This is a genomic window from Ferruginibacter yonginensis (assembly GCF_042651465.1).
Lineage (GTDB): Bacteria > Bacteroidota > Bacteroidia > Chitinophagales > Chitinophagaceae > Ferruginibacter > Ferruginibacter yonginensis.
The window spans coordinates 461,374-576,716 of sequence record NZ_JBHSCZ010000002.1 but is presented as its reverse complement, the minus strand read 5'-3'; the positions used below and the strand labels follow the sequence as shown (position 1 = coordinate 576,716).

General features: G+C 36.0%; 108 protein-coding genes and 1 tRNA gene (1 of these 109 running past the window's edge). 44 read left to right on the top strand and 65 right to left on the bottom strand.

Annotated features, from left to right (window positions below):
* Together polA and ACFOWM_RS09695 are read right to left on the bottom strand one after the other, a co-directional pair.
* Positions 1-1,131, bottom strand: partial view of a DNA polymerase I gene (gene polA / locus ACFOWM_RS09700; RefSeq protein WP_379709320.1) — the beginning only. The gene continues 1,689 nt to the left of window position 1, outside the view; 1,131 of the gene's 2,820 nt are visible here — the first part of the coding sequence; the start codon lies at positions 1,129-1,131; the stop codon falls past the left edge of the window.
* A gap of 108 nt (positions 1,132-1,239) precedes the next feature.
* Positions 1,240-1,971 (bottom strand): esterase family protein, encoded by a 732-nt coding sequence (locus ACFOWM_RS09695; protein ID WP_379709318.1) that lies wholly within the window; start codon positions 1,969-1,971, stop codon positions 1,240-1,242.
* Positions 1,972-2,150: 179 nt separating this feature from the next.
* Here ACFOWM_RS09695 and ACFOWM_RS09690 point away from each other — a divergent pair, with 179 nt between their 5' ends.
* Complete coding sequence (locus tag ACFOWM_RS09690) at positions 2,151-2,891, top strand: hypothetical protein (protein ID WP_379709316.1); 741 nt, start codon at positions 2,151-2,153, stop codon at positions 2,889-2,891.
* 3 nt (positions 2,892-2,894) lie between these two features.
* Here the strand turns inward: ACFOWM_RS09690 and ACFOWM_RS09685 are convergent, their stop codons facing one another.
* Entirely contained in the window at positions 2,895-3,638 is a 744-nt protein-coding gene (locus tag ACFOWM_RS09685; protein WP_379709314.1) for a ParA family protein, read from the bottom strand.
* A gap of 186 nt (positions 3,639-3,824) precedes the next feature.
* On the opposite strand from ACFOWM_RS09685, the gene ACFOWM_RS09680 reads away from it, so the two are divergent.
* The gene (locus ACFOWM_RS09680) at positions 3,825-5,975 is read left to right on the top strand and encodes a S9 family peptidase (protein WP_379709311.1); all 2,151 of its coding nucleotides are present in this window, start codon (positions 3,825-3,827) and stop codon (positions 5,973-5,975) included.
* A 125-nt stretch (positions 5,976-6,100) separates the two neighbouring features.
* Positions 6,101-8,143: an excinuclease ABC subunit UvrB gene (uvrB, locus tag ACFOWM_RS09675; RefSeq protein ID WP_379709309.1), complete on the top strand. Its 2,043-nt coding sequence runs from the start codon at positions 6,101-6,103 to the stop codon at positions 8,141-8,143.
* Between the two features lie 94 nt (positions 8,144-8,237).
* On the opposite strand, the gene ACFOWM_RS09670 is transcribed toward uvrB, so the two are convergent.
* Positions 8,238-12,098, bottom strand: coding sequence for a S8 family serine peptidase (locus ACFOWM_RS09670; protein ID WP_379709306.1), 3,861 nt, complete (start codon positions 12,096-12,098; stop codon positions 8,238-8,240).
* A gap of 150 nt (positions 12,099-12,248) precedes the next feature.
* Here ACFOWM_RS09670 and ACFOWM_RS09665 point away from each other — a divergent pair, with 150 nt between their 5' ends.
* The gene (locus ACFOWM_RS09665) at positions 12,249-13,415 is read left to right on the top strand and encodes a carboxypeptidase-like regulatory domain-containing protein (RefSeq protein ID WP_379709304.1); all 1,167 of its coding nucleotides are present in this window, start codon (positions 12,249-12,251) and stop codon (positions 13,413-13,415) included.
* Positions 13,416-13,452: 37 nt separating this feature from the next.
* On the opposite strand, the gene lysS is transcribed toward ACFOWM_RS09665, so the two are convergent.
* On the bottom strand, positions 13,453-14,976 hold the full coding sequence (gene lysS, locus ACFOWM_RS09660) for a lysine--tRNA ligase (protein WP_379709301.1): 1,524 nt from the start codon (positions 14,974-14,976) through the stop codon (positions 13,453-13,455).
* A 141-nt stretch (positions 14,977-15,117) separates the two neighbouring features.
* Between lysS and ACFOWM_RS09655 the strand changes: the two genes are divergently transcribed.
* Positions 15,118-16,020 carry a DMT family transporter gene (locus ACFOWM_RS09655; protein WP_379709299.1) on the top strand — a complete coding sequence of 301 codons (903 nt, stop codon included), beginning with the start codon at positions 15,118-15,120 and terminating at the stop codon, positions 16,018-16,020.
* Positions 16,004-16,468, top strand: a complete 465-nt coding sequence (locus ACFOWM_RS09650) for a GNAT family N-acetyltransferase (protein WP_379709296.1) — start codon at positions 16,004-16,006, stop codon at positions 16,466-16,468. Before ACFOWM_RS09655 ends, ACFOWM_RS09650 begins: the two co-directional genes overlap by 17 nt.
* Positions 16,469-16,908: 440 nt before the next feature.
* Here ACFOWM_RS09650 and ACFOWM_RS09645 read toward each other — a convergent pair whose 3' ends face one another.
* Positions 16,909-17,595, bottom strand: a complete 687-nt coding sequence (locus tag ACFOWM_RS09645; protein ID WP_379709294.1) for a type 1 glutamine amidotransferase domain-containing protein — start codon at positions 17,593-17,595, stop codon at positions 16,909-16,911.
* A gap of 395 nt (positions 17,596-17,990) precedes the next feature.
* Between ACFOWM_RS09645 and ACFOWM_RS09640 the strand changes: the two genes are divergently transcribed.
* Positions 17,991-18,428 carry a hypothetical protein gene (locus ACFOWM_RS09640; RefSeq protein WP_379709292.1) on the top strand — a complete coding sequence of 146 codons (438 nt, stop codon included), beginning with the start codon at positions 17,991-17,993 and terminating at the stop codon, positions 18,426-18,428.
* A gap of 323 nt (positions 18,429-18,751) precedes the next feature.
* Here ACFOWM_RS09640 and typA read toward each other — a convergent pair whose 3' ends face one another.
* The 3 genes from typA to recQ all read right to left on the bottom strand — a co-directional run bounded on the left by typA (position 18,752) and on the right by recQ (position 23,374).
* A complete protein-coding gene (gene typA, locus ACFOWM_RS09635) occupies positions 18,752-20,563 on the bottom strand; it encodes a translational GTPase TypA (protein ID WP_379709290.1) in 1,812 nt (603 codons plus the stop codon).
* A 355-nt stretch (positions 20,564-20,918) separates the two neighbouring features.
* A tRNA-Phe gene (locus ACFOWM_RS09630) sits at positions 20,919-20,994 on the bottom strand.
* Positions 20,995-21,100: 106 nt separating this feature from the next.
* Positions 21,101-23,374, bottom strand: a complete 2,274-nt coding sequence (recQ, locus tag ACFOWM_RS09625) for a DNA helicase RecQ (protein ID WP_379709288.1) — start codon at positions 23,372-23,374, stop codon at positions 21,101-21,103.
* Positions 23,375-23,616: 242 nt separating this feature from the next.
* Here recQ and ACFOWM_RS09620 point away from each other — a divergent pair, with 242 nt between their 5' ends.
* The 3 genes from ACFOWM_RS09620 (at position 23,617) to ACFOWM_RS09610 (ending at position 28,715) form a co-directional block, all read left to right on the top strand.
* Positions 23,617-24,588 (top strand): KpsF/GutQ family sugar-phosphate isomerase, encoded by a 972-nt coding sequence (locus ACFOWM_RS09620; RefSeq protein ID WP_379709286.1) that lies wholly within the window; start codon positions 23,617-23,619, stop codon positions 24,586-24,588.
* Between the two features lie 17 nt (positions 24,589-24,605).
* Positions 24,606-25,691: a mannose-1-phosphate guanylyltransferase gene (locus tag ACFOWM_RS09615; protein ID WP_379709284.1), complete on the top strand. Its 1,086-nt coding sequence runs from the start codon at positions 24,606-24,608 to the stop codon at positions 25,689-25,691.
* Between the two features lie 69 nt (positions 25,692-25,760).
* The gene (locus ACFOWM_RS09610; protein WP_379709282.1) at positions 25,761-28,715 is read left to right on the top strand and encodes a T9SS type A sorting domain-containing protein; all 2,955 of its coding nucleotides are present in this window, start codon (positions 25,761-25,763) and stop codon (positions 28,713-28,715) included.
* A 79-nt stretch (positions 28,716-28,794) separates the two neighbouring features.
* Here ACFOWM_RS09610 and ACFOWM_RS09605 read toward each other — a convergent pair whose 3' ends face one another.
* Positions 28,795-29,280 carry a hypothetical protein gene (locus ACFOWM_RS09605; RefSeq protein ID WP_379709280.1) on the bottom strand — a complete coding sequence of 162 codons (486 nt, stop codon included), beginning with the start codon at positions 29,278-29,280 and terminating at the stop codon, positions 28,795-28,797.
* Positions 29,281-29,341: 61 nt separating this feature from the next.
* On the opposite strand from ACFOWM_RS09605, the gene ACFOWM_RS09600 reads away from it, so the two are divergent.
* Positions 29,342-30,490 (top strand): methionine aminotransferase, encoded by a 1,149-nt coding sequence (locus ACFOWM_RS09600; RefSeq protein WP_379709278.1) that lies wholly within the window; start codon positions 29,342-29,344, stop codon positions 30,488-30,490.
* 30 nt (positions 30,491-30,520) lie between these two features.
* Here ACFOWM_RS09600 and kdsB read toward each other — a convergent pair whose 3' ends face one another.
* The 3 genes from kdsB to dnaN form a co-directional block, all read right to left on the bottom strand.
* Entirely contained in the window at positions 30,521-31,258 is a 738-nt protein-coding gene (kdsB, locus tag ACFOWM_RS09595; protein WP_379709276.1) for a 3-deoxy-manno-octulosonate cytidylyltransferase, read from the bottom strand.
* Positions 31,259-31,294: 36 nt separating this feature from the next.
* The gene (locus ACFOWM_RS09590; RefSeq protein ID WP_379709274.1) at positions 31,295-31,726 is read right to left on the bottom strand and encodes a hypothetical protein; all 432 of its coding nucleotides are present in this window, start codon (positions 31,724-31,726) and stop codon (positions 31,295-31,297) included.
* Between the two features lie 134 nt (positions 31,727-31,860).
* Entirely contained in the window at positions 31,861-32,976 is a 1,116-nt protein-coding gene (gene dnaN / locus ACFOWM_RS09585; protein WP_379709272.1) for a DNA polymerase III subunit beta, read from the bottom strand.
* Between the two features lie 88 nt (positions 32,977-33,064).
* Here dnaN and ACFOWM_RS09580 point away from each other — a divergent pair, with 88 nt between their 5' ends.
* Complete coding sequence (locus tag ACFOWM_RS09580; RefSeq protein ID WP_379709270.1) at positions 33,065-33,544, top strand: regulatory protein RecX; 480 nt, start codon at positions 33,065-33,067, stop codon at positions 33,542-33,544.
* Here ACFOWM_RS09580 and ACFOWM_RS09575 read toward each other — a convergent pair.
* Positions 33,541-33,867, bottom strand: coding sequence for a four-helix bundle copper-binding protein (locus ACFOWM_RS09575; protein ID WP_379709268.1), 327 nt, complete (start codon positions 33,865-33,867; stop codon positions 33,541-33,543). The genes ACFOWM_RS09580 and ACFOWM_RS09575 overlap by 4 nt on opposite strands.
* A 99-nt stretch (positions 33,868-33,966) precedes the next feature.
* Here ACFOWM_RS09575 and ACFOWM_RS09570 point away from each other — a divergent pair, with 99 nt between their 5' ends.
* Complete coding sequence (locus ACFOWM_RS09570; protein WP_379709266.1) at positions 33,967-34,440, top strand: GAF domain-containing protein; 474 nt, start codon at positions 33,967-33,969, stop codon at positions 34,438-34,440.
* A gap of 72 nt (positions 34,441-34,512) precedes the next feature.
* Here the strand turns inward: ACFOWM_RS09570 and cysS are convergent, their stop codons facing one another.
* Positions 34,513-35,997, bottom strand: coding sequence for a cysteine--tRNA ligase (cysS, locus tag ACFOWM_RS09565; RefSeq protein ID WP_379709264.1), 1,485 nt, complete (start codon positions 35,995-35,997; stop codon positions 34,513-34,515).
* Positions 35,998-36,214: 217 nt separating this feature from the next.
* Entirely contained in the window at positions 36,215-37,144 is a 930-nt protein-coding gene (locus ACFOWM_RS09560) for an endonuclease/exonuclease/phosphatase family protein (RefSeq protein WP_379709262.1), read from the bottom strand.
* Positions 37,145-37,478: 334 nt separating this feature from the next.
* On the opposite strand from ACFOWM_RS09560, the gene ACFOWM_RS09555 reads away from it, so the two are divergent.
* Positions 37,479-38,075 carry a YMGG-like glycine zipper-containing protein gene (locus ACFOWM_RS09555; RefSeq protein ID WP_379709259.1) on the top strand — a complete coding sequence of 199 codons (597 nt, stop codon included), beginning with the start codon at positions 37,479-37,481 and terminating at the stop codon, positions 38,073-38,075.
* 75 nt (positions 38,076-38,150) lie between these two features.
* Here ACFOWM_RS09555 and ACFOWM_RS09550 read toward each other — a convergent pair whose 3' ends face one another.
* The 4 genes from ACFOWM_RS09550 to ACFOWM_RS09535 form a co-directional block, all read right to left on the bottom strand.
* Positions 38,151-39,104, bottom strand: a complete 954-nt coding sequence (locus ACFOWM_RS09550) for a rhomboid family intramembrane serine protease (protein WP_379709257.1) — start codon at positions 39,102-39,104, stop codon at positions 38,151-38,153.
* Between the two features lie 72 nt (positions 39,105-39,176).
* Positions 39,177-39,875 carry a rhomboid family intramembrane serine protease gene (locus ACFOWM_RS09545; RefSeq protein ID WP_379709255.1) on the bottom strand — a complete coding sequence of 233 codons (699 nt, stop codon included), beginning with the start codon at positions 39,873-39,875 and terminating at the stop codon, positions 39,177-39,179.
* A gap of 58 nt (positions 39,876-39,933) precedes the next feature.
* Positions 39,934-41,358, bottom strand: a complete 1,425-nt coding sequence (rlmD, locus tag ACFOWM_RS09540; RefSeq protein WP_379709253.1) for a 23S rRNA (uracil(1939)-C(5))-methyltransferase RlmD — start codon at positions 41,356-41,358, stop codon at positions 39,934-39,936.
* A 233-nt stretch (positions 41,359-41,591) separates the two neighbouring features.
* Positions 41,592-41,723, bottom strand: a complete 132-nt coding sequence (locus ACFOWM_RS09535) for a hypothetical protein (RefSeq protein ID WP_379709251.1) — start codon at positions 41,721-41,723, stop codon at positions 41,592-41,594.
* A gap of 402 nt (positions 41,724-42,125) precedes the next feature.
* Between ACFOWM_RS09535 and ACFOWM_RS09530 the strand changes: the two genes are divergently transcribed.
* From ACFOWM_RS09530 to ACFOWM_RS09520, 3 genes are all read left to right on the top strand, one after another.
* The gene (locus ACFOWM_RS09530) at positions 42,126-43,550 is read left to right on the top strand and encodes a DUF4369 domain-containing protein (RefSeq protein ID WP_379709249.1); all 1,425 of its coding nucleotides are present in this window, start codon (positions 42,126-42,128) and stop codon (positions 43,548-43,550) included.
* A gap of 20 nt (positions 43,551-43,570) precedes the next feature.
* Positions 43,571-45,511: a peptidylprolyl isomerase gene (locus ACFOWM_RS09525; RefSeq protein ID WP_379709247.1), complete on the top strand. Its 1,941-nt coding sequence runs from the start codon at positions 43,571-43,573 to the stop codon at positions 45,509-45,511.
* 114 nt (positions 45,512-45,625) lie between these two features.
* Entirely contained in the window at positions 45,626-46,315 is a 690-nt protein-coding gene (locus ACFOWM_RS09520) for a porin family protein (RefSeq protein ID WP_379709245.1), read from the top strand.
* 54 nt (positions 46,316-46,369) lie between these two features.
* Here ACFOWM_RS09520 and metF read toward each other — a convergent pair whose 3' ends face one another.
* A complete protein-coding gene (gene metF, locus ACFOWM_RS09515; RefSeq protein WP_379709243.1) occupies positions 46,370-47,323 on the bottom strand; it encodes a methylenetetrahydrofolate reductase [NAD(P)H] in 954 nt (317 codons plus the stop codon).
* A gap of 153 nt (positions 47,324-47,476) precedes the next feature.
* On the opposite strand from metF, the gene lptB reads away from it, so the two are divergent.
* Positions 47,477-48,238 carry an LPS export ABC transporter ATP-binding protein gene (gene lptB / locus ACFOWM_RS09510; RefSeq protein ID WP_379709241.1) on the top strand — a complete coding sequence of 254 codons (762 nt, stop codon included), beginning with the start codon at positions 47,477-47,479 and terminating at the stop codon, positions 48,236-48,238.
* Between the two features lie 135 nt (positions 48,239-48,373).
* Positions 48,374-50,869 (top strand): DUF5916 domain-containing protein, encoded by a 2,496-nt coding sequence (locus ACFOWM_RS09505; RefSeq protein WP_379709239.1) that lies wholly within the window; start codon positions 48,374-48,376, stop codon positions 50,867-50,869.
* A 22-nt stretch (positions 50,870-50,891) separates the two neighbouring features.
* Here ACFOWM_RS09505 and ACFOWM_RS09500 read toward each other — a convergent pair whose 3' ends face one another.
* Both ACFOWM_RS09500 and ACFOWM_RS09495 read right to left on the bottom strand, forming a co-directional pair.
* Entirely contained in the window at positions 50,892-51,869 is a 978-nt protein-coding gene (locus tag ACFOWM_RS09500) for a YpdA family putative bacillithiol disulfide reductase (RefSeq protein ID WP_379709237.1), read from the bottom strand.
* Positions 51,870-51,949: 80 nt separating this feature from the next.
* Complete coding sequence (locus ACFOWM_RS09495; protein WP_379709235.1) at positions 51,950-53,011, bottom strand: WD40/YVTN/BNR-like repeat-containing protein; 1,062 nt, start codon at positions 53,009-53,011, stop codon at positions 51,950-51,952.
* 134 nt (positions 53,012-53,145) lie between these two features.
* On the opposite strand from ACFOWM_RS09495, the gene ACFOWM_RS09490 reads away from it, so the two are divergent.
* Both ACFOWM_RS09490 and ACFOWM_RS09485 read left to right on the top strand, forming a co-directional pair.
* Positions 53,146-54,198: a nucleoid-associated protein gene (locus ACFOWM_RS09490; RefSeq protein ID WP_379709233.1), complete on the top strand. Its 1,053-nt coding sequence runs from the start codon at positions 53,146-53,148 to the stop codon at positions 54,196-54,198.
* Positions 54,199-54,273: 75 nt separating this feature from the next.
* Positions 54,274-55,995, top strand: a complete 1,722-nt coding sequence (locus ACFOWM_RS09485; protein WP_379709231.1) for a M3 family oligoendopeptidase — start codon at positions 54,274-54,276, stop codon at positions 55,993-55,995.
* Here the strand turns inward: ACFOWM_RS09485 and ACFOWM_RS09480 are convergent.
* Positions 55,987-56,859, bottom strand: a complete 873-nt coding sequence (locus tag ACFOWM_RS09480) for a L,D-transpeptidase (protein WP_379709229.1) — start codon at positions 56,857-56,859, stop codon at positions 55,987-55,989. The two genes, ACFOWM_RS09485 and ACFOWM_RS09480, sit on opposite strands and share 9 nt — an antisense overlap.
* A gap of 100 nt (positions 56,860-56,959) precedes the next feature.
* Here ACFOWM_RS09480 and ACFOWM_RS09475 point away from each other — a divergent pair, with 100 nt between their 5' ends.
* The gene (locus ACFOWM_RS09475) at positions 56,960-57,559 is read left to right on the top strand and encodes an LURP-one-related/scramblase family protein (RefSeq protein WP_379709227.1); all 600 of its coding nucleotides are present in this window, start codon (positions 56,960-56,962) and stop codon (positions 57,557-57,559) included.
* Between the two features lie 239 nt (positions 57,560-57,798).
* Entirely contained in the window at positions 57,799-58,815 is a 1,017-nt protein-coding gene (recA, locus tag ACFOWM_RS09470; RefSeq protein ID WP_379709225.1) for a recombinase RecA, read from the top strand.
* Positions 58,816-58,901: 86 nt separating this feature from the next.
* Here recA and ACFOWM_RS09465 read toward each other — a convergent pair whose 3' ends face one another.
* The gene (locus tag ACFOWM_RS09465) at positions 58,902-60,101 is read right to left on the bottom strand and encodes a DNA/RNA non-specific endonuclease (RefSeq protein ID WP_379709223.1); all 1,200 of its coding nucleotides are present in this window, start codon (positions 60,099-60,101) and stop codon (positions 58,902-58,904) included.
* A 284-nt stretch (positions 60,102-60,385) separates the two neighbouring features.
* Here ACFOWM_RS09465 and ACFOWM_RS09460 point away from each other — a divergent pair, with 284 nt between their 5' ends.
* The 4 genes from ACFOWM_RS09460 to ACFOWM_RS09445 all read left to right on the top strand — a co-directional run bounded on the left by ACFOWM_RS09460 (position 60,386) and on the right by ACFOWM_RS09445 (position 64,593).
* Positions 60,386-60,739, top strand: coding sequence for a hypothetical protein (locus ACFOWM_RS09460; RefSeq protein ID WP_379709221.1), 354 nt, complete (start codon positions 60,386-60,388; stop codon positions 60,737-60,739).
* A gap of 58 nt (positions 60,740-60,797) precedes the next feature.
* Positions 60,798-61,418: a YgjV family protein gene (locus ACFOWM_RS09455; RefSeq protein ID WP_379709219.1), complete on the top strand. Its 621-nt coding sequence runs from the start codon at positions 60,798-60,800 to the stop codon at positions 61,416-61,418.
* A 61-nt stretch (positions 61,419-61,479) separates the two neighbouring features.
* Entirely contained in the window at positions 61,480-63,831 is a 2,352-nt protein-coding gene (locus ACFOWM_RS09450) for an ATP-dependent helicase (RefSeq protein WP_379709217.1), read from the top strand.
* 162 nt (positions 63,832-63,993) lie between these two features.
* Positions 63,994-64,593: a NifU family protein gene (locus ACFOWM_RS09445; RefSeq protein WP_379709215.1), complete on the top strand. Its 600-nt coding sequence runs from the start codon at positions 63,994-63,996 to the stop codon at positions 64,591-64,593.
* A 55-nt stretch (positions 64,594-64,648) separates the two neighbouring features.
* Here the strand turns inward: ACFOWM_RS09445 and ACFOWM_RS09440 are convergent, their stop codons facing one another.
* Together ACFOWM_RS09440 and ACFOWM_RS09435 are read right to left on the bottom strand one after the other, a co-directional pair.
* On the bottom strand, positions 64,649-67,792 hold the full coding sequence (locus ACFOWM_RS09440) for a DUF3427 domain-containing protein (RefSeq protein WP_379709213.1): 3,144 nt from the start codon (positions 67,790-67,792) through the stop codon (positions 64,649-64,651).
* Positions 67,789-68,175 carry a (deoxy)nucleoside triphosphate pyrophosphohydrolase gene (locus ACFOWM_RS09435; RefSeq protein ID WP_379709211.1) on the bottom strand — a complete coding sequence of 129 codons (387 nt, stop codon included), beginning with the start codon at positions 68,173-68,175 and terminating at the stop codon, positions 67,789-67,791. The genes ACFOWM_RS09440 and ACFOWM_RS09435 overlap by 4 nt, the downstream gene beginning before the upstream one ends.
* A gap of 66 nt (positions 68,176-68,241) precedes the next feature.
* Here ACFOWM_RS09435 and ACFOWM_RS09430 point away from each other — a divergent pair, with 66 nt between their 5' ends.
* Positions 68,242-68,868 carry a DUF2306 domain-containing protein gene (locus ACFOWM_RS09430; RefSeq protein ID WP_379709209.1) on the top strand — a complete coding sequence of 209 codons (627 nt, stop codon included), beginning with the start codon at positions 68,242-68,244 and terminating at the stop codon, positions 68,866-68,868.
* Here the strand turns inward: ACFOWM_RS09430 and ACFOWM_RS09425 are convergent.
* Positions 68,865-69,077 (bottom strand): hypothetical protein, encoded by a 213-nt coding sequence (locus ACFOWM_RS09425; RefSeq protein WP_379709207.1) that lies wholly within the window; start codon positions 69,075-69,077, stop codon positions 68,865-68,867. The two genes, ACFOWM_RS09430 and ACFOWM_RS09425, sit on opposite strands and share 4 nt — an antisense overlap.
* A 56-nt stretch (positions 69,078-69,133) precedes the next feature.
* Positions 69,134-69,502 carry a DoxX family protein gene (locus ACFOWM_RS09420; protein ID WP_379709205.1) on the bottom strand — a complete coding sequence of 123 codons (369 nt, stop codon included), beginning with the start codon at positions 69,500-69,502 and terminating at the stop codon, positions 69,134-69,136.
* A gap of 78 nt (positions 69,503-69,580) precedes the next feature.
* Between ACFOWM_RS09420 and pnuC the strand changes: the two genes are divergently transcribed.
* Positions 69,581-70,231: a nicotinamide riboside transporter PnuC gene (pnuC, locus tag ACFOWM_RS09415; RefSeq protein ID WP_379709203.1), complete on the top strand. Its 651-nt coding sequence runs from the start codon at positions 69,581-69,583 to the stop codon at positions 70,229-70,231.
* Positions 70,232-70,359: 128 nt separating this feature from the next.
* Here the strand turns inward: pnuC and ACFOWM_RS09410 are convergent, their stop codons facing one another.
* The 4 genes from ACFOWM_RS09410 to ACFOWM_RS09395 all read right to left on the bottom strand — a co-directional run bounded on the left by ACFOWM_RS09410 (position 70,360) and on the right by ACFOWM_RS09395 (position 74,177).
* Positions 70,360-71,529, bottom strand: coding sequence for a glycoside hydrolase family 10 protein (locus ACFOWM_RS09410; protein WP_379709201.1), 1,170 nt, complete (start codon positions 71,527-71,529; stop codon positions 70,360-70,362).
* A gap of 13 nt (positions 71,530-71,542) precedes the next feature.
* Positions 71,543-71,989 carry a MarR family winged helix-turn-helix transcriptional regulator gene (locus tag ACFOWM_RS09405; protein ID WP_379709199.1) on the bottom strand — a complete coding sequence of 149 codons (447 nt, stop codon included), beginning with the start codon at positions 71,987-71,989 and terminating at the stop codon, positions 71,543-71,545.
* Positions 71,990-72,086: 97 nt separating this feature from the next.
* Positions 72,087-73,112: an AI-2E family transporter gene (locus ACFOWM_RS09400; protein ID WP_379709197.1), complete on the bottom strand. Its 1,026-nt coding sequence runs from the start codon at positions 73,110-73,112 to the stop codon at positions 72,087-72,089.
* A gap of 36 nt (positions 73,113-73,148) precedes the next feature.
* Positions 73,149-74,177: a radical SAM/SPASM domain-containing protein gene (locus ACFOWM_RS09395; protein ID WP_379709195.1), complete on the bottom strand. Its 1,029-nt coding sequence runs from the start codon at positions 74,175-74,177 to the stop codon at positions 73,149-73,151.
* 109 nt (positions 74,178-74,286) lie between these two features.
* On the opposite strand from ACFOWM_RS09395, the gene ACFOWM_RS09390 reads away from it, so the two are divergent.
* Positions 74,287-74,850 (top strand): DNA-3-methyladenine glycosylase I, encoded by a 564-nt coding sequence (locus ACFOWM_RS09390; protein ID WP_379709193.1) that lies wholly within the window; start codon positions 74,287-74,289, stop codon positions 74,848-74,850.
* On the top strand, positions 74,835-75,383 hold the full coding sequence (locus ACFOWM_RS09385) for an AAA family ATPase (RefSeq protein ID WP_379709191.1): 549 nt from the start codon (positions 74,835-74,837) through the stop codon (positions 75,381-75,383). Before ACFOWM_RS09390 ends, ACFOWM_RS09385 begins: the two co-directional genes overlap by 16 nt.
* Here ACFOWM_RS09385 and ACFOWM_RS09380 read toward each other — a convergent pair.
* The 18 genes from ACFOWM_RS09380 to ACFOWM_RS09295 form a co-directional block, all read right to left on the bottom strand.
* Entirely contained in the window at positions 75,373-75,594 is a 222-nt protein-coding gene (locus ACFOWM_RS09380) for a hypothetical protein (RefSeq protein ID WP_379709189.1), read from the bottom strand. The genes ACFOWM_RS09385 and ACFOWM_RS09380 overlap by 11 nt on opposite strands.
* Positions 75,595-75,718: 124 nt before the next feature.
* Positions 75,719-76,351: a carbonate dehydratase gene (can, locus tag ACFOWM_RS09375; protein WP_379709187.1), complete on the bottom strand. Its 633-nt coding sequence runs from the start codon at positions 76,349-76,351 to the stop codon at positions 75,719-75,721.
* Positions 76,352-76,383: 32 nt separating this feature from the next.
* Positions 76,384-77,961 (bottom strand): SulP family inorganic anion transporter, encoded by a 1,578-nt coding sequence (locus tag ACFOWM_RS09370; RefSeq protein ID WP_379709185.1) that lies wholly within the window; start codon positions 77,959-77,961, stop codon positions 76,384-76,386.
* A gap of 71 nt (positions 77,962-78,032) precedes the next feature.
* Positions 78,033-78,317, bottom strand: a complete 285-nt coding sequence (locus ACFOWM_RS09365; protein WP_379709183.1) for a hypothetical protein — start codon at positions 78,315-78,317, stop codon at positions 78,033-78,035.
* A gap of 114 nt (positions 78,318-78,431) precedes the next feature.
* Positions 78,432-79,187 carry a 3-oxoacyl-[acyl-carrier-protein] reductase gene (gene fabG / locus ACFOWM_RS09360; RefSeq protein WP_379709181.1) on the bottom strand — a complete coding sequence of 252 codons (756 nt, stop codon included), beginning with the start codon at positions 79,185-79,187 and terminating at the stop codon, positions 78,432-78,434.
* A gap of 59 nt (positions 79,188-79,246) precedes the next feature.
* A complete protein-coding gene (locus tag ACFOWM_RS09355; RefSeq protein WP_379709179.1) occupies positions 79,247-80,023 on the bottom strand; it encodes a DUF2490 domain-containing protein in 777 nt (258 codons plus the stop codon).
* Positions 80,024-80,066: 43 nt separating this feature from the next.
* Complete coding sequence (locus tag ACFOWM_RS09350) at positions 80,067-81,581, bottom strand: GH3 auxin-responsive promoter family protein (RefSeq protein WP_379709177.1); 1,515 nt, start codon at positions 81,579-81,581, stop codon at positions 80,067-80,069.
* 100 nt (positions 81,582-81,681) lie between these two features.
* Complete coding sequence (locus ACFOWM_RS09345; protein ID WP_379709175.1) at positions 81,682-82,110, bottom strand: arsenate reductase ArsC; 429 nt, start codon at positions 82,108-82,110, stop codon at positions 81,682-81,684.
* Between the two features lie 38 nt (positions 82,111-82,148).
* Complete coding sequence (locus tag ACFOWM_RS09340; protein ID WP_379709173.1) at positions 82,149-82,607, bottom strand: DUF6428 family protein; 459 nt, start codon at positions 82,605-82,607, stop codon at positions 82,149-82,151.
* A 10-nt stretch (positions 82,608-82,617) separates the two neighbouring features.
* Positions 82,618-82,950 carry an ArsR/SmtB family transcription factor gene (locus tag ACFOWM_RS09335; RefSeq protein ID WP_379709171.1) on the bottom strand — a complete coding sequence of 111 codons (333 nt, stop codon included), beginning with the start codon at positions 82,948-82,950 and terminating at the stop codon, positions 82,618-82,620.
* 77 nt (positions 82,951-83,027) lie between these two features.
* A complete protein-coding gene (locus ACFOWM_RS09330; RefSeq protein ID WP_379709169.1) occupies positions 83,028-83,846 on the bottom strand; it encodes an SDR family oxidoreductase in 819 nt (272 codons plus the stop codon).
* A 108-nt stretch (positions 83,847-83,954) separates the two neighbouring features.
* Entirely contained in the window at positions 83,955-84,365 is a 411-nt protein-coding gene (locus ACFOWM_RS09325; protein ID WP_379709167.1) for an OsmC family protein, read from the bottom strand.
* A gap of 12 nt (positions 84,366-84,377) precedes the next feature.
* Positions 84,378-84,734 carry an arsenate reductase family protein gene (locus ACFOWM_RS09320; protein ID WP_379709165.1) on the bottom strand — a complete coding sequence of 119 codons (357 nt, stop codon included), beginning with the start codon at positions 84,732-84,734 and terminating at the stop codon, positions 84,378-84,380.
* A 1-nt stretch (position 84,735) separates the two neighbouring features.
* On the bottom strand, positions 84,736-85,719 hold the full coding sequence (locus ACFOWM_RS09315) for a potassium channel beta subunit family protein (protein WP_379709163.1): 984 nt from the start codon (positions 85,717-85,719) through the stop codon (positions 84,736-84,738).
* Positions 85,720-85,754: 35 nt separating this feature from the next.
* The gene (gene lptC / locus ACFOWM_RS09310) at positions 85,755-86,336 is read right to left on the bottom strand and encodes an LPS export ABC transporter periplasmic protein LptC (protein ID WP_379709161.1); all 582 of its coding nucleotides are present in this window, start codon (positions 86,334-86,336) and stop codon (positions 85,755-85,757) included.
* A gap of 14 nt (positions 86,337-86,350) precedes the next feature.
* Positions 86,351-87,709: a hypothetical protein gene (locus ACFOWM_RS09305; protein ID WP_379709159.1), complete on the bottom strand. Its 1,359-nt coding sequence runs from the start codon at positions 87,707-87,709 to the stop codon at positions 86,351-86,353.
* A complete protein-coding gene (locus ACFOWM_RS09300; protein WP_379709157.1) occupies positions 87,675-88,406 on the bottom strand; it encodes a type III pantothenate kinase in 732 nt (243 codons plus the stop codon). Before ACFOWM_RS09300 ends, ACFOWM_RS09305 begins: the two co-directional genes overlap by 35 nt.
* A 74-nt stretch (positions 88,407-88,480) precedes the next feature.
* On the bottom strand, positions 88,481-89,116 hold the full coding sequence (locus ACFOWM_RS09295) for an LON peptidase substrate-binding domain-containing protein (RefSeq protein WP_379709155.1): 636 nt from the start codon (positions 89,114-89,116) through the stop codon (positions 88,481-88,483).
* 119 nt (positions 89,117-89,235) lie between these two features.
* On the opposite strand from ACFOWM_RS09295, the gene ACFOWM_RS09290 reads away from it, so the two are divergent.
* The 6 genes from ACFOWM_RS09290 to ACFOWM_RS09265 are packed head-to-tail and all read left to right on the top strand — an operon-like array spanning position 89,236 to position 95,269.
* Positions 89,236-90,255, top strand: coding sequence for a glycosyltransferase family 9 protein (locus ACFOWM_RS09290; RefSeq protein WP_379709153.1), 1,020 nt, complete (start codon positions 89,236-89,238; stop codon positions 90,253-90,255).
* Positions 90,256-90,271: 16 nt separating this feature from the next.
* A complete protein-coding gene (locus ACFOWM_RS09285) occupies positions 90,272-91,333 on the top strand; it encodes a glycosyltransferase family 4 protein (RefSeq protein WP_379709151.1) in 1,062 nt (353 codons plus the stop codon).
* A gap of 43 nt (positions 91,334-91,376) precedes the next feature.
* The gene (meaB, locus tag ACFOWM_RS09280; protein WP_379709149.1) at positions 91,377-92,279 is read left to right on the top strand and encodes a methylmalonyl Co-A mutase-associated GTPase MeaB; all 903 of its coding nucleotides are present in this window, start codon (positions 91,377-91,379) and stop codon (positions 92,277-92,279) included.
* A gap of 20 nt (positions 92,280-92,299) precedes the next feature.
* Positions 92,300-93,571, top strand: a complete 1,272-nt coding sequence (locus ACFOWM_RS09275) for a glycosyltransferase family 4 protein (RefSeq protein ID WP_379709147.1) — start codon at positions 92,300-92,302, stop codon at positions 93,569-93,571.
* Entirely contained in the window at positions 93,564-94,289 is a 726-nt protein-coding gene (locus ACFOWM_RS09270; RefSeq protein ID WP_379709145.1) for a class I SAM-dependent methyltransferase, read from the top strand. The genes ACFOWM_RS09275 and ACFOWM_RS09270 overlap by 8 nt, the downstream gene beginning before the upstream one ends.
* 11 nt (positions 94,290-94,300) lie before the next feature.
* Positions 94,301-95,269: a hypothetical protein gene (locus ACFOWM_RS09265; protein WP_379709143.1), complete on the top strand. Its 969-nt coding sequence runs from the start codon at positions 94,301-94,303 to the stop codon at positions 95,267-95,269.
* On the opposite strand, the gene ACFOWM_RS09260 is transcribed toward ACFOWM_RS09265, so the two are convergent.
* The 3 genes from ACFOWM_RS09260 to ACFOWM_RS09250 form a co-directional block, all read right to left on the bottom strand.
* Positions 95,266-95,499 (bottom strand): hypothetical protein, encoded by a 234-nt coding sequence (locus tag ACFOWM_RS09260; RefSeq protein WP_379709141.1) that lies wholly within the window; start codon positions 95,497-95,499, stop codon positions 95,266-95,268. The two genes, ACFOWM_RS09265 and ACFOWM_RS09260, sit on opposite strands and share 4 nt — an antisense overlap.
* Before the next feature lie 97 nt (positions 95,500-95,596).
* Positions 95,597-96,091, bottom strand: coding sequence for a SixA phosphatase family protein (locus ACFOWM_RS09255; protein WP_379709139.1), 495 nt, complete (start codon positions 96,089-96,091; stop codon positions 95,597-95,599).
* Between the two features lie 113 nt (positions 96,092-96,204).
* Complete coding sequence (locus tag ACFOWM_RS09250; protein WP_379709137.1) at positions 96,205-96,705, bottom strand: hypothetical protein; 501 nt, start codon at positions 96,703-96,705, stop codon at positions 96,205-96,207.
* Between the two features lie 101 nt (positions 96,706-96,806).
* Between ACFOWM_RS09250 and ACFOWM_RS09245 the strand changes: the two genes are divergently transcribed.
* Complete coding sequence (locus ACFOWM_RS09245; protein WP_379709135.1) at positions 96,807-99,023, top strand: B12-binding domain-containing radical SAM protein; 2,217 nt, start codon at positions 96,807-96,809, stop codon at positions 99,021-99,023.
* Here the strand turns inward: ACFOWM_RS09245 and ACFOWM_RS09240 are convergent, their stop codons facing one another.
* Positions 99,024-99,437 carry a hypothetical protein gene (locus tag ACFOWM_RS09240; protein ID WP_379709133.1) on the bottom strand — a complete coding sequence of 138 codons (414 nt, stop codon included), beginning with the start codon at positions 99,435-99,437 and terminating at the stop codon, positions 99,024-99,026. It abuts the gene before it with no gap.
* A gap of 66 nt (positions 99,438-99,503) precedes the next feature.
* Between ACFOWM_RS09240 and ACFOWM_RS09235 the strand changes: the two genes are divergently transcribed.
* A complete protein-coding gene (locus ACFOWM_RS09235) occupies positions 99,504-100,352 on the top strand; it encodes an alpha/beta hydrolase (RefSeq protein WP_379709131.1) in 849 nt (282 codons plus the stop codon).
* Between the two features lie 5 nt (positions 100,353-100,357).
* Here the strand turns inward: ACFOWM_RS09235 and ACFOWM_RS09230 are convergent, their stop codons facing one another.
* The 3 genes from ACFOWM_RS09230 to ACFOWM_RS09220 all read right to left on the bottom strand — a co-directional run bounded on the left by ACFOWM_RS09230 (position 100,358) and on the right by ACFOWM_RS09220 (position 107,419).
* Positions 100,358-100,816 (bottom strand): VOC family protein, encoded by a 459-nt coding sequence (locus ACFOWM_RS09230; RefSeq protein WP_379709129.1) that lies wholly within the window; start codon positions 100,814-100,816, stop codon positions 100,358-100,360.
* A gap of 21 nt (positions 100,817-100,837) precedes the next feature.
* Entirely contained in the window at positions 100,838-102,961 is a 2,124-nt protein-coding gene (locus ACFOWM_RS09225; protein WP_379709127.1) for a prolyl oligopeptidase family serine peptidase, read from the bottom strand.
* Between the two features lie 171 nt (positions 102,962-103,132).
* Positions 103,133-107,419, bottom strand: a complete 4,287-nt coding sequence (locus ACFOWM_RS09220; protein ID WP_379709125.1) for a choice-of-anchor I family protein — start codon at positions 107,417-107,419, stop codon at positions 103,133-103,135.
* 259 nt (positions 107,420-107,678) lie between these two features.
* Here ACFOWM_RS09220 and ACFOWM_RS09215 point away from each other — a divergent pair, with 259 nt between their 5' ends.
* A complete protein-coding gene (locus tag ACFOWM_RS09215) occupies positions 107,679-107,939 on the top strand; it encodes a hypothetical protein (RefSeq protein WP_379709123.1) in 261 nt (86 codons plus the stop codon).
* A gap of 3 nt (positions 107,940-107,942) precedes the next feature.
* Here the strand turns inward: ACFOWM_RS09215 and ACFOWM_RS09210 are convergent, their stop codons facing one another.
* The gene (locus ACFOWM_RS09210; RefSeq protein ID WP_379709121.1) at positions 107,943-108,416 is read right to left on the bottom strand and encodes an Lrp/AsnC ligand binding domain-containing protein; all 474 of its coding nucleotides are present in this window, start codon (positions 108,414-108,416) and stop codon (positions 107,943-107,945) included.
* Between the two features lie 388 nt (positions 108,417-108,804).
* Here ACFOWM_RS09210 and trmB point away from each other — a divergent pair, with 388 nt between their 5' ends.
* Genes trmB through ACFOWM_RS09190 form a run of 4 tightly spaced genes read left to right on the top strand, consistent with a single transcriptional unit; the run spans position 108,805 to position 110,870 of the window.
* Positions 108,805-109,524: a tRNA (guanosine(46)-N7)-methyltransferase TrmB gene (gene trmB / locus ACFOWM_RS09205; protein WP_379709119.1), complete on the top strand. Its 720-nt coding sequence runs from the start codon at positions 108,805-108,807 to the stop codon at positions 109,522-109,524.
* Positions 109,508-109,723, top strand: coding sequence for a DUF5522 domain-containing protein (locus tag ACFOWM_RS09200; protein ID WP_379709117.1), 216 nt, complete (start codon positions 109,508-109,510; stop codon positions 109,721-109,723). The genes trmB and ACFOWM_RS09200 overlap by 17 nt, the downstream gene beginning before the upstream one ends.
* A gap of 9 nt (positions 109,724-109,732) precedes the next feature.
* Positions 109,733-110,116, top strand: a complete 384-nt coding sequence (locus ACFOWM_RS09195; RefSeq protein ID WP_379709115.1) for an MGMT family protein — start codon at positions 109,733-109,735, stop codon at positions 110,114-110,116.
* 31 nt (positions 110,117-110,147) lie between these two features.
* Positions 110,148-110,870, top strand: a complete 723-nt coding sequence (locus tag ACFOWM_RS09190) for a hypothetical protein (RefSeq protein WP_379709113.1) — start codon at positions 110,148-110,150, stop codon at positions 110,868-110,870.
* Between the two features lie 2 nt (positions 110,871-110,872).
* Here ACFOWM_RS09190 and ACFOWM_RS09185 read toward each other — a convergent pair whose 3' ends face one another.
* The 6 genes from ACFOWM_RS09185 to cyoE form a co-directional block, all read right to left on the bottom strand.
* Complete coding sequence (locus tag ACFOWM_RS09185; RefSeq protein WP_379709111.1) at positions 110,873-111,457, bottom strand: DUF420 domain-containing protein; 585 nt, start codon at positions 111,455-111,457, stop codon at positions 110,873-110,875.
* Positions 111,457-112,245, bottom strand: coding sequence for an SCO family protein (locus tag ACFOWM_RS09180; RefSeq protein ID WP_379709109.1), 789 nt, complete (start codon positions 112,243-112,245; stop codon positions 111,457-111,459). The genes ACFOWM_RS09185 and ACFOWM_RS09180 overlap by 1 nt, the downstream gene beginning before the upstream one ends.
* 134 nt (positions 112,246-112,379) lie before the next feature.
* The gene (locus tag ACFOWM_RS09175) at positions 112,380-112,802 is read right to left on the bottom strand and encodes a cytochrome C oxidase subunit IV family protein (RefSeq protein WP_379709107.1); all 423 of its coding nucleotides are present in this window, start codon (positions 112,800-112,802) and stop codon (positions 112,380-112,382) included.
* Between the two features lie 52 nt (positions 112,803-112,854).
* Positions 112,855-113,742: a cytochrome c oxidase subunit 3 gene (locus ACFOWM_RS09170; RefSeq protein WP_379709105.1), complete on the bottom strand. Its 888-nt coding sequence runs from the start codon at positions 113,740-113,742 to the stop codon at positions 112,855-112,857.
* A gap of 56 nt (positions 113,743-113,798) precedes the next feature.
* Entirely contained in the window at positions 113,799-114,353 is a 555-nt protein-coding gene (locus tag ACFOWM_RS09165) for a cytochrome c oxidase subunit 3 (protein WP_379709103.1), read from the bottom strand.
* 49 nt (positions 114,354-114,402) lie between these two features.
* Positions 114,403-115,323 (bottom strand): heme o synthase, encoded by a 921-nt coding sequence (gene cyoE / locus ACFOWM_RS09160; protein WP_379709101.1) that lies wholly within the window; start codon positions 115,321-115,323, stop codon positions 114,403-114,405.
* Positions 115,324-115,343: the final 20 nt, after the last annotated feature.

Below are 115,343 nucleotides of genomic sequence, written 5' to 3'. Positions count from 1 at the left end.
AGCATCTATGTTGGTCGTTTCAGTATCAAAGCAAATTTCTTGCGCCGCCATTAAGGTTGTTACGAGTGCTGTAATACCCTCAGTTGTATCCACTAAATGGTATTGATGAGGTGTGTTTTCAATATTTTTATCAGCAATAATAGGTGCAGCTGTCGTTTCAGTTATACTATTTTCATTTGGCAACGTTGCTGCATTGCCGAATAAATCCATTTGGCCATTTTTACTAGCCGTTGGTTCGTTGGTTATTGATTGAATTTTAGTGCCTAAAATTCTTTCTCCCATTGTTTTAAACTCAAGCTCTGTAAATATGTCGAGCAACGCCTCTTTATTCATAGGCGTAAGAGTAAAATCTTCTTCATGAAAAGTAACGGGCACATCTAAAATAATGGTGGCTAATTTTTTACTCATAATAGCCGCTTCTTTACCATTACGTACTTTTTCGCCTAAGGCTCCTTTAATATTATCAGCATTTGCAATAATGTTTTCAACGCTACCATATTCTTTGATCAACTTAGCAGCTGTTTTTTCACCTACACCTGCAATACCGGGTATATTATCAACTGCATCGCCCATTAAACCTAAAATATCAATTACTTGATCAACCCTTTCAATACCCCATTTTTCACATACTTCTTTCGGACCTAAAATTTCTACACTGCCGCCTTGTCTGCCTGGTTTGTATATTTTTATTTTATCTGATACGAGTTGGCCATAATCTTTATCTGGCGTAACCATGTACACTTCGTAGCCAACTTTTTCAGCTTGTTTTGCCAAAGCGCCAATAATATCATCTGCCTCGTAACCATCTAACTCCACAACAGGTATATTAAAGCCTTCAATAATTTTTTTAATATCGGGTATAGAGGCGCTGATATCTTCAGGTGTTTCTTGTCTGTTTGCTTTATAATCAGCAAAATCAGTATGCCTTTCTGTTGGTGCATGCGTATCAAAACACACCGCAATATGGGTAGGTTTTTGATTGTTAATAAGCTCTACTAAAGTATTGGTAAAGCCAAATTGAGCATTGGTATTACGGCCTTTACTCGTAATACGGGGGCTACTTACCAAACTATAATAAGCCCTAAAAATGAGGGCATACGCATCTAACAAAAACAGTTTTTTTTCTTCCATTTGGTAAAGATAAATATTTACAGATGTTACTTTATAGCCACCTTAAAATTAATACATATAAAAAAGCGCAACCATTGAACTGTTGCGCTTTTAAGCATATTTTTGTTATTAAAACTTCGTTTCTAAATACAGCGGTAGCATGGCCCTCCATGTAGGCCAATCATGTTTCCACTCTTTACCCCAAATAGATGCATCATGAGCTATACCTTTTGCATGTAATATTTCAGAGAATTTTGCTGTAGCAGATGGGTCTTCATAATCGCCACAACCTGTTAAAATATGGATATGATGACTTTTGCGAATATTGCTTAAATACCAATCATCAGTAAGGTTAGGAATATAATGAGCTGGTGAGTTAAAATAAACTTGTTCATCCCAATAACCATCGGTGTACTCTGTTAAATCATACACCCCACTCATGGCAATAACGCCGTTGATTAAATCAGGGCGCTTTAAAAACAAGTTCATGCTATGCAATGCCCCAAATGAAGCACCGCATAAAATGATAGGTGTTTCGTTAGACGTGTTGGTTTTAATAAATGGTATTACCTCGTTATAAATGTAGTTATTGAATTGGTTTTGACGAATAGCTTTGTGAGCACCTTCCATTTCTTTATTCAACCAACTTTCGTTATTGATACTGTTTACTGAAAAAACCCTCACTTTGCCACCATTTATGTAGGGAGCTAACGTATCCATTAATTGAAAACGTTCGTATTCTAAATAATCGGCTGCGGCTGTTGGCACAAGTAATAATGCAAAACCATAATCGCCATAGGCTACTATGGGCATATCTTTCTGTAATGCCGGGCTAAACCAGCTTGTTGTTGCTTTTTTCATATTTACAAAAGTTGGGGTTTGTTGTACAAATACGTTGTTGCGTATTATTTTTTATCAAATTAAAACTAAATCATTTAAAATTTAAATAAATCAACAATATTTTACCTATAATTGAGTTATATAGCATTACAACTATTATTTCTATTTAAAGCTGTGCAGTAAAACAGCATTCAAATTTTATGAAATTAAAATTATTAAGTTTATTAGCAGCAACTGCCTTACTATTAAGTGCTTGTGAAAAAGATTTTAGTGAGGAAAACGGTGACCTACCTATATCAAATAACGGAAGCGGCAGTGGAGGAAGCGGCGGCGGCACCGGCGGTAGTGGAAGTATTGCTGGTTGTAAAGATTGTATTTATGTACCCCGTTGCGATGGCTCCGTTTACAAATACATTGATACAACTGCAGGGTCAGTAACACAAAGAAACTATACTTTACAATTTGTTAAGGATACTACTATTGACAGCCAAGTATATCAAAAATTTTTAGGTGAAGGTGGTAATACGCCTACTTATTATAACTGTACCTCTGGTGTTTCTACATCTATCATTTACAATGGTGCAAGCCAAGGTGGTACTGTTTTACCATATGTAAAATTAACCCTCTTAAAAGCCAATGAGCCAGTAGGTGCTACATGGACGAGCAATTTTACTGATCCAACATCAGGCTTAGTGATCATTAACACCTTTAATATTGTTGCTAAAGATATTACCCGTACCGTAAACGGTGTAAACTATAACAATGTTATTCATTTACACATGGTACAATCAGCAGTAGTACCCGGTTTAGGTAACCAAATACTTACACAAAACGATTATTACATTGCTAAAGGCATTGGCAATATTGAAAGCATTAGTTTTGAATCGTTTGGTGGCACCCAAATTTTACACAGTATTTTGGTAAGCGCTGTTATCCCTTAATAATTATTCTAATACCCCTTCTGTTATTTCCGTCCACAAGGCAGCATAACATTGGGCAGCATAACTACTTTTTGCAAAAGCTTCAATGGGCATTTTATGGATGCCCATTTTTTCTACGTCAGACAAATAGGGAATATAGTTTCCAAAAAAACGTTTGTCTTTAAACAATTGGGTCATTATTTCGTGGTGCATGTTTTTACGTAAGTCTGTCATGGTAAAAAAGCACATCAATTTTGCTACATCAAGTGACTTTTCTTTAAAATAATCTTTCACCATATTATAGGTACGTACTGATAAAGTTGTAGGAATAACGGGCATCAACACAATATCAGCTGCATTAAAAATATTTTCGCTTAACGCAGAAAAGCCTGGTGGGCAATCAATAAATACAAAATCGTACTCTCCTTCAAACTGCTTTAAAATATTTTTGAGTCTATTTTTATTGCCTTGCATTTCGTTCACCATAATGTCGAAACTTTTGGCACTATTATCAGCTGGTATTAAATCTAAATGTTCGTAATCAGTTGCCAACACAGCAGCTTCTAAATCAGCATCTTTACTAATTAATTTTTTTATACTTGGGTGTGTTTTGGGTTTGGCCTTAAAGTAAAACGAGGTAGCACCCTGTGGGTCAATATCCCACAACAAGGTTTTATACCCGTCTTTCGCTGCTAAGTATGATAAATTAACACAGCTAGCCGTTTTGCCTACGCCGCCTTTTAAATTATACAATGCAATTACTATCATATAAATATTATTTAAAGAACCATTGGTAGTAGGTTATAAAGTTAAATGATTCTTTTTTAAAATACCATCAAAGTACTTTGTTTTACTACCATCACTGTTTTTATTCACCCGTTCATCAAACCCATTTTTGCTATACCCACAAAAGCACTATATTGTAACCTGTAATTGATAACCAAAAAATACAACATGTTTTCATTTAAGCAAACTTTGGTGGTTGCAACAGCCATCGTTATGAGTGCGCCTGCTATGGCACAACAAAAACAACTGACGGATGATCAGTTTTTTAAAAATAACTTTAAAGGCATTGTTCAGCCTATGCCTGTGGTTACACGTTGGGTTGATAATACTCATTTTTTATTGGTAAAAGATGGTAAAACCTATGTAGTAGATGCCAAAACAGGTGTTGAAAGAGAAGCTAATGATGATGATAAAAAACAGCAAAAAATAGAAGTAGCACCATCAGCTTACAGCAAAAACAATGATTTGTATGTAAAGCTTAATAATGTTGAAACAAGGTTAACCAACGATACGTTACCTGAGATAAACGCAACAATTAGCCCCGATAATAAATTTTTTGCGTACACTAAAAAGAACGATTTATATACTGTTGAAATAGCCACACAAAAAGAAACCCGTTTAACAACCGATGGTAGTGATGTAATTATGAATGGGTATGCCAGTTGGGTATATACTGAAGAAATATTAGGAAGGGCCTCTCGTTACCGTTCATTTTGGTGGAGCCCCGATAGTAAGCATATTGCATTTTTTAGAACAGATGATAGCCCTGTACCTGTATTTACCATTACAGATGCCCCCGGTCAACATGGTTATTTAGAAACTGTACGTTACCCTAAAGTTGGCGATAAAAACCCTGAAGTAAAAGTAGGTATGGTAGCGCCCACCGGCGGTGCAGTGGTATTTGCAGATTTTAATGCAAAAGATGACCAATATTTTGGTGCACCTATTTGGACCAACGATGGTTCATCGCTTTGGGTACAATGGATGAACCGTAAGCAAAACAATTTAAAAATATATGCAGTAAACCCTGCAACAGGCGCCAAAGCTGAGTTGTACGATGAAACTCAAAAAACTTGGATTCAATTAGAAGATGGTTTTGAGCGCATGCATATGCTTAAAAACAACAAAAACTTTATTTTAGAAAGCGATAAAACTGGTTGGAATAATTTGTATTTATACGAAATGTCGGGCAAATTAATTAACCCTATTGCACCAGGTAATTACACAGTTGTTGAAGTAAATTATATTGATGAAGCTAAAAAAGTAGTATACTTTACTGCACGTAGTAGAGAGAATACGGCCAGAAGAGATTTTTACAAAGTAAACTTTAATGGTAAAAATTTACAGCGTTTAACATTTGGTGATTACAACCACATGAGCATTAATTTATCGCCTGATGCTAGTTATTTTGTTACCACTTACAACAATGTAAGTACGCCTACAAGAAGTACCTTGGTTAATAATGCCGGAAAAATCATCAAAGAAATTGGTGATAGCAAAGGCCCTGAGTTAAACGATTATAACTTAGCAAAAACGGAATTGATTAGGGTTAAAAGTGATGATGGTTTATATGATTTACCAATGAGGGTTACTTGGCCCATCAACTACGATAAAAATAAAAAATACCCTGTACTCATTTCTATTTATGGTGGCCCAAATGCAGGCACTGTTATGGATAGCTGGTCACTTAATGGTACGCAACAGTTTTATGCAAAAGAAGGGTTGATACAAGTAGCCATGGACCATAGGGCTAGCGGCCACTTTGGTAAAGAGGGTGTAAACTACATGTACCACAATTTAGGCTATTGGGAAATGAAAGACTATGCTGCTATGGCCAAATGGTTAATCGCTAATGGCGGTGCTGACCCTAAAAAAATATGCATTACTGGTTTTAGTTATGGTGGTTACATGAGTTGTTATGCACTTACTTATGGTGCTGATGTATTTACACATGGTATGGCTGGCGGTAGCGTAACCGATTGGACGTTGTATGACACACACTATACCGAACGCTACATGGGTACACCAGCTGATAACCCTGAAGGATATAAAACCAGCTCAGTATTAAACTATGTTGACAAATACAAAGGCATGTTACAAATTGTACATGGCAATATTGATGATAATGTGCATTTACAAAACAGCATACAATTAATAAGCAAATTACAAGATCTTAAAAAAGATTTTGAAATGATGTTTTACAGTGGTGGCCGCCACGGTTGGGGTGGTAACAAAGGGGTGCATTTCAATAACTTAAAAACACAATTTATTTACAAGTACTTGCTTGAAAAGCCGGTACCAAAAGCCATGTTGAAATAATAATAAAATAGTATAAAAAATTAAAAGCTGCCACTTAATACGTGGCAGCTTTTTTATTACGCTTTTAGCAAAACCCTTCGTTCGTGCACTTCAAAATAGTTTTAAATTTGTAAAAATCACTCACATTGTCAACATTCAAATTACAATCATCCTATACACCAGCAGGCGATCAACCGTTGGCTATTGCTCAACTAACGGAGGGCATTAATAACGGCGAAAAGCACCAAGTATTATTGGGTGTTACCGGTAGCGGTAAAACGTTTACCATGGCTAATGTAATTCAAAATGTACAAAAGCCTACATTGGTTATTACCCATAATAAAACCTTGGTAGCACAATTGTATGGTGAGTTTAAACAGTTTTTTCCTGATAATGCGGTGGGGTATTTTGTATCGTACTACGATTATTACCAACCCGAAGCATACATGCCAAGCAGCAATACTTATATTGAAAAAGATTTGAGTATTAATGAAGAGCTTGATAAATTGAGGTTACAAGCTACCGCCCAACTTTTAAGTGGCCGTAGAGATATTATTGTGGTTGCAAGTGTAAGTTGCATTTATGGTATGGGTAACCCCAGTGAATATGAAAATGGTATTATCCGCATTCAACAAAACCAAGTAATTAGCCGTCAGGGTTTTTTACACAGTTTGGTAAATAGTTTGTACAACCGTAGTCAGGTTGAATTTAGTAGAGGCACTTTTAGGGTTAAAGGTGATACGGTTGATATTAATTTACCGTATGTTGATCATGGCCTTCGGGTAAGTTTTTTTGGAGATGAAATTGAAAGCATTGAAACGCTGGAACTCAGTACAGGCAAGCGCATTAGCAGTGTGAAAGATGCGGCTATTTTTCCGGCCTCCCTGTATTTAGCACCTAAAGAATTGCAAGCAAAGGTTATTAGTGAAATACAAGATGAGTGTTATGCCCAAGCTGAGTACTTTAAACAATCAGGTAAATTTATTGAAGCCCAACGTATTACCGAAAGGGTGAATTATGATATTGAAATGATCAAGGAGTTGGGTTACTGTAACGGCATTGAAAACTACTCTCGTTTTTTTGATAGGCGTCAACCTGGCGATAGGCCTTTCTGTTTGATTGATTATTTCTCTAAAGATTTTTTGTGCATTATAGATGAAAGTCACCAAACCGTACCACAAATAAGTGGTATGTACGGCGGTGATAGAAGCAGAAAACTAACATTAGTAGAGTATGGTTTTAGGCTACCTTCAGCAATGGATAACCGTCCACAAAACTTTCATGAGTTTGAAAATTTAGTGAACCAAACCGTATACGTTTCTGCCACACCCGGTGAATACGAATTAGAAAAAAGTGGTGGTGTAGTAGTAGAGCAAGTGGTAAGACCAACGGGATTATTAGACCCTCCAATTGAAGTTCGCCCTTCCATTAATCAAATTGATGATTTGTTAGATGAAATTGACAAACGTATTCAGCAAGGCGATAGGGTTTTGGTTACCACCCTTACCAAACGTATGGCTGAAGAGATGGATAAATATTTACACCGCATCAACATCAAATCAAAATATATACACAGTAATGTACATACCCTTGACAGGATTGAAATTTTGAGGGAATTACGTTTGGGTATTATTGATGTTTTAGTAGGTGTAAACTTGTTAAGAGAAGGTTTAGATTTACCTGAAGTATCACTCGTGGCTATTTTAGATGCAGATAAAGAAGGCTTTTTAAGAAACGAACGCAGTTTAACACAAACAGCAGGTAGGGCTGCAAGAAACTCCAAAGGCTTGGTAATTTTTTATGCAGATAAAATTACAGAGAGCATGCAAAAAACAATTGATGAAACCAATAGGCGTCGTGAAAAACAAATAGCCCATAACACCCAATTTGGCATAACACCTACTACCATCTCAAAAACTAAAGAGCAAGTATTTGCACAAGGCAGTGTGTTAGATATTAAAGGGTACGATGCTACTAAAGAAACGGCAGTTGGAGCCGATGAAAGTGTAATAAATATTGCCGCTGAAGATGAAACAATTTATAAAACCATTCCACAACTTGAAAAAGGCATCAATAAAGTAAAGAAAGAAATGGAACGAGCTGCAAAAGATATGGACTTTATGGAAGCCGCTCGTTTAAGGGATGTGATGTTTGGGATGCAAAAAGAACTAGAAGCGATGAAGCAGTAGCTCTTTTATGAATGTAAGTTTAAAATAAATATTGTACGTAAACTAAATATAAAAGCGCCACATCAATAATGCGGCGCTTTTTTTGAACGTGCTATTACAATTTATTTATCTTAATATTTTCACCATTGGCTAGTTTTAAAATATACATGCCTGTACTGTAGTTTGTTAAGCTGATGTAAACCGTATTAAAATAAATAGGTACTGTTTGTATTAATTTACCTGTTGCATCAAATAATTGTATGTTGGTGCCCAACAAGCCTTGATCGCCAATACTTACCGTTAGTTTTTCTTTTACAGGGTTTGGATATACCACTGTTGGTATTGTATTTACTTTATTATTTCTGATTGTAATGATATTTGAATAAGTGAAGCGACCATCATTATCAATCATTTTGAGCCTATAATACATTAAGCCTGTTTTTATCCATACGCCATTGTCTCTTTGTTGGTAGTTATGTGCACCTGAACCATTGGCAGCTATGGTATATGCTTTCTGAAAAAATACAGCATCATAACTATATTGTAATTCAAAACTATGGGTATTAATTTCGTTAGATGTGTTCCATTGTAGCAAATTAAATCCATCTTTTGCAACACCTGTAAATGATAGTAAATTTAAAGGCAATGTAAAACATGCATTGCATGCAATTCCTCCAGTAAGTACCACATCATCTAACCTAAAGCCTACACTACCCGTAGAATTATCGCTGCCCATAATCCATCTAAATTGTACAGTTTGACCAATAGTACTTGCTGGCAGGGTTACTTGGGTTGGGGTAAATGTTGTTGAGGCGCCCGTCCATGCTTGCCTACCACCAATAGGGTTCCCAAACGTGTTATTGAGCGTAGCAATATATCCTCCTGTAATAAAAACGCCTCCTGCGGTTACAATATCAGTAAATGCACCTGCACCTATTTTCATTTCGAGTACTACACCATCATAAGTACTCTCTAAAGTATATGCTTTATTAAAACTTAATACCGCTCCACTGCCGGTGATATTAAATACAGGGCTAATCAGTGCTGTACTATTTACCGTTGTAGGGTCATTTACAAAAGCAGTATTGGGTGCTGAGTTGGGGGTGGTAGTACTTGTAACCCAATTAATGGCTGTACCTGATAATTGCGATTGTACCCAACCTGCTGGTAAAGCCGGTGCAGTAACAGCATCAAAATTTTGTGAACCCACTATTACAGGAGCGCCAACGTTATATGTTTTTGTAATAGTGCCCATATTAGTAGCCCCATCTGTTAATTGCCATGTAACAGATACCACATTACCACAAGCAACTGTATTGTTTATGTAAAATGAAAAGTTTTTGGTATCAGATGCGTTAGGGGCCAATGCACCATAAGATTGTGGTGCACTTGGAAAAACAATATCTGCAGATGATTGTAACGTTGCCACTAAATTACTGGTTGATAATGTACCTACATTCGTAATAGGTAGGGATACGGTTATCAACTCTTGAGGATCAGGTATAAAACCTGTACCACATGATTCGGCTGTTATGGTAGGACCTGCAGACTGTGCAGCAGCTACCGCTTGGGTGTTGGTGTTGCTTACAACTAAGCTAAAATCTTGATCGAGTGCAGTACCAAAATTGGGTATACCATCACCTGCAATATTGGTAGCTTTTACCCTTACAACAACGGTGCCGCTGGTACCAGCAGGCAAAAACACACTCTCTACATTATTGCGAACATCAGCAATGCCTCCGGGTGTTGAATTAGCGCCTGTAAAAACATTCCCTAAATAGGTTTGTCCGTTTACAATCACTTCTACATCAAGGTTATTAACGTAACTATTACCGGCGGTAGAGCCAGGCGCATCGGTATAAGCCATGGTAATTCTTAACGGTAAACCTGTATTAGCAATTACCCCTGTAAAAGTACGAACCTGACCACTTGCAGTAAATACATCGGCCGCCAATTGATCTCTAATAATCAAAGGATTATTTACAATGTTGAAATAATTATTCATGTTCACCAAACCCATACCTTGGTTATTTGAAAACAAATTATCATTTGCACCAGTACCGTTCATATATCCAGCACTGGCTAAAATCATGGCTTTTGTCATTGCCGGACTAGGTGGTGTATATGCATTATTAATAAAATCTTGACGAATTAATGCTGCAAACCCAGCCACTGCAGGGGTTGAATGGCTTGTACCGGATGAGGCTGTGTACCAACGCTGCGTTCCACCAGGGAAAAAATTACTACCTACACCACCGCATACACCGCTACCATTAAAGCATGCAGCAGCGGAGCCGTTACCTGTAGTGACTGTAGCCACATTACTTTGGTAAACACCACCCGTAATATGTGTGCCTGGGGCTACTATATCGGGCTTTTTACGACCATCAGTACAAGGACCTCTACTTGAAAATGAAATGATATCAAAAGCATTATTAGCACCAACATCGGCAATAGCACAACCATCAGCACCACCAAAAGCCCTTACCCCTTCGCTAGCGCCTACTGTAATTACATTTTTACCTGTACCGGGTGAGCCAATAGTTCCAACGCCACTACCAGCATTACCGGCACTAAATAATATTACCATTTCTTGGTTACCAGCAGCAGCCACTGCTGCACCAGTTGGTTGAGCATCTCTCACTAAAAAATCATATGCTTGCGCATCTGTAGTATAGGCACCTGCAACATTTGCGCCCCAACTATTGCTACTAATACGACCAGCATCTCTGTAAGATTCAGATTCAATTTTTGAAAAAACAGGGTTATTGTAAGTTCCCCCAACATTAAAAATGGTGCTATTGCCCACTTTAACAAAGGGAGCAATACCTAATCCATATCGAAACCCATTTACATCAGCATGGTTGGCATTTCCAATCAATGCGTTGGGAATGTACCCACCAATTATATGAGCATTAAGGTTACCATGTCCATCGCAACCACGGGTATCAGCATCAGTAGCCGTACCTTGTTTATGTACAAAAGCCACCCTTGTTGTTTGTGCTTTATCGCCATTTTTATACAAACCAAAGTGCGATGTTACACCAGGTACGTTAGCTACACTTCCACTATCTAAACCATCATCTGTTACATTAACTACAAAACCTGACGCATCAAATTGGGCTTGTGAAAATCCTTTTCCTACTAAATAATCTAAGTAGTTAGAAGGGGATGGTGCCACTCCGGTAATTTGTCCGGTCATGATTACAGCCTGACTTTCATCTTGCTTTTTGGGTACTAAGTAAGGATGTATTGAAATTACATCGGGCCTGTTTGCAATGGCTTCAACAAATGCAGCATCAAGTTTAACATCAATATTTACATAATGGTGCACCCGTTGTACATTTATAATTTGTCCGTTACTTAACTTTTTAAGTACCTCAACGGTTTCGTAGTTTGTAGCATCATCTGCATACAATTGTATTTGAAACGCATTGTGTACAATATGGCTATAATCTACAGCACCTTTAGCATCTTTACCAAATACATCGGGAGCAATTTTATAAGCTGGTAAATAGGCACCCTCCCAATCAATGGCATTTGCTTTATTTTTTGCCGCTTGTTGAATTTGTTGAATACTGGCACTGTTTGCATATATGAGGTAAGTATAGTTTGGTATATAATCAATCACATCAGCATCGGCATCTTTTAAAAGCTGAAGGTATGCTGGTTGTATAACTGTTGCAAACTTTACCAAATGCATTCTTTTACCTACAAATGAAGTTATTGGGCTACGTAGCGTTTGTACAGATGGTAAGGCAGTATTCAGTTGTATAGCATTTAAATAAATAACTTTATCATCGTCATTGCTTGTAAAATTATCTTTCAATAAGGGTGAACCTGAACCTCCTAACTTAAACTTTTTGCCAATAGGCTGAGGTACACCAAAAATAGAAATAGCTGCTACTAAAACTGTAACCAATAGAATGGTTGCATGCAATAAAATTTTATTGCTATTTGCATAAAGTTGTTTCATCTTTTATAAATTGAAGTATTAAAAAGACGGTATTGACAGGAAGATGGAAGTTTGGTAAATCTAAATTAGTGAAGGTTCGTTATGTACGACTCACTCATATGAGGGATATTGCAAACTGAATTTACTATAAAAATAGAATAATTATTTAACATGAATAAGAATATTCAATTGATCATATTACTACTTCTATTAGGGATGCAAGCAACAGCGCAACTTAATATTAATGGTAAAATTAAAAATAATGCTAACGAGCCCATTGTTGGCGCATCAGTTTTTATTAGCAATACTTCATTTACAACGGTTACAAATGTGAATGGACAATTCACATTATCCAACATTCCCATTCAAAAAGGCGAATTAATTATTAATGCGCTGGGCTATAAAACTTTTGTAGTGGCTGTAAATAGCAGCGCTACTGTATTTGATATTGTACTTGAGCAACAGCCAAAAGAGTTAGACCCCGTAATAGTACAATCGCTTGAAAAAAATGGCTATCAAAAATGGGGTAAGTTATTTTTTGATTTATTTGTGGGCACTACTCCAGAAGCAGCAAATTGTAGTATTCGTAATACCAAAGTGTTGCGATTTTATTACGATAAAAAAAATGGGATTTTAAGAACAGTAGCCTATGAACCGATCATTATTGAAAACCGTTCATTGGGTTATGAAATAAATTATAGCCTAGAAGACTTTACTTACAATGCTAAAGAAAAAACGATTTTCTTTTCGGGTTACCCAGTGTTTAAAAATTTAAAAGGCGGTAAAAGGAAACAACAACAGTGGATAGAAAATAGGAGCGATTGTTATAATGGCAGTGTAATGCATTTTATGCGTAGCATATATACCAACCAATTAACGCAGCATAATTTTAGTGTGCAGGCGGCTAAAAAGGTAAAAAATGAAGAGAAACAAAGGGTGAAAAAAATTGTTAGACAAAGTATTAATTTAGGTAACAACGATTTTAATTTTAATAAAAACGACTCTTCAACATATTATAATGATGTACTCAAGCAAAGCGATGAATTTTTTATAAGCAACGGTAAACCTTTACCAACTGATAGTTTTGCTTATGCTATTGATAGTACTATTGCTGCCATTTATTTTGATCATTATTTATGTGTGCAATACAGCCCAACTAATGCTCCTAAAAAAATAAGTTACTGCACTTTACTCACGCCTGAAATTATTGAGATATACCAAAACGGTGCTTTTTACAATGCAACCAACTTTTTTACAGAAGGGTATTGGTCAACCACCGAAAAAATTAGTAGACTACTCCCTTTAGATTATCAACCACCCAATAATTTCAACAAATAAAAAAGCGTTACTGAGTGTAACGCTTTTAGTATTTTCATTAATCTATTTTTTCTGGTCGCATCATCGGGAAAAACAACACATCTTGTATAGATACTTGTCCGGTTAGCAACATACACAAACGATCAATACCGAAACCAATACCACTGGTTGGTGGCATACCATATTCCAACGCTCTTAAAAAATCGTGGTCAATAAACATGGCTTCATCATCGCCACGTTCCATTAAACGTACTTGTTCTTCAAAGCGTTCTCTTTGCTCAATAGGGTCGTTTAACTCACTGTAAGCATTGGCAACTTCTTTACCGTTAATCATCAATTCAAAACGCTCTACTAAGCCTGGTTTGCTGCGGTGCTTTTTTGTAAGCGGACTCATTTCAACAGGGTAATCAGTAATGAACGTTGGTTGAATGTAATGGTGCTCACACTTAGTACCGAAAATTTCATCAATCAATTTTCCTTTACCCCATTTAGCATCTGCATGTATATTGAGTTGTTTACAAACATCTCTAATACCTGCTTCATCCATTGTGCTAATATCAAAACCAGTATGTTCCTTAATAGCATCGTACATGGTAATACGTTTGTAAGGCGCTTTAAAACTAATTTCTTTATCGCCAATGGTTACAGTAGCAACGCCGTTGGTAGCAATGGCGGTGGTTTCTAATAATTGCTCCGTAGTATCCATCATCCACTCATAATCTTTATAAGCGGTGTAAAATTCAAGTACCGTAAACTCTGGGTTATGGGTACGGTCCATCCCCTCGTTTCTAAAATTGCGGCTAAACTCATATACCCATTCAAACCCACCCACAATCAATCTTTTTAAATACAATTCGTTTGCAATACGCATGTACATAGGCACATCAAGTGCATTGTGGTGTGTAGTAAACGGACGAGCCGCAGCACCACCCGGTATACTTTGTAACACCGGTGTATCAACTTCTAATGCACCTCTTTCATTTAAGAAATTTCTGATAGCATTTACCATTTTAGTACGCTTGGTAAACACTTCTTTAACGCCGGGGTTCACAATTAAATCAGCATAGCGTTGGCGGTAACGAAACTCAGGGTCGGTTACTTCATCATATGTTTCACCATCTTTTTCTTTTACGATTGGTAAAGGACGTAATGCCTTACTCAACAACGTAAACTCCGTAATATGGATAGATGTTTCGCCAGTTTTAGTTGTAAACACAAAACCTTTAACGCCTACAAAATCGCCGATATCAATCAACTTTTTCCATACTTGTTGGTACAGGGTTTTATCGTCTGTTGTACAAATATCATCTTGCCTAATATAAAATTGTATTTTACCTGTAGCATCTTGCAATACGGCAAAATTGGCTTTACCCATATCTCTCACACTCATAATTCGGCCAGCAACGCATACATTGGCAAAATCATCTTTATTTTCTTCACCTTTATAATGTTCTTTAATATAGGCCGCTGTGGTATTAACAGGGTATAATGCCGCTGGGTACGCATCAATACCTAGTTTGTTTAACTCTGCTAGTTTCTCTCTACGAATAACTTCTTGCTCTGATAAATGTTGTACGCTCATAACTAATTTTATTGCGGTGCAAAGGTAATTGCAAAATGCATCAATAACTAACGGTATGGGCTAAGATTTACGTTTTTAGGTAACCTATGCATCATATATCTGCTATTGATTGTATAATTTTGCTGCCTAAAACATGCACATTTGAAACCTGCTGTAAAAGCACATATTGCCTTATTTGCCACCAATTTATTTTTCGCCATCAATTTTACTACTGTAAAATATTTAATTAATGGCGGTTATTTAAAAGCATTTGGGTTGAATTTAATTAGGGTAGGTGTAACAGGTATTTTATTGTGGGGGCTTTATTTTTTCAATAAAAATAAAAAACGAATTGCTGCAAAAGATTGGAAACAATTTTTATTTTGTGCCATTACAGGCGTAGCCATTAACCAACTGTTTTTTATTAAAGGATTATCACTTACCTACTCCATACATGCCTCCTTATTATTATTAATTACACCTATTTTAATAACGTTTATTGCTGCATGGTTATTAAGAGAAAGACTTTCTAATAATAAAATAATCGGGTTAGCACTGGGTATTGGAGGTTCGTTGATATTGGTATTAGCAAAAGAAAAATCTGGCAACGGTAGTGATGTTTTGTTGGGCGATATTTTTGTAATACTCAATGCAATATCATACACATTTTACTTTGTGTTGGTAAAGCCATTAATGCAAATTTATAACCCCGTAGCTGTGTTACGCAATGTATTTACCATTGGCTTTTTTTTAATACTCCCTTTTTGTTTTACTGAGTTTAACCAAATACAATGGCACACTTACGGCATTAAAGAGTGGAGTGCTTTGGGTATGATCACCATTACAGGTACTTTTTGTGCATACCTATTTAATATTTACGGCATTAAAACATTGGGGGCATCAGTAGCAGGCACCTATATTTACTCACAACCTGTATTTGCAGCTGCAATAGCCATCACCTTTTTAGGTGAAACATTATCTGCCTATAAATTATTAGCTGGCGCTTTTATTTTTGCAGGAGTGTATTTAGCCAATAAAACCACCAAACATGCCACAAATAATTAAGTCGTTAACCGCAGCGCATTACACAGCTGCAGGAGCTTTGTTTAAAGAGTATGCACAATGGTTGGGTATTGATTTATGTTTTCAGCAATTTGATGATGAGCTTGCCCAATTACCCATTATGTACGGCGAACCCAATGGAGGTATTTTTTTATTGAAAGATGATATACAGTACATTGGTTGTGTTGGCGTACGTACCAAAGAGCCGGGCATTGCTGAACTAAAACGTATGTATATTCAACCTGCCTACCACGGCAAGGGTTTAGGGCAGTTATTGTTACAAGAAGCGATCGCCTTAGCTACAACTATAGGTTTCACCAAAATAAGATTAGATACTTTGGCCACCATGACGCCTGCTATAGGATTGTACAAAAAAAATGGCTTTTACGAAATACCACCCTACTATTTTAACCCAGAAGCCAATGCGGTATTTTTTGAGAAGTTGTTGTAAGGGATAATGTGTAGTTATACTTACCCCATATAATTTATACTATTGCTTTCAAGCTATTCACTAACTGTTATATAGCTGTACCATAACTGTTGTAAAGCTGTTGGTACGGAGTAAGTGAACTTTTGGATAGCTTTAATAGCTAAGTTGGATAGCTATTGGTAATCTAATAAACAGTGTAAAATGCTATAATAATATGTACTTGTGATGGTTAATTTTTATGGTGTATAGCTATTTCTAATGATTTTAAATTTACTTTTCAAACAGATTAATATCTACGGAGTGATACATAGCGTTCTGCTAAACTAACTACTCCATCAATAACTAACATTTATAACAATTTTACCCAAGTGTATTTAATAAAAAACTACAACCTTTATTAAAAGTTGTAGCCCCTTTATAAAATTCTAATATGAAAGCATTGTTGTTTATAACAACCACTTTTATTTTTTACCTTCTAATACTTTTAATAGTAAAGTAGCAACGGCTTCAGATGATGCTGGGTTTTGGCCCGTTATCAACAAACCATCTTGTTGGGTATAACTTCCCCAATTTGCCCCTTTACTGTAATGCCCACCTAACTTAACAAATTCATCTTCCAACAAAAATGGTACAATTTCAGTTAAGCCAACAGCAGCTTCTTCGGTATTTGAAAAACCTGTAACTTTTTTACCTTTTACCAATGGTTGTCCGTTTTCAGCCTTTACATTTACGAGTGCTGCTGGGGCATGGCATACAAATGCAATTGGCTTTTGGGTGTTGTAAAAAGTCTCTATTAGTTTGATGGATGTTTTGTCGGTTGCTAAATCCCACAACGGACCATGACCACCTGGGTAAAAAACTGCATCATAATCATCCACCTTTACATCACTAAGTTTAATGGTATTTGCTACCGCATTCATCGCTTTATGATCAGCATAAAAGCGTTTGGTTGCCGTAGTTTGGGCATCTTCAGCTTCACTTTTAGGGTCAATTGGCGCCTGCCCACCAGCTGGCGAAGCTATGCTGATGTTAACACCGGCATCAACCATTGTATAATAGGGCGCTGCAAATTCTTCCACCCAAAAGCCTGTTTTATTACCCGTGTTGCCTAGCTCACTATGTGAGGTTAATACAAATAAAATGTTCATTTTTATATTTTAATTTTTTATTTATTGATAGTATTGCTGCGTATTGTACTCAATTTAGTTGTTGGTAAAACAAGTTTGATACTTCATTATAACCGGACAACTTTAATGCCAAACAACCTAGTAACTACAAAGCGTTTTTAATTACAATAATGTTACAACATTAATATAGGTAGGCTGTAAAGTATGTTAGTATTTAATAAACTTTTATAACAATACCTACCAACTACCTTGGCTGTATTTTACTATTTCTATTGATGGAACTGTGTATCCGTAAAAATATTTATTGAAATATAACAATGTGAATGTTTTGCCAAAAGATAAAATGACTTTTAACCTTTGTTTGTTTTTGTATTCTATTGTATGAAAATATTTATCAACAAAACCCAATAAATGCCATGAAAAAAATTTACACAATCATTATGATGTTATCAATTGGTAGTATAACATTTTTAAGCTGCAGCAGTACTAAAAATACCAATAAAGATGTTACAGGTATTGGTGGCACAGTTATTAAAACCGTAGGCACTATTGTTGGAGCAATTGTGCTTTCAAAAATTATTAATTCCGTTTTAAAAACGGTTACTGGCAGCACTGCATTTAGTGGTGTTACGCAGAACAATAATTTTTTATCGAACTTTAATGAAAACACGAAGCTTAGTAGTTTTGCACAAAGTCCACTTTTAAAATCTGCATTACAAGTGCTAGTAGCAGAGCGTTACCAAATACCATTAACAACAGTTGCCAATAATTACAACAACCTCATAACTGTAGGTGACCTTGCTACTTTTATTGGTAAAAATGGTAGTGCTAAAGCATTGCAACCGTTGAAATAGCATTTGTAAGCCCATGAAAATTTTCGCCTTGGTTTGAGGTGATTGACATTTCGTTAATATTAAGAAAGCGTTGGGGGTAAAAAACACCAACATTCATAAGTTGTTGCCGTAATGTTTCGGTAGGTGTGTACAACAACCGATAAAAAATGTTTTTTAGTGCCTTTATACAATCTGCACATTTTGGTGCAATTTGTTGGGTATAATAAATGCAACAGTTATGTTTTACTTACTTTTCTTTTTTAGTTATCGTTTATGACATAAAAAAGTCCCAGTAGCGCTTATACCACCGGGACTTTTTTATTGTATTATTTTCTTAAAAAAAATTATGCCATTTCAGAAGCCATCGCTTTGCTTACACGTTTGCGATCTTCTTCATTTAAAATGGTTTTACGCAAACGAACATTTTTAGGTGTTACTTCAATACATTCATCAGCTTGTATGTATTCCATACACTCTTCTAAAGTCATTAAAATTTTTGGTGCAGCTTTGCTAGCATCATCACTACCGCTTGCACGGTGGTTGGTTAATTTTTTTGCTTCAGTTGCATTTACTACTAAATCGCCTGGCTTAATATGCTCAGCAATAATTTGACCTGCATATACATCTTCACCTGGGTCAACAAAAAAGCGACCACGATCTTGTAATTTATCAATTGAATAACCTGTTGTTCTTTCTGTTGTTTTGCTTAACAATACACCATTGTTACGACCTGGAATAGGACCTTTCCAAGGTTTGTATTCGCTGAAACGATGTGCCATTACAGCTTCACCTGCAGTACCTGTTAACATGGTGCTACGTAAACCAATTAATCCACGTGAAGGTATTTCAAATTCTAAATGTTGCATTTCACCTTTGGTTTCCATAATCAACATTTCGCCTTTGCGTTGTGTAACCAAATCAATTACTTTACCGCTGTATTCTGAAGGTACATCTACCACCAAAATTTCATACGGCTCATGCTTAGCACCATTAATTTGTTTTACCAATACTTGCGGCTGACCAACGGTTAATTCAAAACCTTCTCTACGCATGGTTTCTATTAATACACCTAAGTGCAAAATACCTCTACCAAATACTAAGAAGCTATCTGCACTATCAGTATCTTCAACACGTAACGCTAAGTTTTTTTCGGTTTCTTTCATTAAACGATCTCTCAAATGGCGGCTCGTTACAAACTTACCTTCTTTACCAAAAAATGGAGAGTTGTTAATACCGAATAACATACTCATGGTAGGTTCATCAACACTAATTACAGGTAATGCTTCTGGGTTTTCAACATCAGCAATGGTGTCACCAATATTAAATTCTTCTAAACCCACAACGGCACAAATATCACCAGCAATAACTTGCGATACTTTCTTTTTACCCATGCCTTCAAAAACATACAATTCTTTGATCTTCATTTTTTTGATGGCACCATCGGCTTGCATTAAAGCAATTTGTTGGTTTTCTTTAATAACGCCACGTGCTACTTTACCTACGGCAATACGGCCAAGGAACGAAGAGTAATCTAATGAAGTAATTTGCATTTGCAAAGCACCTTCGTTTACTTTTGGCTCTGGTACAAATTTTACAATACCATCTAACAATGGGTTGATGTTATCAATTTGTGTTAATGAATCGTTGAACCAACCGTTTTTACCTGAGCCATAAAAAGTTGGGAAATCTAATTGCTCTTCAGTAGCATCTAAATTGAAAAACAATTCAAATACTGCATCGTGTACCTCATCTGGCCTACAGTTAGGCTTATCTACTTTATTTATTACAACAATTGGCTTTAAACCTAATGCTAATGCTTTTTGTAATACGAAACGGGTTTGTGGCATCGGACCTTCAAAAGCATCTACCAACAATACAACCCCATCGGCCATTTTCAATACACGTTCTACCTCACCGCCAAAGTCACTATGCCCTGGTGTATCAATTACATTGATTTTAATATCTTTATAAACTACTGCAGCGTTTTTACTAAAAATGGTAATACCACGTTCTCTTTCAAGATCGTTGCTATCCATAATTAACTCACCAGTATCTTGATTGTCTCTAAATACTTTGGTAGCATGTAAAATTTTATCTACCAATGTTGTTTTTCCGTGATCTACGTGTGCAATAATTGCAATGTTGCGAATGTTCATTTAAATGATTTATTGTGCTTCAAAAAACTGAAGCGTTGTTTTGAGGGCGCAAAGGTACGTTATTTTAGCCGGATGGCAAGTGAATGGGGCGGATTGTAAAAGGTATTTGTGTTAAATATTATATGCTAACGGCGTATACTACTACTCACCATCAATCACTTAGGTGTGAATATGGTTATTGGCTGGTAATGTAATCATCACCCAAAAGTATTGTATTGTAAGATGTTGATGGTGCTAATTACTAATTATTGGGCATGTTGAGTGTAACATAACCTATATATATAGTTTTGGTATGGGGGCATGTGCAAAAAGTAATAGGCATAAAAAAAGCCTGCAATTATGCAAGCTTTTGTAGTGGTGGTGTGGGCCGGGATTGAACCGGCGACACATGGATTTTCAGTCCATTGCTCTACCAACTGAGCTACCGCACCTTATTTCTGAAAAAGAATTTAAAGAAATATTATCCCCGTAGGGGTTGCAAAAATAAGGAGTTATTATTAAATGAGCAACATAAATGAGCATTTATTTTAAATTTCATTAATTGCCGTACTCACTTAAAAATTTTATACGCATGAGTTTTAGTTGTTCCCAATTAAAATCACCATCGGCTAACTCTTGCTGCGCCACTTTAAGGTCTGATGTTTGGCAGCCTTTAAAGTACTCCATAATTTCTTCTTGCTCGTATTCATCAACCATTTCATCAATGGCGTAGCCTAAATTTAATTTGGTACCGCTGGCTACAATGGTTTCCATTTCTTCTAACAACTCTTCTAACTTGAGCTCTTTTGTTTTGGCGATGGTTTCTAAAGCTATTTTTTTATCAACGTTTTGTATGATGAAGATTTTGTTGCTGTTTTTGTTGGCAACACTTTTCATTACAAAATCATCGGGCCTAATGATATCATTTTCTTCCACATACTGGTTAATAACATCTAAAAATGGTTTACCATAACGCAACGATTTGCCTTTGCTTACGCCACTAATTTTTTCAAGTTCCTCCATTGTAGTAGGAAACATGGTAGCCATATCTTGCAATGAGCTTTCTAAAAATATTACAAAGGGTGGTAAGTTTTTTTCTTTAGCTACTTTTTTACGTAGCTCTTTTAGTTGCTCAAATAGTTTTTGATCAGTAACACCTGTTGGTTCGCCTGCTGGTGCCGTTGCTTCATCATCGGCATTAGCATCTTCAAACAAATTGTTTAATACAATTTTAAAGCTGGTTGGTTTCTTTAAAAATGCTTTACCTGCTTTGGTTATTTTTAATACGCCGTATTCAACAATATCTTTATCGAGTAAGCCTTCTAAGAGCATTTGCCTAATTAAACTGCTCCAAAAATGGGGTTCTTTATCATTACCACATGCAAACACATCTAACTCATCGTGCCTGTACATTTTAACCGCAGGGGTTGCTTTACCGGTGAGTATGAGTAAAACATATTCAATGGCAAATTGTTCTCCTAAGGCGTTAATGGTTTTTAATACATCAACAGTCGCTTCTTTGGCTTCTACTTTTTCTTTAGGGTGTAGGCAGTTATCGCAATGGCCGCAACTGTCTTTATCATCGTACTGTTCACCAAAATAATAAAGTAAGGTTTTTCTACGACAAACACTGCTTTCAGCGTATGATACGGTTTCATTTATAAGCTGAGCCCCTACTTCTCTTTCACTCAAACTTTTATCTCTCATTAAATGCTCGAGCTTGCTTACATCTTTATGTGAATAGTATAAAATACATTTACCTTCCATACCATCTCTACCGGCCCTTCCTGTTTCTTGGTAATAGTTTTCTATTGATTTGGGGATGTTGTAATGTATTACAAAACGTACATCGGGTTTATCAATCCCCATACCGAAGGCAATGGTTGCTACAATAACATGAACTTCTTCATTCAAAAATTGATCTTGCCTTTGCGCCCTCAATTTAGCATCTAACCCTGCATGGTACGCCACTGCTGTAATACCATTGGCATTGAGCATAGCTGCTAACTCTTCCGTAGTTTTTCTGTTGAGGGTATAAACAATACCGCTTTTGTTTTTGTGCTGTTGTATAAAACGTACAATACTTTTATTGGTTTGGTCAACATTAATTTTGGGCTGTATTTCGTAATATAGGTTAGCCCTGTTAAATGATGATACAAATATGTTAGGGTTGCGTAAACCGAGGTTTTTTACTATATCGCTTTGCACTTTAGGGGTTGCTGTAGCAGTTAATGCTATAATAGGGATGGTAGGGCTAATGAGTTCCGTCATTTCTTTTAAACGGCGGTATTCGGGTCTAAAATCATGCCCCCATTCTGAAATACAATGGGCTTCATCAACCGCAAAAAATGAAATGTTCAGGGTTTTAAAAAATTCGATGTTGTCTTCTTTTGTCATGGTTTCAGGCGCCACGTACAACATTTTTGTTTTACCAGTGGTAAGGTCATCTTTAACCTGTTTTATTTGCCCTTTATTTAACGTGCTGTTTAAAAAATGGGCTACATGGTCTTTACTACTATAGCTTCGCATTAAATCTACCTGATTTTTCATAAGGGCTATTAAAGGCGAAACGATGATGGCCACACCATCTAAAATCATTGCAGGTAATTGGTAACATAAACTTTTACCGCCACCTGTTGGCATAATAACAAAAGTATCGTTACCTGCTAAAAGGCTATTGATAATATTCTCTTGCTGACCTTTAAAAGTGTCGAAGCCGAAGTTATTGAGGAGGTGTTGTTTTAAATTTGGATAAGCTACCAAAGCATTATGGGCCGTTTCGGCCATTGTGCTCTTTTTTTTGGGGGTAGTCTTGGTTTTTACTGTAGCCATATTAAATTCTGTATTCTATATAATTATTGCAACCATGCAATTAGGTTTTTTGTAAGAGGGCTGCAAAGTTACTTAAACCTACTTAGGTATAAAAGTAAATAAAGGGTTAAAATATGCACCCCCGTTTACATAATTAAGTTACTACTTTATTATTAAACTATTGTTTAATGCATAATAATTATTTATTGTTACAGTTAATATCATTGCACTATGACCTATTTAAAATAAATTTGCCGACTGAAATGACAACAACGCAACAAATAATTATAGGTAGTGCCCAACGCACTATTGAATTGCAAGCAGCATCTATCGCCTTACAATTACAATATATAAATGAAAATATTATAAAAGCGGTTGAAACCATCGCTACTTGCAAAGGAAGGGTTGTTATTAGCGGCATTGGTAAAAGTGCCATTATTGCTCAAAAAATTGTAGCTACCATGAATAGTACAGGTACGCCTGCTTTATTTATGCATGCTGCTGATGCTATACATGGCGATTTGGGTATGGTGCAACAAGATGATGTGGTAGTGGTAATTAGTAAAAGTGGCGATAGCCCCGAAATAAAAGTATTGGTGCCACTTGTAAAAAACTTTGGTAATACATTAATAGGTATGGTTGGCAATATGCAATCGTACTTAGCTGCCCAAAGTGATATTGTGTTAAACACTACGGTAACGCAAGAGGCTTGTCCTAATAACTTAGCCCCTACCACAAGCACTACTGCTCAAATGGTAATGGGCGATGTAATTGCCATTTGTTTAATGGAGTTGAAGGAATTTAAAACGGCTGATTTTGCTAAATACCACCCTGGAGGTGCTTTAGGTAAAAAAATGTATTTAAGAGCTGGCGATTTAATAAAACAACACGAAAAACCAGTTATTAAAGCGGAGGATGATATTAAAAAAACGATTTTAGAAATTACTAAAAAAAGACTTGGGGCAGTAGTTGTTTTAAACGAAAAAGATGAAGTTATTGGTATAGTAACCGATGGTGATGTGCGTAGGATGTTTGAAAAGTATGACAGATTTGACGGTTTATTTGCGAAAGATATTATGAGTAGCCAACCAAAATCAATTACAACAGACACATTGGCTATACATGCATTGGAATTAATGAAACAAAACAATATCAGCCAATTAATTATCACTAGTAATGGGCAATATGAAGGCGTATTGCATTTGCATGATTTAGTAAAAGAAGGGATTATTTAAAAGAAAGAGACGTATTTATGATGAATAAAAATAATTATGTAGCCATTATGGCTGGAGGAATAGGGAGTAGGTTTTGGCCGATGAGTCGTACTGATATGCCTAAACAGTTTTTAGATATTTTAAACTTGGGCAGAACATTAATACAGGCAACCTATGATCGTTTTGCTCAATTTATTCCGGCAGAAAATATTTACATCGTAACGGCGCAGCAATACAAGCAGATTGTAATGGATCAATTACCTGAATTGCCTTTACAAAATATTTTGTGTGAACCATCACGTAAAAATACCGCACCTTGTATTGCATATATTTCATACAAACTCAATCAACTTGACCCAAATGCCAATTTGATTTGTGCTCCAGCTGATCATTTAATTACAGAGCCTGCTGCATTTGTTGACATTTGTTTAAAAGCATTACACTTTACATCGCACATAAAGGCATTGGTAACATTGGGCATTAAACCAACTAATCCAAATACGGGCTATGGTTATATTCAATACGAATCATTGGCAGCAGGTGAAAACATTTATAAAGTAAAATTATTTACTGAGAAGCCTGATAAAGAATTGGCACAAACTTTTTTAGCTAGTGGCGATTTTTTATGGAACGCTGGTATTTTTGTTTGGCAGGTTAAAAACATCGTTAAAGCTTTTGAACATAATACGCCAGAATTACATGAAGTGTTTGATGCAGAAAAAGCACACTTCAATACACCTAACGAAAACGAAGCAATTGAACGCATTTATCCGCAATGCACCAACATTTCTATTGATTATGCCGTAATGGAAAAAGCAGATAATGTTTATGTAATACCATCATCATTTGGGTGGAGCGATTTAGGAACCTGGACGAGCGCCTACGAAACTTTCGAAAAAGATTATCTTGACAATGCCGTAGGTGGTAATGAAGTCATGATTTTTGATGCTACCAGAAATATGGTGCAAGTACCTCAACACAAATTGGTGGTTTTACAAGGGCTTGATGATTTTATAGTGGTAGATACTGCTGACGCCTTACTTATTTGCAAAAAAGATAAAGAACAAGAAATTAAAGATTACGTTGCCGAGGTAAAACGCAATAAAGGTGATCGCTTCATATAATTTTAACAAACCTTCATTAATTGTTAAATAGATTTTGGTATTTTTATAATACTAAAAACTAACTTGTCAATGAAGCGTATTGAAACTATCAACCTAAAAAAACTCTGCTGTTTTTTATTACTATTACAATTTATTGTTGGGTGTAACCAAAACAACCCATCAAATTCTAGTAACAAATCCTTAGCGGAATTAGTTGAAAAGGAAGGTGAAGAAGGCGAAGAAGATGAAAAAGATGGGTATGATGGCCCTGCAATGGCCATGCAATTTGAATTTGAACGTACTAAAGATCCCTCTTTAGGCTTTGTACCCACCCAACGTTTGGTAGAAGCAATGGCTACCACTATGGAATCCAAAGCAAATTTCAGCAATTTTGTATCTGCATACGGTGTGTGGGATGAGAGAGGCCCAACAGCTGATGTGGTGGGCTCTTCAAACGGAAATACCCGTGCCAATAGTGGTGTTGCCGCTGGCAGGGTAAGGGCTGTATGGGTAGATAGAAGTGATGCTACTGGAAGAACTGTTTGGGTAGGTGGTGTTGCTGGTGGTTTATGGAAAACTACTGATATTACTGCCACACCTGCTACATGGACATTGGTTGCTGATAATTTAAGTAACATGGCCATTAGCTATATTACACAAGACCCTACCAACAACAACATCATGTACTTTTGTACAGGTGAAGCATTTTTTAATTTAGATGCAGTACAAGGGGCCGGTATTTTTAAAAGTACTGATAATGGTGCAACGTGGACGCAATTAAGTTCAACCACCGGTACCAATTTCGCTTTTTGCACTAAAATTTTATGCGATTATTTAGGTAATATTTATGTTTCAACCCGTACCGGTTTGTATAGATCAAATAATGGAGGTACTTCATGGACCACTATTACACCAACAGGGCTTTCAACGGCTCGTATTAGCGATATTGAAATTAGTTCAACCACCGCTTCTGGCAGGTTGCATGTATCTGCTGGTATTTTTAGTACACAAGCCTATCGCTACACAGATAACCCTGCAACCGCAACCAGCGCTAGCTTTGTTGCGCCTGTAACTGCTTACCCATCATTTTCAAATAGGGCCGAAATTGCAGTAAGTGGTAATACGTTGTATGCTTGTCCTGCCGATGCTACTGACCAAGTTCCCACTATATATAAATCAACAGATGGTGGTGCCAATTGGGCTGCAACTACCGGGCAACCCACAGCAGGTTGGGCTAGTGGGCAAGGTTGGTATGCCCTATCTGTACGTATTAACCCAGCTGATGCCAATCAAGTAATTGTAGGAGGATTAGATACTTATAAAACAACAGATGGTGGTGCAACGTGGACAAAAATTTCAGCATGGGTAGGTACTGCAGGCCAATATGTACATGCAGATGTGCATGATATTATTTGGTATGATAACGGCAACAAATTATTATTTGCATGCGATGGTGGTATACATTACTCGGCTGATGGTGGCACAACTATTAGAGATAAAAATACTGGTTTACGCATCAAGCAATTTTATTCTTGTGCTATACACCCATCTTCCACCAATTATTTTTTAGCAGGGGCACAAGATAATGGTACTCACCAGCTGAGTAATGCAGGCCTTAGTACTTCTGTTGAAGTAACAGGTGGCGATGGCGCTTACACTGCTATTGACCAAGCTACCCCTAGCTTTCAAATGGGTGCCTACGTTTACAATCGTTACAGGCGCTCCACCACTAGTGGCGCAAGCTGGGGTTCTGTAAATTTTTATAAAGGCACATCATCTGCAAGTTTTAGTGATTTTGGTAGTTTTATTAACCCTTTTGTGTTAGATAATTCAACAAAAATTTTATATGCCACTGGTGCAGCTGGCACATTTTTTAGGTGGACCAATCCTCAAACACAAACCGGCGGTAGTTATTATCAAAGTGGTGCAGGTTGGCCAGCAACAGCATCTGAAGTTAATATAACTGCACTAAATAGCAGCACTGTTACTGCACTGCACGTTTCACCGTATACTGCTGATAGATTATACTTGACCACTGCTGCTGGTAGGGTGGTACGAGTTGATGGTGCTAGTACCATAGCCAGTGGCTCAGCAGGTACTAATTTAAGCACAGGTTTACCTGCTGCCAATGCCGCTTGTATTGCAACGGGTACAGATGATAATAACTTAATGGTATGTTATACCAACTATGGTATAAATAGCATTTGGGTAAGTAACAATGGTGGTACGTCATGGACCAGTATTGAAGGTAATTTACCCGATATGCCTGTTCGCTGGTGTATGTTTGGCCCCGGTGATAATACCAAAGCCATTATTGCTACCGAAACCGGCGTTTGGATTACACAAGCTATTAATGGCGCTAGCACTGTTTGGTTAGCAAGCCCTTCGTTCCCTACGGTACGTACAGATATGTTGCAATACAGACCATCAGATAAAACAGTACTTGCAGCAACCCACGGACGTGGTTTATGGACGCAATCTGCCGTTACTATTTTACCATTAAATAATTTTAATTTAAAAGGAAAATGGACCAGTGGCCTTACCGATTTAAATTGGAATTATGAAAATTTACCAGTAGGTGCTAGCTTTCAAGTAGAGCAATCTACAGATGGCGTAACATTTAATAAAATTGCTGTAGTACAACGTAGTACTGCCAGTAACTACCAATACAAGTTTTCGCCAGATAATGCTATTAATTATTTTTATAGAATAAAAGCTATAGAAAGTAACGGAAACAGCAAATACTCTAACGTAGTTAGGTTGTTTAAAAATGGGGCTACTACAAATGGTATTAGCATCAACAGGGTATACCCTAACCCAGCACAAAGTGTAGTTACGTTTAATTACAGCACCAACGAAAAAGGCATTGCTACTTATACCATCGCCGCATCAAATGGTGCAACGGCTATAAAAAAACAAGAAGTAGTTACGGCACCGGGTACGTATAGTTATACAGAAACTATTGCTTCATTACGACCAGGCGTATATATCTTAACCATCAACATTAATGGTAAAATAGCCACTAGTAAAATAGTAAAACAATAAATTCTTTTCTTTCAATAAAAAAGGAGTGTACTAAACTGTACACTCCTTTTTTATTTAGCTTAATAGTTATTTTGAATACCTAATAAGCTGCAGGCGATGCTATTATTTTCCAATTTTTTGACACCCTCGTAAATAACTTATTGTGCTGTTGTAATAACAAGTGTAGTGAAGGTATTTTATATTTTTTATACAGGGTTTCATCTAACAAAAGCGTTATTTTAAAATAATAACGACCTTCTTTTTTTTGTAACCATATAGATGTACCGTCATCATTTACACCAATGGGTTGTGTTACGTCATTTACTTCAACCGTAGCAGCTATTATTTTATTATTAATGCGTAGTTTTTTTATAACGGGTAAGCTATTGCAAGTACTATTAAAAAATAATTGCATAACATAGGTAGCTACTGGTTTTTGTACGACTACTTGTTCAATAACAGGTATATTCCCTGGTGTTTGTTTATGAATCAAAACAAATGGCTGTGAAACATTACATTTTACTTGGGCTTGCAATGAACCTCCAAAAAATAATGCGGTTAGTATAAAAAGTGTACGATTCATCATGTAATTTACAGTATCGTTTATTACAAAAATTGTTAACAATCTTTCACTTCATTTTCATTGCATGATACCTACCATCCAAAGTAAATTACCACAAGCTGGCACCACCATATTTACCATTATGAGTACGTTGGCTGCTGAACACAATGCCATTAATTTAGGACAAGGGTTTCCTGATTTTGCTATGAATGCGGCGTTATCCGAATTGGTATCAAAAGCAATGGCCGATGGGCATAATCAATATGTACATATGAATGGCTTGCCAGTATTAAGAGAAGCCATTGCACAAAAAATTAAACAACTATATGGTAACCCCGTAAGTGCCAATGATGAAATTACCATAACACCAGGTGCTACGTATGCTTTGTACACTGCTTTTACGGCTATGTTACAACCTGGTGATGAAGTAATTGTTTTTGAACCTGCCTACGATTGCTACATACCTGCTATAGAATTAAATGGTGCCAAAGCCGTTACCATTCCACTTACACCGGGTACTTATAAAATTGACCAAGCCCTAACAAGGGCTGCCATTACCCCAAAAACAAAAGCCATTTTAATTAATTCGCCACACAACCCAAGTGGTGCTGTGTTAGAGGAAGATGATATTGCTTTTTTAACTGACATTACCAGCAATACCAACTTATTTATTATTAGCGATGAAGTGTATGAACACCTTATTTTTGATGGTAAAAAACACTTATCAATTTTACAATACCCTCATTTGTACGAACGCAGTTTTGTTACGTTTTCGTTTGGCAAAGTGTACAATTGCACCGGCTGGAAAACGGGTTATTGTGTAGCCCCACCAGCATTAATGAAGGAGTTTAGAAAAATTCATCAGTTCAATGCCTTTACCGTATTTGGCCCGGTACAATATGCATTGGCTGCTTTTTTAAAAGATGAGGCGGAGTATTTAGAACTTGGCAGTAGGTTACAACAAAAAAGAGATTATTTTAAAAATTTAATGGCACAAACCAAGTTTGAACCCTTGCCTAGCTATGGTAGCTATTTTCAAATTTATAGCTACGCAAATATCAGCGATGAGAAAGAATATGACATGGCTGTAAGGCTCACCAAAAATTATGGTGTAACGACCATACCCGTAAGTGCTTTTTACAAAAACCCTGTTGAAAATAAGGTATTGCGTTTTTGCTTTTCTAAAAAAGAAAGTACGTTAGAGGCAGCCGTTGAGCGTTTGTTAAAATTATAATAACAGCATTGCCTAAATATTATGCCATACTTATTTCATTTGATTGAGGTAGGCTTCGGCAATGGGTAAATCTTCTGGCACATCTATTTTTACACCAGCATCGTTGGTAGCAATCATTTTAATGGGCACACCATTTTCGAGGTAGCGTAATTGCTCTAACTTTTCAATACTTTCTAATATGCCCATAGGCCATTGAGTAAATTGTAACAATACCTCTTTCCTAAAACCATATACGCCAATATGCTCTTTATAAGTAACTGCAATGGTTTGGTCACGGTGAAAAGGTATGGCTGCTCTGCTAAACATCAATGCATTTTCATGATGATCTACCACTACTTTTACAATATTGGGGTTGTGCACTTGTGCAGCATCTGTTATGGGTTTGTAAGGTGTAGCTACTTTTATAGCCATGGCAACATCTTCTTTAAAAAGTTGCACCATGGTTTGTAATAATTGTTTATTTACAAAAGGTTCATCACCTTGAACGTTAATAACAACATCAATAGCTAAATCTGTAATAGCTTCGGCAATACGATCACTACCACTTTCGTGGGTACGCTGGCTCATAATGGCTTTACCACCGTGTGATTGTATTTCGTTAAAAATTATATCATGGTCGGTCACCACATACACTTCATCAAACAGTTGTGTTGCCACTGTATTATCATACGTATGGCGAATTACTGTTTTATTACCTAAGGGCTGCATTAGCTTAAAAGGAAACCTTGTAGCAGCATACCTTGCCGGTATCATCGCAATTATTTTCATACTTTGAATTTGAGTAAAAGTAAGCTGAAATATTTTTTACTGCGTAGCATCATCTTCATTAAAATGAACTGGCACTGGTTTTATATCGCTTGAAAAACCACAACCTTCACATTTGTAAATAGTAGCGGTTTGAATGGTTTTTGTTGAAAATAATTTTGATAAAATATTGATCAACCAATTGTTGGTTACAATGGTTTCAAACGACATTAATTTTTTTTGACTACATTCAGGACAAGGTATGGTTTGTAAATATTCATCATCATACCGCTGTAATAAATGAACTGCTTTTTCAGCATCGTACAATGGCACTACTAATTTGATACCACCAATAGCATTTGAAATTAATGGGTCAATCGTTACTGTAAATTCATCTTTTAAAAATGCATCAATACCATCTTCCCTCAACCTCGATACTATGATATTGGCAGAAAAATAATTGTCAAAACTCCGGAGTATCGTTGTTTCCATAATTTCATTTTAATGCAACAGTTGCTTTTAAAGCTTTTTAAAATTAAATAAAATGTTGCTGCTTTATCAACATCCTATTCAAAAAAAATCCGCAACAAGTTGAGTTGCGGATGTATTTAAAGTTCAGGTTATACTTAGTTGTTGAGCATTAATGGCATTACCAACATGAGCAACGCTTCGTTAGGCTCTTGTTCACTTGGCTTAATAATACCTGCTTTGGTGGGTGTGCTTAACTCCATGTTTACATCAGTAGTATCAGCCCCGTTCAACATTTCTATTAAGAACTTTGCGTTGAAGGCAATTTGTAAATCTTCACCATCATAATTACAAGCCATGCGTTCGTTACCTTCAAAACTAAAATCAACATCTTGACTAGCCAATTGCAATTCGTTACCGCTAATGGTTAATGCAACTTGGTTGGTACTTTTGTTACTAAATACGCTTACCCTACGCAATGCATTTTGAAAATCGCTGCGGCTAATATTCATTTTGTAAGGATTATCAACTGGTATCACCACTTTATAATCAGGGAAACGAGCATCAATTAGCCTACACACCAACTCCGTACCGCCATGCTTTACAAAAAGGTGGTTGCTATTGTATGAAATGGTTAATTCATCTTCATTATCGGGCAGGGCACTTTTTAATAAATTCAATGGCTTTTTAGGTACAATGAAGGCGTCTTTTTGAGGGCACTTTACATCAGTACGTTCGTATTTAACCAAACGGTGTGCATCGGTAGCAACAAAGCTAATACCTGCTTTATCTAACTCAAAATAAACTCCCGTCATAGCCGGACGTAAATCATCGTTACTTACTGCAAAAATTGTTTTGTTGATAGCGGTTACCAAGCCTGTTGAGGTCATGGTAAAACTATTGGCATCATCAGCAGCAGGCTCTTTAGGAAAGTTATCAGGGTTTTCGCCCATTACTTTATACTTACCATTATCGCTGGTTAACTCTACCGCATAATTTTTATCGATATTAAAAGTTAAAGGTTGCTCTGCAATATTTTTGAGTGAATCCATCAAAATTTTTGCAGGAATACACACTTTACCACTTTCTTTAGCTTCAATATCTAAATGCACTTTCATCACCGTTTCTAAATCGGTTGCTGTAATGGTAAGTTTGTTGGTTTCAATTTCAAAAAGAAAATCTTCTAAAATAGGCAAAACCGTATTTGCATTAATTACGCCACTAATTTGTTGCAATTGTTTCAGCAAGGCTGAAGAAGAAACGATAAACTTCATATTACATTTTTAAGATTGCCAAAGATAAAAGATTGAAAGCATAAAAAATTTATGATTGTACCATTAAAATGCACATTTTTGCCACCAAATGGCTTTTGAACAAAAAAATATAGGGATAGATAAGGCTTGGCAAAAAATTAAACACTATTGTGCTTACCAAGAGCGTAACCATACCGAAGTAAAGCAGAAGCTATATGGCTATGGCCTGTACAAACAAGAAGTGGAGCAATTGCTAAGCCAGCTTATTAACGAAAATTATTTAAACGAAGAACGATTTGCCATTGCCTTTGCAGGTGGCCGATTTAGGATGAAACAATGGGGCAAAACCAAAATAACCTTTGAGCTCAAGCAAAAAAAAATTAGTGATTATTGTATAAAAAAAGCCCTTGCCCAAATAGATGCAACAGACTACGCTGCTACCTTACAAAAGTTAGCCACCGAAAAATGGGAACAATTAAAAGGCGAAGGCAATATTTTTACCAAGCGTAGTAAGCTGCAAAACTATTTAATGAGCAAGGGGTATGAGTATCATTTAATTGCTGAAATGGTGCAACGATTGAGTAATTAAACAATTTCACACTCATCAGCACACTTAGCACACACTTCAGCTGTTTCTCTACAATGTTCATCATCATGATGCCTGCATTCATCTGCACAAGCATCGCACATGGTGGCACACAATTTTGCTAATTCTTTTACATGCGTACTTCCCAAACTCATGAGTTCAGCTGTAGCATAACAAATAGCTGCACACTCCATATTCAATTGAATACATTTGGCTTTATCAGTGGCATTATCACTTTGGGCACAACTTGCGGCACAGTGGTTACAAATAGCTGCACAACGTAGGCAGGCTTCTATACAAATTTGGTATTGATGATAAGCGGTCATATGAAAAGGTTTTGTGAAACTGTTTCAAAATTCAAGCCACTATAAATGGTGCTGTGTATCTTTGCAACCTATTTACGCACATTTATTAACAGCATCAATATGGCAGAAGATTTACAAGTAATAACTGGTACAAAGCAAGAACAATATGAAACATTGCTACCGCAAATAGTAGCATTGATGGATGGTGAGCCTGATTTAATTGCTAATTTAGCCAATGTTGCTGCTGCATTAGCCACCCAATTTCAATGGTTGTGGACGGGTTTTTATTTAGTTAAAAACGATGTATTGGTGCTAGGCCCCTTTCAAGGACCAATTGCTTGTACCCGTATAAAAAAAGGTAGCGGCGTTTGTGGCACAGCTTGGGAAAAAGCAGCTACATTAATTGTACCCAACGTAGAGGAATTTCCGGGTCATATTGCATGCAGCAGCTTATCAAAGTCAGAAATTGTGGTGCCTATAATTGTAAACAATGAAGTGGTGGGTGTGTTAGATGTTGATAGTACTGATTTAAATAGTTTTGACACAACAGACCAATTGTATTTAGAAAAAATTGTAGCGGCTATACCGATGTAATTTGCTGATATTATAATCATAAAAAATGCTACCTATTGGGTAGCATTTTTTAATTATGCATATTTATACTTGTTACGCAACACTCCAACTCATTTCACCGTTTTTTTCATCTTTTAAAATGATGCCCATTTCGGTTAGCTGGTTTCTTATTTTATCTGAGGTAGCAAAATCTTTTTTAGCTTTTGCCTCTTTACGAATATCTATTAACAACTGCATTACTGCCGATAATTTTCCAGAACCCTCACTATTAGCCGCTTGTAAGCCAAATACGTCTTCTAAATAGGCTTTCATTTTTTGCTGTAACAATGCAAAAGTAGCTTCGCTAATGGCGCCTATTTGTAATAACCCATCTTTAAACGAATTAATGGTAGGCACTAATTCAAACATGTTCGCCAATACCCTAGCGGTATTAAAATCATCGTTCATGGCATCATCAAACCCGGCTATTAATTGTTGTACTTTGGTATCTAATTCATTGTCAATTACCGCAGCTTGGTACGCCATTTTCTGTAATAGTTCATAGGCTTCCCAAAGGCGTTTCAATCCTTTTTCTGATGCTTGTAATGCCTCGTTACTAAAATCTAACGTACTTCTATATTGGGTTTGCAACATAAAAAAGCGAACCGTCATAGGGCTGTACGCCTTATCTAACAACGGGTGTGCTCCTGTAAATAATTCGTGGGGCAAAAAGCCATTGCCTAATGATTTGCTCATACGAGTACCATTTACGGTAAGCATATTGGTGTGCATCCAAATTTGAGCCGGACTTTCCCTAAAGCAAGCTTCATTTTGTGCAATTTCATTGGTATGGTGGGTAGCGGCAAGGTCCATACCACCACCATGCAAATCAAAACGTTTACCCAAGTATTTATTGCTCATTGCAGAACATTCAATATGCCAACCGGGGAAACCCATACCCCAAGGGCTGGGCCATTGCATTAAGTGTTCAGGCTTGGCTTTTATCCAAAGTGCAAAATCGAGGCGACCCCGTTTTTCATCTTGTCCGCCCAATTCACGAGTGCCTTCTAATAAATCTTCAAGCTTGCGGTTGGTTAAAATACCGTACGGTTTTTCTTTATTGTATTTTTCAACATCAAAATAAATAGTACCATCAACTTCATAAGCATAACCATTGGCTAAAATATCTTGCGTCATTTTAATTTGCTCACTAATATGCCCCGTTGCAGTAGGTTCTATAGTTGGTGGCAACGTATTAAAAAGTTGCATTACTTCATGAAAACCCAGCGTATAACGTTGCACAATTTCCATTGGCTCTACTTGCTCTAATCTTGCTTTTTTGCTGAACTTATCATCGCCTTCATCTCTATCGCCTTCAAGGTGACCAGCATCGGTAATATTACGAACGTAACGTACTTTGTAACCGAGGTATTTAAGGTAGCGGTAAATAATATCAAACGAAATAAAAGTACGGCAGTTGCCTAAATGCACATCGCTGTAAACAGTAGGGCCGCACACATACATACCCACATAGCCAGGCACTAATGGTGTAAATAATTCTTTTTTTCGTGTGAGTGTATTGTAAATTTCTAAAGCCATATCTTATGCCTCTTTTAAGGTGAGGCTACCTCATTTATTAAAGTAAGTTGGTGTTTAAAATGCAAAGGTATTTATTGAAAAGATATGCTCACCTATTTCAATTATTAATAGGCAGCCCTAAGGCAGCAACAGCAGCAATTATGTGTTTTTTTTTGTAGCATTTGTTCAAAAATACAAAAAGTTGGTTTGAGATGTTTACAATTTTTAATTGGCTGGTTTAAAAACCTTTGTTTCGTTCAATTTTAATATCTGTAATTATAGGATAATGATCACTCATTATTTTTGGAATACGAATGTATTGTTGCACTTGAAAAGTGGGTGAAACAAAAATATTATCAATACGTAATGTGGGTGAAATAGCAGAAAAGGTTCGGCCAATGCCGCTGCCTTTTTCAACAAAGGCATTCAACATATTTTTACCAATGGTGTTATAAGCATAGCTATTAGGCACATCGTTAAAATCGCCACAAACAATTAATGGGTAAGGACTTTTATCCATGGCTGCCCTTATGTAATCGCTTTGGCGTTTTCTTTTTAAAAAGCCGGTTTTTAATTTAGAAATGATGTTTTTAGATTTTTCTATATCGTTCTCACTTTGTAAGGTAGGGTTTTCAATATACTGCTTATTGGTATTGCTAAATTTAAGTGATTGTAAGTGCACATTGAGCACCCTAATGGTATCGGTATTTTTTACGATGTCTATTTGTTGAAAAGTAGTGTTATAGTCAAAAGGGTCGTTTTCAATAGTAGCTGTTTTAATAATAGGGTACCTACTAAAAATGATGATGCCAAAATGGTGTTTGTTATCAAAATCATCTTTTTTATTGTAACTATAAAAATATTGAGAAAAGCCAAGTTTTGCCGCTATAGTAGGTACATAATTAATGGCAGATGGGTCTTCATCGCCTCCCACCATTTCTTGAAAACAAGCTACATCTGGCATATACTTGTTAATGAGGTCGAGCATTTTTACTTTTACTTCAGGGTGCGTTTTGTGTTCTAAAATATCAAAATGCTCCACATTCCAACTCATTACACGAATGTTGTTTGCTGGCTTTTTTACTTCAAAATCATCAGCCATGTTCAACTTAATAAGTTGATGTATGGGTTTATAACAAATGGCCATACTCACTACACCAATAAGCATGTATTTTTTATTGGCAAATAACCAAAAAATGATAAACACTAAGAGGACAAGTAATAGATACAGTGCTCCTAAATTTAAAAGCCCCACCCACCAAAACGTAGTGCTATTAAGGTGTGTACCATAGCAACTTAATATAAAAAGCAATGCTACAACAACATTTGTTGTTATAAAAATACGCTTTGTAAATCGTCGAAAAAAACCAGTTGCCATAGTTTAAAGATACAGATAGTTAAAAGCAATTAACATAAATTTTTCTTAATAGATGTTGGGCAGAATGGGTTGGCATTATTTTGCCTTTATAGGTAGTAATTGTATCACTTTAAAATGAAAAAAGATGAAAAGAATACTACTTATGAGTACAATAGCTGCAACAATATTGGCAGCATGTAACAGCAAAAAAGAACCATCGTTAGAGGTGAATAAAAATATAGTGTTTACTGATACAGCTGCATTGCGTTTAGCCAATGGCTCAACAGATGTTGCACAACCTACCACAGCAGTAGCAACTACTCAGCCTTCGGCAAAGCCTCAGGTACAAACAATAACAAAAATTGTTAGAGTGATTGAGAAGCAGCCTGCGCCTGCACCTGTGGTGGTGAATACGCCTGCGCCTCCAGTGGAAACACCTAAAGCGGCTGAACCTACCACTACTGCACCTGCTAATACAGGTGAAGGAACAACCGCAAGCACCGGAAATACAACGGCAACAACACCCGTTGAAGCCCCTAAAAAACCCACAGGTTGGAGTGAAGCAGCTAAAGGTGCTACGATAGGTGGCGTTGGTGGTGCCGTTGCAGGTGCCGTAATAGGCAAAGGTGGTAAAGGCGCTATTATTGGCGGCGTAATTGGTGCAGCAGGTGGTTATATTTTAGGTAGAAAAGCAGATAAAAAATCGGGTAGGGCTAATGTTACAACCAATACTACTCCATAACTAATTTTTTGGCATGAGGGGATGCACACAAAACAACAACGGCACTCATTGGAGTGCCGTTTGTTGTACTATTATTTAAAGCGCTTCATCGTCAGCTGCTTTCTTTAAAAAAGCTTTTTCTTCATCTGTTAAAAAATGATAGCCTTTTTGGTTGATTTTATCTAAAATTTCATCTACCCTTTGTTGAGTTACAGAGGTGGTTTTTGTAAATGGTTTTCTATCACCGGTTTTATAAAAAAATGCATCTTTAGGGTTAGTGTTGCTACCTGGCTTCGGTTCAAATAAGGTAATAAATTTAAAATAGGCTTTATTCATCCACACACTACCATCTTTACCCCTGCGCAAAAACACTACAAATAAAAAGCCTGCTAATGCTCCACCTAAATGAGCCAAACTGTACGCTGCACTGGTACTGGCTACGCCTGCAAAATCAATTAAAATATAGGCCGTCATTAATACCCAAATTGGTATACCATTGCGTATTTGCGTAAAAAACCGAAAGTTGGGATCAATGGCTGTTGTAGCCATAGCAACAGCCATTACACCGGCATTGGCACCCATTATACCATTAACCCCTTTGTACATAGCGATTGGAGGTATAAAATAATGTGCTGCAATAAAAAATATAGCGCCTGTAAAACCACCATAAATGTATACGGGTATAATTTTATCGTTACCGGCCATTTGTTGCAAAATGTAACCAAAGCCCCATAGCCAAATCATATTGGTAATGCCTCTTATAATACCTGCACCCGACTCGGTAAATACATAGGTGAACAACGTCCATGGCCTTTCAGATAATTTGGTTAAACTGCTCGGCAATTCAAACCATTGAACCACTGTTGTATAAAAAAAATCAGGTGTTTTTTCGCCAACATAAAACCCTACTTGCAACACCATTAAAATTAAAAAGAACACTACATTAAGGGCAAATAAAGCAGTTAATGCATTGCCATCGGCACCTAAGGTAAACCTACTTTTTCGCCTTTGCTTAAACTCATTTCTATGAAAACGATCCGATTCTCCCATGGCTATTTTTTTACAAAATTACAAAGTAAATACCAGTGAAACTTTAGTAGTGTTGTGTACAGCTGAACATCTTTAATAAAAAGTTCGTCTGTTGGTTTTGTTTTGAATATATACAATTAAAAAACCGGTGAGTGCGCCACCAACGTGGGCAAAGTGGGCTACATTATCACCTACTTTAGGTGCAATACCACTAAACACATCAATAGCAATAATACCTAAAATAGCCCATTTGGCCTTTATAGGAAAAGGGAAGGGTATAATCATCATTTCAGTATTGGCAAACAAGTAACCAAAAGCTGCCAATACACCCATAATAGCACCAGATGCACCCACCGTAACACTATTATGTAATAAGGTTTGGTATTGTATTAGTTCATCGTATGAAAGTGGCATAGCATCTATATGCCTAAATGTATATGCATAAGAAGCCAATTGCACCACGGCAGCACCTATGCCACAAGCCATGTAAAAAACTAAAAATCGTTTTGGACCAAAAACCCTTTCAATATTTGCCCCAAACATATACAAGCCAAACATGTTGAACAAAATATGCATAAAACTACCATGCATAAACATATGGGTAATTACTTGGTACAGCCTAAAATCATCTGACTTATAATGGTGTAACGCAAACAAATTATTGAAAGTACTTTCATTATTAAGTCCACCAAACATTATTTGAGCTAAAAAAACCACCACATTGGCAATAATTAAATTGGTAACAGCTGGCGTTGATTTTTGAAACCTATTTCCGTATTGATTGTATGACATACTCTTGTATTAAACGACTGCAAAATTACCTTTAAGGCTTTATAAATAATTCACAAACTTACTCAGCTGTTGGCGTTGCTTTTAACACCAACCTAGCTACACATTCTATATGGTGTGTATGCGGAAACATATCAACCGCTTGCACTTTTTCAACTGCATATTTTTCGCTGAGTAACAATATATCACGAGCCATGGTAGCGGTATTGCAACTCACATATACGATTACTGGTGCCGCAATTTCTAATAGTTTATTTACCAATTTTTCGTGCATACCAGCCCTTGGTGGGTCGGTAATAACAACATCTGGCCTGCCATGCGTTTCAAAAAAGGCATCGTCGCAAATTTTGATAACATCACCTGCAAAAAAATGAGCATGGGTAATATTGTTAAGGGCAGCATTTTTCTTAGCATCTTCAATGGCATCTTCAATAAGCTCCACCCCTACAATTTTTTTAGCACCGGGGCTCACATAAATACCTATACTACCTGTACCACAGTATAAATCGTACACTACTTCGTTACCCGTAAGTTGTGCAAATGCTTGGGTGATGCTGTATAAGGTATTGGCCTGCGCTGTGTTGGTTTGAAAAAATGATTTAGGACTGATGATGAACTCAAAATTGCCCAGCTTTTCAATGGCATATCCTTTACCAAAATAAGTTATGGGCGTAAGGTCGTAAATACTATCGTTCCATTTAGGGTTGATGGTGTATAGCAATGTTGTAATTTCTGGAACAGCTGCTAACAGCGCATCTAACACCATTTTGGTATTCGCCTCATCTTCATAATTAATACAAAGATTTACCATTAATTCACCCGTGGTACATTTTCTGATGATGAGGTTACGCAACCAACCCGTATGTTCTTTAATATCATAAAAAGGCAGTTCGTGTTGCAATGCAATCTGTCGCATAGTATTGCGAATACGATTGTTCACATCATCCATTAAAAAACACTCAAAAATATTGATGGTTTTATCGAAAATACGTGGCACATGAAAGCCCAATGAATTTTGAAGTGGTTGTACGCCCTCATCATTTATTTCATCGGCCGTTAGGTACCTTTTGTTGCTGAAGGTAAACTCCAACTTGTTGCGATAATGCTCGGTATCGGTTGCGCCAGCAATCGGCAATATGGTAGCATCGGTTACTTTACCAATACGTAGTAAATTTTGGGTGGCTTCTTGTTGTTTGAAGGCCAGTTGTTTTTCGTAGGGCAACATTTGCCATTTACAGCCGCCGCATACACCAAAGTGTTGGCAAAAAGGCGTTACCCTATCAGGTGAAGGTTGTATAATTTGGGTGATTCTTGCTTCTGCAAAATCTTTTTTGTTTTTGGTAAGCACCAAATCAACCACATCGCCAGGTACGGCACCTTCGGTAAAAATTACTTTACCTTCATAACGGGCCAATGCTTTGCCTTGTGCTGCATAATCTGTAATGGTGATGTTGTGGAGTGTAACTCTAGGTTTTTTTCTTTTCACCGTGCAAAAATAGGGCTTAAATAAACGAATTGTTGATACGAGTGTAAATGATGTTACTGATTAATGAGATAATATCAATGATGTATAAATTTAGGTAATCGATTAAGCAATAATATGTTTAAAAACTAAATACAATATATTTACAAAAGGTATTTCAAACCACTTATTATAAAATTTAACCTTATGAAAAAAACAATCCTACCATTCTTAACAATACTCCTATTGTGCAGCGTTCAATCTTTTGCACAAACCAATGTACTTTCACCAAAAGAAGCAGCCTTTTGCTTTACATGAAAAGCTGATAGCATAGCCATTGATGGGGTAAAAAGTATACCTCCAAACGGACAAGCAGATAATACCATCACTTTTAAAAATGACTATACCCTCATTTCGGTAACCGAAGGAGTTGAAGAAGAACCTGCAACTTGGCGCTATGATGAACAAAAAAACGAAATTATTGTTGGTAACGCTGAATTGGGAGAGTTGTTTAGATTAGCCATTATTGAAATAAGTGACAATAAAATGGTGATTCAATTAAAATCTGCACAAATGCAAGGTAAAACCGTGGTGTACACTTCAAAAGTCACCACAAAATAAGTTTGTTAAAAAAATCCTTTTGTAAACTCGGTTGTTATTTCAAACGCCTTTGAATAGCTATTTTAAATACTTTTGTTATAGATGTTGTAGCGTGCTATTATAAATAAGCATAACCTAATTTTTGATCTTATTTAAATTGCATGGCTTAATTTAAACACCTTTTTAGATACATGAGAAAAGTATTTTACATTTTTTTATTGCTTTTTATCAGCAATGCTATTGCAGCGCAGGGTTATAAAATAACAGTTACCAGTCAACACAAATCGGGTATTGCTTATTTGGTGTATTACATGGGCAGCAAGCTCAACATACAAGATTCTGTAGCCGTACCCAATTCAGGTACATTTGTATTTAAAGGTGCTACAAAAGTACAGCCCGGTATTTATGCTGTGGTGTTTCCGGGTAAGCGCATGCAAACCGATTTTTTGATTGACAATGCTCAGCTTATTACAATTAAAGTTGATACAGCCAATTTTGAAAAAACACAAATTACAGGTTCGCCAGCCAATGTTTTATTTCAGCAATACCAAAACTTTGTAGCACAAAAGGGCAAACTGTTACAAGCAGAAAGAAATGCTTACAACCAAGCAACTACCAAGGCAGACTCTACCTTACATGAAAAAAAATATGCTCAGTACAACAATGAGCTGAATGATTATAGAGAAAATATCATCAAAACAAAACCAAAAGAAATGCTTTCGGTATTATTGTCTGCCTTAAAAGCATCGCCTCAGCTAGACAAAATACCTGTTACCAAGCAAGATTCTATCGATAACTATTATTACTACAAATCTCACTATTGGGATGGTATCAGTTTTACTGATGACCGTATTATTAGAACACCCTTCTTTTTACCAAAGTTAGAAAGCTATTACAGAGAAGTAATGCCGCAACAAAACGACAGTATTATAAAAGATATTGATTACAAATTATTGTTAGCCCGTACTAACAAAGAAATGTATAAGTTTTTACTCAATTGGTTTACAGATGAGTACATTAACCCCAAATACATGGGGCAAGATGCTATTTTTGTACACTTGTTTGATAAATACCACAGTAAGGGCATTAGCAATTGGCTCAACGAAAAGCAGCAAGAAACTATTACAAGAAGGGCGTTTATGTTAATGTCTAACCTAGTGGGTGAAAAAGCAGCCAACCTCGATTTTGTTGATACGGCCGGTAAACCTACACCTTTATACGGAATAGATGCACCATATACTTTACTCGTTTTTTGGGATCCAACTTGTGGGCATTGCAAAGAAGAAATTCCAAAAATTGATTCGTTTTACAGGGCCAATTGGCAAAAAAAAGGGTTGAAAATTTATGCCGTTTTAAGTGAAACAGATAATTTAAAAACCACTTGGGTTAATTACATTAACGAACACCGCATTGGTGATTGGATCAACGTCTACCAAACCAAAGCCGCTAAAGAGTTAGATGAAAAAGAGCAAAGAGCTACTTACAAACAATTGTATGATGTAATTGTAACACCTACTTATTATTTACTTGATAAAGACAAGCGAATTATAGCTAAAAAATTAAGTAGGGAGCAAATCAACGATTTTTTAGAATTTAAAACAAACCAAAAGCCATAAAGCACCTCTTACGTTTTACAATGAAAAAAATTACGCTTATTGTAGCACTTTTTTGCAGCTATTGCTACCATGCCACTGCTCAAGTTTTATTTAGTTTCGGTAAAAACCAAATTACTAAAGATGAATTTTTAAGGGCCTATAACAAAAACAAACCAAGCACTACTGATAAAGCCGCTTCAATAAAAGAATACCTTACGCTTTTTACCAACTTTAAATTAAAAGTAAACGAAGCAGCTGCATTACGTTTAGATACGTTGCCGCAAATACAATACGATTTACAAAATTTTAAAGAACAAATTTTACCTAATTATTTAAATGATGAAAAGGGACTTCAGCAAGTGGTAACCGAAGCAGCCACCCGAAGTTTAACAGATGTACATATAATTTATTTTTCTATCTCCTTCACAAAAGATAATATTACTGATACCGTAAAGGCGTTTAATGCCGCCAAAGAAATTTATACTGCTTTAAAAAATGGCGATAAAAATTACGAAGCTCTTGCCAATAATATTTCAGCAAAATATACAACAACTTCTTTTGTAGATGCTGGCTTTGTTACAGCCTTTACTTTACCCTACGCTATAGAAAATATTGTTTATAACACACCCGTTGGTGGCACTGCGGCACCATACAACAATAAGAAGGGGTTACTTGTATTGAAAGTAATTGATCAGCGCCAAAACGTTGGCAAATGGCGAACTGCTCAAATTTTATTCGCTTTCCCCCCAAATGCCACTACCGAAATAAAAGCTGCCATTCACCAAAAAGCTGATAGTATATATGCACTTATAAAAAAGGGATTATCGTTTGATGAAGCAGCTAAAAATTTCAGTGACGATCGCATTACTTATTTAACAGGCGGCGAAATGCAAGAATTTTCAACAGGTAGGTATAACCCTGTTTTTGAGAAAAATGTATTTGCCTTACAAAACAATAATGATATTACACAACCTTTTGAAACCATTTATGGCTACCACATAGTAAAACGCTTGAGCAAAAAAGATAACCCCAGCAACCCAAATGATGTTGCTTACCAATTTGAAATTAAACAACAGGTTTTACAAGATGAACGGGTAACAGCAGCAAAAAATATTTTCAATAAAACAATTACTACACTTACTGGTTTTAAAAAATTAAATGTGGTGAGTGATGTTGATTTGTATAGGTATGCCGATACATTAATGACCAACCCGAGTTTTGAAAACACCAATGCGTTGCCAATTAGCAAAAAAAATATCATCAGTTTTAAAGATGGTACTCAAATAAAAGGCGCCGCTTGGTTACAATTTGTAAGAGATTATAAATCAAATGCTGAAAAAATCAATGACCCTATCAAAAATATTTGGGACAATTTTGCCACTCAAACGGTTGTAAATTATTATCAAAATAATTTAGAAAAATACAACGCTGATTATAAATACCAATTGCAAGAGTTTAAAGAAGGCAATATGCTTTTTGAGGTAATGGAGCGTAATGTTTGGTCAAAAGCAGGTAGCGATAGTATTAAACTGCAGCAATACTATAACGAACACAAAACTGCTTATGTATGGCAGCCAAGTGCTGATATCATTATATTTAATTGTGCTAATGAACAAAAAGCTACTGAAGCATTACAAGCTTTAAAAAATGGCAAAAGTTGGCTCACTATTACAGCTGAAAGCAACAACCAAATACAGGCAGATAGTGGCCGCTATGAATTAGCACAAATACCAGGTATTGAAAACATGGGTAACCCCACAACTAATGCATTTTCAAATATTGTTAAAAATGCGGATGGCACTTATGTGTTTGCACATTTTATTCGTTTATACGAAGGTAATCAACCACGAAGCTTTAGTGAAGCTAGGGGTTTAGTTATAAACGATTATCAAACTGTGCTTGAAACAGAATGGGTAAACACATTGCGAAAAAAATACCCCGTAACTATTAACCAACAGGTATTAAATTCCATACTACAATAGTATTTACGCATTTATTTATACAAGCCTGCCTTATTTTGGCAGGCTTTTTGAATTTTAGGCTAGCACAAGATTAAAGTGCAAAGAAGCACATTCCTAAAAATCAAAAAAAATAGTATGAAAAAAATTGCAATCGGTTTAGTAGTATTAACAGCAATGGTAACAAAAGCAAACGCTCAAAAAATATATGCATTAGGCGGTGCAAACTTTGCAAATATTACTACTAGTAACAGCGGACAAACAGAAGACAATAACACCTTAGTAACTTTTAACGCAGGTTTGTTAGGTACATTCGGTATTTCAAAAGTAGTTGACCTTGAAACTGGTTTGTTACTAACTGGTAGAGGTGCAAAAGCTGAAACCTACTATAATAATGGTAATGATTATGTAAAAGCAAAATTTAACCCATTATATGTTGAATTACCAGTAAACTTAGTGGTAAAGTTTCCTATCGATAAAGATAACAACATCTTCGTAAATGCTGGTCCTTACGTAGCTGTAGGTGTAGGTGGTAAATCTAAATTAGACACTAAGTTTGGTCCGTTAACTAGTTCATCATCTGAAAACATTAAATTCAGCAACGATGATCCATTTACTTCACAACAAGAAGATGCCGCTTACAACAAATTAAAAAGATTTGATTACGGTATTAACTTAGGTGGTGGTATCGCTTTAAAAGGTTTTACTATTAGAGCAAATTACGGCCTTGGTTTAGCAAAAATTAATTCAACAGCAGGCAACAATAATGCTGATGAAAAAAACAAATACCGTACAGCATCTATTTCTGTAGGTATTCCTTTAAACTAATTTCATTTGGTAAACAACAAAAAAAGGGCATCAAATTGATGCCCTTTTTTTACTTTATAATAATTGCTTCACTACATTAGCAATTAAATTTGGTTTGCCTAAAGTATAATAATGCAAGGCTTCTACACCAGCATTTTTTAAATCTCTCGATTGGTGTAATAACCACTCTGCACCTACTTTTTCAACATCTTCATCATTTTTACATTTAATAATTTCTGATGATAAATCTGTAGGTAAATCAATATGAAATACTTTTGGTAAAATGGTTAATTGCTTTTTATTGTATACTGGCTTTAAGCCAGGTATAATAGGCACATTAATACCGATAGCCCTACAAGCATCCACAAAAGCAAAGAACTTGGCATTATCAAAAAACATTTGCGTTACAATATAATCAGCACCTGCATCAACTTTTTGTTTTAAAAATTGCAAATCGGTGTCCATATTAGGGGCTTCAAAATGCTTTTCAGGATAACCTGCCACACCAATGCAAAACTTAGTGCTGGTGGTGTTTTTTAAATCTTCTTCTAAGTAAAGCCCTGAGTTGAGGTTTTGCACCTGCTTTAATAAGTCAATGGCGTATTGATGACCACCTGGTTCTGGCTCAAAGTTGGTTTCGTTTTTAGCGGCATCACCACGTAACACTAACACATTATCAATACCTAAGTAATGTAAATTAATTAACGCATCTTCCGTTTCATTCACATCAAAACCGCCACAAATTAAGTGTGGTACAGTATCTACATTGTATTTGTTCATAATGGCTGCACAAATTGACTCTGTGCCTGGGCGTTTACGAACCACTACTTTTTTGAAATTACCATCACCCATTTTTTTAAAAACATGCTCACTACGGTGGTAGGTAACATTTATAAATGATGGTTTATACTCCATTAAGGGATCTAAATGGTTGTATAACGACTGTATACCTTTACCTTTTAATGGCGGTAAAATTTCGAAAGAAATTACAGTGTTTTGGGCGTTTTTTAAATGTTCAGTTACTTTCATATCGCTCTTTCTATTGCATTAATTTAAAATGCGCCCTACAAATTTACAGAAGCACCGCTACAATAGCAAAACAAAGCCAATTGTTAATTAAAAACTGCTGTATTGCTGAGCAATTCAATTAACTTATTTTTGCCTAAAAATAATAGATAACCTTTGAGCTTAATTATTCAAACAAAAAACTTGGTAAAAATTTATGGCAGCAGAACTGTCGTAAACGATGTTTCATTTAATGTAAAACAAGGAGAAATTGTAGGGTTATTAGGTCCAAATGGTGCAGGTAAAACCACTTCGTTTTACCAAGTAGTAGGGTTGGTAAAGCCAGATAAAGGAGCTGTTTTTTTAAACGATATTGATATTACAAGTTTACCCATGTACAAGCGTGCCCAAATGGGTATTGGTTACCTGCCACAAGAGGCCAGTGTTTTTAGAAAATTAACGGTAGAGGAAAATATTATAGCGGTATTGGAAATGACCAAGCTCGACAAAGCTGCTCAAAAAGCTAAGTTAGAAAGTTTGCTAGATGAGTTTCGTTTGCAACACGTACGCAAAAATAATGGTGATACATTGAGTGGTGGCGAACGCCGACGTACCGAAATTGCACGTGCCCTTGCCGTTGACCCCAAGTTTATTTTGTTAGATGAACCTTTTGCTGGTGTTGACCCCATTGCGGTGGAAGATATTCAAGAAATTATTGCCAAACTCAAATATAAAAACATAGGCATACTCATTACCGATCATAATGTAAACGAAACCCTTTCCATTTGCGATAGGGCTTACTTATTAATTGATGGTAAAATATTTAAACACGGCACTGCTGAAGAATTGGCTAGCGATGAGCAAGTAAGGCGTTTGTACCTCGGCCGCAATTTCGAATTAAAGCGTAAAGATTATCTCCACGAAAACGCAAGGAGCTAGCACAACCAACCTTTCTTCAACCGTTAAAAAAATCTTAATTAAAATTTATTTTTGATAAACGGTAACAAATACAACAACATGTACGTATAGTTTCGTGTACGGTTCACAAAATGAACACCCCTTAACAACTGTTGTATGAAATTTTTTATTTGCTTCGCCATTTTTTGCACTTTTTGTATTGCTCAAACCAGCAATGCACAATCAATTACGAAAAAAAATATAACTGTTGTAAAAACAAATAGCGTTATTAAATTAAATGGGGAGCTTGATGACGCTGCATGGAAAACAGCTGCTACTGCAAACAATTTTACCATATTTGAACCCAACCCTTTTACACCCGAAGCCGCAGGCAACGAAACAGAAGTATACTTTTTATACAGTAATGATGGTATTTACATTGGTGGTTATTTACACGAAAAATCAAAAGATAGTATTGCGGCCGAACTAACCGGTAGAGATGGTTTTGGTAACAACGATTTTATAGGCATTGTGCTAGATACGTATAAAGATAAACTCAATGGATTTGAGTATTTTTTAACGCCACTTAATGAGCAATGGGATGCAAAAGTATCGCCCAACACCAATGGCAATAGTGAAGATTTTGCTTGGAATGCCATTTGGCAAAGTGCTACAAAAATACACAGCGATGGCTGGAGCTTTGAAATGTTTATACCTTATTCAGCTATTCGTTTTGGTAAAAAAACGGTGCAAGATTGGGGTTTAAATATTGTACGCCAACGCAAACGATTTGGACAAAAATCAACCTGGCAAGCCATTGACCCAAATGTAAATGGGTTTTTAACGCAAGAGGGTTTTATTAATGGTTTCGAAAATATTAAACCGCCACTACGTTTACAATTATCGCCCTATTTTTCAACATACTACAATCATGATGGCACTGCCGAAGTCGGCACAAAAAAATCAACCACCACTTTAAATGGCGGTATGGATGTGAAGTATGGTATTAACCAAGCATTTACATTAGATGTTACATTGATTCCTGATTTTGGCCAAGTACAAACTGATAACCGTACACTCAACCTTACTCCTTTTGAACAACGTTTTGCTGAAAACAGGGCATTTTTTACAGAAGGTACAGAACTGTTTAGCAAGGGTAATTTATTTTACAGTAGGCGTATTGGTGGGCAGCCATTGCATTATAACGATGCATACAACCAAACCACTGGTGCCGAAACTGTTGTTGAAAACCCTACGCAAAGCAAACTTATTAACGCCACTAAAATTAGTGGCCGTACCCAAAAAGGTTTAGGCGTAGCCATGCTCAATGCCATAACCAAACCACAATATGCCACTATTCAAGAGAGCGGAAAAGAAAGTAGAACATTTCAAACCAACCCACTTACCAATTATAATGTATTTGTGTTAGACCAAACCCTTAAACACAACAGCAGCGTATCATTCGTTAATACCAACGTTTTTCGTAGTGGTAGCGATTATGATGCGAATGTGAGTGCAGCATTATTTGATTTTAATGATAAAACCAATACGTGGAATGTAGGCGGACAAGTAAGCATCAGCAACACTACTACAAAAGCTAAACCCGTAACAGGTTATGCTCATTTATTGTACTTTGGTAAAACCAGCGGTCGTTTTAATTTCAACTTTTTTCAAGAGCTCACCAATGGTAAATACGATAAAAGCGACTTGGGTTACTTAACCAATAATAACAATATTGAAAATGGCTTTAACGCTAGTTATAATTGGAACAAAGCCAAAAACTGGTACAACAATATTCGTATAGGTATTAACGGTAGTGTTAGCACATTGGTAACACCTATTGATATTTATAAACGAAAAGAATACATGTACCAAGGTGCTTACCTTAACCTCAATGTAAATGTGCGTACAAAAAAACTTCGTTTCTTTTACTTAAATGTAAACAATGGCTTTAAAGGCAACGATTTTTATGAACCACGTAGTTTTGGTAGGGTATTTAAAAATGGCAATAGGTTAAGCTTTTACAGCTATTACGAAAGTAACGATGCTAAAAAGTTTTCGTGGAGCGCCAACCTAGGCTCAAGGTTTTTGGGTTTATTTAATAGAAAAACCATTGGCTATGGTATTGGCGGTAAAATTAGGTTTAGTAATAAGTTTTCTATTCAGCAATACGTAGAAGTTGAAAATATTAAAAATGATGCTGGTTGGGCCAATACCACTTATACCAACAACCCTGCAACAGATGTTGTAATTTTTGCAAGACGAAGCCTTAACACCGTTGAAAATACATTGGATGCAAAATATAATTTCAACAACAAAATGGGTATTACGTTAAGGGCTCGTCATTCATTTTCAAAAGTAGCACCACAACAGTTTTATGAGTTAGATTTAGATGGTAATTTAAAAACACCTACCACTCCTTTTACTAAAAACGTAAATCAGAATTATAATTTTTTAAGTGTTGATATGATTTACAATTGGCAGTTTACCCAAGGTAGCTTTATTACAATTGGCTGGAAAAATATTGGCCAAAGCTTTAGCAGAAGTTTTGAAAAATCATATCTTAAAAACTTGGGCAATATTGTATCTGGCGAACAATTTACTGGCCTTTCATTACGCTTTATTTACTTTTTAGATTATGCCACGTTGCGTTCAAAAATGAAGCATAGCTAAAAAAGTTACCTAATGGTTGCAGTTAATGAGCAAGTGTAAGCCTGCCCACAATTGTTTCAATAATTGCAGTTGCATGCACTCGTGAGTTTTCAATAAACAAACTATGCGTATCCATACCGCCACAAATAACACCTGCTAAAAACAAATTAGGTACATTGGTTTCATGGGTGTTTTCATTGTAAGTAGGTTTTTTAATAGCATCATTAGAGAGGGTTACACCTGCATCTTCTAAAAATTGTAAGTTAGGCTGGTAGCCTGTTAGCGCCAAAACAAAATCATTGGGTATGGTTTCAATACCATCAGGCGTTTGTAATATAACCTCAGTTGGTAAAATTTCTTTTACAGTGGTATTATAATAAACCTTTATAGCACCTTCTGCAATTCGGTTCATAACATCAGGGCGTACCCAATATTTCACTCTTTCGCCTACTTCGCTACCTCTTATAACCAAGGTTACTTTTGCTCCTTTACGGTAGGTTTCCAAAGCTGCATCAATAGCAGAGTTTTGAGCGCCTACTACCAACACCTGCTGCATAGCATAAAAATGAGGATCTTTATAATAATGCACCACTTTTGGTAACGCTTCACCCGGCACATTTAATAAAAAAGGAAGGTCGTAAAAGCCTGTAGCAATAATTACAAATTGGGCATTGTATTGTTGCTTGGTTGTAGTGATTTCAAAAACATGTTGCTTGTTTTCAATTTTTGTAACAGGCTCAAATAGTTGAATATTGAGCTGGTGAGCTATAGCGGTTCTTCTGTAATACTCTAATGCTTCTGCTCTGGTGGGTTTGTTATTATTACTTACAAAAGGGATGTTGCCAATTTCTAATTTTTCTGAGGTTGAAAAAAACGTCATATTGGTTGGGTAACCATAAATTGAATTTACCAAGCAACCTTTTTCTACAACCACATATTTTAAGCCTTTTTGCTGTGCTGCAATGGCACAAGCCAACCCAATAGGGCCACCACCTACTATTACTACATCGTACTGTAACATGTTGTACATATTTACAACAAAGGTACTATTTGCAAACAGGCATTTGTGTTAACGATTTACTTTTCTATAAAATTAATAGACTATAATTTAAATACATTTACACCAATGGCATAGCCATACAATTTGCCAGCTGCGTTTCTATAAATTCTTATTTTATTACAAGCCCTGCCAAGGTTTGTTTTTTGCCAAGTAATACCACCATCCAATGTTTCAAAACCACTCACAATGGTACCTACATACCCATGTTGCTCATCTATAAAACCAATACCAAACTCACGGGCCTTTGCATCATTTACCAAATTCATTTCTTGCCAAGTATTACCACCATCGGTTGTTTTTACAATACGTTGTTGCGATATAGTAGTATCAGGGTTGTATGATTGTATGGTAGCATACCCCACTTTAGCTGATGGAAAATGTACTTTCCAAGTGGTTTCATATGGCCTTGTTGATTGGTATACTTTTTTCCAAGTTGCGCCACCATCTGTTGTTTTTAGTAGCAAAGCGTTGCTTTTGGTAATATCTTCATCTGTAGCGGCGCAAGCTATCCCTTCATTTTTATTGAACATTTTTATATCGAACAACATTTTACAATCGTTGTTCATGCTTTTGGTGGTCCATGTTTTACCTGCATCATGCGACACCATCATATTTGCAGGACTACCCACCCTGCCTACACCATAAATGTGTATTTTATAATCGAGTACACCGTGGTTAATGTAGCTTTCCTTCACAACATCTAAGGCACACAACCCTTTTACGTACGGACCATTATATGCAACGGGTTGCCATGTTTTACCGCCATCGGTAGTGCCGTACAACGGTATCGTATCCATTACATTCGGAAAATAATCAGTACCCACCGTACCTGCAAAACCAATGTTTTTATCAATAAAAGCAATACACCTAAAAAAGGTCGCTTTCATTTCCAACTGCTTGTTCCATGTAGTACCACCGTCGGTTGTATTAAAAATTCTACCATAGCCATTTACGTACCAGCCGGTATTTTCATCAACAAAACAAATATCATCTTGCTTACCTTGATAAGCCACTGTATTTAATTGTTGCCATACCATTGATTGCGCTTTTAAACAAAATGAAGCAACTAAAAAACAACTGAGCATTAAACAATACTTTACCATAATACGATGATTATTTTATTGCCGTAAAGATATTATGGGTATTAGGTTAAAATGTACCGTTCATATAAATTAATATGTTTATATACTGCAAACAATGCTTTGCCTGCATACATTGAAAGCGTTAATTTCGCCGAATGAGCTCAAATTTTGAAACAAATATTGCACAACTTTCAATACACAAAGTAGGTAACCAGGCACTTGATGAAGCCCTTATTTTATCGCAAAACCCCACACCTATTATTGATGATACGTTGGCAACTTTATTACGCCAATATTTTTTAGGGCCGTTTGAAAAAAGCAACGAAGTGTATCGCTTAAGTCATACTACAGGTAATTTACAATTAAACGAAGTATATCATTTTGCGGAGCAAATTTTTGCTGATGCTACACAGTTTCATACCCATAGCATGCAACTTGCAAAGTTGTTGTACAAAGTAGGGAGCCACCCAAAAATTAAAAGTGGCGAAATGTATTGTTGTTATTTTGATGCCCTACCCATTGAGGGTGAAATGGTGGCTGCTATTGGTATTTTTAAATCAGAAAGTAAAGAGCCTTACCTCACTATACACCATAACGATACGGCATACCAAATGGCTTACGAAGAACAGGCCATCAATATAAAAAAATTAGATAAGGGCTGTATCATTTTTAATACAGAGGCTGAAGAAGGTTATAAAGTAACGGTTATTGACCAAACCAACCAAACAGAAGCATCGTATTGGATTGACGCTTTTTTACAACTCCGTATTAGAAACGATGCTTATAATCAAACCAATACCGTACTTTCTATTTATAAAGATTTTGTAAAGAATGAAATGGATCAATTGTTTGATATGAGCAAAACAGATAAAATTGATTTACTCAATCGCTCCATCAAATACTTTAAAGAAAACGATGATTTTAATATAGATACTTTTAGTCACGAAGTAATTAATAACGAAGCCGGCATTGCATCTTTTAAAAATTACAAAAGCAATTACGAACAAACAATGGAGTCGCCTATACCGGATAGTTTTGCCATACATATTGCTGCTGTAAAAAAACAAGCAAGGGTGTATAAAAGTGTATTGAAGTTGGATAAAAATTTTCATATATACATACACGGCAACAACGATTTAATTGAAAAGGGGTACGATGAAGCCCTGCAAATGAACTATTACAAAGTATATTTTAGAGAAGAAGTATAATGGCATGTTAACATGCTTTTATTACTTACACACAACCCAACTTATTCATAATTTTGTGCCTTATAATTATTTAGTATGTACACAGCAGCGATAGAAAAATTACCCCGTCATTATTTACCAATTGATTTTACAGTAACCGATTGGGCCAGTTTAGAACCATTTTTTATTGAATTAAAAGATAGGGTTATTGAAAACAAAGCAGCCCTCGAAAAGTGGCTGCTTGATATGAGTGAGTTAGAAGCCGCTGTAAATGAAGATGCATGTTGGCGACAAATAAAAATGACCTGCGACAACGAAAATAAAGCACTAGAAAATGCTTTTAACTTCTTTTGCATGGAAATACAGCCACAAATTCAACCCTACAGCGATGCCCTCAATAAAAAATTATTAGCCTCTCCTTTTGTGAATGAATTAGATGCTGCTACCTACCATACTTATTTACGCAGCACCCAAAAAAGTATTGATTTATTTAGAGAAGAAAATATACCGCTGCAAGCAGAAGTTGCCGTATTACAACAACAGTATGGACAAATTGCCGGAGCCATGCTCATAACGGTAAACGGGCAAGAGTACACCCTACAACAAGCTGGTAAATTTTTAGAAAGTACCGACCGTACTTTAAGAGAAGAAGTGTATAAAAAAATTCAAGAACGCCGCTTACAAGATAAAGAAGCCCTTAATAATTTATACGACACCTTAATAAGCCTTCGCCACAAAGAAGCTACCAATGCAGGTTTTGAAAATTATAGGGATTATCGTTTTAAAGAATTGGGTCGTTTTGATTATGATAAAAATGATTGTTACCAATTTCATACGGCTGTAAAACAATATGTATTACCGTTGGTGAATAACATTTACCAAGCTAAAAAAGAACAATTAGGGGTTGATGTGTTACGCCCTTGGGATTTAGATGCTGAACCTGCCGGAGTACAACCATTGCGACCATTTACCACCGGCGACGAATTGCTGAACAAAAGCATTGATTGCTTTACCAAACTACGGCCGTTTTTTGGAGAGTGCTTACAGCGTATGAAGCAAATGAATCATTTAGATTTAGAGAGTAGAAAAGGTAAATCACCAGGTGGTTATAATTGTCCGTTAGCAGAAAGTGGTGCTCCGTTTATATTTATGAATGCTGCTGGCCAAATGCATGATGTTACTACTATGGTACACGAAGGTGGCCATGCTATTCATTCTTTTTTAGCACACCCATTGCCACTCACTGGCTTTAAAGAATACCCTATGGAAATTGCTGAAGTAGCTAGCATGGCTATGGAGTTATTTAGTATGGACCACTGGGATAGTTTTTTTGATAACCCCAACGATTTAGCAAGGGCAAAAGCACATCAATTAGAAAGGGTAATTACCATCTTCCCTTGGATCGCTATTATTGATAAATTTCAACATTGGGTATATGAAAACCCAACCCATACTGCAAATGAGCGTACAGCTATTTGGGTAAGCATTATTAACGAGTTTAAAGATGATGTAATTGATTACAGTGGCTTAGAAAACTACCGTAGCAATGCATGGCAACGCCAATTACATTTGTACGAAGTACCATTTTATTATATTGAATATGGTATTGCACAATTAGGTGCAATTGGTATGTGGATGCAATATAAAAACAACCCTGAGCAAGCGTTGGATAATTACTGCAAAGCCCTAAGTTTAGGTGGTACCAAAACCTTGCCTGAGCTGTATAAAGCCGCAGGTTTGGAGTTTGATTTTAGTCCGGCTAAAATAAAAGTGTTGATGGATTTTGTGCAACAACAAATGCAAGTATTATCACTGTAAAGTATCTCTTGCTTGTTGCTTTTGTAAAATTTCATTTAAGTACGGCGCTGTTATTTTTTCAATAGCAGCGTCGTCTATTTTTAAGGCATCGCTATTTTGTACCAACGCTAACCAAGGCCTAGCTTGGCCAAACGGGTATTCACCAAAAACAATTACTGGTGTACCATATGCTACAATAGCATTATCAACTACCTTCCATTGATCAGCCCAATAATAAAAATATTGTGCATCGGCAGCTTTCAAACGCATACAACTATGTGAGGCAGGGTAACCAGGTAACGCATATTCATGAAAACCTACGCCTAATTTATTGGCGATATTAAAATTCCATTTAAGTTCCCACTCATCGTTTACCGTACTAATGGTTTTTTTTGCTTTCCAATTGGTAAAAAATAAACCCGTAGGTGTTTTGCTACTTTTTTTACCCATATTGGTTGGTCCTGTTAAAACCAACTTTCCGTTTTCATAAGCTGCAAAAGCTTGTGCCGGGTACGAAAAATAGATGATCTTTTTTACATCGGCCAAAGTAGCTACTGTTGTAGGGAAAGGAAAATAAGCCGTTCGAGGTTGTGTTAAATCGGTAGGCATAATTAACGTATCGTAATTGCGTAGGCTACGTACATCCATACGGTTTACCAATGCTAGCATAGCAATGCTGCTGGTATCTAACTTTTTTAAAGTAGCCTTAATACTATCTTTATTTGTAAGCAGTGTATAAGTTATGCTTACAGGTTTTGCAATTGCACTATCGTTTGGCTTAATTGCTGGTGCAGTTGGTTGCGTTGGTTGTGGCTGAGTGGTAGGTTGTTTACAGGCAACAAGGCTTATAATTCCTACAAAAAATACCGTTCTTAAAAAATACATGTGATTAGTAATGTAAATAGTATGCCAATTTGCAATAATTATTTGATTTGATTAATAAAATTAATTTGTTTTATATTTGATTACCATAAACACTGCAAGGATGTCAATGATTTTCCCCGATTTTTTTGAAACGAATCAATTTTTTATTGATGAAAAAGTTGGCTTCTTCAAATTTACCAATGCCTACAAAGTGTACGATGAAACTGGCGGCGAAATTGGTTTAATTCAACAACGATTATCTGCTGGTCAAAAAGCACTACGCCTACTTTTAAATAAGAAATTATTACCCTTTCATTTAGAAATTACTGATTTAAGTGGCGATGTGTTGGTAACTATTAAAAGAGGGTGGACGTTTTGGATGTCGAAAATTAGCCTTTTTGATGGACAAGATCAACCACTGGGCTACATCAAACAAAAATTTAAGTTTTTAAAACCCTCTTTCACAATTAGCAATGCCAACAATGAAGTAATTGCAACGATTGCAGGCGATTGGAAGGGGTGGAATTTTTCAATAAATGATAACAGTAATAACGAAATAGGTACCATCAATAAAAAATGGAATGGTATTTTAAAAGAGGCATTTACAACGGCTGATAAATATGTGGTATCAATAGTACCGCAATATGCAGAAGATAGTAATAAAATGGCCATAGTAGCTGCCGCTGTTACAATTGATATGGTTTTAAAAGAAAGTCAATAATAAACGCACTATAAACTCTGGAGTTAAAGTTAAATCACTCGATTTAATGATTTTCTCATGCTTGAACAATGTCCCGTCCTGATTCTTCAGGAGGGGATTTTTTTTATGCACACCAATAAAACTAAAAATATTATCATTTATTTACTAAATTAATTAGTTTAAATAAAATTTATTTTATAGTTTTGTTTTACAATATATTTATACGCAAAACAAGATACATCACTTAAAAAAACAAGAAAATGAGCGCTACAGAAAAATCAGAAAAGTTTAAAGCCTTAAAACTGACCATGGATAAAATCGATAAAGATTTTGGAAAGGGGTCGGTAATGATGATGAACGAAAAGGGGGTAACAGAACAAGAGGTTATTTCAACAGGATCTATTGGTCTTGATGTGGCTTTAGGCATTGGCGGTTTACCAAAAGGTAGGGTAGTTGAAATTTACGGTCCTGAATCATCAGGTAAAACAACCTTAGCCATACATGTAATTGCTGAAGCGCAAAAAAAGGGTGGCATGTGTGCATTTATTGATGCTGAGCATGCTTTTGACAGTAATTATGCACAAAAATTAGGGGTTGATATTGATAATTTGTTGATTTCGCAACCTGATTATGGTGAGCAAGCTTTAGAAATTGCCGATCGTTTAATATTATCAGGTGCATTAGATGTAGTGGTAATTGACTCGGTTGCCGCATTGGTACCTAAAGGCGAATTAGAAGGCGAAATGGGCGATAGTAAAATGGGTTTACAAGCTCGTTTAATGAGCCAAGCTTTGCGTAAACTAACAGCTACCATTAATAAAACCAATACGGTTTGTATTTTCATTAACCAATTGAGAGAAAAAATTGGCGTAATGTTCGGCAACCCCGAAACTACAACGGGTGGTAATGCATTAAAATTTTATGCATCGGTACGTTTAGATATTCGCAGAACTGCCCAAATAAAAGATGGTGATGAAATTACAGGTAACCATGTAAAAGTAAAAGTGGTGAAAAATAAAGTAGCACCACCTTTCCGCCTTGCTGAATTTGATATTGTTTACGGAGAAGGTATTTCAAAATCAGGTGAAATTATAGATATGGGTGTGGAATTAGGTATTATTCAAAAAAGTGGAAGTTGGTTTAGTTACAATGGCGATAAATTAGGCCAAGGTAGAGAATCAGTAAAACAATTAATGATTGATAACCCTGCTATGGCAGATGAAATTGAAGGTAAAATAAGAGAAAAAATTAAAGAAGGTAAAACTGCTGCTGAATAAGCGCCTACCAAAAAAATACGGTTAGTAAGTATAAAAGCCGCCTTTGTTGAAGGGCGGCTTTGTTTATGTAGATGGGTAGTATGCAATTACTGCACACTCAATGCTCGTTCACTATCAATATACATGGTGGCTGTACCACCTAAGTCAATCACTTTACCTTTAGCACAAATAATTTTACCTTTTAACACATCGGTTGGGTTATAACTAAAATTGGGGATGTTATCTTTTTTAATAAAAATGGTAAATACTTGGTTCGGAAACTGCTTATCTAAATTAATTAAAATATTACCTGCCTTACTCAACCGAGCACCTACCACAGTTCCACACACATAAATTTCATTATTAGATTTTGTATACTGTTGCGCTACAGTGGTATTAAAATGATTTTTAGCCATTTGCTCTTGTGGCAAAGGTGCAACATCGGCACTATTACTGGTAGGCAACCAATCAGTTGCATTGCTGTTCGCCTCAAATATAGCTTGTTGTGCTAAGGGTAGTTTATTAAAAAAATCGAGGCCCGTTAATGCTTCTACACTATCAATACTAACGGCATAATATTGAAGGGGTTGGGTAATAGTAGCGTTGGGCATTACAAAACCTATGGCTTTTTGCTGCCCAGCATCTAACACCACTTTAAAATACAACTGCGGTATAGCTACCTTGTTTTTACTTTTTGTGATGACAGGTAAGCCCTCTTTTAAAACCGGCCCAGTAACTACGTACAATTGTGTGGTAGCATTTTTATACAAATAACCTCTAATAGCATCTTCTAAATCGCCCCAACCACCACGGTTAAAATCAGGCAATTGTGGACTCATATTGCTGTAATAGTATGACTCAGACAATGCTTTTTGCGACCACCTAAAATCAGCCGAAGGTGCCAAGTGGCCTCTATCGTAGCCATAACCATCATACAAAAAACTACCATCAGGCTTGAGGGTTTTGGTAAAATAATCTGCCTCTTCAGCACTACCGCCTTTCACCAAACTATCTACCCTAAAATCATTGGTTCTAAATACCACACCGTTAATAACATCTGGCGTAATAATATGTGCCACCCAACGAGCTTGTTTAAATGTGGGGGCATAATCTAAATAATAAGCACTGTGTTTAACCAATTGTTCGTTGGGAGCAACTGCCGGTAAACCAATGGCTACTAAATCATTGCAAATTTTTTCGAGCTTTAAATTTTCGAGTTGTGTGTTGGCTTTTTTACGCTCTTGCTCAATTTTATTGAGTTGTTCAACTGCTTCTTTTATTTTTATTTCAATAGGTTGCGCTTGCATGTTTTGCAAACAACACAATAATAAAAAACAAATAATTGACACTCTCATAAATAATTATTTTATGACGAGTAGGGATATAAAAAATACGTTTTATTAAAGACGGTTTATAAAAGTTATAGCAATATACAGCATCAATGTTACAAACATGTTACGCCTGTGTAAAACATTTGTAGCGTTGAAAGTGCCAAAATTTTTATGTGAACATATTTTTTTATAAATTGAGGTACATTTAGCTGTTGCGGTACAGTAGGCATCAGTATTTTAATGGTTTAAATAAACAATGAATGAAATATGTATTTTTAATAGCAACCGTAGGTATTACGTTTTTACTGGCGGCTTGTAAAAAAGATAGTGGTCTTTCGCCGGCCGTTGGTGGCGATTTGCCCACTAATTATATAATTGTGAGTCCTGCTGGTTTTGACCCTATTAACATCGCTGCTGTAAGGGGTTCAACATTTACATTTGTGAACAGAACAGGCAACACCATTGGTATTTACTCATTAGATAGTTTGGCCATAAATAAACAAGGTATTGCCAACAATACATCATATATCTACAAAAAAGATACCTTGGGAACCATTATTTACCGCATGGCTGGTTTTCCATCTATCACAGGTTCTATTACCATAACACCCTAATTTTTAAATTCATTTATACATAGGGCAATGCCAGCGCATTGCCCATTTTTATTACATTATGCTGCAACAAATTGCTCCTTATTTTGGGTACTTAGCTTCTTTATTTTTAATTATAGCGCTGTTGGTTAAAACAGATGTACAGTTTAGGGTATACAATATTTTAGGAACCATTGCCTTTATTACTTACGGGATTATTTTCAGTGCATGGCCTGTGTTACTCACCAATGGTATTTTGTTCTTCATCAACTTATATTATCTTATTAAGCTATACCAACATCGTGAAAACTTTGATTTAATACCTTTTGAAAGCAACGATTTATTAACACAAAAATTTATTGCTTTTTATAAAGATGATATTGCTACTTACTTTCCTGAATTTACCGAACAGCAGCTACAGGGTAATATAAATTTAGTAGTATTAAGAGATTTGGTAGTGGCCAATATTTTCAGTGCCCAATTGCATGAAAATGGCGATGCCACTGTTGTATTAAATTATACCATTAAAAAATACCGTGATTTTAAAGTAGGCAAATTTATTTTTGAAAAACGCAAGCAATTGCTGTTACAACAAGGTGTTAAACGAGTTGTATACCACCAAGTGCATAACAAAAGCCACGAAACTTTCTTAAAAGTTACCGGCTTTACCCAACAAGGTAATGGTTATGTAAAAGTGCTATAAATTTCATGTTGAAATTGGTACAAAAAGCCGTTTACAAAATTGCAATAATTACCTTTGTTGCATGGCTACATATTTAGATGGTTTAAACGAACGACAAAGAGAAGCGGTGCTCCATAAAGATGGTCCGCTTATGATTATTGCAGGCGCTGGTAGTGGTAAAACAAAGGTACTCACCACTCGTATTACCCATTTAATGGCCCACCACCATATTGATGCATTCAATATTTTAGCCCTCACATTTACCAACAAGGCTGCTGCCGAAATGAAGGAAAGGGTTGAAAAAATATTAGGCAACTCCGAAGCCCGTAATTTATACATAGGTACATTTCACAGTGTGTTTGCTAGAATTTTACGCAGCGAAGCACCCAAATTAGGCTTCCCTAGCAACTTCACCATTTACGATACAGACGATGCAAAAAGTGTAGTAAAAACGGTAATTAATGAATTACATTTAGATGACAAGCATTACAAACCCAACCAAGTATACAACCGCATATCATCCGCCAAAAATGCACTCGTAGGCCCTGCCGAATATATGAACGATTATGGCTTACAGCAAGAAGATGCCCGTACCAACAGACCCATGATTGGCCAAATATATGATGCCTACAGTAAGCGTTGTTTTAAAAACGGCGCAATGGATTTTGATGACTTACTGTTTAAAATGTACATACTCCTCAAAAACTTTCCTGAAAGCTTACACAAATTTCAGCACAAGTTTAAATATATAATGATAGATGAGTATCAAGATACCAACACTGCCCAATACGAAATTGTAAAACTATTGGGAGCTATGCATGAAAATGTATGTGTGGTGGGTGATGATGCTCAAAGTATTTATAGCTTTAGGGGTGCCACCATTGAAAACATTTTGCAGTTTGAAAATGATTATGATGATGTAAAAGTGGTGAAGCTTGAGCAGAACTACCGCAGTACTAAAAACATATTAAAAGTTGCCAACGAAATTATTGGCAACAACAAAGGTCAAATTGAAAAGAAATTATTTACGGATAATAGTGAGGGTGATAAAATTAAGTTAGTCCGTACCATGACGGACAACGACGAAGGCAAAATGGTGGCCGATGCTATACAAGAAAACAAATTACGCAACCACTATTTTAATCAAGATTTTGCCATACTCTACCGCACCAATGCACAGAGTAGAAGTTTTGAAGAAGCCCTACGCCGCATGGGTATTGCTTACCGTATTTATGGTGGCACTAGTTTTTACCAACGCAAAGAGGTGAAAGATTTGCTGAGCTACTTACGTGTAGTGGTAAACCCTCGTGATGAAGAAGCCCTCAAACGTATAATTAACTACCCAGCAAGGGGTATTGGCAAAACCACCATTGATAAAGCTATTTTATTTGCCAATGAGCAAAACCTCAGCATGTGGGATGTGTTGTGCAATGCCGCCATGTATGGTTTTAGAAGTGGCACTTTAGAAGTGATTGATGATTTTGTTACCATGGTAAAAATGTTTCAAAGCGAACTCGATAAAAAAAACGCTTACGATATTGCGAACATGGTGGGTAAAAATACCAACTTGGTAAAAGAGTTGTTTAACGATAAAACAACCGAAGGGTTGGCCCGTTACGAAAACGTACAAGAGTTGTTGAACTCCATTAAAGAGTTTACCGAAACACCTTCTAACGAAGAAGATGGCGAAGTAGGCGATAAAAGCTTGGGTGCCTATTTACAACAAATTGTATTGTTAACCGATGCCGACCAAGGCGATCAAGAAAATACCGATGTAGTAAAACTCATGACCATACATGCCGCTAAAGGGTTGGAGTTTCCAGTGGTGTTTGTAGGTGGGTTAGAAGAAACCCTATTTCCCAACGCCATGAGCATTAATACGAGGGAAGAGTTAGAAGAAGAACGCCGGTTATTTTATGTAGCCATTACCCGAGCCAAAACAAAATTGTACCTCAGCTACAGCAATGCCCGTTACCGTTTTGGGCAATTACAACAAAACGACCCAAGCCGATTTATTGAGGAAATACCTGAGCAACATTTAGATAAAAGTTATGCAGGTGCATCTGCCCGTAACAATGCTACATCGCCAGGTTTACGTGGCAATGCCTTTGAGCGTATGAGCAAGGGTTTCCCAAGCAGCAACCAAGCAGCTCAGTACAGCAGACCAGGTGCTAACCCTGAGCCCACTAAACCAGCGTATGCCATACCTGCAAGGCCGCAATTAAAAGAACATACGCCTTCTGAAAATTTTGAAGCCAGCGACACTAGTAATTTACAAGCAGGCCAAAAAGTAGAGCATCAAAAATTTGGTTTTGGCGTAGTAGCTAAAATGGAAGGCGCTGCTCATAACCCTATTGCCACTATTAATTTTGAAAATAATGGGGAGAAAAAAATTATGCTCAATTATGCCAAATTGCGAATAATTGCAGAATAACATATTGATTTTGAAGTAGTTTTAAAATAAATAAATTAAAATACACTGCTATAAAAATGCTTTAAATATCGGCTTTCGAAAATTTTTAGTGCTGTATTTGCCAAGCAATTGAAGTATTTTTGTAGTTGAAATACGCAACAACAGTTGCACAAACATACAAACATGATAAAAACAGGTAACCCCGTAATAAGCATTTATACTGAAATGACTCCCAACCCGGAGACCATGAAGTTTGTGGCCAATAAATTATTATACCCTGGTAAAAGCATTGATTTTCCTGATGAAGCCAGTGCCAAACCCTCTTTATTAGCACAAGAGTTATTTACATTTCCTTTTATAAAATCGGTTTTTATAGCTAGCAATTTTGTAACGCTTACTAAAACGACTGATACGGAAGATTGGCAAGACATCATCCCTACCATTAAGCAATTTTTAAAAGAATATTTAGAAGAAGGCAAGCCAGTAGTAAATGAAGATGAAATTGCGGTAACAAAACCACAAAGCACCAACGAAGTAAGTGCCGATGATGATGATGTGGTAAAACGCATTAAAGAGTTGTTGGAAAATTATGTAAAGCCAGCCGTTGAAATGGATGGTGGTGCTATACAGTTTAAAAGCTACGAAAACGGCAAGGTAAATTTAATGATGCAAGGCAGTTGCAGTGGATGCCCTAGCAGCATGATCACTTTAAAAGCAGGTATTGAAGGTATGATGAAACGTATGATACCCGAAGTAAAAGAAGTAGTTGCGGAAGCCGAATAATTACAATGTATTTGAATAAAAAAACGCCACTGATGAGTGGCGTTTTTTGTGGGGGTTACCCTATACGAAGTTTGGCTGTATCATTCCATAAATAATGTGGTATAGGTTCTTTTAATTCCCATTTTATATTCATTGGTTTTGCTCCATAATAATCTGCTATTGATGCTTCTCCTATAAATACATAACCCATCGACTTACGGTTTTCATCTTTAGCTTTCTCTCTTATAAATAACAATATTCGTTTGTTGTTTTCAACATGATTTATATAAGACAAACCTTTTGAAGTAATTGGTGATGCCGTATTTTGACTTTGCCAGTGAAAAAGATATTCATTTATTGCATAATCATCATACATAGTTGTTGGTGAAAAATTTTCCTCCGATTTTATCAAGTTTATAAAAAGAACTTCTGTATTGAGCAATTTATTTTCAGCAATGCCTTCTCTAATAGATGACTTAACTTCGAAGGTACTTAAGCCCAGTGCAACCAATATTTGATCTCTAGTATATCTAGAATGAATCTTTAATGGAAAAGGGAAAGGGAGTTCAATATCTTTCTCAATAAAGTCAATTTCATCAATCAAAATATTTAAAACTTCAATCATCTCATTTACTATAACCTTATTGTTACCAATATGTGAGATACTTTCAAAAACATTATTGAAATTAGCAGCGTCTTTTCTAAAGTCATAATGTAACATTAAAAGCATTATTTTTTCAACATCATTTATATTACTAGTTTCACTGATATTAAAATTGGTATTTGCTAAATCTAATATAAACTTAAAGTAACTTGAAGATTTGACAGAAAGCCACTTGTTCTTTACCATCTTTACAAATTCAACTTCATTAATTGAACTAAAATCATCTATGACACCAGCTATTTGACATAATCTTTTCCAACCCCCTCTCTCATAAATTTGAAGTAATGAAACACCATAGAAAGTAATAAAATTTTTAAGATTAAATTCTAGAGAAGTAACATTTTTGAAATTTCTGATTTTCGCAATTAATTGATTTCTACTTACAGATGTGGCATTGGCTATATTTTGTAAAATAGCTTCTTTCGCTTTTCTTTCTAAAATAATCGAACACCCTAGCGGCAAGTGAGGAAAGTTATCTTCAATTTCTTTGTGTACAGTAGTTACTGTTTTACCTATTAAAGCCCTAAACTTATTTTCAAAATTATATTCAGGCCTTGCATTACCTACAAAATCTAATACAGTTAATGAATCTTTATTTTCAGCTAGTCGCAAACCTCTTCCTAATTGCTGTAAAAAAATTGTAAGACTTTCCGTTGGCCTCAGAAACAATACAGTGTCTATTTCTGGAATATCAACACCTTCATTAAAAATATCTACAACAAATAAATAGTTTATATCACCATTAAGGAACTGTTGTTTAATAATTTCTCTATTTTGATTATTTGCACTTGTTAAATAATCTGCTTTTAATCCCAATAAAGCAAATTTACTTGCCATGAATTGAGCATGCTCCATCGAAATACAAAATGCTAGAGCCTTTACCTCTTTCGGACTTTTTGTGTATTTATTTAATGCGCTAACTATTTCTCCAACACGTTTGTCATTTGATGTATATATTGAAGACAGTTCACTAGCAATATACTTTCCTCTTTGCCAACCTACCTTTGATAGATCTATACTATCGGAAATACCGAAATATTGAAAAGGACATAATAATTTTCGATTCAAAGCTTCTGGCAATCTTATTTCAGCTGCTACATGATTATCAAAATCTGTTAAAATATCTTCACCATCCATTCTTTCTGGCGTAGCTGTTAACCCTAACAAAATTTTGGGTTTAAAATATTTTATTATTTGCTTGTAAGTATTAGCTTGAATATGGTGACACTCATCAATAACAACATAATCATAATATTCAGGTGATAATGAAATTGAGTCAAGTCTATTTACAATAGTTTGTACAGATGCAAATACATGTTCATAATTAGTAGGCACAAAACCATCTACCCATAATTGACCAAAATTATTATCTCTTAAAATACCCCTGTAAGTTGATAATGATTGTTCTAATATTTCTTTTCGATGTGCTAAAAAGAGAAATGTCGTATGCTTGAATTCGTTTCTATATCTTTTAAAATCAAAAGCTGAAATAATCGTTTTTCCTGTGCCTGTTGCAGCAACTACCAAATTTCTAAATCTATGATGAACACTTCTTTCAACTTGTAGTTTTTCTAAAATCTCCTCTTGATATGAATATGGTTTTATATCAAAGTAATTCAGGTTTATTTGAGAATGATTTGAGTTTTTTCCTTGACTGAGTGAAGAAATTAGTTTGTCTTTATGAATACTATCATTAAAAATTTCAAAATCATTACTTTGCCAATACGACTCAAATGTTTTTTGAAACTTATCAATTATGTGTGCTACTTCTTTTGTTGTTACTTTAATATTCCATTCTAATCCATCTGTTAAAGCCGACCTAGAGAAGTTAGAAGAACCTATATAACCTGTGTGAAAACCTGAATTTCGAAAGAATAAATATGCTTTAGCATGCAACCGTTCATTACCAGTATTATAAGAAATCTTAACTTCTGTGTTATTGAGTTTTGAGAGTATTTCAATCGCTTTATAATCTGAAGCACCCATATATGTTGTAGTGATAACTCTTAGCTTACCCCCACGTTTTGTGAACTCAGTAAGTTCTTTTTCTAAAATAATAATGCCTTTAAACTTAATAAATGACACTAGTAAATCTATTCGGTCGGCAGAAAGGATTTCTTTTTTTAGTTCACTTTCAAGAGAAATCCCTCTGTTTCCTCCTGTAAAAAGTTCACTATGACTTAAACGAGTGTAAGGAGTAATTTCTTTAAGACGTAAATCAAAGTCAGCAAAATGCGCATCTACTTTATTAAAAACTGCTTTCAGAATTTCCCCGTTAACATCAATTAAATCATCTTGAAAATCTTCATTCTTTAAAGTATCCTTTAAAAAATGAATGATTTTATTTGCAACTTCAATTTGCAATTCTAATTGCTTATCACCCCCCAATAAATCTAATGCATTCTTTATTGTTGTAGTTAAATGTTTAGAGATTATTGTTGACGCTTCCTCTTTATCTATAGAAGTTTTGTTGACATAAAAAGTTGTAGTATCTAACGCATCAATTTTTTGAGCTACTAATTGAGTAACTAATGCTTCATATATTCCTTGATTCATAGTTGTAAAAATTCATACAGTACAGGTAAATCCGCTGCTGCCCAATCAAGCGATTGCAGCGCTTCTTTATCTAAAAATAGGTATTGTTTGTGTTCTTGCAAAGTAATTTCACCGCTCAAATATTTTGCAGTAAATGGTATTAATCTAACAGCAACATTGGGATAATTAAATGTAGTGACTGACAAACGATCTAATAGTAAAATATCAATTGATAATTCTTCTTTAATCTCTCTCAAAATACACTGTTCCTCTGTTTCAAATGGTTCAAGCTTACCACCAGGAAACTCCCATTTTAATGGCAACTGCATGGTTTCACTTCTTTGCACAACTAAAACTTTTCCATTAAAATCAATAATGGCACAAGTAACATTAATTGTTTTCATAAAAGCAGTATTATTTGTATAAAATTAATAGTTTTAACTATTATTACTTTCCCCCAACACCCACCCATGCTTCAGCACATCAAAACAATCATCGTTTATATATTTTTTTGTGTGGTTACCTTGGTAATGATCAATACGGTATTGCAGTACACAAGCTTTAAAACAAATGTGGGGTTTTTACAACTCAAGCAAGCTTATATTGGTATTGATATTTGGATGATGGCTTTTTATACGCATGTGTTTACCAGCGTTTTTGTTTTAATGGCTGGCTTTACACAATTTTCGCCCTACATTTTAAAACATCATAAAACCCTACACCGCAACGTTGGTAAGTTTTATGTGGCCGCTATTTTGTTGGTGAACGTACCCATGGGTATGATAATGGCTATTTACGCTAATGGCTTATGGCCTACAAAATTAGCTTTTGCCATTTTAGATATTTTGTGGTGCTGGTTTACTTACAAGGCTTACATAACTGCTCAACAAAAAAAGTTTAAGGCACACCAACAATTTATGATACGGAGCTTTGCCCTCACGTTTTCTGCCATTACTTTACGCCTCTGGAAAATTACTCTATCGCATACCTTTCATTTTGATGACCTAACCTTGTATATGATAGATGCTTGGATGGGCTTTGTACCCAACCTACTTGCTGCTGAGTGGTATATTTATTATAAATTGAAACGTAACTAACGTTCAAACTTTACGTTGGTGATAAATAGGTAAAACACCCCTAGCACCAACGCTGCAAAAATGATTAAAAACGCAACACCACTAATAAGCCATGCATATTTATTTTCTTGTGCATCTAGCTCTTTTTTGATGCGCTTGCTTATTAAAAAAGCAATACCGCCTAACACAAAAAGTACCAACAAAACAAAGCCAATAATGATGATGCCCATGTTGTAATATTTTTATTAAATATATTCATTATTACCACAATAAAAATAATGTGGTACTACTTTCGGTACCACCAAGCCCACGCTATTAATATAAACTGTAACGGAAACAACCTTAACCATGCTCCCCACAAAGGCATACAAATAGCCGTACCCATACAACCGCCTTGCTGTATCATATACACATGCGCTGGTATAAAGGCAATTAACATGGCTACTACTACATAACTACCCCAGGCCCTTGTACGAGGAAATGCCAACAATAGTGCTGCTATAATTTCAGCAATACCTGCTACTATATTGATGGCTACAGGGTTGGGCAAATAGGGCGGTATAATGGTATAATAAGCAGCTGGGTGTATAAAGTGGTTTACACCAGCACCAGCGTATAAGAGTATGAGTAGTACTAAACTTATTTTTTTAAACATAAACACTGTTTATTGTAAAGTATTTTTTATGTTGGTATGATAAAATGCTGTGGCTAATACAGTATTTTCGTACAACTTATGTTGAATATACAAGCTATTTACGAGCAATTTATACATGATGTTGCTTTTACTACCTGGTACGAATATATTGCCGTTATTGCTGGTATTGTAAGCGTATGGTACAGCCGTAAAGAAAATATTTTAGTATACCCAACGGGCTTGGTAAATACCATTATTTACATTTACATCAGTTTTAAAGGCCATTTATTGGGCGAAGCTAGCGTAAACTTTTATTATACCATTATGAGTGTTATTGGCTGGTATATGTGGTTTAAAAAAGATGTTGCTACTGATAAGCCTGTGTTAAAAATTACCCGTGCTACTGGCAAAGAGTGGACTCAACATTTATTATTTTTTGCTGCTTTTTATATCGCCATTTTTACAGCGCTCACTCAATTGCAAACCCTATTTTATGATGGGGTAATACCTTGGGCCGATGCATTGGCCAGCGCTAGCGCTTTTACTGGTATGTGGTTAATGACAAAAAAGAAAGTAGAAAGTTGGTATTGGTGGATCGCTACTAACATCACCTCTATACCACTCTACTTTGTAAAGCATTACGTATTTACAAGTGTGTATTACATAATATTACTGATAATGGCTGTGCTAGGTTTAATAAGTTGGTTGCAAAAAACCAATAAAAACAACCCACACTTCAGCAATGCCTAATACCTATTATTAGCTGAGCCTAGCCCGGATGGTAGCGGCACCGAATCCGCTACGGCGGAGCAGGTACAGCGTACAGCCGGATACTACCGTTGCACTATGCACAACTGCTGCTGCTTCGCCACAAAAAGTTATGGTTTTTTAAAATAATTGAGGCGTAAACTATCGTTCCAGCCATAGGGGTTTTTTTCGAAGATGCTGCTGCTGTAAAACGACATACCCTTAATACCAGGTGTGCTGCGAATTTTTTGAATTTGCCTTGGTACTTGCGTAGGGCTACGCCAGCCGGCTGTTTCGCCTGCACGGTAATAACCAATACCTATGTAACAATCTTTACCATAAGTGTGTGTGGCCCACCAATCAACCAAGGTATTGAACGATAAATTTTTATGCTCAATTTCCCAATACAATTGTGGTATTACATAATCAACCCAACCTTTGCGTAACCACAGTAATACATCGGCATACAAATCATCGTAATTGGTTTGGCTTCTTTTTGTTTCGCTACCCATAGGGTCGGCCGCTATGTGGCGCCATACACCAAACGGACTTACACCAAACCTGCATTTTTTATCGACCGACTTTATAGTTTTATACAACAATGCAATTAAACTATCAACATTGCTACGGCGCCAAGCATCTCTACCTAACCCGTTACCGTATTGCCGAAAACTAACATCATCTGCAAATGTTTTTCCGGGTATTTTGTACGGATAAAAATAATCATCTAAATGAACACCATCTATTTGGTAACGTGTTACAACATCTTTAACAATACCAGCTACGTATTGCTGTACTTGTTTATTGCCGGGGTCAAAATATTTTTTGTCGCCATAGGTAATAAACCACTCTGGGTGTTGCCTAATAATATGAGTGGCCGTAAGTTGACTGCTATTTAATGATTGCGTAGCCCTGTATGGATTAAACCATGCATGAAACTGCATGCCCCTTTTATGGGTTTCATTAATCATAAATGAAAGTGGATCGTAATAGGGCGTAGGCGCCACACCTTGTTGGCCCGTTAGCCATTGGCTCCAAGGCTCTTTGCTTGATGGATAAAAAGCATCTGCCGTTGGGCGTATTTGCACAAACACAGCATTGATACCATTGCGTTGGTGCATATTGAGTAGGGCAATAAAGGAAGCCTTTTGCTCATCAGCATTGGTGGTGGCTGGCCTTGGCCAATCAATATTATTTACAGTAGCTATCCACACACCCCTGAACTCTTTAGGGGTTGTAGTTTGGCACAATGCCGTTAATAATAAAAAAGTGCTTACCACACTGAGCCAAAAATATTTCATTATAGGGTTTGGCTTATTGGCGTAATTTATCTAATAATTTATTGATGGTTTTTGCTTCAGCCTCAGATATGCTGGATGTTACCTCATCCATTTTTACTTCGTAAACATCAATTTTTTCGAGGAGCTTTTTGCCCTTGGCTGTTATGTTAACATCTACCTTACGCTTATCTAAAGTGCATACGTTTTTTTTCACCAAACCTTTGGTAACCAAGCGATCAACAATACGGCTGGTGTCGCTCATTTTATCGAGCATGCGTTCTCTAATTTGTGCAGTTGAAATGGGTGCACCGGCACCTCTTAAAATACGGAGTATATTAAATTGTTGAGAGGTAATATCTTCTTTATCAAAAACAGCTTTGAGTTTTTCTGTCATCCAATTGGTGGTATAAATGAGGTTGATCATCATTTTTTGATGCTCATTTCTAAACTTTGTTTGGTTAATATCTTTCTCTAAACTCATTATTTATAACTGTTTCACTCGTTTTGAAATTGGAATTTGTGCAATATTATTTATTTAAAACGTAAAAATTAAGTTTTACGTCATAATTATATGCAACTTAAGTTGTAACCGCTGAGCCAGTAAATTCGTTGATGTAAATTTTTACTAAAATTATAAAGTAACTAATAAGTAGTGGACCAAAAATAAGACCTATAAAACCAAATAAATTTAAACCTACTATTACCCCAAGCACCGTTATTAATGGGTGCACATTGCCCATTTTTTTCATGAAGCTTATTCGAGCTATATAATCAACATTACCCGTTACTATAACACTATAAATACCCAAGCCAATTGCTGGCCAAGTAATGCCTTGTGCAAACATGTATAACATTAATGGCACCCAAATAATCATGGTGCCCACCAACGGAAAAAAGGCAAACACCCCTGTTAAAAAGCCCCACAACACCCATTCGTTTACCCCAAAAATAAAATACCCCAAGGCAGCAAACAGCCCTTGTACCACACAAATAATGGGTATACCCAATGCGTTGGCTTTTATCATCATTTTGGTTTCACTGGCAAGTGTATCAACGTTATGCGGTTTTAATGGTATTATTTGGTGCAGCTTTTTTTCGACTACAGCACCACTCATCAATAAAAAGTACAGTAAAAAAAACATGATGAACAAATTACCTAAAGTGGTGGCCGTACTGCTGAGTAACATAGGCACCATTGCTGTTACTTTTTGGGTAGCTGTTTTTATATTTTCTTCAGTAAGTAATTTAATGTTGGTGAGGTCAGCAATTTTTTCAGCAGCATGAGTAACATTGTCAACAATATATGCTTGGTTGTTTACAATACTGTTTACTTTAGGCGTTACCAAATTTACGGTGAGGTAAATGGGTATTGATATGATGATTACATAACCAATAATGAAAAGAAGCGCTGTAGGACTTTTACGCCACTTGCGTTTAAAAATTAAATTGTAATAATAACTCCTGCTGATGATGTAAAATGTAATAGCTCCAAGTATACCCGGCAAAAATATTTTAAGCTCAAAAATGAGCATACCTGCTATAATGAAAATGAGCAGCAGTACCGCTATTTGGGTAATACGTTTGTTAAAGGTAGACTGATCCATACGGTAGTTTTAGCAATCAAAAAATTAGGTTGATGTTTATTTCCAAACAGATTCGCCTTCGCTACAATTTGCACAGATGTCTATATTTTTTCGTCCCTTCATTAACTCAGCCCTAAATTGTTTGTAGTTATCGTTGTGCCAAATTTTTTTAAACGGTTCATTTTTTAAATTACCTAAACGATGCATGGCATCTTTATCAAAGCAACATGGCACTACTAAACCATCCCATGTAATTACATTAGCGTGCCAAAGTTTCCAACAGCGGTTGGCCATTTTATTTTTGGCCTTAAAAGTACCATCAGCATTGCGTTTGTAACGACTGTATTTTTCGTTGGTAGGTATTAATTGGTTGGGGTCGTTTTCATAATCGTATACTTGTGCTGTTTTAAAACGTACTTCATCAACCCCAATTTCTTTAGCCAACCTTTTAATATCTTCTATTTGATGCTCATTGTGTTTTACAACCAAAAACTGAAAAAATACAAACGGCGTTTTACTGTTCAGCGCTTTTTTCCATTTCACAATGTTTTGTGCCCCTTCAAGTACTTTATCGAGCTTGCCACCTACACGGTATTGTTGGTAACTATCTTGTGTAGTACCGTCAATAGAAATAATTAATCGATCTAACCCACTCTCTACTGTTTTTTTAGCAGCTTCATCAGTTAAATAATGAGCGTTGGTGCTCGTTGCCGTGTATATACCTTTGCTACTAGCATATTGTACCATATCTAAAAAAGCAGTGTTTAAATAGGGCTCTCCCTGAAAATAAAAAATGAGGTATAGCAGCTCTTTATGAATATCATCAATGGTTTCCGTAAAAAAATCTTTTTGCAACATACCTGTTGGCCTCGTAAAAGCCCTTAAACCACTGGGGCACTCTGGGCAACGCAAATTACAACTGGTAGTGGGCTCAAATGAAATTGATACGGGGTAACCCCATTGCACCGGTTTTTTAGTGAAGTTGCTCAGGTAAAAACTCGATAAAACTTTAATGCCATTCCACACTCTTTTGAACGTGAGTTTGCTTAAAAAATTTAAACTATCATTGATATTTATTGATGGCATGATGCAAAAATAACAGTTATTATGCTTGTGTAGCATTTGTATGTTTTTATAAAAAAATTATGCAGGTTTTTGAATTGCCCATCATTACATTTGTTGCTTAAAATAGTTTATGGCTGCACCCATTTCATCGTATTGCCAAGCAATAGATTTTATGAAAGAAAGAGATAAGGTAGTTCACCAACGCTATCATGACGAAGCCTATGGCTTTCCTATACATGATGATAATGAACTGTTTTGCCGATTGGTGTTAGAAATTAACCAAGCTGGTTTAAGCTGGACGACTATTTTACACAAAGAAGCACATTTTAGAAAAGCATACCATCAATTCAACATAAAAAAAGTAGCACAGTATAAAGAAAAAGATGTTGAACGGTTGTTGAACGACGCTGGTATTATTCGCAACAAACTAAAAGTGCATGCCGCTATTTACAATGCCAATGCTATATTAGCACTACAGCAACAGCATGGCTCTTTTTTAAATTGGCTGCATGCCCACCACCCATTAACCAAACCAGCGTGGATGAAATTATTTAAGAAAACATTTAAGTTTACCGGCGGCGAAATTGTAAATGAGTTTTTAATGAGCACAGGTTTTTTACCCGGCGCCCATACCACTGATTGTGTTATTTATAAAAAAGTGCTACAAAGAAACCCAGCATGGAAAAACAAATAAGAAAGATTGTTATTATTGGTCCGGAAAGCACAGGCAAAAGCACATTATGCACTCAATTGGCTGCACATTTTAAAACGAAATGGGTACCTGAGTATGCCCGTACTTATTTAGAAACCAATGGCACTAATTATACTTTTGAAAATTTGTATGAAATTGCCGTTGGTCAACTTGCCAGTGAAGATGCTGCCGTTACTGCATTACAACAACAAAACCTAGTACAACCCACACCACTATTTATTGATACGGATATGTATGTAATGAAAGTGTGGAGCGAATTTGTTTTTAATAAATGTGATAACCGCATATTAAACCATATAAACCAACGTAGCTATGATTTGTATTTATTGTGCAACGTTGATTTACCTTGGGTAAAAGATAACCTTAGAGAATACCCCGATTTGGCTACTAGAGATAAACTTTTTCATTATTATAAAGATGCTATGGTAACACAGCAAACGCCTTGGGTAATTATTAAAGGTAATTATGAACAGCGTTTTCAGCAAGCCATTGCAGCAGTACATACTATTTTATAGGTGCGGCTGCTTCTTTTAAATTGGTAGCAGTTTCCTCATCATCAGTAATGCCCAATGCACTTAATAAAATAGGCGCCACATGCTCTTCTACCACTTTTTTTGCTTTTTCTTTTAAGGCTTCTTTTTCTTCATCGCTCATGCTATTGTACTTATAAATGGCCAAAGCACCTAAGCCTAGTAATATTAATGAAGTGGTGGTAGATATTTTCATGTGTTAAGTGTATTTGTTATTTTGTAAAACGAATGTTGTACCAAAATTAATGCCTAGTAAGTAAAAAAGTGTTAGGGTACCAAAATAAAAACCCCTTCGTTGTTTAGAAGGGGCTTTTAATTTTTTACATATTATCATACTCGTATAATGGGTCAATTCGAGTACCTGCTTCCATTTCACAAACAGGCTTAATAATACCATCAGTTAAACCGTATACCCAACCATGTAAATGTGGGGCTTTGTTATCTTTCCATGCTTTTTGAATGATAGATGTTTTGGCTAAGTTAAACACTTGTTCACGAACATTTAATTCAATTAAACGGTTTACCCTATCATCTTCTGAAGGTAGTGCATCTACTTCATCTCTATGTATACGGTATACATCTTTAATATTTTTGATCCAATGGTTAATAATACCAAAATGGTGGTTACCCATTGCTGCTTTTACACCACCGCAACCATAGTGACCGCAAACAATTACATGCTTTACTTTTAAAACTTCCACTGCATATTGTAATACGCTCAACAAATTAATATCAGTATTTACAACCAAGTTGGCAATGTTACGGTGTACAAAAATTTCACCAGGCTCTGTACCTGTAATTTTATCGGCAGGTACACGGCTATCGCTACAACCAATCCATAAAAATTCTGGTGATTGTTGGTTTGATAGTCGACTAAAATATTGTGGGTCTGTTTGCACTTGTTGCTCAGCCCATGCTTTGTTTTCTAATAATAACTTTTCGTATGAATGCATTTTATTTATTTTTTAAAATTTAAAATATGATGTTAATGTGCACTATCGCTTATGTTGAATTGATCGCTACCTACTAATTTGTGTGATTCATTGTAAGTACTTTTTTTCACCGTTACTTGAATATTTCTTTCGGGTGCGTTCATATCAAATTCGTTAATGGTATCAATAATATCTTGATCAATAAATTCTGCCTTTGTAAGATCAATAATTACCGAAGCATTATTAGGCATGTTTTCAAAAATATGTTTCAATTTTGGTTTGCTAAAAAACGAAACATCTTTACGCAACCTAATTAAATACTGATTACCATCTTGAACCATAAAAATGGCTGTTCTAAAATTACTGCGAATTACATAAAAAATACCTACACCAATACCAATTAACACACCTTTTAATAAATCGGTCAATACAATGGCGGTAATAGTGATAACAAAAGGCATAAACTGTTCCCAACCTTTTTTCCAATAATCTTTAAAAATCGAAATTTTAGCCAACTTGTAACCAGTAAAAATTAATACGGCTGCTAAAGCCGCTTTAGGTATAAGGTTTAACAAGTTAGGTACAAATGCCACACAAATAAAAATGAGGGTACCATGAAAAATAGTGCTCATTTTAGTACGAGCACCAGCGTTTACGTTGGCGCTACTGCGTACAATTACACTCGTTAAAGGCAAGCCGCCTAACAACCCACTCACAATATTACCTGCACCTTGTGCCACCAATTCACGGTTGGGTGGTGTAATACGTTGCATGGGGTCTAACTTATCAACAGCTTCAATACCTAACAAAGTTTCTAACGAAGCTACCAATGCTAGTGTAACCGCTGTAATCCACACATCTTTATTGGTAATGAACGACCAATTAGGTAAATGAAAAAACGAAATAAACTCTTTGGTATCTTTTGCAATAGGTATGTTTACCAAATCAACTGATTTTACTGTGAAAGGTTGTGCCGTATCACTTAAAAAATAATGCAACAATACACCTACCACCACCACTACTAACGGACCGCTAATAATTTGAAAAACCTTGATGCTTTTAATGAATTTGGTTTCAAACAAAATCAAAATAGCAATGCCAACTACACCAATTACAACGGCCAATGGTGTTAAATGATTGAGTGAGTTGATAACTGATGAAAAAGTATTTTCTCCTGATGCTTGAATAAACGTTTCATCACCTTCAAAATCTTTATCGTACCCAACCAAATGCGGCAATTGTTTCAATATTAAAATGATACCAATAGCAGCTAGCATACCTTTAATAACGCTATTGGGTACATAATCACCAATTACGCCTAATTTAAAAATACCCATGAGCAATTGAAAAACACCAGCAATAACAACGGCTAAAAAAAAGGCTTCAACTGCAGGTAGTTTTAAAACAGCTGCTGAAACAATAGCCGTTAAACCAGCAGCTGGTCCGCTAACACTTAAGTTACTACCACTAATAATACCTACCACAATACCGCCTACAATACCGCCAATAATACCAGAAAACTCATTTAAACCACTGGCTACAGCAATACCCAAACACAAGGGTATAGCAACTAAAAAAACCACTAAAGCCGATGGCAAATCGCTGCCAATACTTTTAAAATACTTTTGCATGAAAATGTTTTTAACGTACTCGAAAAAGGCCTATCAATATTCAATTGATGGCTTACTATGTTACTTAAAAACTAGGCGTTGGGTGGAGGCGTATGAATATCCTTTATTGGTGAAGGATAGAGCAGGGTGTTTGCTGTATAAAAAAATGTTTGATCATTGTCGATAAAATAATGATCAGCAAACTGTGTTACAGACAATAATTTTGTAAAATCAATGATTGCTGATTTATCAATACCTTTTTTGCAGATTTCTTCTTCTACAAATGTATTGTCGTACAAACATTTGCCCAATTCTTTGATAGGCAAGCATTGTAAGGCAACTACAAACAGTAAAAATATAACAGCTAGTTTTTTCATTAATTATTACAAATATAGTTAAGCCAGTTTTCTATTATTTATAAATTACGAAAACAAAAGGTTAAATAGATGTTACACCATCTATTTAACCTACATATCAACAATTTGAAAATATTAAATATTTAAACCGCCACAAGCACTAATGGTTTGTCCGGTAACATACGTACTCAAATCTGATGCTAAAAACAAAGTAACATTCGCAATATCTTCACTACTTGCAAAGCGCCCTAATGGTATGGCTGCTTTGTACTTGTCAGATGCATCACCTTCTTTTAAATAACTGGTCATATCTGTTTCCACAAAACCTGGGGCTATAGCGTTGCATCGAATATTACGACTACCAATTTCTTTGGCAATACTTTTTGTAAAACCTATTACACCAGCTTTACTAGCGGCATAACTGCTTTGGCCAGCATTACCAGTTTCGCCAATTATACTACTCATATTGATGATGCTACCGCTACGGGCTTTCATCATTGGTTTAATTACTTGCTTGGTAATATTAAATACGCTTTTAAGGTTTACCATCATAACTTCATCCCATTGCTCGGGAGTCATTCGCAATAGTAAATTATCTTTTGAAATACCAGCATTGTTTACACAAATATCAATTTGGCCAAACTCTTTTATTACATCATTCACAAAAACTTCGGCAGCGGCATAATCACCTGCATTGGTTTTATAGGCTTTGGCTTTTACACCCAACCCTACTAATTTTTCAACCAATGCATTGGCTTTTTCGGTGCTGCTGTCGCTCACATATGTAAGGGCAACATTGGCGCCTTGTTCAGCAAATTTAATAGCAATGGCTTCACCAATACCTCTTGCAGCACCTGTTACAATAGCGGTTTTATTTTGTAATAATTTCATACGATTTTATTTAACTAAAGCTTTTATTAGGGCTGTAAAATAATACAATCAATTTGTAGTTATTTATTTTTTTGCGACAAATCGAAATTAAAATATGAATTTAAGATGATGCCATTGTTGTATTGAAACACATTACGACCGTTAATTTGTCGACCATATTGCACCGTTTGGTTTAAAAAACCACCCTCGAGCCTAAACTTATCATTAAAACGATAGCCCAATAATAATCCAATTCTATTTTGATCAAACACATTGGCATTTACCTTTTTACCGAAACCAATAAACACTTCATCATATACAGCGAAGTAAGGCGTTTTGTTGATGATTTTTTTTCCTTTCAACGGTAACTGTGCCCTAAACATATAACGAAACCTATTCAATAAAGGGTAATCATCTTCTTTATTGAGTGCTGCATTTGTATACCTACCAACAAAGCGCTGCTCCAACATAAAACGGTGTGACATATCAACAATACCTTCTTTTTGTGACAGTTGTGCCATTTCAAAAATGCGGTGTTCCGTAAAATCTTTTCCGAACCCATTTAAAGGAATATCGCCGTAAGCAAAAGTTTCTATCCAACCATAACCTGCTCTTAATAAAACGTTGGGTGTGGCTTGGTAATTAACACCAACCCTTAACAAACTTTGCTGCCATTTGGTAATAAAATCGGCCCTACGCCATTGGTACTCTGTGTGTATGCCCCACTTTTTATTAAGCTTAATGGTGCCAAAATAATTATACCAACCAATGTTGTTATGGGTATTAAGTCGGTTATTTTGTGCCGATGTATTACTATAAAAAAATAAAACTACGAGTAATGTAAATAATGCTTTCATTTAAAATCAAGTTGCTTTGTAAAATGTGAGGTCATTTGATTGCTTAAGCAATTCCTACGAGCTGTTTTATTTCGTCAATAATTTTCCGTTCGTTGCTAAGCCTTGGCACTTTATGCTGACCGCCTACTTTGCCTTTGGTACGTAACCATGCCGTGAAAGTGCCCACAGGTACTGCATGTACTACAGGCATACGTAACGCAATACTTTTTTGGCGCTTGGCTTCATAATCGCTGTTGATACTTTTTAAATGGGTATCCATTTTTTCAATAAAAACATCAAGCTGTGCCGGCGCTTTTTCAAACTCAATTAACCACTCGTGGGCGCCATTACTTTGTTCGGTAAAATAAATGGGCGCTGCGGTATAATCGCTTACAACAGCTCCGGTTTGCTGAGCAGCAACAGCAATAGCATTGTCTGCATTATCAACAATTACTTCTTCACCAAACGCATTCATGTAATGTTTGAGCCTGCCAGTAATTTTTATTTTGTACGGATTTAATGAAGTAAACTCAACCGTATCGCCCATAATATAACGCCACAAACCGCCTGTGGTGCTAATTACAATAGCATAATTTTTATGCAACTGTACTGCGGTTAAACCCAATGTTTGTGGGTTGGGTTGGCCATAATTTTCAACAGGTAAAAACTCATAAAATATACCATGCTCTGTAAATAACATTAAGCCATCGTCATCGGGCTTTTCTTGCCCGGCAATAAAGCCTTCACTAGCGTTGTATATTTCTAAATAATTAATGGGCTTGCCAATGATTTGTTCAAATTGTTGGCGATAAGGCACAAATGAAACACCCCCGTTAATATACAATTCTAAATTGGGCCATACTTCTTTAATGGTTTGCTTTTGTTTAATTTCTAAAATACGTTTGAGTAAAAGAAGCGTCCAAGTTGGTACACCTGCTAACATAGTAACATTTTCGTTAGCGGTAACGTTTGCTAGTTGTTCAATTTTATTTTCCCACTCATCTAACAAGGCTATGCTTAACTCTGGTGTACGCAGCCATTGGCCCCAAAATGGAGAGTTTTGCATCAATATGGCACTTAAATCGCCAGTGGCAATTTCATTAGAAAGTTGACTTATTTGGTGTGAGCCGCCTACCACTAAACTTTTACCTGTGAGTAAATTACTTGAGGGAAAATTGGTGTAATATTTCGTAAGTACATCTTTACTGGCTTTAAAATGATTGTCTTTTAAGCTCTCTTCACTTACAGGTATAAACTTACTTTTATCGTTTGTAGTACCGCTGCTTTTTGCAAACCATTTTACGGGTGTATTCCACAATATATTTTCTTCTCCAGCCATCATCTTTTCAATATAGGGCCTTACATCATCATACTCATGCAGCGGTACTCTTTTTTTAAATTCTTTGATGGTAAATAGTTTATCAAACTGGTATTTTTTACCAAAGTGAGTGTACTGTGCATCAGTAATAAGCGACTGTAAAACCTGACGCTGAGCAGCTGCTGGGTGGTTAATCCAATTATGTATGCGGTTATAACGCAACCTTGCTAAAAATGATATTGACTTTGACAACAAGTTCATTGCTTAGCAAGATAAAAAATTTAACCGACTGTTGAATAGATGATTTTTTATTGCCGTTTATGGGCAACAAATACTTAAAAGTGAACGTAAACAGATTGTATTATGGCGTTGTTTCGGGTAAATTGGTTGCTACAAATTGTTTACAATAATCTTTAATCATGTTTCTAACATCAGCAAATGCAGCAGTAATTTCATCAACTGTGCCTGTAGCCTTAGCAGGATCGGGAAAGTTGTAATGAAACTTTTTTGCTGTGGTAGCAAAATAGGGACAACGTTCTTTTGCATTGTCACAAACTGTTATAACATAATCAAATGGAATATGGGTATACTCAGCAATGTTGTTTGATGTGTGTTGCGATATATCAATACCATCTGCCAACATCGTAGCAATGGCTTTAGGGTTTACGCCATGTGTTTCAACACCGGCACTGTAAATAGTTGCGCTGTTACCAGCAAAATAACGCAAATACCCTTCTGCAATTTGACTTCTACAGCTATTACCCGTACACAAAACCAATACATTTTTCATGTAGCAACAATTTTTGGGTCATTAATAATATTTGTTCCTTAACAACATCCCCCACCTGGCGTACAAGCATTTATTGCAGGCGCTGTTGCAAGGGTTTTAGCAGGTGTAATACCACATTGCTCTTCAGCCAAACATGCGGTGTGTAAATTAATTAACTGAAAGTGAGTACCGTTAAACGCTAACGCATATTTACCAATAGTGGTTGATTGGTATTCTACCTCAATTTCAGCATCAGCCATATCTAGTGCCTTTTCTGACAATTCAATAATATCTAGCAATTTTTGAGGTTGCAGTTGATGGTGCACATCATTAGCACTCCATAATTGAAAATTTACTTTTTGCTCACTACGAATAGTACCGCCACAATCAATAAAATTTTTATTGATAATACCCACTTCGGTTACATGAAAATGTGATGGCACAATACTACCATCAGGCAATTGAAAATGTAAAGCTGTAAGTGTAGGCAAAATGGTTTTAATGGTTGATAGTTTCATATACATTTATTTAACAACAATGGTTATATTTTTGATTAATTTGGTGAGATATGGTTTCAAAAAACTGTTGCATTTTAACAAACACTTTTTCGTTGATGCAGTAGCAAATGGCATTACCCTCAATTGTACCTTTTATTAACCCTGCATTTTTAAGCTCTTTTAAATGTTGGGATACAGTAGGTTGGGCTAGTGGTAATACGTTCACTATATCGCCACAAATACAGGTATCAATACGAAGTAAATACTCAATAATAGCAACCCTTGCAGGGTGAGCCAATGCTTTCATTATTGCAGCAATATCATTTTGCTTTTTGCTAAAATTAGCGGTGTTAGTAGCGCCCATATTTAAATTGTATATTGCAATATTACGATAAAGATATAAATAAAAAAAGATGGTAAACGCCATCTTTTAAAAGTTACTTATACAAACAAATCGTTGAATAATTGTCCGCCTGGTTTTACTGCATATTGTTCAAAATCAGTAACACCTTCTGCTACTAATATATCTTCATCAATAAATGCATTACCGGTACAGTCGTTCGATGATTTCATTAAAATAGCATAAGCCGCATCGGCCACTATATCAGTGGTTCTACTCATGTTAATAAGCGCTTCGCCACCTAATAAATTTTGTACCGCTGCAGTTGCAATAGTAGTTCGTGGCCACAAAGCGTTTGATGCAATATTAAAAGGTTTTAATTCGGCTGCTAAACCCATGGCAATCATCGTCATGTTATACTTGCTTAATGTATAAGCAATATGATCTTTAAACCATTTCATATCCATATTTAATGGCGGTGAAAGCGTAATGATATGTGGGTTACTGGCTTTCTTTAGATGCGGTATACAGGCTTTACACATAAAAAACGTACCCCTAACATTAATGTCGTGCATTAAATCAAATCGCTTGGGTTCTGTTTTTTCTGTGGGGGTGAGTGAAATAGCTGATGCATTGTTAATCAACACATCAATACCGCCAAATGTTTCAACCGCTTTATCAACAGCAGCTTGTATTTGTTGTTCATCTCTAATATCGCATTGTACTGCTAATGCTTTACCGCCAGCAGCTTCTATTTCTTTTGCCGCTGAAAATATAGTACCGCCGAGTTTAGGGTCTTCGGTAGTACTTTTTGCTGCTACAACAATGTTAGCCCCTTCTTTTGCTAATCGTAAGGCAATGGCTTTGCCAATACCTCGGCTAGCGCCTGTTATAAAGATGGTTTTATTTGCAAACGACATAATATGTTGGTTTTGGTTGAAATGATGTGGTAAGTTAACTACTACCATCAAAATAAAAAAGCTACGCCATATAAAATTTTACATGGCATAGCTATTAAAAAATACAACTTAAGCTAAAGTAGCTTCAGCAGTAATATTAGTGTTGTATAATTTTGAAATAGGGCAGTTGGCTTTTGCATCAGCAACGGCTTCATCAAACTGCTCTTTACTAATGCCTGGTATAGTGGCATTTACAGTTAAGTGCGATGAAGTGATGCTACCATCTACTAAATCAATATCGCATTTAGTGGTAATATTATCGGCAGTAAAGCCTGCTGCTTGTAATACAAAGCTCAACTTCATGGTAAAACAACCAGCATGTGCTGCAGCTACCAACTCTTCAGGGTTAGTGCCTACGCCACTTTCAAAGCGACTTGCAAATGAATATTGTGTTTGGTTTAGTGTAGTGCTTTGTGTAGTTAAATGGCCTTTACCATCTTTACCACTGCCTTGCCATACGGCGGTTGCGTTTCTTTTCATGTTTACTCTAGTTTATGTTAAAAAAATTGATTGATACAGTGTTTCATCAAAACCTATTGCTACTTTTTTACCCACCTCAATTACAGGTCGTTTTATAAGTAATGGGTTTTGTTGAATGATTTTAAAAGTTGTTACTTCATTGTTTACAGCCAACTGATCAGCTTCCGATAAGTTTTTATAAGCGGTACTTTTTTTATTTAGCAAAGGTGTGTGGGTAACAGCTTGTTGCCAACGCTGTAGCATTGCTGTAGTTACAGGTTCTTTTTTAAAATTGAACAATGTAACTTCAAACCCATTATTTTGTAACCAAGTAATACCTTTTTTTACGCTATCGCAATTAGGTATGCCATATACGGTTGCTTTTTGCATATTATAAAATGGCTGGTTTATTTTGAACAATTTTTTCAATTTGCTCCATTACAGCTGGTGTTAATAAAGGCAACACTTCTAAAGCTTTTAAATTTTCAACCAACTGTTGTTTTTTGGTTGCCCCTAAAATTGCGGTGGTTACATGTGGATTTTTAATACACCAAGCAATACTCAACGCTGCGGTACTAACACCTAATGTTTGTGCTAATGCTGCAATTTTTTTCACTTTTTTTATACTATCCTCTTGCAACACTTTATCTTTTAACCATTCAAAGCCTTTTAATGCAAGTCGGCTATTTTTAGGAACGCCATCATTGTATTTACCAGTTAAAAGGCCTGATGCTAATGGGCTCCAAATGGTTGTACCCAAGCCTACATTTTTATATATTTCGCTGTAATCAGCTTCAACTTTTTGGCGTTCAAATAAATTGTATTGTGGTTGCTCCATAGTGGGGCCTATTAAATGGTATTTTTCAGCAACACGATGGGCTTCCATAATTTCAACACCCGTCCATTCACTGGTACCCCAATACAAAATTTTACCTTGTTGTATTAAGGTGTTCATGGTTTGTACGGTTTCAACAATGGGTGTGTTTTTATCAGCACGGTGGCAGTAAAATAAATCTAAATAATCTACTTGTAAACGTTGTAAGGCTTCGTTGCAAGCTTCTGTTAAATGCTTACGACTGTTTCCTGTTTGGTTGGGTTTATTTTTATCGCCCCTCCAACCAAAATAAGCTTTTGATGATACTACATATGAGGTGCGATCCCATTTTTTCTTTTTTAAAATACGCCCCATCATTTTTTCACTTTCACCCAATGCATATACTTCAGCATTATCAAAAAAATTAATGCCATTATCATATGCAAAGCCCATTAAAGTATCAGCCACTTTATCATCTATTTGCTTGCTAAAACTCACCCAACTACCAAACGATAACACACTCAATTGTAAGCCAGCATTGCCTAAACGACGGTATTCCATATATGTATATTTTATATTAAAGTTACAACATTGTTTTATGGCTGCGGTATACCTTCACCATTGGAGTTGAGTTCGCCATTTACATTTATGATGTGATAGTTTTTAAAACTTTGGCTTGCTTCCATACCTGTACCATTCAAAAACTGACCATCTTTTTGGCGAATACGCACTTTCTTGTTAGTATAAAATTCTGTGCCAGTTCTATTTCTATCCCAATACAAATCATCGCAGTAAATAGTATCGCCTTTCAGCATATTGATAATCTTCACACTATCCCTCAAATAAATAAGGCTTTGGCCATCGTTATACTTACCATAAAGAGCCGTTAGTTTACTTTCTTTAATGGATGATTCGTTGTAAAACTCTGCATACAATGTTTTAGGAAATTCATAATAGGTAACTGTATCCTCAACATGTAGCATTAATGGCGCAGTAAGCAATGCTTTTGCTTTACCGCCAATCGTGTAGTTTATTTCAATAAAAGTGGCTTCTTCTGTACCTGTTGCTTTTTTGCCCAAGTTATTCACTTCTTTAGGGTCGTTTTCGCAAGCATATAAAAAAAAGCAGCCTATTAGAAGCGCTGCTATTGTATATTTTGTAAAGATGTTATGCATCATTAAAATTAAAAGTACTACTCGTATTTACGTTTTTGAAACCAAGCGGCTGTCATTGATACACCAAAATTAAGTCTAAAAATACCTTCTCTTAAACTTTGGTTTTGTTTATTACCATTTTGACCAATTTCAACACCCGTATTTAAGGTTACAAAATCACCAAAACGTAATCTTTGGAAAGATGTTAAAGGTAAACCTGCACCAAATGTAACACCTAAGTTAGGACGGTTGGTACCAATATTTACATAATCGTTACCGTAGTAAAAACCTGCACGGTATTTTACAAAGCTCCAGTATTTTGATGTGGGTGTAGTTATAGTAGCTGGGTAATATTGAGCACCGGCTCTAAACATGGTATTATTTTGCACGGCATCTTTTGCACCAAAGTAGCTGTAATTATCCCACTGGCTGGTGCTAACTTCTGCACCAACAATCCAGTGAGGCGTTGTATAAGTAAAACCGCCTGTATAGGTAGCTGGCACCACTACAGTACCACTTTGGTTGAGTACTGATTTTACAGAATCAACCCGTACAACATTACCGTCATTATCATATACAAAAGTCTCACTAAAATTATCAGCTTTACCTTTAAGCTTTTGCTGCAAATTAGCAGTAGCGCCTAAGCGTAACACATTCTTATTTTGTAAGCGAATACCATATTGTGCACCTACTGTTAAAAAGAAACCATTGTAACGAGCACTAGCCTCAGTATTTGATTGTTGATAGCTTACTGTATCGTTAATAAATACTCTTTTTGTACTAGTATTTTTATTACCAAAACTGTAACCAGTAGTAACACCAAAACTGAAGTTTTTAATTTTAATACCTGTGCTAAAGTTTGCTTGGTTTAAACCACCTGTACCTTCAAACAAAGTGCTCACACTATCAATACCTACTAAACGAGTATCAGCCGCAATTTTATAATTTACCCTCGTTACAGGTTTTAAACCAAATGCGATATTCCAAGTATTGCCTTTGGCTAACATTTTTTTGGGTGTAATAGGAAAACCCAATTGTAAATAATTAAAAATGGTATTGGTTGCAGTTGATTTTGTAGGGCTATTATTGCTCTTCAACGTACGAATATTTATTTCGCCGCCAATATCAAACAACGTTGTGTTTAAGCCACCTAAAGCTGCAGGGTTGGTTAAGTTGATCGATTGTGAATAAGGCAAAAAGCCAGAAGAATCTATAAAAGCAACGCTAATGCCACCCATGCCCCTTGATGCTATGTTTTGAGCAGGTACAATATCGCCTAAACCATACCTTGAGTAGGGAGAGTTATCTTGAGCCGCTACTATGGTGTAACTAAATGTTACAAAAAGTAGTACCAATAAACGTTTAATTGGTGCAGTTGTTAAGTTCGCTGAGTGCATACAGTCCTTTAAATAAAAAATTGTGGTCGGCAAATATCCGGGTTTTAAGCTGCCCGGCAAAATACGATGAATTTCCCCCGGTTAAAACCACGTTAAAGTTGCTGAATTTTTCGGCATATTTTGCTATTATTCCATCTATTTCAGCAACCATACCATTCAACACACCGCTTTGTAAATTAGTAGCGGTATCGTAACCAATAAGCGGAATGTTCCAAGTGGCTGTTTCTAAGGGCAGTAAAGCAGTATAATCATGCATAGCTTTAAACCGCATATCCATACCTGGCGATATACCACCTCCCAAAAATTGATGGTATTGGTTTAAAAAATTATAAGTAATACAACTGCCTAACCCTATAATTAAATTGTTTTTATGAGGAAAAAAGTGTGCCGCTGCTGCCATTAAAGCCAATCTATCAGCACCAATGGTGGCTGGTTTCCCCACGGGTGTGGTGAAGTTAATGAGTGTTGCTACTGATAATTTGTGAAATAAACTATGTTGCGCCAATACAGCTTCTATAGCAGTGTTGTGGTTGATAACAGATGATAAAATGGTTTTTTGGGGCTGATGTTGTGCTATTAGGGCAGTAATTGTTTCAACAGCATCATCAACCAACACGATTTCTTCAACAAATACATCATGCTCAAAAATGCCAGCCTTTAAACGGGTATTGCCAAAATCAAAACAAATTGTTTTCATGAAACTTTATTGTGCAGTTAATGGTTAATTGTTGGATTTACAAGAGTTTTAGAAGAATCTTTCGTTATAATCATTTAAAATTTAAAGCCTTCTAAGTTTTTAAAATGACCGTTTAATTGCACTTTGGTACGTAACAAATCCATTTGTGACATTACCCCTAATACTTTTACCAAATGGCGTTTAATATATTCTTGCCGGTGCAACTCTTCATCATAACCGAGCAATTGGTATTCTTCTTCTATCGTCATACCTGCATGGTGTGCTACGTCAAAACTTAATAGTGACTCGTCAGGCTTTTTAAAATCTTTATGTACGTTTATTAAGCTGTGTAGCTCTCTTATGCTTTGCAAAATTTTTTTCATAAGTGGTGCACTACCCAAATATTTTGTTGTAGGGTATGTAACAATAGCGCCGTGGTACAACTTATGTGGCAATTCCTGTATTTGTTCTAATATTTTGAATACTACCGTTGCTTTTGTTTTAATATCCATTTCGCCATTATCATACACTTTTGATATTTCTACAATTTCTACAAGGGTACCCAATTCCATTACCTCATTGTTGATTACACTAGGTATACCAAATGGCTTTTTTGCGGCATAACAATCCGTTATGAGTTGTTTATACCTTGGTTCAAAAATGTGTAGGTTCAAATCTTCTCCCGGAAATACCACTAAAGGCAGGGGAAAAAGCGGAATAAAATTTGTCATATAGTCAAAAAAGTAAAGGTAGTACAATCATATTGTTGCTGATATGATTATTATTCGATTATTTTTTTACAATAGATGGTATAAAATGTTATTTTGCGGCTCATTTAACAAAAATGCACTTGCAACCAGCTAATATAATTTTAACACGAAATGATGGCATTGGTGATATGGTTTTAACCTTACCTATGGCTGCTGTAATAAAGCAACATTTCCCTCAAATTAAAGTAGCTATATTAGGCAAAGCATACACCAAAGCCCTAGTATTAGCTTGCTCATTTGTTGATGAATTTATTGATGAAAACGATTTTTTTGCGAAAGATGTACGCATAAATAATCAAAAACCAGCTGTAATTGTTCATGTTCGAACCAATAAACAAGTTGCAAAAAGAGCCAAGCAACTCAATATACCAATTCGTATAGGCACTAGTAGCAGGTGGTACCATTGGTTTACTTGTAATAAATTAGTGGCTTTAAGCCGCAAAAAATCAGCCTTACATGAGGCACAACTTAATATAAAATTGTTGGCGCCACTAGGTATTAAAAAGTCATATTCTACCGAAGCGTTGCAGCATTTATTTGGTTTAAATTGTCTAGAAAAATTAGAAGAAATATTTACCAAAACTATTGATACCAATCGTTTCAATGTAATTATTCATCCAAAATCACAAGGTAGCTCAAGAGAGTGGCCTATTACGCATTTTATTGAATTGATTAACATTTTAGATGAAAAACGGTACAATATTTTCTTATCAGGTGTAGAGAAAGAGCGACCATACATTCAACAAATAATTGATAAAGTTAATAAGCCTGTACAAACCATTACAGTAAATATGCCGCTTGGGCAATTTATAAGCTTTATTAAAAGTTGCGATGCTATTGTTGCCAATGCCACAGGCCCTATACACATGGGTGCAGCATTGGGTATACATGCGTTGGGGTTATACCCACCATTAAAACCAATACACCCAGGCAGGTGGGCACCATTAGGAAAAAATGTACATGTTTTTGTTTTAGATAAAAATTGTACCGATTGTAGTAACACAAAAAATGCTTGTAGCTGTATGAATGCTATAGCACCACAATCACTAAAAGCTTTGTTAGATGATGTAGCTTCAAAAAAAACTATATCGTATAATTAGGTTTTATAATTGAAGGATGAAGAAAAGGAAATTAGTTATTGACTGTGAACGAATGAAGTATCCACATACGGGGCTTTATTACTATTGCTTGCACTTAGGCAATGCATTAGCAGCATTAATTGATAAAGAAAAAGAAAGCCTCAGTTATTACGTTCGCAATTGTAGTACCCTTTATTTTGGTAACGATGCTCAATATATTGTGCAACACTCTCTCGATAAATTTTACATGCCCGTAAAAGATACCGATGTGTGGCATACTACCTACCAAGCAACCAATTATTTCCCTTTCCGAAAAAAATCGAAAGTGGTTTTTACCATTCACGATTTAAATGTGGTACATGAAAACAATGTATCGCCTGCCAAAATAAAAAAAGAGTTAGCAAAAATTCAAAAGCGCATTTACAGAGCGGATCATATTATTGCTATTTCGGCATTTACATTACATGATATACACAAACATTTAAATGTGGGCAATACACCCATAACCGTTATTCACAATGGTTGTAATTTTTCAAAAATAAATACTCCACAACCTCCAGCTATTGTAGCGGAACAGCCTTTTATTTTCACTCTAGGCACCATCAATTCAAAAAAGAATTTTCATGTGTTACCTTGTTTGGTAGCCAATACGCAAAAAAAATTATACATAGCCGGTGTAGTTGATAATGAAGCCTATAAACAATTGATTATTGAAGAGGCTCAAAAATTTGGTGTTGAAAACCAAGTGGTTTTTTTAGGCCCCATCAGCGAAAATGATAAACAATGGTACATGCAGCATTGTGAAGCATTTGTTTTTCCTTCTATTGCCGAGGGTTTTGGTTTGCCCGTAATTGAAGCCATGTATTTTGGCGTGCCTGTAATTTTATCAACACTTACCGCTTTACCCGAAATTGGTGGCGATGTAGCTTATTATTTTAACTCGTTTGAGCCACAACAAATGCAAGCCGATTACCAACAAGCACTTTCTGCATACAACAACGACCCAACAGCCCCACAAAAAATTATGGAAAGAGCTACTCAATTTAGTTGGGAAGAAGCAGCAAAAAAATACTTAGAAGTGTACAGAAGTTTATATTAGTAGCATAATTTTTTTACCTTGCTGTTTCAATTTATTTGTAGCGTTGATACATAACCCCATTTTACAACAGGCCTTAGCAGGAGATGTCAAAGCATTGGCAAGATGTATATCGTTGGTTGAAAACGAGGCAGCAGATTATGAAACCATGCTAGCATCTTTACCCAATAATACCACACCCGTAATAGGTATTACCGGGCCACCAGGTGCCGGTAAAAGCACCCTTACGGATCAATTAATTGAACGCTATATTGCCGCAGGTAAAAAAGTAGCTATACTTTGTATTGATCCATCATCGCCCTTTCACCACGGCGCTATTTTAGGCGACCGTATACGCATGAGTAGATGGTACAATACGCCACAAGTATACATACGTTCGTTAGCAGGTAAAGGTGCGTTAGGTGGTTTAAGCCCTAAAGTAATTGAAATCACCGATGTGCTTAAAGCAGCTCCTTTTGATGTGGTTATTATTGAAACTATTGGTGTAGGACAAAATGAAATTGAAATTACTGGTTTAGCAGATACCACCATTGTTGTATTAGTGCCAGAAGGTGGCGATGAAATACAAACCATGAAAGCTGGATTAATGGAAATTGCTGATATTTTTGTGGTAAACAAATGCGACCGTAGTGGTGCAGATACTTTTGTAAAGTTTTTAAAAAATATGTTAGCACCTTCCTTTTCAAATAAAACCAACGAAGTAGCTATCATTAAAACGGCTGCGTCAAAAAACGAAGGTGTTGATGCGCTGTACAATGCCATTTTACAACAGCAAACTTTACCCAACAACACCATAAATAAACAACGATTGTATGCAGAAAAAGCATACCAACTCATTGTAAAAAAACGAATGAAAGATGTTGATGTTAAACAACTACAAACCAATATCGGCTTTATGATAACCCAACATCAATTCAATTTATACAAATACCTTGAAAATTTTAAATAACTCAATCCCCTTTCAAATTAATGCGTAAAAGAAAAATAGCTATAACAGTACAACGGTATGGAAAAAATGTAAATGGGGGGGCCGAAGTGTTTGCAAGAATGATAGCTGAAAAATTAATAGAAACTTATGATGTTACTATCCTCACCAGCCGTGCTTTAGATTATCATACTTGGAAACCTGAATTGCCCGAGGGTACAACAATAGAAAATGGTGTTACAATAAAAAGGTTTAATCATAAACCCAAAGCCAGTGAAAAAAAAATACACCATCTTAAAAGAAGTTATAGAGGTAGGCATTTATACCAAAAATTTTATCGTTTTTTGGGGAGGCCAAAATGGTATCTCAAACTATTTCCAACCGCTGAATATCATGATAAATATGGCATTCAATGGCTTGAACATCAAGGCCCAACCACCTATGGTTTAGTACAATATATAAAAGAAAATGAAAATACTTATGATGCTTTTATTTTTATTACATATTTGTATTACCCAACAGCGGCTGGTTTATTAACCGTACCTCATAAGAGTATTTTTATACCTACGATGCATGATGAACAACCTGCGTATTTCCCAATATTTCAAAAAACAATGGCTGCACCAAAATCGCTATTGTTTTTAACAGCATCAGAGCAAAAATTTTCGCAAGGGTTGTTTAAAATTGATCATATAAAACAAGCCGTTGCCTCTGTTGGTGTGGACCCTGTAAGCGATGTTAAAGATAATACCGTTATTGAAAAATTTGGCATTAATGGCAAATACATTGTATATGTAGGCCGTATTGATACCGCTAAAGGCTGCGGTGAAATGCTCTCTTATTTTACTGATTATTTAAAGGATACAGGTAATGCGGTAACACTGGTACTGGCTGGTAAAAATATGATGGATGCCGTAAACCACCCCAATATAAAATACGTCGGCTTTGTAAGTGATGAAGAAAAAGAACAATTAATAAAACATGCAGAAGCATTAATTATTCCTTCAAAACATGAGAGCCTTTCTTTAGTTGTTTTAGAAAGTTTTGCTTGCAAAGTACCTGTAATGGCTAACCAACTTTGCGATGTGTTGAAAGATCATATTGAACTCAGCAACGGCGGATGGTTGTTTGAAGATAAAAACAGTTTTTATAAAGCCCTTAATGATGTGATGGCCAATGTTGATAATACACAAAAAGGGTTGAATGGCTACAATTACGTAATGAACAATTTTACATGGGACCATGTATTAAACACCTACAATGAACTTATTGATTATGTTATAAACGCTAATAAAATGGAACTGACCAATGAATGATAGAGAAAAAAACATTGATACCTATTTCACAAATATTAGGTTAACTAATGCAACATTAGATGTGTATTTACCAAGAACAAGTATTTTAAAAGCCATTAAAGAACAAATGCCTTTTTTTAAAGGTATATTACTTGATGTTGGTTGTGGTATAATGCCTTACAGAGAACTTATATTAAACGAAAATAAGCAAGTATCTAAATATATTGGTTTAGATTTAGCTACTAGCACCATCCACAAAACTGATATTGCAGATTTACATTGGGACGCTGTAACTATTCCTTTGCAAGAGCATACTATCGATGTAGTAATGGCTACAGAAGTACTTGAGCATTCTTTTGAACCAGATCAAACTTTAAATGAAATTTATAGAGTACTTAAACCAAATGGACAATTCTTTTTTACAGTGCCATTTATTTGGCCTTTACACGAAGTACCATATGATGCTTATAGATATACCCCTTTTTCATTAAAAAAACATTTAGAAAAGGCTGGTTTTAAGAATATAGAAATACGTTCACTTGGTGGTTGGCATGCAAGTTTAGCCCAAATGATTGGCCTTTGGATTACAGAAAATAAATTTACTGGCTTCAAAAAAAAGATGGTCACAAAAATTGCAAAAAGAATAATTCGTTATTTAGTTAAAATTGATATTCCAGATCATTCATTTAAACAACACACCATTACGAGTGGATTATATGGTACCGCTCAAAAATTATAATTTAAATATTTATGAATATTAGTTACACCGTTTGCTCAGCCAATTATTTACATTATGCAAAAGCATTAGGCGATTCTATAATAGCCTATAACAGTAATATCAAATTTGTAATTTTTCTACTTGATAAATATGAGATAAAAAATTCTTCAATTTTTGAAAAGTTTGATGTAATTGGGGTTGATGATATTTGGTTGCCGGAACTAGAAGACATGAACAAACGTTACAATATTTTTGAACTAAGTTGCGCCTTAAAACCCTTTGCTGCCCAGTATATCATTTCTAATTATACCAATTGTGAGAAATTATTATATTTCGATTGTGATATATTAGTTTTTAATACATTACAAAATGTTTTACAAAAACTTGATCATTTCTCTATTTTACTTACACCGCATAAAGTAACCTACAGTAATTCGCTTGATAAAAATGTTTTCGAAACACAATTTTTAGGCGCAGGGCTTTTTAATGCTGGCTTTTTTGCAATTAAAAATAATCCTTCAGTAATTGAGTTTTTAGATTGGTGGAAAATTCGATTGATACACCATTGTTATTGTAAACCACATATTGGATTATTTGTTGATCAGTTATGGCTAAACCTTGTACCAATATTTTTTAAAGATTATGCCCCATTCACCGATTTGGGTTATAATGTAGCTTATTGGAATATAGCAGAAAGAGGCATTTCTAAAAAAAATGATGTGTTTTATATTAATGAGAATATACCATTAACATTTTTTCATTTCAGTGGTTATGCTGAATCAACTCCGCATTTATTATCTAAATATGCGCCTGATATTACTTTTGAAAAATACCCTGCCACTTACGATTTGTTTCAATTTTATGTAAACAAATCAAATATAAACTATGGGGAAGATTTTAAAAACGTAAAACCATATTTTGGTATTATTGCGCCAAAAACAGCGGTTAGAGAGCAAAACTTCTTTAAAAGAAAATACAAAAAATGGTTTAAAAAAAATTAGTCGGTTGCTGCATCATCATACTGCACATCCCTGTTTTTCCACCAACGATACGCTATAAAACCTACTATCAAAAAAGGGGTAAACATTAAATATAAAATACCTGAGTTAAGGCCCTGAGCAGGCTTTTCACCTAATTGTTGGGCTGTTTTGGTACACATAGAGCATTGTGCCGCCGCATCTATATACATGGCAAACAATAAAACCGCCAATAATATCAAATACTTTTTCATGTGTATAAAATAGCGAACCTGTTTTAATAAAGTAATCGCTCCTATGTTATAAAATTAAAAGCTTTACTACTAATAAGTTACCTAATATGGTAAATATTTATGCTTCTTTAGGATATTTAAAAAACAACAATTTTTTAGTGGCATTTTCAAACGCACTCCAACTCGTAATATCTGCAGCTACTGCAAACATGCCGCAAGTAGGCATATTATCAACAAACACATCATTACAAAGGCTATTCACAAACTCGGTAATACCAGGGTTGTGAGCAAAAATTGCTACTGTACCGTAGGTATCATCTAAACCATTAATCACTTCAAAAAATACTTCGGCCGGTGCATGGTATAGTACATCTTTATACTGTATTTGTTCGGCTGCTATACCAAGTGTTGAAGCAAAAATTTCGCAAGTAGTTTTGGCCCTTAAGGCAGTGCTTGTAATGAGTGCATCAACATGAATTTGTGCAGCTTGTAACTTTGCCGCCATTAATGGTGCATCATTTTTACCTCTTTCATTAAGGGGCCTGTCAAAATCAGAAGCATTGGTTAATAACCAACTGCTCTTTGCATGTCGAACAATGATAATTTTTTTCAAAATATAATTTTTTATAGGTAGCGGATCGTAGCAAAAATAACTCTTTTGAAGTGTAACCCTTCAAAATTTTGCTATTAAAATATACCATTCATAAAAAACTATACTGGCAATTATTAAAAGTTGTATACGCTTGAACTTACTTTTAAATGGTGTTTTTCTGCAAAAATCTTTTGTGTTTTTTGCATGTACCTTAAATAATCATCTTCTTGGTTTTCATATTTTTCAATTAGCGTAAAAGCCTCTGTCCTAGCCGCTTCTGTAGTAGCTTTGCCCCACATTTTATATGAGGTATAAATGTTTTTCAGGTATTTAAAATACTCAACAAATGCTTTTTTATAATCTTCAGCACCTACCAATGAAGGTACTTTTTCATTTTGCAATGCAATCATTTCAGTATTAATAACTTGCATCATTGCAGCGGCTGCTGTTGCTACACTATCCATTTGATTATTGATGATATGTTCACGTATGGCTACATCCGTTTTAGTAACCATCGGTAAAATTTTTGTTTGCGTAGCTATGAGGTGGTCATTATAATCTTTGGCTTCACCTGCGGTAGAGCAGCTTGTAAAATAAATACAACCCAACAATAACAATGAAACGAGTAATCGCATAAATATAATTTTACAGCAATATACAAGTTATTAAGTCTTTAATTACCAATACCGGCTATAAACAATAGCAAAATAGCTTATTACAAAAATGGCACTTATTTTTGCAGTTAAAACAACGTCACATCGCAGCAATTTACCTCATAACGCCCCCATTTACACAGCTCAATACGCCTTACCCTGCAACAGCCTATATTAAAGGGTTTTTAAACACAAAGGGTATTAGCAGTTTCCAAAGCGATTTGGGTATTGAGGTTACATTGGCATTGTTTTCTAAAAAAGGTATTACAGCGGTTTTTAATCATATTGAACAAAAAAGCATTACGTATAGTTATAATGTGCAACACATTATACAACTCAAAGCGCATTACATCAACACTATTGATGCTGTTATTGCTTTTTTGCAAGATAAAGACCCAACCCTTGCCCATGCCATTTGTAAACGCAATTTTTTACCCGAAGCCAGCAGGTTTCAACATGCTGATGATTTGGAAAAAGCCTTTGGCAATATGGGTATTCAAGATAGGGCCAAGTTTATTGCGACGATGTATTTGGAAGATTTATCTGACCTTATAAAAGATACGGTTGATGAAAATTTTGGCTTTAGCCGATATGCCGAACGCTTAGGACGCTCTGCCAATACTTTCGATGAATTGTACGAGGCACTTCAACAACCTTATACTTTTGTTGATACTTTATTAATTGAAATTTTAGAGCAGCGTTTACAAACAGTAAACCCAATAATGGTAGCTATTTCAGTACCTTTTCCGGGCAACTTATATACATCATTGCGTTGTGGTCAATACATTAAAAAACATTTTCCACACATTAAAGTGGCCATGGGTGGCGGCTTTGCCAATACAGAGTTGCGGTCGGTTACTGATGTGAGGGTATTTGAATTTTATGATTTTATTACGTTAGATGATGGCGAAGCACCTTTAGAAAATTTGTACGCATTTGTAACAAAAAATAAAACGGTTGATGAACTAAAGCGTACTTTTTTATTACAAGATGGTCAAGTTACCTATATCAACAATACCCATGTAAAAGATTATAAACAAGGGGCCGTAGGTACGCCAGATTACAGCGACTTATTACTGTCTGAATATATTTCAGCCATTGAAGTTGTAAACCCAATGCACCGCATGTGGAGCGATGGCCGATGGAATAAATTAACCATGGCCCATGGTTGCTATTGGGGCAAATGTACCTTTTGCGATGTATCGCTTGATTATATTAAATTATACGAGCCCGTTGCTGCTGGTATTTTGTGCGATAGAATGGAAACCATTATGCAGCAAACAGGCCAAAATGGTTTTCACTTTGTTGATGAAGCTGCACCACCAGCTTTAATGAGGGCCCTAGCTATTGAAATTATTAATCGAAAAATGGTGGTAACCTGGTGGACCAACGTACGGTTTGAAAAAAGCTTTACCCGTGACTTATGCGTATTGCTGAGCACAGCAGGTTGTATAGCTGTGAGTGGTGGGTTAGAGGTTGCTAGCGATAGACTGTTACAGCTAATTGATAAAGGTATTACAGTGGCACAAGTGGCAAAGGTTAATAGGCATTTTACAGAAGCCGGTATTTTAGTTCATGCTTATTTAATGTATGGTTTTCCTACTCAAACTGAGCAAGAAACGATTGATTCGCTTGAAATGGTTCGACAACTATTTGCTACCAATGTATTACAATCAGCCTTTTGGCACCGCTTTGCTTTAACAGCACACAGCCCTGTTGGTTTAAACCCAAGCAAATACCATATTAAAATTTTAAATGAGCAACCTGGTAGTTTTGCTAATAATGATGTTGAGTATGAAGATGAAACAGGTTGCGACCACGATAGTTTTGGTTTCGGTTTAAAAAAATCGTTGTTCAATTATATGCACCATATAGGCATTGACGAACCCCTACAAAAATGGTTCGATTTTAAAATACCTAAACCGAAAGTAAGTTCTACTTTTATTGAAGATGCATTGAATGAACCTGAAATCAATACATTAAAACCAAACAGTAAAATCATTTTTTTAGGTAACATACCTACAGTTAGTTATTTCACCCAATCTAAAAAAGGGTACAGCCGTGAAATGGCCACCTTGCATTTTTACAACAAACGCCATATTCAAAAAATACAAATATTAAAAGAGCAGGCTGATTGGTTGTTACAATTGTTACCGCTACTGCAAATAGGCGATCAACCATTGTTAACCCTGCAAGATGTTATGAACAATTATGAACAACAGGGCCTTGAAAACTTTGAATTGTTTTGGGATAATAAACCCATGAATACACTGTACCAATCAGGCTTATTGCAAGTGTAACTAATCTATCGTTAATATGTTATTATAAACACCATTTGTACTTAATTGAAAACCAATAGGCTGGCCAACATAATCTTTTGCTAATTTCATTTTCAATAAATCTAATAACGGTTGATATTGGCTCATAGGTTTGGTTACATAGGCGGCAGGCGATTTATAAACAACAGGAGGGTAGGTGTCAGCATCTTTCACAAACTCAATATTAATTGCTCTAATACTTCCTGGCCTTTTAGGCACAACGGTTAACTGCATACTAATTCGAGCAGTTGATGTGGTACTATCTGGGTAATTAGGTTGGCTAATAACGTTTACTTTAAAGTCAACTATCAAGCCTTGTTGTAATACTTTATTGCTTTGTGCCGTTACTAATGTGGTGCAACACATCAATACAATAAAGATGTTTAACTTTTTCATATTATCATGAATTGGTATTTAAATATACACTTTTATTAGTAAGATTAAAGTGATAATTTTAAACCTATGCAACACATCAAAAACATACCCTTAACATCAGCCAATAATAAAATTTTTGGTGTAGATATTTGTTTACAACCATGCACCAACAAAAAACCAATGGTGGTATATGCACATGGTTTTAATGGCTTTAAAGATTGGGGTAATATGGATATTGTTGCAGAACAATTTGCTGCTGCTGGTTTTGTGTTTGTAAAATTTAATTTTTCACACAATGGTACAAGCCTTTCACAGCCTACCGAATTTGTTGATTTGGAAGCTTTTGGAAATAACAACTATACCAAACAGTTGAACGATTTATCAACAGTTGTAAATTGGTTGCACACCAACGATAACCCAGCTTTGCTACAAATAAATTTGCAACAGTTTTATTTAATAGGGCATAGCATGGGAGGTGGTTTGGCCATTTTATATGCAGCTACAGATAAGCGTATAAAAAAACTCATAACATGGGCAAGCATTAGTGAGTGCAAAACACCATGGGGCAGTTGGAGTACACAGCAAATGGCTGATTGGAAAACAACAGGTGTGGCCTATTACAACAACCAACGCACCCAACAACAAATGCCTTTGTACTATCAGTTATACGAAGATTACGAACAACACCAACAACTGCTTAACATAAAAAACGCCATAACATCTTTACAAATACCTATACTCATATGCCATGGCAGCAACGATACTAGTGTAAACATCAGCAATGCATACACGTTACAACAATGCCAACCAACGGCAGCGCTTTGTATAGTGGAAAGCGACCATGTGTTTGGGAGAAAACACCCTTGGCTTGGTACAGAAATGCCTGCACCAATGAAAGTGATTGTGCAGGCATCCATTCAGTTTTTATTACGATAATGTTGTTATTTAACAGCCACACTATTTAATTCAATCCAATAACCATCGGGGTCTTGAAAGTAAATTTGTTTAATACCATCAGCCCTAATGGTAATTTTGTTAGGTGTACCCGGCCAATCGCCATAAGCCACCTTTAGTTGTTGTAACCTTTCAATAAAAGCATCAAAATCAGGCGTTGTTAATGCAAAATGTACTGCTTTATTAATTGTTATGGGTGTTTTAATAATAGCGATGAGGTGCAACTCCTTCTCTTCATTCAATGAAAACCAACGAACACCGTCTATTTTTGTACGGTTTACAATTTCTTGTAAATTCAACACTTCACTATAAAATTCAGCTGCCGCATTTACATCTTTTACCGATAATGAAACATGGTTAAATGTAAACTGTATGTTTTTATTGGCTTGTGCTGTTGCTTTTAACGATAAGCTTCCTACAAAAATGAATAATAATAAATAACGCATTAATTGCATCTTTTTAAAAATTTACAAAGTAGGTTTTACACCCATTTCGCTAAAAATAAACGAATAAATATCAGCCAAGGTTTCAATATTTTTTTGTGTATTACTAGCACCATGACCACTATTCGTATCTATTCTAATGAGCACCGGGTTGTTACCTTTATACATTTCTTGTAACGTAGCAATGTACTTAAATGAATGTGCTGGCACTACCCTATCATCATGATCTGCCGTTGTAACCAAGGTTGATGGATACGCTTTGGTATTGCTGATGTTGTGCAAAGGAGAGTACGCATATAGGTTTTTAAAATTAGCTTCATCTTGTTCGCTGCTACCGTAATCGGCAATCCAGTTCCACCCGATGGTGAATTTATGAAAACGTAACATATCCATTACACCCACTTGTGGTATGGCCACACGAGCCAAATCTGGTCGCTGGTTTATGACAGCACCCACTAATAACCCACCATTACTACCACCTCTTAATGCCAATTTACTGTTAGAAGTATATTTTTCTTTTATTAAATATTCTCCTGCCGCAATAAAATCATCAAACACATTTTGTTTATTGAGCAACATACCTGCCTTATGCCATTTTTCGCCGTACTCACCACCGCCTCTTAAATTAGCTTGAGCGTATACACCACCTGCATCTAAAAACGGTAATAAAGTGGCGCTAAAGCCGGGCTCTAAGTTGATGTTAAAGCCGCCGTATCCGTATAATAGTGTTACATTATTACCATCTTTTTTAATACCTTTTTTACTGATGATGTACATCGGTATTTTAGTACCATCTTTACTGGTATAAAACACTTGTTTGGTTTCATAAGCAGCAGGGTTAAATGCTACTTCGGGTTTACGAAATACAGTGCTTTTTCCGGTTGCTATATCATATTGATAAATAGTAGGAGGGATGGTAAATGAGCTAAAAACATAAAACAGGGTTTTGTCTTTTTCATCGCCGCCCAAACCACCGCCATTGCCTAATGCCGGGTAAGTGATGTTGCCTAACTTTTTTCCTTCGTAATTATATACATAAGTTTTAGTGGCTACATCTTCCAAATAATCAGCAAAAATTTTACCGCCACCTGTACTTGCCCTTAATAAGGTAGCTGCTTGTTCTGGTATAAGGGTAGTAGCTTTTGTAATATCAAGATTGTTGATAGCCACGGCAATTACTTTTTTATTTGGTGCATTGGCATTGGTTTGAATAATAAAATGCGTTGCGGTATGGTGTACTACGTTATAACTAAAATTGCTCACCTCTTTTACAATTGGTTTAAAAGAAGCTGTTGGAGTGTTTAAATCCATTACAAACAATGCATTGCCATCAAAGCCTTTGCCTCTATCGCTTACAGTAAGGTAAAGGTATTGCTCATCGCTACTAGTGCTAGCCGTATGAAAACGCTGAGGGTTTGCTGCATCTTCATACACTAATACATCGGCAGATTGTGCTGTACCAACTTTATGAAACCAAACTTGGTGGTTCTCGTTTTTTACACTCAAGGCGCTAGCCCCATTTGCTGGCGCAGGGTACCTGCTATAGTAAAAACCATCGCCCTTCCATGCAATACCACTAATTTTTACCCAATTCAATTGATCCGCTAAGTCCTTACCCGTTTGCATATCTCTCACCTTATACGTTTGCCAATCGCTACCGCCTTCACTTAAACCCATTACGGCATAAGTGCCTTTTTTATTTAATGAAAAAGCGGTTAAACGAGTAGTACCATCTTTACTGAGTGTGTTAGGGTCAATCACCATTTCAACAGCTCCTTTCAACCCTTTTTGGCGGTACAGTACTGATTGGTTTTGTAACCCATTGTTTTTATAAAAATAATAGTAATCGCCTTTTTTAAAGGGTGCTGAATATTTAGGATAATTGAATACTTTTTCTAAGGCCGCTTTAAATGTTTGGCGATAGGGTATCTTATTTAAATACCCAAACGTTACTTCATTTTGTGCAATCACCCAATTTTTAGTGGCTTCACTTTTATCATCTTCTAACCAACGATAAGGATCATCAACCTTGGTGTTAAAATATACATCGGTTTGGTTGGTTTTTGGTGTAACAGGGTACACCAATTGTGCTGAAGCGTTTTGCATCATAATAGTAGTAACTGCCATTAAAGAAATAATATGTTTCATATACTGCCTTTTGCTTTTATAAATTGTAGCGTAGCAGCATAAAGATATTATGGATGTGGCAATTTTGCCAACATTATTACATTTAATTAATGCAGTTAAAAATGTATGCGGTTGAAGCCCAAAAAAGCCGCCCCTTATGGAGCGGCTTTTTGTAAAAGGTATGTTGATAGTTTATTGCTTTATGATTTTAAATACTTGCTGTACACCATCTGTAGTAGTGGCTTTTAACCAATAAATACCCGGGGCGAATGAAGTAATATTTAATACTGTAGTACCTGTTTTATTGGCTGGTTGTTTTTTCAAAATACTACCGGTTGCATCCATCCAAGTAATTTGCATGTTTGCGGTGTTATTGTTTGCTGCCACCACCGTTACTAAGCCCGTTGTTGGGTTAGGGAACACATCCGTAATACCTTTGCCATTTTCGCCAAACCTTACCAATACAATATTGCTGAAAGTGATAGCGCCGTTGTTGCTCACCATTTTTAATCTATAATACAATTTTGTACCATTATTAGCAGCATTGATATGCGTAAAATTGTACGTTGTAACAGCGGTACTATTCGTAGCGGTTAAGCTTCCAATTGTAATAAATTGGTATCCGTTAGAACTGTATTGTACTTCGTACGTTGCTTGGTTAATTTCGTTGGTAACCTTCCATTGTACAAGGGCATCATTTTTTGCAGCTACTGCTGTAAAATCTAGTAAAGTTACAGGCAATACTACTGCATTGGTTTGTATGAAAAAGCCGCTAAAACCTGTCACATCAAAACTTACTTCCCACCTTGCAGCTAAGCTATTATACACAATATCAACATCTGCTGGGTCAATAGTTTCAGGTGTACCTGTATAGCTTGTTTGGTTACCAGTTCCATCAGCACTAACACCCGGATATTTTACGACCAATAAATTGGCTTTACCAGCTACATCATTGGCATTGGTAGGTAAATCAAGCGTACTATTGGGTGCTGCATTAAATGCATCAAACTCTTGTTGGGTAAAATATAAAGTAACCCTACCTGTTGCTGAAGTAGCGTTGGTTGCTGGGGTTATTTCATAATGGCGTTGTACATATGGTATGGTATTATTGCTTTGTACTGTTGCATCAACATATACTTTACTGGTTACTGAACCTGCAATGGCATTACCGCCTGCTTGAGCTACTGTTACAACCACACCTGTACAACCTGTGTAAGTTGTTGTAGCCGATTGTGTAGTAGTAATAGTAGTACCACCTATAGCTAGTGTTGCAGCATCTTGCACAAATTCATATACTGATACTGTTTTGCTGTTTTCTGCACTTACTATTAACAACGCCTTACCTGTGGCGCTTTCTGCAGCAGGTACAAATAAAATACCTTCTACCGCTACATCAGCAGGGTTATCAATGTATTGTTTAAATACTGGTGCTAAGGGGTTGCTGATGTCGTATACAAATACATCACCTGTTCTTTCGCTACCTATAAAGGCATACAATACACCGTTTACCATACCTGTGGTTACACCTTCTGGCTCAGGACCTTTGTTATCACTTCTTGTATCAAACGAAGCACTAGTACCATCAGAGTTGAATGACGCTGGATTTTGTGCTTTTGTAATTTGTTCTAATTGATCGCCGCTATCAAATACTTGTGTGAAAGTGTTGGTCCAAATACTAAATGAACGGGCCCCAAAAACTTGAATTTGATCAAAATCACCATCGGTATCAGTATCGCCAGTTGCATTGGTAACTTGTAATCTACCTACATTGGCATTTTGTTTTAACGTAGTAGCTGTAGGGAACGTAGCAGCATCTAACACATAGCCAGCTGCACCCACACGTACCTCTTCACTAAAGCCTGTGTAAGCCCTTGAATCACCTTCGTTAGCTGTAATAAAATAATTGGTGCCCCCTACATTAAAACTAGCAATAGCATCTGGTTGATACATGCCCATTACAGGCCAATTTTGAATATTAATAGTACCCCCATCTTGGTCACTTACATCTAAACCATTACCAGCAATGCTGTGATTTTTTAATCCTAACGGATAAATATTGGTGATGGTAGCGGTAGCAATATTTAAAGTAGCCACAGCATTATTTTCTTGCAAAGTAATAAATGCAGTAGTTCCATCTGTTGAAAAGCTGATGTACTCTGGCTCAACATCTTGCGCTACGGTAGCACCCGGACCAAAAATTCTTACTCCAGCAGCTCTTAATGCAGCTATTTGTCCATTAAAGCCAGTAAACCCAGCAGTTGTAACTGTTGCGTTGTTTACACCTGCACTAATATCAATTATAGATACAGAACCTTCAGGGTCAAATGAATTACCTTGTCCATAGCTATTAGGTTCGCCTTCATTAGCGGTTAAAATTTTTGTACCGTCATTGGTAAACACCAACATATCTGGCAAATAACCCACCGTAACATCAGTAATATAAGTTGCAGTTGCAGCGTTGTAAAAGGCCACCCTGCCTAATTGTTGGGCATTGCTAGTAGCATCAACTATGGCAAAACTAACCGCCACTACACCATTTTTTACACTGATGGAATTGGGTACTGCATTGGTGCCAGCTGGTGGTGTAAAACCAAATGGTATATTAGTGGGTGTTGATAATTGAGCCGTATTACTCAAAGTGTAATACTCTAAAGCAGGACCAGCCACTGTAAATATTCTTTTCGTAGCGGCATCGTACGTTGATATTTCTGCACCATTTATACTTGTTGCTGTAGCACGTAACACAAGGGGCTGACAAACAAAATCTGTAATAATAACATTTTGCGTAGCGGTGGTACCTAATGTGATACCAGCTGATGGGTTACTAATTGTTAACACAGCCGTTTCATTTCCTTCAATAATAGCATCGTTTTTAATGGTGAATGTTACGTTACCTGTAGTAGCACCGTTTGGAATGGTGATGGTGCTGTTTGATAAAATATAATCTGCCGATGTGATGCCGGTGCCTGAAACACCTAAGGTTACGGTTTGGTTACCCACTACTGGGGCTGATGCTGTAGCAGTTACCGTAACAATGGTAGCGTTTTCTTCCGAAGCTGTATTGGTGCTTACCGACAAATTTACTGTTGGGTTAGCCGCTACATCATTATCAGTAATAGTAAGATTTTGAGTGGTGGTGGTGCCTAAAGCAATACCACTTGATGGTGCACTTATGGTTAAAGTAGCTGTTTCTGTACCCTCCACAACGGCGTCATCAACAACGGTAAAAGTTACGGTTCCTGTGGTAGCGCCATTGGGTATGGTGATAGTTGTGTTGCTCAGATTATAATCACCTGCCGTAATATTAGTGCCCGTTACGCCCAAGGTAACGGTTTGGTTGCTAGTTACGGGGGCTGATGTTGTTGCGGTAACTGTAACAACCGTTGCATCAGCTTCTGCAGCCGTATTAGTACTAACTGATAGTGTAACGGTTGGTAAAATTGGAGCCACTGGCACAAAATCGAGTCCTTTTACAATTTTACCAGTTGGTGCTGTATATAAAGTAACGTTATTGGCGGTGGTTATGGATATGGTTGTATTGTAACCTGCAACATCATTCAATTTAATAATGCTGTTGGCTGTTAATGCACCTTGACCTGTTGATACATATATATTAGCACCAGCACCACTTTTTTCAGCAGCTAAACCAAATCCACCAAAAGTAGTAGTGTAAGTACCATTACTTACCCAGTTGCCGTTTACTAATGAATACTTTGCAATAGTACCAGCCGTGTTGGATGTTGCAGAAATGCTGTATAAAATATCAAAATTGGTTCCATTTGAGCCAGATGAAACCAAGTAAAAATCTTGCAAATTTGCGTTATTGGTTAAGCCCGGTAAACCAGTTGCGGTAGCGCCAGTTGGCGAAGCAATGGTATTTACCTGTATAACTGTTGCTGTGGAACTGCTAGAGGCTACATAAACAGTACCTCCAAAACTTTTAATAGCCCTGAAATTACCAACTGGGTTAGGGGCTGTGGTACTATTTGTATACAAACCGCCTTGGTCGGCAATAAACCAATTGCTGTTATTAAGGGTTGTAGCACTTCTTGTTTGGTTGCCAGAGGTACCTGTATAAGTAGTTGCTAAACTAAAAGCTCCAGTTGATGTAACATTTGCAACAGCCCTTGGGTTAAGGGTGTTTACATTAGCAGTAGTATTCGTGTTATTGGCACCTGTAAAAGTGAGTATGGTTCTATCATTACTTAAGCTCACATACCCTGTTGATGTGGCACTGCTCGATATTCTGAGGGCATTGGCACCCGTTCCATCAATATTTATAACAGATGCGGCAGTGGCTTCAGTTTGTGCAGCATTATTGGTATTAATAACAACCAATTTTGCTGTTGTGTTGTTAGCGGATGCTTCTGCTTGTAAAAAAGCAATATTGCCCGGCGTAAAATTTTGTGCTTGAGTGGCTTGGTTTAAAACAGTAATAAACACCGCTACTAAAGCAATGAGATGGTACAATTTTTTCATGTAATGAATTAATTTTTGACTGATGGAAGTCAAAATTATTAGATACCTCATGCGAAATGGCACTGTTACAATTTGATAACAATTTGGTGAAGATTTATTATTAAAAAATTGATGGTGTGTTTACATAAACCAAAAAATATCATAAGATGTATTGATTAATTGATTGAAAACAGCATGAACAAATTGTGCATAACGAAGGATGGAAAGCTATCAACCTATATACTTTATACAATAATTTTGTAATAATTGTAAAACAGGTATGCAAAAATCGAAGGTAGGAGATATCGTTATTAAGCAATACGGTGATAAAACCGTTATTAGCAAGTATCCAGATATGAGTAATGTGGTGCCAAGTGATTCACAATTGGGTAAAAGAAGTCGTTTTGCAGAAGCCGTTGCTTATGCTAAAACAATAAACAGCAATCCCATCTTACGCCTAGATTACGTAAAAAGGTACGGCGACAGCAAATCTGTATACCAAGCGGCGCTAAAAGAATATTTGAATAGAGAAGTTTATTAATATTTATTCAGGATCAACCACCACTAAGGTTCTACTAAAGCCTTCTTCTAACGATATAAAGGTTTCGGTTCTTTCAATCCCTTTAATTTTTTGCAGCTCATCGTGCAATACTCGGCGTAACTGGGCAATATCTTTACAAACGACCTCTAAAAACATACTATAACTACCGGTAATGTAGTTCAAACGAACAATTTCGGGTATTTTCTTTAGTTCCTTTGCCACAACATCATACAACGAACTCTTTTCTAAATAAATACCAACAAAAGCGGTACAGTCGTAACCCAATAACTTTACATTTACATTCATACGGGTACCTGAAATAATATTCATTTCTTGCAGCTTCTTTATACGCACATGAATAGTACCTGCACTTACAAACAATTTCTTGCCTAATTCTGCATAAGAAATTTCTGCATCATTCATCATGGCGTTGATAATTTGTAAATCTAATTTATCCGTATTTAATTTTACACTCATATAAGCAGTGATTTTAATTTTTGTAAACCAAATATACAAAATATTTAAACAACATCTATATTTTCAAAATAAAGCTTAAAATATATTCAACGAAATAGAGTTTACCTTATCTTTGTATCATCAAACAGCCGATAAAGGTCGGAACATACTGTGGGGTGATGAAATTTTTGGCAGACATACCCTCTTGTCTCGAGGGTGAGGATCACAGGATAAACGAAGTATAGAGCCGCAGCAATGCGGTCGGGGTCGACCACCGAACTTTGTACTTTAGCTAACTGCCTCGTGGAGGTTCGACCCCTCCCCCTACAGCTTTAAGCCCTTACTTTGTTAAGGGCTTTTTTATGCCAGCTATTAACACTGATGATAATGAACGTTTATCTTTGCAGCAATGGCACAAAAAAAACTTTTTCGATTTGCTCAAATTAAATCATTTTCAAATGTTTTAGAGCTTCCCACAAATATGCAAGGCCAATGGCATGCACATTTTAACAACAATAACCCCATTATTTTAGAATTAGCTTGCGGTAGGGGTGAATATACCGTTGGTTTGGCCCAGTTATACCCACATCAAAATTTTATTGGGGTTGATATTAAAGGCAACCGTATGTACATTGGTGCTAAAAAAGCTTTAGAAATGCCCCTCAATAATGCTGCTTTTTTAAGAACACCTATTGAAAAAATTGCAGATTATTTTAAAGAAGGTGAGGTAAATGAAATATGGATTACTTTTCCAGACCCTCAACTGAGGGTATCAAAAGCAAAAAAAAGATTGACCCACCCTCGTTTTTTACGTCAATACCAACAAATTTTACCGAAAGATGGTGTTATTCATTTAAAAACAGATTCTCCTAAATTATATGAGTTTACCAAGCTAGTTATCGAAAGATATGGGCTAATTTTATTGAATGACATGGACGATGCTTATAAAAACGTTGCTATTTCTGAAGCCTTGAAAATTAAAACCCATTACGAAAGTTTAGATATTGCCCAGAGTAAAAAAATACATTATTTAAAATTTCAACTTCCTCCAGTAATTGAAAATATTGATGAAGCACTTCAACTTGAATTAATAGCATTAGCAGCGAAAGAAAATGAGCCAACAGTTTAAAGAAGGTATTGATTATTACTATGATGAGCGAAGGTTGGTGGTGTTAACCTCAACTTATCATTTAAAAAGAGGTCGTTGCTGTGGCAAAGGGTGTACACATTGTCCTTATTTATATGAAAACGTTGCGGAACCACATAAATCGCAATTATTAAAGGAGCGACCACCTATACTAAAATATGGCAACGAAAACACTCCATAATGATATAATATGCCGAATAAACAAGCCGATAAACAATTAAAAGCAGTATCTTCAAAAAAAGACAGCTTTACTTTTTTTGAAGATGTGTATGCCGTTGTAAGACAAATACCCAAAGGCCGAGTAACCACTTATGGTGCAATTGCGGCTTACTTAGGTACAAAACTTTCTGCAAGAATGGTGGGTTGGGCTATGAACGCAGCACACCAACAACACCCAAAAGTACCAGCACACCGTGTAGTAAATAGAAATGGCATGCTCACTGGCAAACACCATTTTGCCACACCTACATTAATGAAAGAATTATTAGAAAAAGAAAAAATTATAGTGAAAGATGATGTAATTGTAGATTTCAATCAACATTTTTGGGATCCTTCGATAGTTTTAGGCCTTTAATTAACCATCTTTCAAATAAAAATATCAATTTATGAGTCAACTTACGCAGGGAACCATCTCTTTCATTAATCATGAAAAAAAATATGCCATGATTGATTATGAAGAAGGAAATAAGAAGAAAACTGTAAGGGCATCGATAGATGAAGCTATTCAAAAACAATTAAAAGCGAAAGGTGTTATCAAAAAAGTACATCATTTTATGATGGGCGATGTTGTGAGTTTTATTGTAAAATTATCTGACAGAGGCGATAGAATGGTTGCCACCCAGCTCGAATTTTTATACAACAATGCTTTGGATGTTTTGGTTAACAAAGCAACCATTCAAAATAAATTTATTGGTTATTTGAAAATGGTAGATGACCAATACTTTGTAAAAGAAATTGACAGCTATTTGTTTTTTCCTGTACCATTTTCAAACTGGCAAATAAAACCAGCTGAAAATGAATTAAACGAACAAGTATTTTTTTCGCTTGAAAACCTGCACAAAAAAGAAAAAATTACCGCTTCATTATTTAATAACAAATACATACCTGCGTTTGAAACAACTGTAAAATTATTCAAATCAAAAACCATTGTAGAAGCGCCAGTTGTTAAAATAACACCACACAGTATTTATGTAACAATTGTTGATGATATACAAGCAAAACTGCCTTTTGAAGATAATATTGCTATTGGTACAATAATACCCGTACAAATAACACACTTAGGTAAAAATAAAATTGCAGTTGAAAAAGCTATTGTAACTGAAGAGTAGGTTTAGTTATAATAGGGTGATATCATTAAGTATACCACTACACCACTTACGGCTACAAAAAACCATACCGGCCAGGTAATTCGTACCAGTTTTTTATGTTTTTCATACTCACCAGTTAATGCCCTGTAAGCTGTAAATAATATAAAAGGTAAAATAATTGCAGCTAAAGGTATATGTGTTAACAATAGTAAATAATATACGATTCTTATAGTACCTGCTTGTGCTTTTTCATCAATGGTTAATATACCGTTATGGTCAATATCACCATATTTTGTGTCGCCTGCCAATAAGTGGTGGGCTATATAACTTAATAAAAATAATACAGATAATGCTATGGCTGCCAACATGATCTTTTTATGCACAGCATAATTGTGTGATTTTGCAGTAAACAATCCTGCAAGTAACAATACAGCCACCAGCGAATTAATTATGGCATTAACTGTTGCGAAAATATGCACGTTAAATGGTAAATCAACTTCTAGTTTGTACTTACTTAAAAATACAACTGCCGCAAATACAACAATTGATACGGCCCAAATAAGCTGTTGGGCCTTTTTATCGTTTTTTACAAGTGATGGTTGTAACATTAATATGGTTTTTTTAATTTTCTATTGCGGTTTAATAAGCCCATTACCAACATAATGATACCTATGCCAACGAATATTACTGGTAAAATGGGTATAAAATCTCTAAAAACAGAAGGTGATTTACGATTCCGTTCCAACATAATGGTTGGTATATCTTTCGCCAACTGGGCCAATTTTACGGTATCAAAACCATTGTACCACCCTCGTATGACCCTATTGGTATCAACCAAAAAGAAATTTTCTGTATGAGGAAAGGCCGTATCTGCACCCACATCGGCAATGCTTGCCTTCATTTCTTTAATGGCAAAATCATAAATATCAGCTTTATCGCCTGTTACAAACCACCAACTATCATGGTTGGCGTTGTACTTATCAGCAAATGCCCTTAATTTAGGCACACTGTCTCTTGTTGGGTCGATGCTAATTGATAAAAATTGTACAATCGTATCGTTTTTGGTATACGAATTTTGTAGTCGTTTCATATTACGAGCCAAGCCAGGACAAATACTCGGGCAAGATGTAAAGAAGAAATCCACGACCAATATTTTCCCTTTCAAATCATCTAACGATACTTTTTTACCTAATTGATTGGTAAATTGAATGTTACGCAATTGATGCCAAACGGTATCATTTATTATTTTACCATTTTTAGTGACGGTGTTTACACTATCATAAAAGTACTTATGTGGCATATGCACAGCATCGCTACTGTAAAATTTTACCAACCAATAACCGGTTAACGGTAACATAATCGCTAGTAAAAGTGCCAGAAATCCTTTTTTATTCACTGCTTAAATTTTTATGTAACACTTGTGCAGTATTACGCTGCAAAGATAACCGCTGCGGCTGTTTAAATATGTTTAAATCATAAAAAAACCACCCCTAAAAAGGTGGTGGTTCAATATTTTTCTTAATTAGAAAATTAATCCTTAGCGCCTTGTTTTACCGGCGTTTGTACTTTTTCAATACTTGGTCTACTACCAGCATTGGTATTTCTTAAATTTTTCCAGCTATTACCATCCCACAAAAAGGCGATAATAAACCAAATAAATAACACCAATGGCACAGTAATCGTCATAATCATGTTTCTAATTTCATCACCTAAGTGCATGAAAACTGAAACAATATAATACGCCTTTAATACCGTTAATACACCAATAACGATTTTAGTACTTAATACAGCTACATGCGACATTGAATCTGCCTTTGCATATAAAAAGTAACCCAACGCAAGTTCTACAATTGTTAAAGCTGATAATACCCAAAATACTTTCCAAATTCTACCAGTGCCTTCAGAGTGTACTGGAGGGTGAGAAATTTCTGGTGAGATAGTATGTTGACTCATAATAATATTATTTTTTAGAATTCAAAAACGTTTTATATAGTGGGAATATAAATTATACCAAATAGAAGCACAAGAATACAAACACCCATACTAAATCCACAAAGTGCCAGTATAAACCTGCTTTTTCAATCATTTCATAATGACCTCTTTGATCAAAATGACCCAATTTGGTTTTAATGTACATTACAATATTAATAACAACACCACTCAATACGTGGAAACCGTGGAAACCTGTAATACCAAAGAAGTAGCTACCAAATGCAGGGCGACCAACATGGTTGATATGGATGCCAGAATTTGCAATTTGATTTACCAAATCATTATGCGATACCGCATGTGCACCTGCAACATGAGCAGCTTCAGCGCCACCGTGGTGAACCGTTGCGGCAATTTTTACCAATTGCTCATGAGGTGTTTTTTGTAAAGCCGCTATCATGGCTTCGTGATCAAGCGGTAAACCCCAAGGGTTTGCACTTGCTGTGGTAGGCATTATTGATAAAGTACCATCATTTAACAATGCCACATGTTCGCCTGTTAATAAATGCGTCCACTCCCAAGCTTGACAACCTAAAAAGGCCAAACCACCTAAAATGGTTAAAATCATGTATTTTTCAACACCTTTTCTGTTCATATGGTGCCCTTCGTGAACGGCTAATACCATGGTTACAGAACTGAAGATGAGGATAAACGTCATTAAACTCACAAATGCAAGCGGTAAATTGGCATGACCAGCAAATGGGAAAGAGTTGAAGACCTTGTTAGGATCTGCCCAATCGTTCACACTAAAACGAATGGTACCATAACTAATAAGAAATGCCCCAAAAGTGAAAGCATCACTCATTAAAAAGTACCACATCATTACTTTTCCATAACTGGCGTTGAATGGGCTTTTACCACCACTCCACCATTTTGTACCTGCCGGTATAGCTGTTGTAGACATAAAATTCTGATTTCCGAATAAATATAAAACTTAAATAAAACGCTTTTTTGAGGCTTTTATCGAATCATCAACAAAAACACTAATAAATACAACCACAATATATCCACAAAATGCCAATACGTACTCATTAACTCAACTGGCACTACACTATAACTCCTCACACTGGTTCTAAATGCTTGCAAACTCATCACTATTAAGGCAATAACACCTCCAATAACGTGCAACGCATGTAAACCAACAATAATGTATAAGAACGAGTAAGAAACATTGGCTTGTAACGTTATACCAATTTTCCACAACTGTTGAAACCCAATTACCTGTAATGCAATAAAAGCAACACCCAAAACCAAAGTCGCAGCCATTAATGAGCGGTATTTGCTCATAGCCCTTTCCTTAAATGCTTTCAATGCCAACATTAATGTAGCGCTACTTGCTACCATTACTGCTGTACTATACCAAAAGGCAACAGGCAAATTGAACGATTGCCAATTGGCTTGGTTGCGCTTAACAATGTAAGCACTGGTTAAACCGGCAAACATCATTAAAATACTTGCAATACCCACCCACAAGGTAAACTTATGCGGATGTATTTTTGATCGTTTCTTTTCCATTACCACGGTATTCATAGCTTAACAGCACTAACTAATTATAAAATATCATCTATTTGATTTTATCAGCCCATAGGCTCAAAAAAACAATCATCAAATAGAAATAAGAACTAAACATTACTTTTCTGGCAGATGGTTTGTCCATTTTCAAAAACAACACTATACTCATCAATACCATCCAAACATTACAAGCTAACACAATCCACATACTTACCAAACCACACATGTGAAAATAATAGGGTAACACTCCTATAGGAATCATCATGGCACTGTACATAATTGTTTGCACAGCGGTAAATTTTGTAGGTCCTTTATCACTGGGTAGTAATTTAAAACCAGCTTTACTGTAATCTTCATGCGCTAACCATGCAATGGCCCAAAAATGAGGGAACTGCCATAAAAACTGAATACCAAATAACACCCAGCCACCCACACTAAAATTATCAGTAGCAGCTACCCAACCAATTAAGCAAGGTAAAGCGCCAGGTAAAGCACCTACCAACACAGCAATGGAGTTTACTTTTTTTAAAGGCGTATAAATAAACCCATAAATAAACAAACTAGCCAAGCCAACCATGGCGCTATTGAAATTGAAAAAGTACCACATCATACCTACACCTAATGCACCTGTAATAAATGCAAAAGTGTATGCTTCAGTAACGCTCATTCTACCACTAGCGATAGGCCTCGTTGCGGTGCGTTTCATCATCGCATCTGTGTCTTTTTCCAAAGCTTGGTTAATGGTATTGGCTGAACCTGTAATACATAAACCTGCTACAAAAAGTAAAAGAACTGATAGTAAAGTATGCCTTGCATACACCGCCTCGTAAGGCGCTATTAAATAACTCACCACTGTACTAAACACCACCATAAAACTCAATGTGAATTTTATGAGCTGAAAGTAATCTTTCATTTTGCTTGCCAACGCAAAACTGGTTGAATTGGCAATGGGTGTTTGTTGTTGCTGTGCCATTGTAAAACTTCTTTTAGCTG

Bases quoted from the DNA above. Each gene is read 5' to 3' on its own strand.
- ACFOWM_RS09490 (WP_379709233.1), top strand. From the start codon at position 53,146: ATGAGCTCAAATTTTGAAACAAATATTGCACAACTTTCAATACACAAA.
- ACFOWM_RS09545 (WP_379709255.1), bottom strand. From the start codon at position 39,875: ATGTCATACAATCAATACGGAAATAGGTTTCAAAAATCAACGCCAGCT.
- ACFOWM_RS09175 (WP_379709107.1), bottom strand. From the start codon at position 112,802: ATGAGTCAACATACTATCTCACCAGAAATTTCTCACCCTCCAGTACAC.
- ACFOWM_RS09325 (WP_379709167.1), bottom strand. From the start codon at position 84,365: ATGAAAAGAAACGCAACCGCCGTATGGCAAGGCAGTGGTAAAGATGGT.
- ACFOWM_RS09610 (WP_379709282.1), top strand. From the start codon at position 25,761: ATGAAGCGTATTGAAACTATCAACCTAAAAAAACTCTGCTGTTTTTTA.
- ACFOWM_RS09650 (WP_379709296.1), top strand. From the start codon at position 16,004: ATGCCACAAATAATTAAGTCGTTAACCGCAGCGCATTACACAGCTGCA.
- ACFOWM_RS09435 (WP_379709211.1), bottom strand. From the start codon at position 68,175: ATGAAAACAATTAATGTTACTTGTGCCATTATTGATTTTAATGGAAAA.
- ACFOWM_RS09170 (WP_379709105.1), bottom strand. From the start codon at position 113,742: ATGTCTACAACAGCTATACCGGCAGGTACAAAATGGTGGAGTGGTGGT.
- ACFOWM_RS09600 (WP_379709278.1), top strand. From the start codon at position 29,342: ATGATACCTACCATCCAAAGTAAATTACCACAAGCTGGCACCACCATA.
- ACFOWM_RS09640 (WP_379709292.1), top strand. From the start codon at position 17,991: ATGAAAAAAATTTACACAATCATTATGATGTTATCAATTGGTAGTATA.
- ACFOWM_RS09380 (WP_379709189.1), bottom strand. From the start codon at position 75,594: ATGAAAATATCTACCACCACTTCATTAATATTACTAGGCTTAGGTGCT.
- ACFOWM_RS09465 (WP_379709223.1), bottom strand. From the start codon at position 60,101: ATGCAAGCGCAACCTATTGAAATAAAAATAAAAGAAGCAGTTGAACAA.
- ACFOWM_RS09185 (WP_379709111.1), bottom strand. From the start codon at position 111,457: ATGTTACAACCATCACTTGTAAAAAACGATAAAAAGGCCCAACAGCTT.
- ACFOWM_RS09505 (WP_379709239.1), top strand. From the start codon at position 48,374: ATGAAATTTTTTATTTGCTTCGCCATTTTTTGCACTTTTTGTATTGCT.
- ACFOWM_RS09445 (WP_379709215.1), top strand. From the start codon at position 63,994: ATGATAAAAACAGGTAACCCCGTAATAAGCATTTATACTGAAATGACT.
- ACFOWM_RS09320 (WP_379709165.1), bottom strand. From the start codon at position 84,734: ATGCAAAAAGCAACCGTATATGGCATACCTAATTGCGATAGCGTAAAA.
- recQ (WP_379709288.1), bottom strand. From the start codon at position 23,374: ATGGCTACAGTAAAAACCAAGACTACCCCCAAAAAAAAGAGCACAATG.
- ACFOWM_RS09350 (WP_379709177.1), bottom strand. From the start codon at position 81,581: ATGAACTTGTTGTCAAAGTCAATATCATTTTTAGCAAGGTTGCGTTAT.
- ACFOWM_RS09265 (WP_379709143.1), top strand. From the start codon at position 94,301: ATGAATATTAGTTACACCGTTTGCTCAGCCAATTATTTACATTATGCA.
- metF (WP_379709243.1), bottom strand. From the start codon at position 47,323: ATGAAAGTAACTGAACATTTAAAAAACGCCCAAAACACTGTAATTTCT.
- ACFOWM_RS09220 (WP_379709125.1), bottom strand. From the start codon at position 107,419: ATGAAAAAATTGTACCATCTCATTGCTTTAGTAGCGGTGTTTATTACT.
- ACFOWM_RS09400 (WP_379709197.1), bottom strand. From the start codon at position 73,112: ATGGATCAGTCTACCTTTAACAAACGTATTACCCAAATAGCGGTACTG.
- cyoE (WP_379709101.1), bottom strand. From the start codon at position 115,323: ATGGCACAGCAACAACAAACACCCATTGCCAATTCAACCAGTTTTGCG.
- ACFOWM_RS09480 (WP_379709229.1), bottom strand. From the start codon at position 56,859: ATGTATTTTTTAAGAACGGTATTTTTTGTAGGAATTATAAGCCTTGTT.
- ACFOWM_RS09260 (WP_379709141.1), bottom strand. From the start codon at position 95,499: ATGAAAAAGTATTTGATATTATTGGCGGTTTTATTGTTTGCCATGTAT.
- ACFOWM_RS09190 (WP_379709113.1), top strand. From the start codon at position 110,148: ATGAGTCAACTTACGCAGGGAACCATCTCTTTCATTAATCATGAAAAA.
- lysS (WP_379709301.1), bottom strand. From the start codon at position 14,976: ATGAGCGTACAACATTTATCAGAGCAAGAAGTTATTCGTAGAGAGAAA.
- kdsB (WP_379709276.1), bottom strand. From the start codon at position 31,258: ATGAAAATAATTGCGATGATACCGGCAAGGTATGCTGCTACAAGGTTT.
- ACFOWM_RS09385 (WP_379709191.1), top strand. From the start codon at position 74,835: ATGGAAAAACAAATAAGAAAGATTGTTATTATTGGTCCGGAAAGCACA.
- ACFOWM_RS09330 (WP_379709169.1), bottom strand. From the start codon at position 83,846: ATGTCGTTTGCAAATAAAACCATCTTTATAACAGGCGCTAGCCGAGGT.
- ACFOWM_RS09390 (WP_379709193.1), top strand. From the start codon at position 74,287: ATGGCTGCACCCATTTCATCGTATTGCCAAGCAATAGATTTTATGAAA.
- ACFOWM_RS09605 (WP_379709280.1), bottom strand. From the start codon at position 29,280: ATGATGAATCGTACACTTTTTATACTAACCGCATTATTTTTTGGAGGT.
- ACFOWM_RS09450 (WP_379709217.1), top strand. From the start codon at position 61,480: ATGGCTACATATTTAGATGGTTTAAACGAACGACAAAGAGAAGCGGTG.
- ACFOWM_RS09695 (WP_379709318.1), bottom strand. From the start codon at position 1,971: ATGAAAAAAGCAACAACAAGCTGGTTTAGCCCGGCATTACAGAAAGAT.
- ACFOWM_RS09250 (WP_379709137.1), bottom strand. From the start codon at position 96,705: ATGCGATTACTCGTTTCATTGTTATTGTTGGGTTGTATTTATTTTACA.
- dnaN (WP_379709272.1), bottom strand. From the start codon at position 32,976: ATGAAGTTTATCGTTTCTTCTTCAGCCTTGCTGAAACAATTGCAACAA.
- ACFOWM_RS09405 (WP_379709199.1), bottom strand. From the start codon at position 71,989: ATGAGTTTAGAGAAAGATATTAACCAAACAAAGTTTAGAAATGAGCAT.
- ACFOWM_RS09645 (WP_379709294.1), bottom strand. From the start codon at position 17,595: ATGAACATTTTATTTGTATTAACCTCACATAGTGAGCTAGGCAACACG.
- ACFOWM_RS09680 (WP_379709311.1), top strand. From the start codon at position 3,825: ATGTTTTCATTTAAGCAAACTTTGGTGGTTGCAACAGCCATCGTTATG.
- trmB (WP_379709119.1), top strand. From the start codon at position 108,805: ATGGCACAAAAAAAACTTTTTCGATTTGCTCAAATTAAATCATTTTCA.
- ACFOWM_RS09395 (WP_379709195.1), bottom strand. From the start codon at position 74,177: ATGCCATCAATAAATATCAATGATAGTTTAAATTTTTTAAGCAAACTC.
- ACFOWM_RS09305 (WP_379709159.1), bottom strand. From the start codon at position 87,709: ATGCACTCAGCGAACTTAACAACTGCACCAATTAAACGTTTATTGGTA.
- lptC (WP_379709161.1), bottom strand. From the start codon at position 86,336: ATGATGCATAACATCTTTACAAAATATACAATAGCAGCGCTTCTAATA.
- ACFOWM_RS09495 (WP_379709235.1), bottom strand. From the start codon at position 53,011: ATGGTAAAGTATTGTTTAATGCTCAGTTGTTTTTTAGTTGCTTCATTT.
- ACFOWM_RS09485 (WP_379709231.1), top strand. From the start codon at position 54,274: ATGTACACAGCAGCGATAGAAAAATTACCCCGTCATTATTTACCAATT.
- ACFOWM_RS09500 (WP_379709237.1), bottom strand. From the start codon at position 51,869: ATGTTACAGTACGATGTAGTAATAGTAGGTGGTGGCCCTATTGGGTTG.
- recA (WP_379709225.1), top strand. From the start codon at position 57,799: ATGAGCGCTACAGAAAAATCAGAAAAGTTTAAAGCCTTAAAACTGACC.
- ACFOWM_RS09670 (WP_379709306.1), bottom strand. From the start codon at position 12,098: ATGAAACAACTTTATGCAAATAGCAATAAAATTTTATTGCATGCAACC.
- ACFOWM_RS09420 (WP_379709205.1), bottom strand. From the start codon at position 69,502: ATGTTTAAAAAAATAAGTTTAGTACTACTCATACTCTTATACGCTGGT.
- ACFOWM_RS09620 (WP_379709286.1), top strand. From the start codon at position 23,617: ATGACAACAACGCAACAAATAATTATAGGTAGTGCCCAACGCACTATT.
- ACFOWM_RS09685 (WP_379709314.1), bottom strand. From the start codon at position 3,638: ATGATAGTAATTGCATTGTATAATTTAAAAGGCGGCGTAGGCAAAACG.
- can (WP_379709187.1), bottom strand. From the start codon at position 76,351: ATGCATTCATACGAAAAGTTATTATTAGAAAACAAAGCATGGGCTGAG.
- ACFOWM_RS09550 (WP_379709257.1), bottom strand. From the start codon at position 39,104: ATGGGAGAATCGGATCGTTTTCATAGAAATGAGTTTAAGCAAAGGCGA.
- ACFOWM_RS09370 (WP_379709185.1), bottom strand. From the start codon at position 77,961: ATGCAAAAGTATTTTAAAAGTATTGGCAGCGATTTGCCATCGGCTTTA.
- ACFOWM_RS09475 (WP_379709227.1), top strand. From the start codon at position 56,960: ATGTCAATGATTTTCCCCGATTTTTTTGAAACGAATCAATTTTTTATT.
- ACFOWM_RS09570 (WP_379709266.1), top strand. From the start codon at position 33,967: ATGGCAGAAGATTTACAAGTAATAACTGGTACAAAGCAAGAACAATAT.
- ACFOWM_RS09275 (WP_379709147.1), top strand. From the start codon at position 92,300: ATGCGTAAAAGAAAAATAGCTATAACAGTACAACGGTATGGAAAAAAT.
- ACFOWM_RS09345 (WP_379709175.1), bottom strand. From the start codon at position 82,110: ATGAAAAATGTATTGGTTTTGTGTACGGGTAATAGCTGTAGAAGTCAA.
- ACFOWM_RS09615 (WP_379709284.1), top strand. From the start codon at position 24,606: ATGATGAATAAAAATAATTATGTAGCCATTATGGCTGGAGGAATAGGG.
- ACFOWM_RS09440 (WP_379709213.1), bottom strand. From the start codon at position 67,792: ATGAATCAAGGAATATATGAAGCATTAGTTACTCAATTAGTAGCTCAA.
- ACFOWM_RS09225 (WP_379709127.1), bottom strand. From the start codon at position 102,961: ATGAAACATATTATTTCTTTAATGGCAGTTACTACTATTATGATGCAA.
- ACFOWM_RS09165 (WP_379709103.1), bottom strand. From the start codon at position 114,353: ATGGAAAAGAAACGATCAAAAATACATCCGCATAAGTTTACCTTGTGG.
- typA (WP_379709290.1), bottom strand. From the start codon at position 20,563: ATGAACATTCGCAACATTGCAATTATTGCACACGTAGATCACGGAAAA.
- ACFOWM_RS09410 (WP_379709201.1), bottom strand. From the start codon at position 71,529: ATGAAATATTTTTGGCTCAGTGTGGTAAGCACTTTTTTATTATTAACG.
- ACFOWM_RS09690 (WP_379709316.1), top strand. From the start codon at position 2,151: ATGAAATTAAAATTATTAAGTTTATTAGCAGCAACTGCCTTACTATTA.
- ACFOWM_RS09235 (WP_379709131.1), top strand. From the start codon at position 99,504: ATGCAACACATCAAAAACATACCCTTAACATCAGCCAATAATAAAATT.
- ACFOWM_RS09315 (WP_379709163.1), bottom strand. From the start codon at position 85,719: ATGGAATACCGTCGTTTAGGCAATGCTGGCTTACAATTGAGTGTGTTA.
- ACFOWM_RS09210 (WP_379709121.1), bottom strand. From the start codon at position 108,416: ATGAGTGTAAAATTAAATACGGATAAATTAGATTTACAAATTATCAAC.
- cysS (WP_379709264.1), bottom strand. From the start codon at position 35,997: ATGGCTTTAGAAATTTACAATACACTCACACGAAAAAAAGAATTATTT.
- ACFOWM_RS09430 (WP_379709209.1), top strand. From the start codon at position 68,242: ATGCTTCAGCACATCAAAACAATCATCGTTTATATATTTTTTTGTGTG.
- ACFOWM_RS09555 (WP_379709259.1), top strand. From the start codon at position 37,479: ATGAAAAGAATACTACTTATGAGTACAATAGCTGCAACAATATTGGCA.
- ACFOWM_RS09200 (WP_379709117.1), top strand. From the start codon at position 109,508: ATGAGCCAACAGTTTAAAGAAGGTATTGATTATTACTATGATGAGCGA.
- ACFOWM_RS09340 (WP_379709173.1), bottom strand. From the start codon at position 82,607: ATGAAACTATCAACCATTAAAACCATTTTGCCTACACTTACAGCTTTA.
- ACFOWM_RS09590 (WP_379709274.1), bottom strand. From the start codon at position 31,726: ATGGAAACAACGATACTCCGGAGTTTTGACAATTATTTTTCTGCCAAT.
- ACFOWM_RS09335 (WP_379709171.1), bottom strand. From the start codon at position 82,950: ATGGGCGCTACTAACACCGCTAATTTTAGCAAAAAGCAAAATGATATT.
- ACFOWM_RS09665 (WP_379709304.1), top strand. From the start codon at position 12,249: ATGAATAAGAATATTCAATTGATCATATTACTACTTCTATTAGGGATG.
- ACFOWM_RS09525 (WP_379709247.1), top strand. From the start codon at position 43,571: ATGAAAAAAATTACGCTTATTGTAGCACTTTTTTGCAGCTATTGCTAC.
- pnuC (WP_379709203.1), top strand. From the start codon at position 69,581: ATGTTGAATATACAAGCTATTTACGAGCAATTTATACATGATGTTGCT.
- ACFOWM_RS09240 (WP_379709133.1), bottom strand. From the start codon at position 99,437: ATGAAAAAGTTAAACATCTTTATTGTATTGATGTGTTGCACCACATTA.
- fabG (WP_379709181.1), bottom strand. From the start codon at position 79,187: ATGAAATTATTACAAAATAAAACCGCTATTGTAACAGGTGCTGCAAGA.
- ACFOWM_RS09355 (WP_379709179.1), bottom strand. From the start codon at position 80,023: ATGAAAGCATTATTTACATTACTCGTAGTTTTATTTTTTTATAGTAAT.
- ACFOWM_RS09575 (WP_379709268.1), bottom strand. From the start codon at position 33,867: ATGACCGCTTATCATCAATACCAAATTTGTATAGAAGCCTGCCTACGT.
- ACFOWM_RS09215 (WP_379709123.1), top strand. From the start codon at position 107,679: ATGCAAAAATCGAAGGTAGGAGATATCGTTATTAAGCAATACGGTGAT.
- ACFOWM_RS09300 (WP_379709157.1), bottom strand. From the start codon at position 88,406: ATGAAAACAATTTGTTTTGATTTTGGCAATACCCGTTTAAAGGCTGGC.
- ACFOWM_RS09425 (WP_379709207.1), bottom strand. From the start codon at position 69,077: ATGGGCATCATCATTATTGGCTTTGTTTTGTTGGTACTTTTTGTGTTA.
- ACFOWM_RS09230 (WP_379709129.1), bottom strand. From the start codon at position 100,816: ATGCGTTATTTATTATTATTCATTTTTGTAGGAAGCTTATCGTTAAAA.
- ACFOWM_RS09530 (WP_379709249.1), top strand. From the start codon at position 42,126: ATGAGAAAAGTATTTTACATTTTTTTATTGCTTTTTATCAGCAATGCT.
- ACFOWM_RS09455 (WP_379709219.1), top strand. From the start codon at position 60,798: ATGCTGCAACAAATTGCTCCTTATTTTGGGTACTTAGCTTCTTTATTT.
- ACFOWM_RS09195 (WP_379709115.1), top strand. From the start codon at position 109,733: ATGCCGAATAAACAAGCCGATAAACAATTAAAAGCAGTATCTTCAAAA.
- ACFOWM_RS09460 (WP_379709221.1), top strand. From the start codon at position 60,386: ATGAAATATGTATTTTTAATAGCAACCGTAGGTATTACGTTTTTACTG.
- ACFOWM_RS09295 (WP_379709155.1), bottom strand. From the start codon at position 89,116: ATGACAAATTTTATTCCGCTTTTTCCCCTGCCTTTAGTGGTATTTCCG.
- ACFOWM_RS09520 (WP_379709245.1), top strand. From the start codon at position 45,626: ATGAAAAAAATTGCAATCGGTTTAGTAGTATTAACAGCAATGGTAACA.
- ACFOWM_RS09560 (WP_379709262.1), bottom strand. From the start codon at position 37,144: ATGCTTATTGGTGTAGTGAGTATGGCCATTTGTTATAAACCCATACAT.
- ACFOWM_RS09285 (WP_379709151.1), top strand. From the start codon at position 90,272: ATGAAGAAAAGGAAATTAGTTATTGACTGTGAACGAATGAAGTATCCA.
- ACFOWM_RS09365 (WP_379709183.1), bottom strand. From the start codon at position 78,317: ATGAAAAAACTAGCTGTTATATTTTTACTGTTTGTAGTTGCCTTACAA.
- ACFOWM_RS09580 (WP_379709270.1), top strand. From the start codon at position 33,065: ATGGCTTTTGAACAAAAAAATATAGGGATAGATAAGGCTTGGCAAAAA.
- ACFOWM_RS09270 (WP_379709145.1), top strand. From the start codon at position 93,564: ATGAATGATAGAGAAAAAAACATTGATACCTATTTCACAAATATTAGG.